This window comes from Rhodococcus sp. 05-2256-B1, assembly GCF_002258465.1.
Lineage (GTDB): Bacteria > Actinomycetota > Actinomycetes > Mycobacteriales > Mycobacteriaceae > Rhodococcoides > Rhodococcoides fascians.
Genome location: NZ_NOZA01000030.1, coordinates 340,412 through 455,754, shown reverse-complemented (window position 1 = coordinate 455,754; position 115,343 = coordinate 340,412). Strand labels below are relative to the sequence as shown.

Sequence of the window (115,343 nt, the reverse complement as noted above, 5' to 3'; positions counted from 1 at the left end):
AGCGCCACACGCTGTTCCGCCGAACGACCGTGCAGGCCGAACGCCTCACGCTCGCCGCGCACGAGCTGCAGCTGCTTGTCGGGCGTGACGCGCCCCAGTGCACTCTGCCGTCCGGCAAGCAGTCGAACGCCGGTGTGACACGGCAAGTCTCGGGCCTCGACGAGATCGATGACACCGTCGTTGAACAGGGTGTCCACGGCATCGGAGGGCACCTCGAGCTCCGTCATACCGGTCCATCCGGACGGCACGACGTCGTGAGCGTGGTACTCGTCGGCGGGAAGCCCGACAGCACCGGCCTTGACGCGCAGCGGGATATCCTTGCTGACCAGCACCACATCTTTGCCCTCGGCCGCCAGATTCAGGGCGCAGGCGAGGATTCGAGAATCGTTGGAGTCGGTACGGAATCCGACGGGAAGCACCGACGGATCGGTGTGATTGAGCTCGACTTGCATTGTGCCGCCGGACGTTCCGATGGGGACCGGCTGATCGAGTCGGCCGAATTCTACGCGAAGGTCGTCGAGCATGCGCAAGGATTCCCGCGCGAACCATCCCAGTTCGTGATGGTGGCGTTTGCCCTCCAACTCGCTGATCACGATCAACGGAAGTACCACATTGTGCTCGGCGAACCGGATGACTGCCCACGGATCCGACAGCAGGACCGAGGTGTCGAGCACGAATGTCCGAAGAGGGGCGGAAACGGAGCGTGAAGTGGTCACGTGGGGCTCCTACGTTTGCGCGGCACCGCGCAAACTCTGTCGCTCGGCCGGTCGGGTCCGATGTGTCAGGTGACACGAGGACCGGGTACCGGCCCTCTCGCGCTCACTAGCTCAGTCACGTATCAGAACCTCCCGCACAGGCAGCTTCCCCGCTGCCTGTTACTGCCGACGGTACCGCCGAAACTACTTGGGGGCGCGCTGGAAGTCTGGCGTGTCGGTGAACAACGCGTTACGGCCGATTCGCCCCAGGTCGGCGGGACGTTCGGTGCCGAGACCGCCCTCCCCCGTCGGATCAATGTGGCTTTGTTGCACTCAGATCGACTGATAGCCACATTGATCCGACCGGGGACCAGCGTGAATGAACCACTGCAGACGTCTGAACGCTGCAATGGTCCATTGACGCGACCGGGGTGGGCAGGAAAGCCAGGGTCAGCCCAGCAATCCCCAGTCTTCGAGGCCCTCGTACAACGGCTTGCTCTGTGCCAGTTTCACGACGCGTTCTTTCAGGGCGTCGGTGGCCTGCCCGGTGGCCAGGGCGGTTGCGATGATGTCGGCGACCTCGGTGAACTCGGCTTCGCCGAATCCGCGGGTGGCGAGTGCCCCGGTGCCGATGCGCAGGCCGGAGGTGACCATGGGCGGGCGTGGGTCGAAGGGCACGGCGTTGCGGTTCACGGTGATGCCGACCTCGTGCAGGAGGTCTTCTGCCTGCTGGCCGTCGAGCTCGGAGTTGCGGAGGTCGACGAGGACGAGGTGCACGTCGGTACCGCCGGTGAGGACGGAGACGCCCTTGTCGGCGACGTCGGCACCGGTGAGCCGCTCGGCGAGCAGCGACGCGCCGAGGAGGGTGCGTTCCTGACGTTCCTTGAACTCGGGCGTCGCAGCGATCTTGAAGGCGACGGCCTTCGCGGCGATGGCGTGCATCAGCGGCCCGCCCTGCTGGCCGGGGAACACGGCGGAGTTGAGCTTCTTGGCCCATTCCTTCTTGGCGAGGATGATGCCGGAGCGCGGTCCGCCGAGGGTCTTGTGCACGGTCGAGGACACGACGTCTGCGTAGGGCACGGGTGAGGGGTGTACGCCTGCGGCGACGAGTCCGGCGAAGTGTGCCATGTCGACCCAGAGCAGTGCGCCCACTTCGTCGGCGATGGAGCGGAACGCAGCGAAGTCCTGGTGGCGCGGGTAGGCCGACCAGCCGGCGATCAGCACCTGGGGCTTGGCGGCGATGGCCTGCTTGCGCACCTCGTCCATGTCGATCCGGTGATCTTCTTTCGACACCCCGTAGGACTCGACCTCGTAGAGCTTGCCCGAGAAGTTGAGCTTCATGCCGTGGGTGAGGTGGCCGCCGTGGGCCAGGTCGAGGCCCATGATCTTGTCGCCCGGGTTGATCAGTGCCATCAGTACCGCGGCGTTGGCCTGCGCACCGGCGTGCGGCTGCACGTTGGCGAACTCGGCACCGAAGAGTTCCTTGGCGCGATTGCGGGCGAGGTCCTCGACGATGTCGACGTGCTCGCAGCCGCCGTAGTAGCGGCGTCCGGGGTATCCCTCGGCGTACTTGTTGGTCAGGACGCTGCCCTGGGCCTGCAGAACCGCGCGGGGCACGAAGTTCTCCGAGGCGATCATCTCGAGGGTGTCGCGCTGACGTCCCAGTTCACCTGCCATCGCCGCGGCGACCTCGGGATCGAGCTCGGCCAGTGACAGGTTGTTGACGTCAGTCATAACAGGAGTCTCCAAGGGACAGCAGAGTAAGGGGGCATCAATAAACAACGGACCTGGGCCAGTTTACGAGACGCGTACTGCGCCCGGTGTCAGTGGCTCGTCGAGCAGTCTGCCGAACAGCTGTGCCCGCTCACTGGCGGTCTCACCCTGGTCCAACCAGCCGGCGAGAAGCTTGTAGCCCTCGACGTAGGTGCTGATGTACGCCCGCCACAGCGGCGAGGACAGAAAGCGCAGACTGTGCCGTGCGCGCTGCGGCGAGGCAAGTGACCATCGCTCCAGGTAGGCGGCCACATCGTCCTCGCTCTTGTGCTGATCGTGCAGCAACAGCGCGGCGTCCTGGCGAACTCCCAGCAGTTGGCTCGACGCCGCCGAGAGTCGCTCGGCCTTGTCGCCGTCGAATCGCAGTCCGAGGTCGGCGTAGATTTCCTGCGCCCACGCGCCCCAGCCTTCGCCGACGATCGCCCCGAGAGCGTGGTCGGCGAGCCCCTCGGCCATCAGGCACTGCGGAGTGTTGACCACGAACAACGTCTGCTCGAGTTGTCCTGCACCGACGAGCCCCGTCTCCTTGCGGCAGTGCTCGGTGTGGTGGCCGGGGTAGGACTCGTGCGCGATCAGGTGGGGCAGGTTGGCCATCTGCTGTTCGATGTCGGAGTTGATCGCGACGGTGGACTGGAAGTTGCCGAGGTAGTAGTTGAAGCCGGACCACGGCTTGTCGCCGACTACCTCGTACGTCACCTTCTCGTTCTCGGGCAACGAGTATTCGGCGCGGACGCGGTCGCGCAATGCGGACGAGAACGCCTCGACGCAGTCCTGCAGTCGATCCGCTGGAATGACGTCGGCGCGGCGGTGGGCGATCAACCGTTCGCTCAGCGAGCCGGGTCCGGGGAGCACCTCGTCCATCTTGCGATGCGCCTGCAGGTACTGGTCCTGATCCCCCGGTGCGATTCGAACGTCGAAGTAGGCGTGGACCTCGTCGACGAAGCCGATGTTCTCGCCTGCGAACTTGCGCGCGGAGCATTCCAACGCCCGCAGGTGGACGTCGAGAAACGTCCGGCGTTCCGCTGTCAGTTCGACGTGGTCGAGCTCGGCGCGCAGTGTCTGCGCTCGACGGACGAGCTCACGCGGCTCCGGCGCCGGGGCGTTCTCGGTGATTCGACGCAGTTCGGGATCACCGGTGTACGCGTCGACGAAACCGTCTTCGAGTCGGTCGAAACTCAGGCCCAGCAACAGGTATTCGCGAACCAGGGAAGCAGCATCCATATCCGAACCCTAGTACGGCGAACGACCCCGCCCGTGCGCGGTGGACAGGCACCGAGCACAATCTGGAACCATGCGACTCGCGCCCGACAGGAGCACCGCCGAATCCTCAGCAGCTCCGATGCTCAGGTGGCGTGCGTGAGCGAGTCCAGTCCGTACGTCGAGTTCGACCGTGTGCAGTGGCGCACGCTGCGTCAATCCACACCGCTGGTACTCACCGAGGAAGAACTGGTCGGCCTGCGCGGTCTCGGTGAGCAGATCGATCTGGACGAGGTGGCCGAGGTCTATCTGCCGCTGGCCCGGCTGATTCATCTCCAGGTGGCCGCGCGCCAGCGGTTGTTCGCGGCAACGGCCACGTTCCTCGGTGAGAAACATCCCGATCGACAGGTTCCGTTCGTCATCGGCGTAGCGGGCAGCGTCGCGGTCGGTAAATCCACCACTGCCCGTGTGCTGCAAGCACTCCTGGCCCGGTGGGATCACCATCCCCGCGTGGACCTCGTCACCACGGACGGTTTCCTGTATCCGACGGCCGAGCTCATGCGCCGAGGGATCCTGCACCGCAAGGGCTTTCCCGAAAGTTACGACCGACGCAAGCTGCTCAGGTTCGTCACCGAGGTCAAGTCCGGAACCGAAGAGGTGGGCGCGCCGGTCTATTCGCACGTGTCGTACGACATCGTCAAAGGCCAGTACCACATGGTTCGCCAGCCCGACATCCTGATCGTGGAGGGGCTCAACGTACTCCAGACCGGACCTCGGCTGATGGTCTCGGATCTGTTCGACTTCTCGATCTACGTCGACGCTCGGATCGAGGACATCGAGAGCTGGTACGTCAAACGATTCCTGGCGCTACGCAAGACCTCGTTCACCGACCCGTCCTCGCATTTCCATCACTATGCAGGACTGTCCGACGATCACGCGCAGATCGCGGCCGAGGATCTCTGGCATTCGATCAACCTGCCGAACCTGGTGGAGAACATTCTTCCGACTCGTCCGCGAGCAACGATGGTGCTACGCAAGGACAACGACCATGCGATCAACCGGCTGCGCCTGCGAAAGTTGTAGGTCCAGGTCGTGAGTGGAAGTTCGTAGCAGGCTACGAAGTACCGTGCACGTCAGATACCGAACCGGCGGTGCCGTGCGGCGAAGTCGCGGAGTGCGCGCAAGAAGTCGACGCGGCGAAATTCCGGCCAATAGGCCTCGGTGAACCAGATCTCCGAATATGCGCTCTGCCACAGTAGGAAACCGGACAGGCGTTGCTCTCCCGAGGTGCGGATGACGAGATCCGGATCGGGCTGCCCCGAGGTGTACAGGTGACTGTCGATACCGTCGACGTTGATCGAGGCCACCAACTCGTCCCCGGTGATGCCCTCGGCGATCTTCTCGGTGACCAGCGACTGCACAGCGTCGGCGATTTCCTGACGACCGCCGTATCCGACGGCGACGTTGACGTGCGTTCCGGTTCGGCCCTCGGTGCGCGCAGCCGCCTCCTTGAGCCGGCGTGAGGTCGAAGCAGGCAGCAGATCGAGAGTGCCGACGAGTTTGACACCCCAGTTCATCTCGGGTCCGCAGATCTCCTCGACGACGTCGGTGATGATGTCGAGCAGCGAATCGAGTTCGTCGGCATCCCGTCGGAGGTTCTCGGTCGAGAGCAGATAGATGGTGGCCATCTCGATTCCGGCAGCGTCGCACCAGCCGAGCATCTCGGCGATCTTGAGCGCCCCCATTCGGTGGCCGTGCGCGACGTCGGTGAACCCGTTCTCCCGTGCCCACCGCCGGTTGCCGTCACACATCACCGCGACGTGCCGCGGGTGCTGCACACCCTCGAGCTGACTCAACAAACGCCGCTCGTACACGTTGTAGAGAACGCCGCGCACCTTCTGCGGAATGATCACCACTACTTCGTCACCGCTGCTCTCATCACCACGGAGGATCACCTTACGCCGACGTCTTCGAGCGGGCGGCCGGTACAGTAGCGTCCGAACCTACGGTTGCGTAGGTTCACTACGGCGGAACGGGAGGTCATCTTTCATGACGATGTTTGGACTGGACGAGATACCCGTCAAACCACGCATGCGTGGCTGGATTCACCTGTACGCCTTCGGCGTCGCGGTGGTGTGCGCGATCACCCTCGTCACCATGGCGTTCAGCCTGGTGTCGGTCAGCGCAGGCATCGCGACGGGTATCTATTCGATCACCGTGTGCGGGGTGTTCGGCGTCAGCGCCATCTATCACCGCGTGCACTGGAAGACCACCGCGTCGCAGATCTGGATGAAACGCGCCGACCACTCCATGATCTTCCTGTTCATCGCCGGTAGCTACACCCCGTTCGCCGTACTGGGTCTGCCGGCCGCGACGGGACGAACCCTGTTGATCGTCGTCTGGATCGGAGCGATCTGCGGGGTGGCTCTGAAGATGCTGTGGCCCACCGCTCCCCGCTGGGTCGGGGTACCGCTGTATCTCGTGCTCGGCTGGGCGATCGTGCCGGTCGCTCCCACCCTGATCGAGCACGTCGGCTTCGCACCGTTCGTGTTGCTCTTGGTGGGCGGCATCTTCTACAGCGTCGGGGCGATCCTCTACGCCACCAAGTGGCCGAATCCGTGGCCCACGACATTCGGCCATCACGAATTCTTCCACGCGGCAACGGTGTTGGCAGCAATTTGCCACCTCGTGGCAGTGTGGCTCGTCCTGTTCTGACGACGCGTCGGACCGCTCGGAACACCGCGTCGGCGACGTCACTTCCGCAGGGCGGCCGCCAGATCCTCGACCGACGTCACAGGCCGGTCGCAGACGAATCCGCGACACACGTACGCCGTTTCCTGCCCGTCGACGGGCGGTCGGCCCGTCAGCAGCGCAGACGAGTCTGCGGAGCCTCCGACCACCACGGAACCTCCTGGCGCCAGCGACCGCGCGGCGGCGAGCAACTCACCGCCCGGTGCGAGCGATACGGCGATCTGAATGGGGCCGCGCACTGCTGCCTCGGCCACGGCCAGCCAGTGACCACCCGACCTCGGGGCGCGTTCGAGGATGGCCGCCGCTCGTGCGAGCGAGGCAGCGGCCAGTTCGGCGTACCGTGCGGACGATTCGTGATCGACGAGGGCGGCCGCGGTGAGCAGCGCCTCGGCCATCGTCGACGCTCCCGACGGAGTCGCACCGTCGATCGGATCCCGCGGCCGGGTTACCAGGGTCTCGGCATCGTCGGCCGTGTCGAACCAGCTGCCGGCGTCGTCGGGATCGGCGAAGTGCTCGATCGCAGCGTCGAGGATCGTCGTCATCCGCCGGGTCCAGACCGCGTCGCCGGTGGCCTGGAACAGCGTGGCCGCGGCCACGGCGAGGCAGGCGTAGTCCTCGAGCACTCCGGTGGCCTCACCCACTGCGCTACCGAGGGACGCCCGCCGGACACGTCCCGATTCGACGTGAGTGGCGAACAGTTGCTCGCCGCATTCGACGGCGGCGTCGACCCAGGTCGGTTCGCTCGCGCCGGTTCCGGCCTCGGCCAACGCGGTGATGGCCAGTGCGTTCCACGCGGTGACCACCTTGTCGTCTCGACCGGGTTGCGGCCGCGACGCTCGAGCCGCCGACAACGCGTTCCGGATGCGGGCGAACCGGTCGTAGTCCTCGGGCTCGGCGGGTAGTTGCAGCACCGACATACCGGCCTCGAACGTGCCGGCGGAATTCACCGCGAACAGACCCGCAGCCCATACACCGTCCTCGAAACCGAGGGTGTCGACCAGCTGCTCGGGGGTCCACACGTAGGTCAGACCCTCGACTCCTTCGGTGTCGGCATCGAGCGCCGACGCGAAACAGCCGTTGGCCGTGCGCAATTCACCGAGCATGAATCGTGCGGTATCCGACGCCACCCGACGCACCAGCGGATCATCGTCGACCCGGGCGGCGTGCGCGTAGAACCGCAGCAGCAGCGCATTGTCGTAGAGCATCTTCTCGAAGTGCGGAACGATCCATTCGGCGTCGACCGAATACCGTGCGAAGCCGCCGGCGAGTTGGTCGTACATGCCTCCACGCGCCATTGCCGACGCGGTACGTCGAACGACGTCGAGAACCTCACCGTTGCCGGTGCGCTCGTAGTGCCGGAGCAGACCCTCGAGCAGTGCACCCGGTGGAAACTTCGGTGCCCGGCCGAAGCCGCCGTAGGTGGTGTCCTCGTCGGCGCAGACCGCCGCGACGGACGCGGCCAGAAAATCGGCGTCCAGCGATCGTCCGCCGGCCGGAATTCCGGAGCTCTGTTTGCGCAGTTCGGTGACGATGGCCGCGGACGCGTCGAACACCTCCTGTCGCCGGGTGGACCAGGTATCGGCGATTGCGGTCAGTAATTGTTCGAAGGAAGGCATCCCCTGGCGCGGGGCCGGTGGGTAGTACGTCCCGCAGTAGAAAGGTTCGGTCTCGGGTGTGAGGAAACAGGTCATCGGCCAACCGCCCTGACCGGTCATCGCGACAGTGGCGTTCATGTACACCGCATCGAGGTCGGGGCGTTCTTCCCGATCGACCTTGATGCACACGAAGTGCTCGTTCATCAGGGCCGCGGTGGCCTCGTCCTCGAACGATTCGTGTGCCATCACATGACACCAGTGGCACGCCGAGTACCCGATGGACAACAGGATCGGGACGTCGCGATCACGCGCGGACTGCAGTGCCTGCGGTCCCCACTGCTGCCAGTGGACCGGATTGTCGGCGTGCTGACGCAGATACGGACTGGTCGACTCGCCCAGCGTGTTCGCGTCGAGCATCAGGGTTCGTCGGGAACAGCGGGTTTCGGACGGCTGGTGTCCGGTTGTGGGCTCGGCGTGATGCCCCCACGATCGGTGCCCTCGTCGAGCGCCTGATCCAGCGTGGGATCTTCTTTCTCGAACGTCGCGGGCAGACGCTTGATCTTCTTGTTCATGGACCAGATCAGCAGCGCCGTTCCGACCAGCAACGCCACGAGGATCACCAGACCGATCGGCGACGACTTGCCGAACTCGGGCCCCGTGGGCTGCTGGGCGAGGATCGACACGATCATTGTTCGGTCTCTTCTATTCCCGCGAACAGGTCGGTCTCGGGCAGTGACGTGGTCACGCGGGTGCGGGCGAGCTCGAACTCCTCGGTGGGCCACAACTTGCGTTGGACGTCCACCGGCACCGCGAAGAACGCTCCGTTGGGATCGATCTGCGTCGCATGGGCTCGCAGTGCGTCGTCGCGCTGCTCGAACCAGTTGCCCACGTCGACCTGCGTGGTGATGCGCTCCATGATCTCGTCGCGCTGACCGTCCCACCGCTTCAGCCAGTCGACGAACGGGCTCTCCTCGCCGCGATCGATGAACCAGTCATGGAAGAGCTGCATGCGCTTACGCAGGAAACCGTGCGAGTAGTAGAGCTTGAGCGGAGTCCACGGCTCACCCGCATCGGGGAAACGCTCGGGATCGCCCGCGGCCTCCCACGCGGCCATCGAGACCTCGTGGCAGCGGATGTGATCGGGATGCGGATAGCCACCGCGTTCGTCGTAGGTGGTGATGACGTGGGGCTTGAAGTCTCGAACCACCTTCACCAACGCCTCGGTGGACACCTCCAAAGGCACCAGCGCGAAGCAGCCCTCGGGCAGCGGCGGCAGCGGATCGCCCTCGGGGAGTCCCGAGTCCTCGAATCCGAGCCACGTCTGCTGTACCCCGAGGATGCGCGCGGCCTCGGCCATCTCCTCGCGTCGAACCTCCCTGATCCGTTGGTGGACGCCCGGAATGTCCATCGCCGGATTGAGGATGTCCCCTCGCTCGCCGCCGGTGAGCGTGACGACCAGAACGTCGTGCCCTTCGGCCGCATAGCGGGCCGTGGTCGCAGCACCTTTGCTGGACTCGTCGTCGGGATGGGCATGCACTGCCATGAGCCGCAGTCCGGACACGTTCTTCCTCACCTCGGATTCGCCTTGTTCTTGCCTGCCCTATAGTTCCACCTGACGCCGACATGCCCCCAGCGGCACCCCCGATTTCACTCCGAGAGCTGACATGACCAACGCACTTCCCGCAGGTAGATACCCGTCGGGTTCCGGTCCGAGCGGCATTCGGCGAGCTCCGAAACGTGCGACGAAGATCGCACTGGTGGCACTGGTCCTGCTGGTCGGGCTCGGCGTGGCCTACTACGCGTACACGAAATTCTCGGTCAAGCCCGTCGAAGGCAGCCAGCTTTCGTTCGACATCGTCGACGAGAGCACGATGTCGATCCGATTCAGCGTCACCCGAGAGAACCCGGAGCAGCCGGCGGTGTGCATCGTCCGCGCTCGTTCTCGCGACGGTTCCGAGACGGGACGGCGCGAGGTGTACATCCCACCGGAGTCCTCCTCGACCACGGTGGAGCTCACCACCGACGTGACGACGTCCTCCCCACCCGCCGTCGGAGACGTGTACGGCTGCAGCCTCGATGTTCCCGAGTATTTACGAGCCCGATAGGCGAAGAGCCTGTTCGTGGTAAGCTCGGGTCGTACACGGCTGCCGCACAGGTGCCGTGTATTGCTGCATTGCGGGCAGGGTTACCTGCGTCAACGATGTCGACGGCTCCAGGATGCGGGCCGACCAAGGGGATCCATCCATTGGAGTCCCCTCTTCGTTGCGTGCCCTACCGCCTAGAAACCGGAATCGAACTCGAGATTCCGACTACGAGGGAGTGATCGAGATGACCGAGACCCAGGTGACCTGGCTTACCCAGGAATCACACGACAGGCTCAAGAGCGAACTCGACCAGCTCATTTCCAATCGCCCCGTCATCGCCGCCGAGATCAACGAGCGTCGCGAAGAGGGCGATCTGAAGGAGAACGGCGGCTACCACGCTGCGCGCGAGGAGCAGGGCCAGCAGGAAGCACGCATTCGTCAGCTGCAGGAACTGCTCAACAACGCGAAGGTCGGCGAGGCGCCCACCCAGTCGGGCGTGGCTCTGCCCGGATCCGTCGTCAAGGTCTACTACGACGGCGACGAGTCCGACACCGAGACCTTCCTGATCGCCACCCGCGAAGAGGGTGCCCGCGACAGCAAGCTCGAGGTGTACTCCCCCGCGTCCCCGCTGGGTGGATCGCTCATCGACGCGAAGGTCGGCGACACCCGCGAGTACACCCTGCCCAACGGCAAGACCATGAAGGTCACGCTGGTCAGCGCAGAGCCGTACCACACCTGATTCGAGTCTTTTCTCGAACAACACCCCCGGTCGCTCAGCGGCCGGGGGTGTTGTCGTTTCGGACGATCTCAGGCAGTCATCGTCTTCTGGTACTTGCGGACCGACAGCGGCACGAACACCACGAGCATCACCACGACCCAGATCAACGTGTACAGGACCGGGTTCTGCAGCGGCCACACCTCGGGCGGTGGGGCCATCGGATTGGTGTTGCCGAACTGCTCACGCACGGCCAGGGTCACCGACGAGATGGGGTTCCATTCCGCGATGGTCTTGAGCACGCTCGGGAAGTTGTCGATCGGCACGAAGGTGTTCGCGATGAACGTGAGCGGGAAGATCACGATGAACGACGCGTTGTTGAAGATCTCCGGGGAGCGCACGATCAGTCCCACCAGAGCCATCACCCACGAAATCGAGTACGCGAACAACAGCAACAGCACGTAACCGAGCAGAGCGTCGAAGAACGACGACGTGATGCGCCAGCCCACGATAAGTCCGGTGATGGACATGATCGTGATGGTGACGACGTTGTTGCCGACGTCGGCGGCCGTCCGCCCGATGACGACGGCAGATCGCGCCATCGGCAGCGACCGGAAGCGGTCCATGACGCCCTTCTGCAGATCCTCGGCCAGTGAGGATCCGGTGATGGACGCACCGAAGATCATCGTCTGAACGAAGATGCCGCCCATCAGGAAGCTCTTGTAGTCGATACCGGGTACGTCGATGGCACTGCCGAAGACATAGGCGAACAACAGCACGAACATGATCGGTGACAGCGTTGCGAAGAACAGCAGATCGGGAACTCGCTTGAGCTTGATCAGGTTTCGCTTGGTGATGATCGCCGAATCCAGGAGAACGTTGCTCATTTCTCTTCCTCCGCAGCCTCGGGCTCGCCGGTGGTCTGACCGGTCAGAGACAGGAACACATCGTCGAGGTTCGGCCGTCGCAGACCGACGTCGACCACCCCGATCCCTGCAGCTTCCAGACGGCTCAACGCCGTGGACAGATCCTTCGATCCACCGTTGACCGGCATGACGATCCGTCCCACCTGTTCGTCCAGGGTGGGCGGCTCGACGCCGATCGGGGTCAGGATCTCCTTGGCGCGATCGGCCTGAGATCGGTCCGTGAGTACGAATTCGATTCGCTCGCCGCCCGTTTGGGCCTTCAGCTCGTCGGCGGTGCCGCGCGCGATGATCTTGCCCTTGTTGAGCACGATGATCGAATCGGCGAGCCGGTCCGCCTCCTCGAGGTACTGCGTCGTCAACAGGATCGTCGTTCCGTCACGGACGAGATCTGCGATGAACTCCCACATCGTGATTCGGCTGCGTGGGTCGAGACCGGTGGTGGGTTCGTCGAGGAACACCACCCGTGGCCTGCCGATCAGACTGGCCGCGATGTCGAGTCGGCGACGCATACCTCCGGAGTACTGCTTGGCGGTACGGTCGCGTGCATACTCGAGGTCGAATCTGCTCAGCAGCTCGTCGGCGCGTTTCCTCGCTTCGGCCTTGCGCAGCCCGAACAGTCTGCCGACCATCTCCAGATTTTCGTACCCGGTCAGATACTCGTCCACAGCCGCGAACTGGCCCGTCAGGCCGATCGTCCCCCGAACCTCGTTGGCTTGCTTCGCCACATCGAGCCCGAACACCCGCGCCGAACCGGACGTTGCCTGCAGCAGAGTGGCCAGGATCCGCACCGCCGTCGTCTTGCCCGCACCGTTGGGGCCGAGCACACCGAGCACCGTGCCCTCGGGCACCGTGAAATCGATCCCGTCGAGCGCGACGTTCTTCCCGTACCGAAGTACCAGGTTCTCTACTTCTATAGCGTTCGCCATGGCCCTCTCCCCGTTTCTTCCACTGTCGGTATAAGGACTTCCGAACGCGTAGAGATTAACCGGTTTTGATGGGACCGGGCGTCCACAGGCCGGAACGCTGGATCTCGGTGGCTGTGATCTTCGCCGGCTCAGCCGATCGGTCGTACGGTGTGTACTGCTCGATCGATCCCCAGTCGCGATCCCAGTCCCCGTCCAGGTACGACGGGATGGTGCGGGCCGAGGCAACGACATCAATCCATCCGAGCGGGCCGCCGCCGAAATGGTCCTGCCATGCGTTGGTGATGACGGCACCGCTGCGGTCCGGCAACACCCGGTACTGCGGAACTTCGGCAACCCCGAGTCGGTGATCGAACGGATGCTGACACGGAAAGTTGAAGCCCACCTCCCAGTCCAACAGCACCGGATTCTCGCGCCCGACCACCTCGTTCAACGTCTGGGTACGCGGCACCCGCGGCGGGGTGACCGCGAGCCACTGGTCCGGGTCGCGGTCGGTGTCACTCAATACCAAACGAATCATGTTGCTGCCGGCGGGAATCAGGTCCATCGGCACCCGCAGGTTGCGCCACGACGGCGTCGGGCCGATGTCGATGGGCGTCACCCGCCCCTGCGCCCGGCCGTCCACTCCGTACTCGAGTTCGAGGTTCTGGCCGTAGGTGACGATGCCGTCGGAGTTCACCGAGCGGATGCGTCCGGCCGCGGCAATGGAGACGAGCTGACCGGGATCGGCGGGCAGCGCGTACCAGCCGGTGGTCAGGGTGGCGGGAGTGTCCGATCCGAACGATCCCAGTACCGGCACGGTTGCAGGGTCGAGGCCGTACGGCAGTGCACTGCCCCCGGTTCCGGCTCCGGTTGTCGACGTCGGCTGTTGCTGATCCTCGGTGTCGACGGTGTTCGAGGTGCCCGACGCCGAGGATTCCTTGTCTGCGGTGAGGTCCCGCGCAACCCCGTCCGGGGTGAAACCGTCGTTCTCGGCCCCGAGAGCAGCGAAGGCGTCGCCGCTGACCGGTTGCAGCACATCGGGATTGGGGTTCGTCTCGAGCAGCACGTCGTTCGCAAGTCCACACGTGTTGCCGGCCAGCGCCGACAGGTTCGATTTCGCGACCGAGTACGACGGCCACTGAGCCACCGCGCCCTTGGCCATCGATGCCACGGCCAGCAGCACCATCAGACCTGCGGCCACGGCGATCGGCGGCACCGACCACCATCGCGCCATCGGCTTGTCGGCGCGGACGTACGGCGCACGCAGATGGAACCACACGGCGGCGAGCAACAGCAGTACCGTCAGGCCGAGGAACATCGTCGAGATGCCGAGGCCGGCCACGAGAATCGGCTTGTCCCAGAACGGAACTCCCCACGCCGAGACGTACCAGTAGCCGTTGGTTCCGGTGAAGGCGACCGCCGTCAGGAACGACACGGCCGCTGCGAACAGCAACCGGTTGCGCCGCGAACGGAGCACCGCTGCGCCGGTTGCCACGGCCGCGAGCACCGCAACCGAGGCCGCGAGCCCGGCGAACACACCGAAGTGATGCGTCCATTTGGTGGGGGTGATCATCATCAACGCCATGGCCCCGACGGTGATGCCCACGATGCGTCGAGCGGGTCCGGTGGCGGTGCCGGGAATCTTGCCGCCCTTACGCAGCATCGCGATCACCACCGCGATCAGCGAGACGACCATGACGAACACCCCGAAGCGGCGCGCCAGCGAGCCGTCGATGTCCATGTTCATCAGCCACTGGTAGCGCAGGTACTCCTCGAACCATGCCTGGCTCGGCCCGGCCGCAGTGTGCACCCGCTGCATCTCGAGCATCCCGGCCACGGTCTGATTCCCGAACGCGAAGACGAGTACCACCGTGCCCGACGCGACCAGCGGGGCGAGCAGTGTTGCCGCGCCGAGTGTAGTGCTGCCGAACTCGCGAGCGCGGGCGACGACGATCTGAATCACCGGCCGGGCACCGGCAATCAGTGGCGCGAAACAGATGAAGCCCGACGGTGCGCACGTGACCGTCAACGCAGCGATCAGAATCGCCGCTGCCGCAGGCAGCAGTCGCCGTGTCGCGATGGACCGCTCCACCGAACACCACGTCAGCAACACGCCCAGAGCAACGAACGGCTCCGGGCGCAGACCGTTGTTGTACGGCAACCAGAACGCCAGCATTACCAGCCCGCCGGTCCACAGCGCAGTTTTCGACGCGCGGGCAGCGGCACCGAACCGCGGGATCACCTCACGACTGAGGACGAGCCAGACGACGACGCCGCAGATCAACGTCGGGATCCGCATCCACACACTGGCCGTCGACACGTGCGAGAGGAGGGTGAACATGTCGTACAACGGTGTGCCGAACGGTGTTTCGGGCACCCCGAAGTAACGGAAGTAGTTGGCCATGTACCCGGCGTGATCGGCCGTGCGTGCCATGCCCAGTTGATAGCCGTCGTCGGAGGTGTTCGCGCCGATGACGTGCCACACCAGCAGCGTCCCGATCACCACCGCGTCGGCCGGCCCGAAGCTCCACCAGCGACGCGGCAGGAACCGGCGGGCGCGGCGGCCATCGGACAGGTCGAGGCGGTGCAGGGCCACCAGCGAGATTCCTGTGGCGAGCACTCCGACGATCATCGCGAACCACTTGAGCGCACTCGGCGTGGACGAGAACCTACTGTCCAGCTCGGCCTGCAGCTGCAGACCGGGAACGTTGCCCTGCAGATCGCTGAACACTCCGACCAGCTGGGGCCGCACGTCGCCCTCGCGGGAGACGGTGTCGTCGCCGGTCAGTCCGACCGTTGTCGCGGTGCCGTTCGAGGTGATCGTCAGCGAGCAGTCGCCCGCAGTCGATGGGCTCAGTTCCGAGACCGGCTTCTCGAGCAGGACCGAATCGCGCAGCGTCACTTTCAGTTGCGACGTCTCGCCGCCGGTCACCTCGGCGACGAGACCGTAGCGATAGGCGTCGGGCGATCCCTTGGGCGAGGTGGACAGCAACAGGCCGCCGTCGGAGAGATCAGCCGCGGCTGCACAGGGAACGGTCGCGTCGACGCTGATCGGGGTGTAGCCGACGAGCGGAGCCTCGACATTGCCGACGGTGTCGCTCTGAGGCCAGGTCAACGACGACTGTTGTTGTTCGATCGGCAACAGCGGTATCGAGATCGTCAGCAGGATTCCCACCAGTGCGGAAACGATCGCGACGAGCCGTGCCATGCAAACTTCTCCCACCGATGTCCTGGTCCAGGTCGCTGATCAAGGTACCAGTGCGACCTGTGTGAACCCGGCCGTCAGTTCTCGACCTGCACCGCATATCCCGCTGCGCCCAGGGCGTCGAGAACCGTGCCGCGGTGATCGGGTCCGCGTGTCTCGACGGTCAACATGACGTCGACTTCCTCGAGACCCAGACGTCCCCCGGTGCGGGAATGCACGACGTCGACGACACTCGCACCGGCGTCGCGCACGACGCCCAGGACGCCGGTGAGTCCGCCGGGCTTGTCCGAAATCGTCACCCGCACCGCCAGATAACGTCCACCGGCCCGAAGCCCGTGGGTGATGACATGAGTGAGCAGCAGCGGATCGATGTTTCCGCCCGACAGCACCGCGCACACCGACCCCGTCAGCCCCAATTCCTCGGCCGAGTGCGTCATCAGTGCTGCCACCGCAGCGGCACCGGCCGGTTCGACGATGAGCTTCGCTCGCTCGATGCACAGCACCAAGGCGCGGGACAGCGCGTCCTCACTGACGGTGACGACGTCGTCGACCCAGCCCTGCACATGATCGAACGGCACCGACCCGGGGAGACCGACAGCGATGCCGTCGGCCATCGTCGACATCGACGTCAGCGCGATCGGGTGGCCCGCCTTCAACGACGCCGGCCACGCGGCCGCGCCCTCGGCCTGCACGCCTATAACCCTGACGTCCGGTTTCGTCAGCTTCACCGCTGCGGCGACCCCCGCCAACAGTCCCCCGCCGCCGGTGGGGATCACGATGGTGCCGACGTCCGGCATCTGCTGCAGCAGTTCGGTTCCGAGCGTCGCCTGCCCGGCCACGATATCGAGATGGTCGAACGGGTGGATGAGCGTGGCACCGGTACGGTCGGCGAACTCCCGTGCCGACGTCAGAGCCTCGTCGACGGTATTGCCCACCAGATGAACCGTCGCGCCGTACGCCTTGGTGGCGACGAGTTTGGGCAGCGACACTCCGACCGGCATGAACACCGTCGAGGTGATCCCCACCTGCGACGCGGCCCACGCGACACCTTGAGCGTGGTTGCCTGCGCTGGCCGCCACCACGCCTCGGGCGCGCTGGTCGGCGTCGAGCCTGGCGATCCGGTTGTACGCCCCGCGCGGCTTGAACGATCCGGTGCGCTGCAGGTTCTCGCATTTGAGGCGCACCTCGTGACCGGTCAGGTCGGACAGAATCCGTGACGCGACCACCGGCGTCCGGCGCATGACCGGCCCCAGCAACGCCTCGGCCGAGGCAATATCCGACGTGGTCACCCGAACGATTTCCGACACAACCGCAGTATGCCAGGAAGAATTGCGCCGCCGATCCGGCCGAGGTGCACCGCGTCACTACAGTTGTGGAGTGCAACACCACAGTGCCCACGACGAGTCGCGCGGAAGTCTGGAGATCAAACACCGTGCGCTGTCGAGAACGGCCATCGCGGCGGCATCGAAGGACCCTCGGGTCACCCGCACCACCGGCGGCATGTCGCGCTTGACCGGCCGCGAACTTCCCCGAGCCGATGTCACCCTCGGAGAGGACACCGTCTCGGTCAACCTCTACATCGGAGTGCGCTGGCCCTCGCAGATCACCGACGTGACCGAGTCGGTTCACCGCTCCGTCGAGGCCGCACTGGCGACGATGACCGGCGTGCACGTGCATCGGGTGAACGTGCTGGTGTCGGATACCGCGCTGGACCGTTCGGCGCGCGGTTCTGCTGATGATGTTGCTGCTGCGGTGGTTTCACCTCGACCACCCACGGCCGGTCCCGCGGCGATGCCGGTGGCGCTGGTGTTCGGGTTCGCCCTCCTCGCCGTGGCGTTCGTGGCCGGTCGCGAATTCTTCATCGCTCAGGGACACCTGGACGGCAGTCCATGGATCGCCGATGCCGTGCACTGGGTTTCGCAACTGCACTGGCAGGGGTGGATGATCGCGCCCGCCATCGGATCGCTAGTCGTCGGTGCACTCTTCGTCTTCGCGGGCGTCAAACCGCGGACGAGAACTCATTCGGGATTGGGCGGCCCGACACCTACCGTCTGGGCCACGCCGACCGACATCGCTCGATTGTGCAGTGCTGCAGCGCAGTCCACCCGCGGAGTCGTGGACGCGCATACCGTCGTCACACGCAGGAAGATCGAGGTCCGGGTGGAGCGAGATCGAGCTGTTTCTCCGGACAGTGCCGACGCTGCCGTGCGCGCTGCCCTCGGTCCGTTACTGTCCGTCGCCGCGGGTGGGCGGCGTCTGACGGTGCAGCACTCGGTGTCGCAACCGACACGGGTGTCGTAGTGAAAACCTTTGTCGCCGGAGTGGATCGACTCGTTGCCGTGATCGCGGGAGCCACTCTCCTCGCCGGTGGAGGCTTCGCACTTGCGTGGCACTACGACGTTCCGTGGGCACGGGAGACGCTCTCTCGCTTCGAGCGTGCTCGTATTGCCGAACTGCCGCAGCAGGGTTGGTGGGTCCCGACTCTGGCAATCGTCGTCGCGGTGGCCGTCGTCGCGGCGCTGGTGTTGTTGATCGGCAACTTCTCACCACGCACGACCGGAACGGCGGGCGTCATCGAGAAGCCACACTTCTCGGCGCATGTGGACCTGAGTGCGATCGCGTCGGGCGTGGCCGCGGAGTTGGCGCAGTTCCCTGGTGCCAGACGGGCCAGGGGAACTGCCATCGACGACCGAGGTATGCCCACCATCACCGTATCGGTTTATGCTGCAGCCGATTTCGACGTTGTCGGCTTCACCGCCGAAGCCGAGTCCCGCGCCGCGTTCGTGGCACGGTCTCTGGGCGGTGCAGATGTGGCGACACGCGTCCAACTGCACATCGACAAACGGACCTGACGTCACGTTACGGTGGATCCATGACGGCATCGACGCGTAGCAGATTCGAGCGATGGTCCGGCGGAATGCCCCTCTCTGTCCCGGTGGCATTCGGAGCAGTACTGGTGATTGCCGCGTTCGCCTCGAAACTCGGTGACAGTTCCCTCTACTTCTACGTCCCTCTGGTGTTCGCGACGACCGGGACGATGATCTGGCTCAACGCCCGTCGCACCCCCGATAGAACCGGCCTGCTCCACGCCGCTGTCGGATCAGCATTGCTGATCGGATGCGGCATCGTCGTCGCGGTCTGCGGACTTGCCGGAGGCGTGATGCTGGACTCGACCACCTTCTGGGCATCGATAGCGGTGACCGCGGCAATTGCCGCACCCATCGGTGCCGGAATCACTCCGTTTTCGTCGCCGCGGGCCTGAGTGCGGCTTCGCCGCAGTGGTGTGGATATGTGCCCCAGATGGCGCATATCCACACCACTGCCGCAGGCACCTACAGGCGCGGGTCCACCGGCTCCGATTCCAGTGCCAGTACCGCGAACACGGCCTGGTGGATGGAAAAGAGCGGCTCACCGCGAATCGATCTGTCCAGTGCCTCCATTCCCAACGCGTATTCGCGCAGAGCCATCGACTGCTTGTGTCCCACGTTTCGGTTACGCAGTGCAGTGAGTCGATTCGGGTCGGTGTAATCCGCACCGTAGATCAGTCGCAGGTACTCCCGGCCCCGAACCTTCATGCCGGGCTGCATCTTTCCGCGCGGCATGTTGGCCGCCGGTTTGACGACCATGCCCTCACCGCCCTGTGCCGTCAGCTCCTCCCACCATCTCTCCCCTGCCGCAACCGAATCCGACGATGACAGATCGACCTCGATTCGACGCGTCGTCGTGAACAGCTTCGGCGCAATGGCCACCAGTCGATCGGCCAGTGCAAGGTGCCATTCGTGCGGGCGGTCCGCATACGTGCCGGCGCCGGAGGCCAACAGCTGGAACGGGGCGAGGCTGACGCCTGCCAGTCCATCCGTCGGCCAGCTGTACCGCCGATACGCAGCAGTGAACTCGGCGAGGTTGCGCTGCCGACTCACGTTCCGTTCCTGCAGTTCGGACACGGCCAGGCCGCGCGAGGCCGCCCGAGCGAGCACGGACTCCTCGGCCTCGAGATTCGCCCGGGACACGGCAGCAGGCACCGCATACTCGGACTTGATCAGGCCCTCCGCCTTGGCAGACCAGGGCATCAGTTCGCAGTCGAGAACCAGCCAGTGCGAGGACAATTCGTCCCACACGCCGGCCCCCTCCAGAGCGTTGGCCACCCCAGCGATCAGCACCCCGGTCACGGTCTCGTCGAACACCGGCCGACCGGTCCGCGTGTACGCGGTGCCGAGGACCCCGTCGGGAGCGTCGAACTTCGCCCGAGCGGTGTCAGCATCGCGGCACACCACGACGACCACCCGCGAGCCCATGTGCTTCTCCTCGCAGATCACCGTCGACGCACCGAGCGCCCGATACGCGTCGAATGCCTCCGTCGGGTACTCGAGATAGCCCTCTCGTTCCGAGGTACGACTCGGTGCCACGGTCGGCGGAAGGTAGTGCAGCCACTGCGGAGCCAAGGCGAACCGGCTCATCACTTCCAATGCGCCCGCGGCATTCTCCGGACGAATCGACACACGCCCACGCAGCGCAGTCTCCACTCCGGTCGGTCCGATGACGTCCGACAGATCCAGCGAGGACGACTCCCGAACGAACCCACCCAGCGGCCGGGTCGGCTCGTACCAGACCTGCTCCGCCGGCACCGAGACGACCTCCCGCTCCGGATACCGCAGCGCCGTCAACTTGCCGCCGAAAACACACCCCGTGTCCAGACACGCAGTGTTGTTCTCCCACTGCACCTCCGGCACCGGCGTGTGCCCGTACAGCACAGTCGCCGACCCGCGATAGTCCTGAGCCCAGGGATACCGCACCGGCAACCCGAATTCGTCGGTCTCGCCGGTGGTGTCGCCGTACAGGGCAAAGCTACGTACTCGGCCCGACGCCCGGTTGTGGTACTTCTCGATCAACCCCGCGTGCGCAACGACGAGTTTTCCGCCGTCGAGCACCAGGTGTGCGACGAGGCCATCACAGAATTCGAGCACGTCGCGGCGGAACTCCTCGGTCTCGCCGTCGAGCTGCTCGAGTGTCTCGGCCAAACCGTGTGAGGCAGTGACCTTCCGACCGCGCAGCGCCTTGACGAGCTTGTTCTCGTGATTGCCCGGAACTGCCAGTGCTGCGCCGTTTGCCACCATCCCCATCACGAGCCGCAGCACGCCGACCGAATCCGGCCCACGGTCGACGTAGTCTCCGACGAACACCGCACTTCGACCCTCCGGCGGCGTTGCACCGACTGCCTTACCGTCTGCGTCGCGCTTGAGCGTGTAGCCCAAAGTCGTGAGCAGGCTTTCGAGCTCGGACAGACATCCGTGAATGTCGCCGATCACATCGAACGGCCCGGAAAGCTCCCGTCGGTCGCTCCGCAGCGGGGTACGAACGAACGTCGCCGACGCCACCGCGTCGACGCCGTCGAGGACATGGACCGAGCGAAAGCCTTCTTTGGGCAGCCCTCGCATCGAGCGCTGCAACTGGGACTGCTGGCGGCGCAGCACGTCTCGGCCGAACGTCCTGTCGCTGCGGTCCGCGTTGCGCTGTGCGCAGACCGGTTCCGGCACGTCGAGCACCACGGCAACCGGCAGGACATCGTGCTCACGAGCCAAGGCGATCAGGGCCTTGCGAGCCGCCGGTTGCACGTTGGTGGCGTCGACGACGGTGAGCAGACCGGCCCGCAGCCTGGTTGCGACGAGAAATTCCAGGAGCGCGAACGCGTCCTTCGTGGCGCTCTGCAGGTTGGGGTCGTTGCTGACCATCCCTCGACAGGCATCACTCGACACGGTTTCGTACGGGCCGAACCGGTCTGCAGCGAAGGAGGACTTCCCCGATCCACTGATGCCGACGAGGACGACGAGGGACAGGTCCGGAATCTCGTAGGTACTCACTGGGACTGCTCCTCTCTGGTGAATAACGCGATCTGGGTAGGGCTGCCGAGCACGTCGTCGACGGGTCCGATGCGGTCGAAGCGAACCGTGTAGGCGTGTGCGTCCGCCACCGACGTCGCCCACTGCTCGAATTGGGCACGGGTGAACTCGAATCGGTGATCGACGTGCCGAAAGGCCCCGGCGTCGAGGCCCGGGTACAGCACGTTGTATTCCGAGTTGGGCGTGGTGACGAGCACCGTCCTCGGACCGGCCTCCCGAAAGACCGAGCGCACCAACGCCGGAAGGCGTTCGAGGTCGATGTGCTCGATGACCTCCATGAGCACCATCGCGTCGAATCCCTGCAACCGCACGTCGCGATAGGTCGCCGACGACTGGACCAGTTCGATGCGTCCACGCTGCCGATCCGACATCTCGTCGAGCCGGAGCCTGCGCTGCGCCTTCGCCAGCGCACGATCACTCACGTCGGCACCGAGTATCCGCTCGATTGTGTTGTGCGCAAGCAACTCACGCAACAGGCGACCCTCGCCGCACCCCATGTCGACGACCGACTTCACACCGGCATCACCGAGTGCGGCCAGTACCGCATGTAGTCGCTGCTCGGCCAACGTCGGATCCCGTGGGCTGACAACCTCTTCCGGCGCATCGGGGACCAGACGATCGAGTGCGGACTCGACGAGCTCACGCCGGTGCGCAAGATATCGGGAGGCGATCAACGACGACTCCGGATGCTCGCCGAGCCAATCCCCCGCTGCCCGAACGAGTTTGTCCGCCTCGTCCTCACCGACCCAATAGTGCTTGGTGTCGTCGAGCACTGGCAGCAGTACGTACAGGTGCCGCAGCGCAGCCGACAGAGGAAAGGTGCCGGTGAGTACCAGATCCACGTATTCGGAGTCGCCCCAGTTCGGCTGCGTCGAATCCAGTGGGATCGGGGTGGCCTCGACATTCCATCCGAGGGGTCCGAACAGCCGAGGCGCAAGATCTGGCGAACCGCGCGACGGCGCGGCCGGCATCGTGACGCTCAGATCGATTGCCGCAGAGACCAATTCGGGTCTTGTGGTACAGACGCCTGCCAGCGTCTGCTTGAACAGCCGCGACAGCGCTACCGCCAATGCGGAGGCGGCGTCGGCATCGGCGAGAACGGCGACGGTGGTGCACTCAGCCGAGACCTCGGGATACAGCACCGTGGTGGCACCCATCGGCAGGTTCCAGCTCTGCACGCGATCGGGGTGCTTGTGCAACAAATACCCGATATCGGAGGCGTCCGGGAAATCGGTTGTGGCATTTGCAGTCACGGTCAGTAGCACCGCAGCGACGTTACGGGACAGCCGCGTCCGATGCGTCCCATTTTTCGGTCGTGTACTCCCCTCTACCCGCCGGATCAATGCGACTTTGTTGCAGTCTGAGCGACTGAAACCCACATTGATCCCAACGGGAGGGCCGTCCAACGGGAGGGCCACACAAGGGAGGCCGCACATTGAGGAGGTCGCGTGCACACGCAAAAGCGGCACCCACCAGAAGGTGGGTGCCGCTGTCGTAGAGCTGGGTGAAGCTAGATCACTTGATGATCTTCGTGACGCGACCGGCTCCGACGGTACGACCGCCCTCACGGATTGCGAAACGCAGGCCGACGTCCATGGCGACCGGCTGGATCAGCGTGACGGACATCTCGGTGTTGTCACCGGGCATGACCATCTCGGTGCCCTCGGGGAGGGTCACAACGCCCGTAACGTCCGTGGTACGGAAGTAGAACTGCGGGCGGTAGTTGTTGAAGAACGGCGTGTGGCGGCCGCCCTCGTCCTTCGAGAGGATGTAGGCGTTGCCCTCGAACTCCGTGTGGGGAGTCGTGGTGCCGGGCTTGATGATGACCTGTCCACGCTCGACGTCTTCGCGCTTGATGCCACGAACGAGGAGGCCGACGTTGTCGCCTGCCTGGCCCGAGTCGAGCAGCTTGCGGAACATTTCGATGCCGGTGACGGTGGTCTTGGTCGAGCCGGGGCGGATGCCGACGATCTCGACCTCTTCGTTGACGTTGACCGAGCCGCGCTCGATACGTCCGGTGACCACGGTGCCACGACCGGTGATGGTGAAGACGTCCTCGACGGGCATGAGGAACGGCTTGTCGGTCTCACGGACGGGGTCCGGAACCGAGTCGTCGACGGCCTGCATGAGCTCCAGAACCGACTCGCCCCACTTCTCGTCACCCTCGAGTGCCTTGAGTGCGGAGACCTTGATGACCGGTGCGTCCTCGTCGAACTCCTGCGAAGCGAGGAGCTCGCGGACCTCCATCTCGACGAGCTCGATGATCTCGTCGTCGTCGACCATGTCGGCCTTGTTCAGTGCGACCAGGATGTACGGCACGCCGACCTGGCGGGCCAGGAGCACGTGCTCGCGGGTCTGCGGCATCGGGCCATCGGTAGCTGCCACGACCAGGATTGCGCCGTCCATCTGTGCCGCGCCGGTGATCATGTTCTTGATGTAGTCGGCGTGACCCGGTGCATCGACGTGCGCGTAGTGGCGCTTGTCGGTCTGGTACTCGACGTGGGAGATGTTGATCGTGATACCACGAGCCTTCTCCTCCGGAGCCTTGTCGATCTGATCGAAAGCCGAGGCCTCGTTCAGGTCCGGGAACTTGTCGTGCAGAACCTTGGTGATTGCAGCCGTCAGCGTCGTCTTACCGTGGTCAACGTGACCGATGGTGCCGATGTTGACGTGCGGCTTCGTCCGATCGAACTTCGCCTTCGCCACTGTGTGTCCTCCTGGACTGATCTGTGCGCGCCCCTGCGGGGCAAGCACGCGTATGTGTTGTTACTTATTACAGGTCGAGCGTGGTCCAGCAAACGAAGAGAATTACTCTCCGTTGACCTTCGCGATGATTTCCTTCGCTACGTTCGCGGGAACTTCTGCGTACGAATCGAAGACCATGGAGTAGTTAGCGCGGCCCTGCGTCTTCGACCGAAGGTCTCCGATGTAGCCGAACATCTCCGACAGCGGAACCAGTGCCTTGACGATACGGGCACCGCTGCGTTCCTCCATGGCCTGGATCTGACCACGGCGGGAGTTCAGGTCGCCGATGACCTCACCCATGTAATCCTCGGGCGTGATGACCTCGACGGCCATGACGGGTTCGAGGATGACGGGGCTGGCCTTGCGGGCGGCTTCCTTGAACGCTTGTGAGCCGGCGACCTTGAAGGCCATTTCCGACGAGTCGACGTCGTGGTACGCACCGTCGAGCAGTGTGACCTTGACGTTGACCAGGGGGTATCCGGCGAGAACACCGTACTGCATGGCGTCCTGTGCACCGGCGTCGACCGAGGGGATGTACTCCCTGGGCACACGACCACCGCTGACCTTGTTCTCGAACTCGTACGTCGCGCCGTCTTCGCCCTCGAAAGGCTCGAGCTTGATGATGACCTTCGCGAACTGGCCGGAGCCACCGGTCTGCTTCTTGTGCGTGTAGTCGTGCTTCTCGACCGTCTTGCGGATGGTCTCGCGGTACGCAACCTGCGGCTTGCCGACGTTGGCCTCGACCTTGAACTCGCGACGCATACGGTCGACGAGGATGTCGAGGTGGAGCTCGCCCATGCCGCCGATGACGGTCTGGCCGGTGTCCTCGTCCAGCTTCACCGAGAACGTGGGGTCCTCTTCGGCGAGCTTCTGGATGGCTGTTCCCAGCTTCTCCTGGTCGGACTTGGTCTTGGGCTCGATCGAGACCTGGATGACCGGGTCCGGGAAGCTCATGGACTCGAGGATGATCTGGTTCTGCGGATCGCAGAGCGTGTCACCCGTCGTGGTGTCCTTGAGGCCGATGACGGCGTAGATGTGACCGGCAGACGCGGTCGCGATCGCGTTCTCCTTGTTGGAGTGCATCTGGAACAGCTTGCCCAGACGCTCCTTCTTGCCCTTGGTCGAGTTGATGACCTGAGCGCCGGAGTCGACCTTGCCCGAGTACACCCGGACGTAGGTCAGCTTGCCGAAGAAGGGGTGCGTCGCGATCTTGAACGCGAGAGCCGCGAACGGCTCGTCTGCGGACGGCTTGCGAGTGATCTCCTTCTCCTCGTCGCCGACGGCGTGTCCGATGGTCTCGGCAACGTCGAGGGGAGACGGGAGGTAGTCGATGACCGCGTCGAGCATGGGCTGAACGCCCTTGTTCTTGAACGCGGATCCACACAGGATCGGGTACAGCTCGCTGTTGACCGTCATCTTGCGGATGGCGCCCTTGATCTCGTCGATCGTGAGCTCTTCGCCGCCGAAGTGCTTCTCCAGAAGCGCTTCGTCGGACTCGGCCACGGTCTCGAGCAGCTGCGTGCGGTACTCGTCTGCGCGCTCCTTGAGGTTTTCCGGGATCTCCTGGATCTCGTACTTCTCGCCGAGCTTGGTCTCGCCACTCCACACGAGAGCCTTCATCTGCACGAGGTCGATGACGCCCTCGAACTCGTTCTCTGCACCGATGGGCAGCTGGATGACCAGCGGCTTGGCACCGAGACGATCGATGATGGTCTGCACGGTGTAGTAGAAGTCCGCGCCGAGCTTGTCCATTTTGTTGACGAAGCAGATACGCGGCACGTCGTACTTGTCGGCCTGACGCCACACCTGCTCGGACTGCGGCTCGACACCTTCTTTGCCGTCGAACACTGCGACAGCGCCGTCGAGGACGCGGAGCGAACGCTCCACCTCGACGGTGAAGTCGACGTGACCGGGGGTGTCGATGATGTTGATCTGGTTGTCGTTCCAGAAGCACGTCGTGGCAGCAGAGGTGATCGTGATGCCACGCTCCTGCTCCTGCTCCATCCAGTCCATGGTGGCTGCGCCATCGTGAACTTCACCGATCTTGTAGGAGATACCGGTGTAGAAGAGGATGCGTTCGGTAGTGGTGGTCTTGCCGGCATCGATGTGGGCCATGATGCCGATGTTGCGGACCTTGTTGAGGTCGGTCAGCACGTCCTGTGCCACGAGTTAACCCGCCTTGGTGTTGGAAGAGGTATTGCCTGAGCTGATCAACGCTCCGGCGGTATCGGATAGTTCCGAATACCGCCCGAGCGAGGAGATCACCAGCGGTAGTGGGCGAACGCCTTGTTGGCTTCGGCCATCTTGTGAGTGTCTTCGCGGCGCTTCACAGCGGCACCGAGGCCGTTGCTGGCGTCGAGCAACTCGTTCGCCAGACGCTCGACCATGGTCTTCTCACGACGAGCGCGCGAGAACGTGACCAGCCAGCGCAGTGCCAGCGTGGTGGAGCGGCCGGGACGAACCTCGACGGGCACCTGGTAGGTGGCACCGCCGACGCGTCGGCTGCGAACCTCGAGGGCCGGCTTGACGTTGTCGAGTGCACGCTTGAGCGTGACGACGGGGTCGGTGCCGGTCTTCTCGCGAGCCTGCTCGAGCGCCTGGTAGACGATGCGCTCTGCGGTCGACTTCTTGCCGTCGAGAAGGATCTTGTTGACGAGCTGCGTGACCAACGGCGATCCGTAGACCGGGTCGTTGATCAGCGGCCGCTTGGGTGCTGGGCCCTTGCGTGGCATATCAGCTCTTCTCCTTCTTGGCTCCGTAGCGGCTGCGAGCCTGCTTGCGGTTCTTGACACCCTGGGTGTCGAGCGAGCCGCGGATGATCTTGTAACGCACACCCGGGAGGTCCTTCACACGACCGCCGCGAACGAGCACCATCGAGTGCTCCTGCAGGTTGTGGCCCTCACCGGGGATGTACGCGGTGACCTCTACCGAGGTGGTCAGGCGAACGCGCGCGACCTTACGGAGAGCGGAGTTCGGCTTCTTGGGGGTGGTGGTGTACACGCGAGTGCACACACCACGGCGCTGGGGACTGCCCTTGAGGGCAGCGGTCTTCAGTTTCGCGACCTTGTCGGTGCGACCCTTACGGACCAGCTGGTTGATCGTTGGCATAAACCGGCTTTCTTCGTGTCGATAAACAGGGATCTAGCAGTTGGAGCAAGAGAACACTGCTCCTCACCCATGACGTCTCCGCGGGTCTCTTGCACCCCGCGGTCGGGTGTGTCGCATACCCCCACACGTCCAGCCGGTTGCGCGCTCTCGAGACGAACGTGCGCACGGCTGTACCTCGCATAGGCACACAAACGGTCCGGCCAGGCCGGACACGACCCATAACGATACCCGGCGGCGCGGCCTCGGGTCAAAACACCCTTCGCTCTGATACGCAACCTATCTGCTCAGGTTGAGTGTGAGGTCTGCCAGCTTCGCTGCGGCCTGGCAGGGATCGGGGTGTGCGACGCCCGGACGGTACTGCACCCACCACCCGAAGATGCCCGCCTGGTCCGCTCCGGCCGACACTCCGCACGAGTCCGGGTCGTTCGGGCGTTGAGCTTGTATTGCCTTGCGACCCTGGACTGTTGTGTCGCTGACGGTGTACGTCATCTTCTCGTCGGCCGCCCGCTCGGCGGCCAGGGTGCCGGACTCGAACCAGTTGAACGTCACCTTCACGATGCCCGCGGAACCGATCAGATCCCATCGGCAGATCGCTCCGAAGAAGCCGCGAGCGATCTCGTCGGCTCCGGTGGCATCGGCGATCTGGTCGTCGGAGACGGCATCGCACTCGGTCAACAACTTGGTGAATTCTTGGTTGCCCGATCCGGCGAAGCTCGCCGGCCGCGGCGTGCCCTCGACCGACTGAGAGCAACCGGCTGCGAGCAGCAGGGTCGCTGCGGCGGCGAAAACCCGTCTCGAAGTACTTGCTCGAGATTTCATTGCTTACGCTCCACGGTCAGCTTCGCCAGTTCGTTCCCGACGTCGCACGGCGGGCGCGCCGGAATCTGCTCGGAGTAGGTGACCGACCAATGGAAGAAGTCGTCGCCGAATTGCACACCGATCTCGCACAACGGGCCCTGCTCGGCTTCGAATCCGGGGTTGCCGTCGACGGCGATGTCCTTGGCCGGACGGCCGATCAGTTCGGAACCGGCGCGTTCGCGGCCGATCGGACTGCCGCGATACCAGGAGAAGCTGACACTCGGTCCGCTGATGGCCACGGTTTCCCACTGGCAGCCGACGGAGTTGCGGGTGACTTGGGCAAACGGTCCGGCACCGAACGCGGCCTGCACCTCGGCGTCGCTGATCGATCCGCATTCGCCGAAGAACGGGCCGGGCTCGTACGCGGCCTTGCTCGTCGACGGCTCGGGCGCGGTGTCGGCGGCGTCGGTATCCGAGCCACCGCAACCTGCGATCAGTGCGGCGACCGCGGTGATCACCAGTGTCACTCGCTTCATGCCGTCCTTCGCGTGCTGGTCCGATGCTGCAGTTCGCGTCGCACCGAACCTACCAACCGAACAGGGCAGCGGTCATGTGCCGTGCACAGCGCGTCCTTGGACGTACACACCCACGATGGCCGGCTCTCGCATGGCCATCAGCAGGGCGAACAGGGTCTGGTCGCGGGCCAGCTCGGGGTCCTCGGCCCGCACGCCGTGGTCGACGGCTGCGGCCAGCTGCGGCCACGCGTCGGGATCGACGACGACGAAGTCCGCCTCTTTCCCCACGTCGAAGTTGCCGATGCGCTCCTCCATGTCGAGAGCACGTGCCCCGGCGAGCGTTCCGGTGAACAACAGTTCGGCCGGATGCAACGACAGGCCTGCGTCTCCCGGTTCGGAGATGTGCACCTTGAACGCGTCGGCGAGTACCTGCGGCAGTAGCCACTCGTCACCGCCACCGAAATCGGACCCGATGGCGATGGTGACCCCGGCGGCGACGGTTCTCTTCCACGGCATCGTGCCCGAGCCCAGGAACTGCTGCGAGGTGGGACAGTGCGCGATGGACGTACCCGTCTCGGCCAACCTCGTCAGTTCCGCGTCCTCGCAGTGCACCGCGTGCGCAAGGATCGACCGTCGACCGAGCAGGCTCTTGCCACCTACCTGCGAGCCCGGCAGGAACTTGCCGTCGTAGGTGTCCAGGTAACTCTCGACCTGGTACGCACCCTTCGTGGCGTCGATCTCGCCGGTGCCCGGTCGGTTGTTCTCGTTGAGGTGCGTGTGGAAGTAGACGCCTCTGCCGCGTACGGAGTCGTAGAGCTCGCCGAGGTTCCTCAGCGTGTCCGTCGTTACCGACAGTGAAAAACGCGTTACGACGGCGACGTGCAGCATCGCCGTGTCGACGTCGCCGGTATCGGCGGCGTGCCACTTCTCTATCTCCTCGGACACCAGGCGGATCGCCTCGTCCTCACTTGTGATCAGTGCGTGCGCCGACGCGGGGCCGGTGGTCTGGATCCCGCGGCCACTGACGATGCGCAGTCCGTGCTCGAGCGTCTCGGAGAACAAAGAATCCTGTGCGTGCGGGAATGCCGACCCGAACACCATGGCCTGCGTCGTCCCGGCGCGAATGCGTGCTGCGCAGAAGTCGCGCGCAGCGGCCGCCGCGAACTCCGGATCGGCGAAGCGCGACTCGGACGGAAAGATGCACGTGTTCAGCCATTCGAGCAACTGCCCGCCGCCGTAGGAATCGCCGGCATAGGTCTGTGGGAAGTGGATGTGCGTGTCGACGAATCCAGGCAGTAGGAAGCCGGGCCGATGATCGAACACATCCGAATGGGCGTAGTGCGTTGGTAGAGAATCGAACTCGCCGCAGTACTCGATCCTGCCGTCACCGCCGACCACGAGGGCACCGTCGGGAATGGACACCAACGCGGTTGCGGCCTCGAGCACCGTGGGCGAGCCCGCGATGTGAAAGATATGGCCACGGTGGACGCGTGCGGAATCGGAAGTCACGAGCCGACTCAAGCACAGGTCGATCGGAACTGCAGATCGTGCGCGTCTAGTGCGCTACCGCTCCTACGGCGGACAGCCGCGCGTTCAGCGAGGCATCGAGCACATCGGCCCAGGCTCGCACGATTTCGACGCGGCGACGCGCGTCGTCGGTCAGGACGTCCGCGAGACCGAGCCCACGCGCCAGGTCGAGCGTCGCCTGGACCAGACGGTGGGTGACGGGATCGTTGTCGTCGACTCCGAGGTTCTCGACGGCCATCGTGTGTGCTCGACGACCGAATCGCTCTTCGAGTGGGACGATCCGATCACGCAGTTCCGGATCGGCCGACGCCGCCGTCCAGACCTGCAGCGCCGCTTTGAACATCGGACCCGTGTAGTACTCGACGAGCCTCTCCACCACCAGTTTCGTTCGGCCGGGTCCGGGCGGAATCTCCTGTGCCTCGCGGCGAGCATGGTCCATCCGAGTGTCGAACATGTACTCGAGTGCCCCGGTGATGAGGTCCTCACGCGTCGGGAAATGGTGTTGGGTGGCACCGCGAGAGACGCCGGCGCGCTCGGCGACGACCCCGACCGTCGTTGCGCTCCAGCCCTGCTCGGCGAGCGAGTCGATCGTCGCCTCGAGCAGTCGCTGACGCGTCACCCTGCTGCGATCCTGCTTGGGTTCGCGCGCCATCACCATCTCCCTGCTCCTTCTCGACCTACTTTTCGGCAGCCCCGGACGGCGGCCTCTTCTCCAGAAAGGACATCATCCCCTCTCGGGCTTCCTCCGATGCAAACAACCTGGCCGATTGCTCGGCGACGGCCGTTCCGCGCTCGTCGATCTCGCGTCGGATCGCGGCGGTGGTGAGCTGTTTGGACTCGGCCAAGCCCTGCGGCGAGCACTTCCTGAACATGATCATGTAGTCGGCCACCGCGGCCGCGGGAACGGCGTCGGCCACGGTGACCAGACCGATCTCCTGGGCCGTGGCACCGTCGAATGTTTCCCCGGTGAGGAAGTATCGACTCGCCGCCCGGGAGGTCAATCGCGGCAGCACGGCGACGGAGATGACCGACGCCGCCAGTCCGAGGCGAACCTCGGTCAGCGCGAACGAGCTTTCCGGTCCGGCAATGGCGACGTCGCACGCCGCCACGAGCCCCATCCCGCCTGCCCGCACATGACCATCGATCTGTACGACGACGGGTTTCGGGGTGTCGATGATCAGCCGCATCAGATCCAGCATCTGCCGAGTCCGGAGCTCCGGCGACGCCCCGGCTTCCCGGAGATCTGCACCGGCGCAGAACGTCGTACCGGTGTGACCGAGCACGATCGTTCTGATGTCGTCGTCGTGCGCCGCAGCGATGAGGCCCGCTGTCAGCTCCTCGACCAACACCGACGACAGCGCGTTTCGGTTCTGCGGCGAATCCAACGTCAAATACGCTGTGTCCTTGCCCGACTCGACGAGAACGGCCATCAGTAGCTTCTCGGCAGGCCGAGCGAGTGCTGGCTCACGAAGTTCAGGATCATCTCCCGGCTCACCGGAGCAACGCGGGCGATACGGGCGGCTCCGAGCATCGCAGCCAATCCGTATTCACTGCTCAACCCGGCACCACCGTGGGTTTGGATCGCCTGATCGAGTGCCTTGATACTGGCCTCGGCAGCAGCGTATTTCGCCATGTTCGCGGCCTCGGCGGCACCGAAATCGTCGCCGGAGTCGTAGAGCACCGCGGCCTTCTGCATCATCAATTTCGCCAACTCCAGCTCGATCTTGCACTGCGCCAACGGGTGCGCCAAGCCCTGGTGAGCGCCGATCGGCGTCTTCCAGACCGTCCGCTCGTTGGCGTATTTGACCGCCGCGTCCAGAGCGTATCGACCCATACCGACAGCCATCGCAGCACCGAGAATGCGCTCGGGGTTCAGTCCGGCGAACAACTGCATCAGGGCAGCGTCGGCCTCACCGACGAGTGCCTCGGCAGGCAACCGGACGTCGTCGAGGAACAGCACGAACTGATGATCGGGCTCGACGATGTCCATCTCCATCTGCGTCTTCTGCAGTCCCGGAGCGTCGGTGGGCACGATGAACAGCGCCGGCTTGAGCTTGCCGGTCTTGGAATCCTCGGTGCGCGCCACGATCAACACGGCGTCGGCCTGATCCACGCCCGAGATATAGATCTTGTTGCCCTTCAAGATCCATTCGTCACCGTCGCGACGCGCCGTGGTGGTGATCTGGTGCGAGTTGGATCCGGCGTCGGGCTCGGTGATGCCGAACACCATGATCTTGGAACCGTCGGCAAGGGCGGTGAGCCACTCCTGCTTCTGGTCTGCCGTGCCGTACTTGCCGATGATGGTGCCGCAGATGGCCGGGCTGACGACGACGAGCAGTAGACCGGCACCGTGCGCAGCCAACTCCTCCTGTACGAGCGCGAGTTCGTAGATGCCTGCGCCGCCGCCGCCGTATTCCTCGGGCAGATTGACCCCGAGGAAGCCGAGCTTGCCCGCCTCGTTCCACAGTTCGGTCAGTGGCTCACCTTTGCGCGCCTTGGGCAGCACGTAGTCGATGTAGTTGTAGCGCTTGCCCAGTGACGAGACTGCGTTGCGCAGACCCTTCTGCTCTTCGGTTTCGATGAAACTCATGCTTGCTCCACTCCCTGCTCGGTGACTACTGGCGTGTCGGTGACTACTGCCAAGACCTGTCCTACCTCGACTTGCTGACCCTGCTGCACGTTCAGTTCGGTGAGCACACCATCGGCGGGTGCAGTCACGGTGTGCTCCATCTTCATCGCCTCCAGCCACAGAATGGGCTGGCCTGCGGTGACGGTATCGCCCTGCGCAGCAGCAATTCTGATGACGCTGCCCGGCATCGGCGCGAGCAGTGATCCGGCCGCCACCTCGTCGGTGGGGTCGGTGAACCTCGGTGCCCGAGCCAATCGGACGGGGCCCAGAGAAGAATCCACGAACACGTCGGACCCGTAGGTGCTCACTGCGAAGATACGACGAATACCGTTGTCGTCCAACGTCACCGAGGTCGGTGTGTGCTCCACCAGTTCGACACCCTCCACCGAGGAGGCGAGTCCGCTGCGTCCGATCGAGTATTCGACGGTGATGTCGTTGTACGTCTTGCGCTGCGGTTGCGACCGGAGATTGCGCCAGCCGCCGGGTAGACCCCGGTTCACCCGAGCTCGCGAGACGTTGCTCGCTGCGTCGGCCAGGGCAGCCGCGAGCGCCGACAGTTCCTCGGCCCGGCCGTGCGCGATCGGCTGAGCCAGGACATCGAGGCCGTGCGTGTCGAAGAAGGCTGTATCGGTGTCGCCCGCCAGGAACGCCGGATGGCGCAGAATGTTGACCAGCAGATCGCGATTGGTCTTCAGGCCGTGAATGGTGGCGTTCTGCAGTGCTTTCGCCAACAGAGTCGCCGCTCGGTCCCGTGTCGGGGCGAAGGAGATCACCTTGGCGAGCATGGGGTCGTACTGCGTTCCCACCACGCTGCCCGTCTCGACGCCGGAATCGACTCTGATGTATCCAGCTTTGTCCGACACCTCGAACTGCGCACCGGAGATATCGAATCGGTGCACGGCACCGCTCTGCGGCTGCCAGTCCTGAGCCGGATCCTCGGCGTACAGCCGAACCTCGATCGAGTGTCCCCGAGTCGTGGGCTGTTCGGCCGGTAGCCGCTCCCCCGCCGCAACCTGGATCTGCAGCGCAACGAGATCGAGACCCGTCGTGCATTCGGTGACCGGATGCTCCACCTGCAAGCGGGTGTTCATCTCGAGGAAGAAGAAGTTTCCCTTTTCGTCGGCGAGGAATTCGACGGTGCCTGCGCCCTCGTAGCCGATGGCCTCGGATGCCAGTGTGGCTGCCTCGAACAGCTTCTCGCGCATGCCGTCGATGCGTTCGACGAGCGGCGACGGAGCTTCCTCGACGACCTTCTGGTGCCTGCGTTGGATCGAGCATTCACGCTCGCCCACCGTCCACACCGTGCCGAATCGATCGGCCATGACCTGAACTTCGATGTGCCGCCCGGTTTCGATGTACCGCTCGATGAACACCGTTCCATCGCCGAAGGCCGACAGGGCTTCTCGTCCGGCTGCCTCGAGCTCCGACTGCAGTGCATCGAGACTGCGGACGATACGCATCCCCCGACCGCCGCCGCCCGCGGACGCCTTGATCAGTACTGGCAGCTCGTTCTCGGTGACCGACTCGGGATCGAGTCGAGTCAACACCGGCACTCCAGCGTCGGCCATCATCTTCTTGGACTCGACCTTCGAGCCCATCGATTCGATGGCCTTGACGGGCGGTCCGATCCAGGTCAACCCGGCGTCGAGTACCTGCCGGGCGAATTCGGCGTTCTCGGAGAGGAATCCGTATCCCGGATGCACCGCGTCGGCTCCGGCCTGCACCGCGGCGGCGATGATCAATTCTCCGCGCAGGTAGGTCTCGGACGGGCTCTGCCCAGGCAGGCGCACAGCGGAGTCCGCCTCACGCACATGGGGAGATGCCGCGTCGGCGTCGGAGAAGACCGCGACGGTATCGATGCCCTCCGCGCGGCAGGTGGTGAAGACGCGTCGGGCGATTTCGCCGCGATTGGCCACGAGGACTTTGTTCAGCATGCGGGCATCACATCCGGAAGACACCGAAGTTCGCGGTGCCTTCGATCGGGGCAGAGGCGATGGCCGACAGGCACATTCCCACTACCGTGCGGGTGTCACAGGGATCGATGACGCCGTCGTCGTAGAGGCGTCCGGACAGGAACATCGGCAACGATTCGGCTTCGATCTGATTCTCGATCATCGCGCGCAGTCCGGCATCGGCCTCCGCGTCGAACGCTTGACCGCGAGCTTCTGCGGCGGCGCGTCCGACGATGGAGATGACGCCGGCCAGCTGTGCGCCACCCATGACGGCGGATTTGCTGGACGGCCAGGCGAAGAGGAAGCGAGGATCGAAAGCACGGCCGCACATGCCGTAATGGCCGGCTCCGTAGGACGCCCCGAGCAGGATCGAGATGTGCGGCACCTTCGAATTGGAGACGGCGTTGATCATCATCGATCCGTGCTTGATCATGCCGCCTTCCTCGTACTCCTTGCCGACCATGTAGCCGGTGGTGTTGTGCAGGAACAACAGTGGCGTGTTCGACCGGTTGGCGAGCTGGATGAACTGCGTCGCCTTCTGTGATTCCTCGCTGAACAGCACGCCGCGTGCGTTGGCGAGGATGCCGATCGGGTAGCCGTGCAGCTCTGCCCAACCGGTGACGAGCGAGCCGCCGTACATGGGCTTGAACTCGTCGAAGTCGGAACCGTCGACGATGCGGGCGATGACCTCACGGGGATCGAACGGGATCTTCAGGTCGGTGGGGACGATGCCGAGCAGATCCTCGGGATCGGCGAGTGGCTCGATGACCTCGGTGCGTGGCTCGGGCCCCTTCTTCTTCCAGTTCAACCGGGAGACGATGCTGCGTCCGATGCGGATGGCGTCCTGCTCGTCGACGGCGAAGTAGTCTGCGAGACCGGACTTCCGGGCGTGCATCTCGGCTCCCCCGAGTGACTCGTCGTCCGAATCCTCACCGGTGGCCATCTTCACCAGGGGCGGCCCGGCCAGGAACACCTTGGATCGTTCCTTGATCATGACGACGTGATCGGACATGCCGGGAACGTAGGCACCGCCCGCAGTCGAATTACCGAACACCAGGGCGATGGTCGGAATGCCGGCCGCCGAGAGCTGCGTCAGATCGCGGAACATGCGTCCGCCGGGGATGAACACCTCTTTCTGCGTGGGCAGGTCGGCACCGCCCGACTCGACGAGAGAGATCACCGGCAGTCGGTTTTGGGTGGCGATGTCGTTGCCGCGGAACCCCTTCTTCAGGGTCCACGGGTTGCTGGATCCGCCGCGGACCGTGGGATCGTTGGCCACGATGAGACATTCGACCCCGCACACGACACCGATACCCATGACGGTGCTGGCACCGACGGGAAAGTCGCTGCCCCACGCCGCAAGTGGGCACAGTTCGAGAAACGCGGAATCCTCGTCGATCAACAATTCGATGCGCTCACGGGCGAGCAGCTTGCCACGCTTCTTGTGGCGATCGACGTACTTCTGACCGCCACCGAGCAGCGCCTTGTCGTGTTCGGCGTCGATCTCGGCCAGTTTGGTGTGCATGGCCTCGGTGGCACCGGTGTACTGCTCCGATGCGGTGTCGAGAGTGGACTTCAGCACGCTCATGCCTGATACCCCAATCGTTTTGCGGCAAGGCCGGTGAGAATTTCGGTGGTTCCGCCGCCGATACCGAGGATGCGCATGTCGCGGTATTGCCGTTCGACCTCGCTCTCGCGCATGTACCCGAGTCCGCCGAAGAGTTGGACGGCTTGATTGGCCACCCACTCCCCGGACTCGACGGCCGTGTTCTTGGCGAAGCAGACCTCGGCGATGAAGTCACCGTCCTCCTGCATGGACCGCTCGACGAGGGAGCGGGTGTACACGCGAGCGATGTCGATCTTGCGCGCCATCTCGGTGACGGTGTTCTGTACGGATTGCCGTGCGATGAGCGGCTTTCCGAAGGTCTCGCGATCACGGACCCACTGCAGCGTCAGATCGAGGCACCGCTGCGCGCTGGCGTAGGCCTGAGCGGCGAGAGCGATACGCTCGGTGAGAAATGCCTGTGCGATCTGGACGAAGCCACTGTTCTCGGCACCGACCAGGTTGGCCACCGGAACCCGGGCGTCGACGAAGGAGAGTTCGGCGGTATCGGAGGCGCGCCACCCCATCTTGTCGAGCTTGCTGGTGACCTCGAAGCCCGGTGTGCCCCTTTCGACGACGAGGAGCGACACTCCGGCTGCCCCCTCGCCTCCCGTCCGGACTGCGGTGACGACGAAGTCCGCACGGCACCCCGAGGTGATGTAGGTCTTCGACCCGTTGACGACGTAATGGTCTCCGTCTCTGACCGCCTTGGTCCGCAGATGACCCACGTCGGAGCCGCCGCCCGGCTCGGTGATCGCGAGCGAGCCGATCTTCTCCCCCGCCAGCGTCGGCCGCACCCACTTGTCGATCTGCTCAGGATCTCTCGAGGCAACCAAGTGCGGCAACGCAATTCCACAGGTGAACAGAGAAGCGAACAGTCCGCCCGACGCGCCGGCCTGGTGCATCTCCTCGCAGATCAGCACCGCGTCCGCAAGATCACCGCCGTCGCCGCCGACGTCCTCGGGAAACCCTGCGCCGAGCAAACCGAGAGCGGCCGCTTTCTTGTGCAGCTCGCGCGGGATCTCACCCTCGGTCTCCCACCGATTCATGTGCGGCGCAATATCCTGCTCGACGAAACTGCGAACGGTCTTGCGCAGCTGCTGACGCTCCGGCGTCGTCCAGATGCTCATACGAGTGCTCCCTTGTAAGCGAGTGTTTCGGGGATGTCGATGTGCCGCGACCGCAGCCACTCACCGAGCCCCTTGGCCTGTGGATCGAATCTGGCCTGCGATGCAACGCCCTGGCCGAGAATGCCGTCGATGACGAAGTTCACCGCCCGCAGGTTGGGAAGTACATGCCGAGTGACAGTGAGTTTTTCGGCCTCGGGCAACATCTTCTTCAGGGTCTCGACCGTCAATGCGTGCACCAGCCAGGCGAATTCGTCATCGGTGCGCACCCAGACCCCGACGTTGGCGCTCCCACCTTTGTCGCCGCTGCGGGCGGCGGCGATGGTGCCGAGTGGTAGTCGGATGGTGTCCTCCGCGGCTCGCGGTGCCGGCAGTTGCGGTTCGACCAACGATTCCAGGACTCGCGTCTGCGCCGAGGGTGCGATGCTGCGTTCGGTGCCGTCGGCCAGGTGGGCCGCATGCGGTACGTCGTGTGCGTCGACGAAACCTGCGGTGAACACCCCGTACGGTGCTCCGTTTCCGGGCGGTGCGGTGACCGAGAAGCCCGGGTAGCTGGCGAGCGCGAGTTCGACCGCCACAGCCGAGAACTGGCGTCCCACCGCGTCAGGGTTACTGTCGCGGGCGACGCAGCGCAGCAACGCGCTTGCGGTTTCCTCGGTCTCGGCGTCGGGCTTGTCGGTACGCACCAGAGTCCAGTCCAACTCGGTCGGTCGGGCGGGCAACCACGACTCGAACTGCCGTTGCGCCAGTTCGGCTTTGGCCTCGATGTCCAGGCCGGTCAACACCATCGTGAATTCGTTGCGGAAGCCGCCGAGTGCGTTGAGCGAGACCTTGTAGGTGGGCGGCGGCGCTTCTCCGGCGACCCCGCTGATCGATACTCGGTTGCTGGACTCCTGCGCCAGGACCGCCGTGTCGATGCGCGCGGTGACGTCGGGGTTCGCGTATCGGCCCCCGGTGATCTCGTACAGCAGTTGCGCGGTGACGGTACCGACGCTGACGGCACCGCCGGTGCCCTCGTGCTTGGTGATGACGGAGGATCCGTCGGCTTCGATCTCGGCGATCGGGAACCCGGGACGGGACATGTCGGCGATCTCGGTGAAGAACGAGTAGTTGCCGCCGGTCGCTTGAGTACCGCACTCGATGACGTGGCCCGCGATGACTGCGCCGGCCAGTGCGTCGTAATCGGTTGTCGACCAGCCGAAGTGAGCGGCGGCGGGGCCGACGATGACACTGGCGTCGGTGACGCGACCGGTCACGACGACGTCGGCACCGGAGTTCAGGCATTCCACGATTCCCCACGCACCGAGGTAGGCGTTTGCCGTCAGCGGGCTGCCGAGGCCGAGTTCGCCTGCCCTGCCGAGGAGGTCGTCGCCGTCCACGTAGCCGATCTTCGCGCCGGAATCCAGCTTTTCCAACGCCTCGACCAGTCCACGCGGATTCAGTCCGCCGGCATTGGCGACGATCTTCACGCCCTTGTCGAGTGCCAGTCCGAGACAGTCCTCGGCCTGCCGCAGAAAGGTTTTGGCGTAGCCACGGGTCGCGTCCTTCATTCGGTCGCGTCCGAGGATGAGCATGGTCAGCTCGGCGAGGTAGTCACCGGTGAGGTAATCGAGGTCTCCTCCTTCGAGCATCTCCCGCATCGCGGACAGTCGATCTCCGTAGAAACCGGAGCAGTTGCCTATACGTACGGTCATGCTTTCTCGCGTCCTGCCTTGTCTCGTCCCTGTCCGGGAGGGCCTGCGAAGGCTTGGGCGATGGTGAGCCAGTGTGCGGCATCGGCCCCGTCGGCTCGAACGTCCAGATCGTCGCGGTGTGCGCGCTGAGTGACGAGAAGGCAGAAATCGAGTGCAGATCCGGTGACACGCTGTTCTGCGTCGTCGGGACCCCACGTCCACACTTCGCCCGAGGGTGCGGTGAGCTCGATTCCGAACGGTTCCGCCGGCGGAGTCTGCTCGTTGACGGCGTACGCGAAATCCCGTGTCCGCACGCCGATGTGTGCGACTCCGCGGATTCGGTCGGTCGGCACGCGGGTGACGCCCAGCGCGTCGGCGACGTCCTGTCCGTGGGCCCACGTCTCCATGAGACGGGCGGTGGCCATGGACGCGGCACTCATGGGCGGCCCGAACCACTGGATCTTGACGCCCGACGGGACCTGCTTCAGCGCGTCCGTCATGGCGTGGCGGCGGGTTCGCCAGGCGCTCAACAGTTCCGGGTTGCTCGCTTCCTCCTCGGCGGCGTCGTCGACGAACCCGGTGGGGTTCTCCCAGGCCTTTTTCAGCGTGCGGGCGAACTCCTCCTCGGCCGCGGCATCACCGGACGCTGCGGATGTGGTTCGCTCCGCGACGTGATCCGTCCACGACAGGTGCGCGATCTGATGTGCAATCGTCCAGCCCGCCGCCGGAGTAGGTGCCGCCCAGCGTTCGGGTGCCAGCTCGGCCACCAGCGCGTCGAGGTCGTCACCCTCGGCACGGAGATCGCCGACGAGTGAGTCGAGGTCTGCCATGGGACCAGCTTCACAAAGGCACGAGAAAAAAGCAAGCACGCTTGCTTGTTAATTTGTAACCTTACGTTCGCTTGCCGTCTCTACGGTCGAAAACGTGAAAACGTCGAGACTTGTGGCCGTCGCCGTTACCCTCGCCGTCATGGGTGCCGGATGCTCCGCCACGGACCCGTCTGCTGCAGACCCGACCCCCGACGAACCGTCGAGCATCCGGGTGGCGACGTTCAACGCCAGTCTCAATCGGTCCGCGGCCGGACAGTTGGTCACCGACCTGAGCGCGGAGAACGCCCAGGCTCGCGCAGTGGCCGACGTGATCTCCGCGAACTCTCCGGATGTGTTGCTGGTCAACGAGTTCGACTATTCGGGGTCCGATGGCCCGACCCTCTTCAACGAGAACTACCTCGACGGGCAGTACCCGTTCTTCTTCACTGCTCCGGTGAACACCGGCGTCGACTCGGGACTCGACCTGGACGGGGACGGCGCACTCGGTGGCCCCGGTGACGCCTGGGGATTCGGACAGTTTCCCGGCCAGTACGGCATGGTGGTGTACTCGAAGTTCCCGATCGACACCGGTTCGGTACGCACGTTCCAGAACTTTCTGTGGAAGGACATGCCGGACTCGCTGTTACCGCGCGACTATTACGGAGAGAACGCGGACGCGCTTCGACTGTCCAGCAAGTCTCATTGGGACGTGCCCGTCGACGTGAACGGGAAGACGCTGCACGTGTTGGCCTCGCATCCCACTCCCCCGTCCTTCGACGGACCCGAGGACCGTAACGGTAAGCGCAATCACGACGAGATCCGGTTGAGCGCCGATTACATTTCCGGTGCCGACTATCTCTACGACGACAACGGCGTGCGAGGCGGACTCGACGAGGGAGCGTCGTTCGTGATGATGGGCGACCAGAACAGCGATCCGGTCGACGGCGACTCCGTGGCCGGTGCCATCGCACAGGTTCTGGATCTTCCGCGGGTTCGAGATCCGGCACCCACGTCCGATGGACATGGAACGGACACAGCTGATTTCGCTGATCCGACGCCGGGTGACCTGCGCGTGGACTACGTACTACCCTCGGACGATCTGACCGTGCGCGACTCGCAGGTGTATTGGCCCGATCAGGCCGAGCACCCGTCGGACCACAGACTGGTGTGGGTAGACCTCGAAATATGATGCGTGAGTGACCGATCTGCCGATTGTCGAGTTCGCCTACCCGGGCCCACTACGGGACACGCTGGTTGCGGCCGTGCTGTCCGGAGCGAAGACCAGCACGGCAAGCCTGTTGGCTCAGTACACCGACGAGGAGCTGCCGAGGGTCGGTGAACGCGGTGCGGTGGTGAATTCGACGGGTGCCGTGGTCGGGGTCATCGAGACCACGGCCGTCGATGTCGTTGCGCTGAGCGATGTTCCGCTGCAGCATGCGCTCGACGAGGGTGAGGGTTACACCGATGTGGCGCAGTGGCGTGCCGGCCACGAACGATTCTGGCAGTCCGTCGAAGTCCGCGAGGAGCTGGGCAATCCGAATTTCACGGTGAACGACGACACTCAGGTGGTGCTGGAGCGATTCGAGCTGGCATGAAGGTCTGCCTGTGCCGCTATCACCACAGCCTGAAGACCGCGGGCCTGTGGACTCCGGTCATGCTTGCTGATGGCGTCGAATTCTGGGTCTCCAATGCCGGCACCACTGCCGTCACCGTGCCTGCAACTACGCAGCTCGCAAATCACGGGCACCTTCCGACCGTCTACCGCAGACCCCAAGGCGCGGAACGGCATGCAGATTTATCGACCTCGAACTCGAGCAGCCGGGCTCGAAAAGTAGAGGTCAGACCCGATCCGCGTAGACGACGATGTTGTCCTCGTAACTCGCGACATCCGAATCGAATTGGCCACCGCATGTGATCAGACGCAACCCTGGGTGGTCGAGATCGCCGTACACCTTCTGGGTGGGGAAAGCATCCTTCGGATATTGCTCCACAGCGCTGACGACGAACCGGACCGTACTTCCATCCTCTGCAGTGACGGACACATCGTCTCCCTGCTCCAGTTCGCCGAGTCGGTAGAAGACACCCGGGCTACCGGCCCAATCCACGTGGCCGGCAACGATCGACGGTCCCAGCTGACCCGGGATCGGCGATCCGGTGTACCAGCCTGCGGGAAAACCGCCCGGCGGGACCTCCATTGCTCCATCGGGATTCAACCCGAGGTCCATCACATCGGAATCGACACCGATCGCGTCGATCTCGATACGTTCGGGCGGAGATGCGACACCATCGGCCGAACCACCGCTCTGGGCAGGGACCGAATTGGGTTGAGCAACAACGTCAGCCGATGTCGCCGCTGACGTTCGAGTCGGAGCGGGTTCATCGACGGGTGTCGCACACCCCGACACGAGGGCCACCACCATCAGGCAGGCTGCTGCCGCAGCCCGCACTGCAACCCGGCGACGGGTCACAGTGCGGGAAACTTCTGCAGCAGTATCGATCTCAGTGTTCACGTGTTGCTCAGCGTCGACGACGGCTGAGCGCCAAGGCGGAGACCCCGCCTGCAGCGAGTACCAACAGCACAGCCCACATCGACGTCATCGACGCCGCGGTCGGCCGCACGCTGGTGCTGCCATCGCCCGTTTCGACTCCACCGTTGGGAATCTGGGTGATCTGGCCACCGGGGTTGTATGTACCCGGCTGATCAGGGCCGCCCGGCTGATCCGGAGTGCGCGGCTGATCCGGAGTGCGCGGCTGATCCGGAGTGCGCGGCTGATCCGGAGTGCGCGGCTGGTCCGGGGTGTTGGGCTGGTCCGGAGTCCGAGGCTGGTCCGGGGTGTTCGGCTGATCGGGAGTGCGCGGCTGGTCCGGAGTGTTCGGCTGATCCGGCGTGTTCGGGTTGTCCGGCACGTTCGGGATACCCGGAATCGGCGGAAGCGTGATGCCGGGGATCGGCGGCAGACCCGGGATCGGGGGTACTTCGATGACGATCGGCGGCGTTCCGCCACCATCACCCGGCGTACCGCCGCCGCCACCCGGGGCGGTCGTCGTTGTCGTAGGTGCCGGTGTCGTTGTCGTGGGTGCCGGCGGTGTGGTGGTCGTGACCGGAGGCGTCGTGGTCGTGACCGGCGGCGTCGTCGTCACCGGAGGTTCGGTGATCCCACACTCCGCATTGCTGATTGTGTTCGAGTCGAGGGTGACTGCGCCGGTCAGAGCCAAGAGCCGTCCCCGCACATCGGCATCCGTCGTCGCGGTGATCGACGCCTGCGCCATGACCGTGCCGACGAAATCGGTGCCGGTGCCGAGAGTGGCCGAGCTTCCCACCTGCCAGAACACGTTGCACGGGCTGGCCCCGTTGATCAGCGAGACACTGCTGTTCGACCCCGTGATGAGAGTGGATCCAGCTTGGAAGATGAAGACCGCAGCGGAATTGCCTTGCGCATCGAGCGTCAGAGGCAGAGATCCGGTCAGTCCGAGTGTGTCGCCCTTGTACAAACCGGCGTACCGAGTGGTGCCGCCCAGCTCGACCGGGACCAGTTCAGGACCCGACCTGTTGGCAGCGTCGGTATATGCAACCTGCAGAGCAGCTTTCGCATTCAGTGCTCGTTCGTTCTTGTCATCTATGACGCCGTTGGTCACTTGGCCCTGCAGCAGTCCGCTGACGCTCGAAGGGTTCCCGTCACCTGGGCTCACACCCACGGAGCCGTTGATCACAGATCCACCCGCGTCGGTCACGGTGGAGCCGGCAAGAATTGCGTACGGATCTGCGGCACCGAGACCGACGGTGGGGACGGCGACAGCAGGTGATTGAGCGTCGGCCGAAGAGGCGTTGACCAGCATGAGTGCGCTGGTGGCCAGTGCGACGGTACCGACGAGGGGAATCAACGCCGAGCCCTTGCGTCGGGATCTGGACTGCGCAGGACGATGTTGCGGAGAGTACATGGTGTGTACCGATCTGTTCGAGGGGATGCGTGCGAGGCTTGTTGCCGCACAACGCTTTAGGGATATCGATTCCCCCGACGAGATTCGATGATGTCTGCAGAAGTACCACGACGATCGACGATGGTCACTGGAACGATCCAGGGGCGCCGAGGTCTCGCGGTATCCGTACTTCGATGGCGTCGCCGGCTGGCTGTTCAACTGCGCGACATGAGTAGAGGGGGCGGAGGCTCGTGGCCCACTCCGCAACAGCGAGTTTCCCCGTATCTCTACGGTGTAGGCCTACAGCACACCATGTGTAGGGTCGAGGGTCAAGCGAATGACGTTGGTGAACAATAAAATTGTTTGTCGACCGAAAGCCGTCGGCTTACCGCTTGTCTGAATAACCGAAGATGGTGGAGCAATGTGATGACCCCCTCGGATCGCAGCAGCCACAACTCTCGGGACAGAATCGACCACGAATTCGTCGTGTCGGCCGCCCTTGGCATCATCGACGACACCGGACTCGACAGCCTGACCATCCGCAGCCTGGCCGTCTCGATCGATCGCGACCCCATGACCGTGTATCGTTACGTCGCCACCAAGGAAGCGCTACTCGACGCCGTTGCCGATTCGATTCTCGGCGACCTCGTGTCGGTGGACGGATCGGACACCGACTGGCGACGTCAGCTGACGATCTTCGGTCGGCACTATCGCGAACTCGCCTTGGCACATCCGCGCGCGGCCGTTTTGCTGGCGACTCGGCCGCGAGAAACTCCGCTGGGCCTGGGCACCACCAGGTCCCTGATGTCACTCGAAGGCATATTGGGCCTGTTTGCCACCGCGGGATTCACTGTCCCCGAGTCACTCTCGGCCTACCGATTGCTGATGTCGTTGCTCCGCGGTCACGTGCTCAGTGAAACGCAGGAGACGACGGACAACCCGGACGAGACAGTCGACAGACTCAGCCTCGCGTTACGCAGACTCCCTATCGAGGACTTCCCGATCATGTCCGTCCTGCCGCCCCTCATCACCACATACGACGGTGCCCACGAACTCGATCGCGGATTGGACGCACTGTTCGACGGCCTGCGTCACAACCCGTGACCACAGATCAGGCTCGGCGAATGGGCGCGAACGTCTGCACTGCATCCCGGGTGAAGAAGTCCAGCAATATTGCATTGCACAACGCGGGCTTCTCGACCAACACGCCATGCGAGGTACCCGGGACTATTGCCAGCTCGGCGACCGGCACACTGCGGTAGAACTCGGCAGCATGCTCGATGCTCACCTCGTCGTCGTCACCGATCATCACCAGAGTGCGCACCGACAACGCGGCGAGATCGCTAGCAGTCAGTGCGGGATCTGCACTGTGCATATCGTCGAGTCGCCGTACGAAATCGCTGCGGTCGGCATCGGCGAGACCGGACAACCCGCCGCCCCAACCGTCGCGATGAAAGACGCTCGCGACGCAGGCGAGACGATCCACCAGATCCGGGCGTTGCAGCGCCACCAGTAGCGCTACGACACCGCCGTCGCTGCACCCGGCCAACCGCGTCCGTCGCCCGACGACCTGCTCGATGAACGCAATGGTGTCGTCGACCATGTCCGAGAACGTCAACTCGGAGGAGAGACCAGGCCCGGAAACATCAGGGGTGCGGCCATGCCCTCGACGTTCGGGGGTGAACACCCGAAACGCCGAGGACAACCCGGCAACAGTGACATCCAGTGCTCGCGCATCAGCGCCCCCAGGATGGAGAAGGACCAGCGGTTCCCCGTCGCCCACCTCGGCGTACCAGGTGTCCACCGAGCCGAGCCGAACCCAGTTCTCCGAATTCACGCCATCAATGTAGACCCGTGCCCACGTCGTTCGCTCGCTCTTCGTCGCGCTCCTGCTGAGCTGCCGCCAGACCCGACATCGTGCGCAACGGCACCTCCTTGAGGAAGAGCACCAGGACGAATCCGAGGAGCATCAGGATCGACACGGCCAGGAACACGTAGTCCATCGCGTCGGAGAAGCCGATGCGGAACGGCTCGGCGAGCGCGGGATCGAGCTTCTGGATGAACGAACTGTCCTGCAAGGCACTACCGGCAACGGATGCATCACCCGAGGCGATGGCCTTCGCGAACCCGGACTCCAACGGATCGGCACTGGTGGCCGCGCTCTGCACGGCCTGCTGGAACGCGGGCGTCGAACCGGCGGCGACCAACGCATCGCCGGTCTTGGGCGTCAGCTGCGTGAACAACATCGAGAGGAACACCGCCACGCCGACCGTCGCACCGATCTGACGGAAGAACGTTGCCGCCGAGGTGGAGACGCCCATGTCCTTGGGCGGCATCGCATTCTGGATGGCCAACGTGAGCGGCTGCATCATCGAACCGAGACCGAGACCGAACACACCCATCACGACCATCGTCTGCCACAACGGAGTGTCGGCGTGCACGTAGTGGAACGTGAACATGGCGATCGCCATCAGCGCAGTGCCGACGATCGGAAAGATCTTGTACCGCCCCGTCTTCGAGATGATCGAACCCGACACGATGGACGCGATCATCAAAGCGCCGACGAGCGGCAAGGTCTGATAACCGGCGAGAGTCGGCGAGGAACCCTTGACCACCTGCAGGTACTGCGGCAGCAACGAGATGCCGCCGAACATGGCTGCGCCTGCAATGACACTGACGGCAATACACAACGAGAACAACGGGTTTCGGAAGAACCGCATGGGGATCAAGGCGTCGTCGCCCATCTTGGTCTCGGCGAGAACGAACGCGATGACGCCCACGATGCCGATCCCGAAGCACAGCAGTGCCCGCGGCGAACTCCATCCCCAGACGCGGCCCTGCTCGGCGATGATCAGCAGCGGCACGAGCCCGACGCTGAGAAGCACTGCGCCCCACCAGTCGACGCGGGCCTCGCGGCGGTAGACCGGCAGGTTCAGCACCCGCCAGACGACGACGAGCGCGATGATGCCGAGCGGAACGTTGATGTAGAAGACCCAGCGCCAGCCGGTGATGCCGAGAATGGACGACTGCCCGGCCAGCAGACCGCCGATGACCGGCCCGAGCACACTGGACGTACCGAACACCGCCAGGAAGTAACCCTGATACTTGGCCCTCTCCCGCGGGGGCACGATGTCGCCGATGATCGCCAACGCCATCGACATCAGGCCACCTGCACCCAAACCCTGCACGGCCCGGAAAGCTGCGAGCTCGTACATCGATGTCGCGATGCCGCACAGCATGGACCCGACGACGAAGATCGAGATGGCCGTCATGAAGAACGGCTTGCGCCCGTAGAGATCGGAGAGCTTGCCGTACAGCGGGGTCGAGACAGTGGACGTGATCAGATATGCCGTTGTCACCCAGGCGAGAACGGAGAACCCGTTCAGGTCGTCGGCGATAGTACGTACCGACGTGGACACGATGGTCTGATCGAGAGCCGCCAGGAACATACCCATCATCAGGCCCGACAGAATGGTCATGATCTCGCGGTGCGAGTACTCGCCACTCACCGCACTCGCTTCACGCTCGGCGGTCGCTTCAGGCTCGCTTACCATCTCTTTGTTTCACCTTTACGTAACGTTTGCTTGTGTCCTACAACGATATTCGGACCACCAGCATGCTCGTAGAAAGCCGACTAAGCAAAGGTTTATTTGCGGCGCATCCGGTCTCGGACCTCGCGCATCGTGTGCGGGTGGATGCCGTCGGCCGCGAGTACCTTGCGCGTCTTGCGCCGTGTCGCCAGCACCCCGATGATCGCGATGATCCACACGGGAAACTGCACCAGCATCGCGACCCGGAAACTGTCGAAGTCGTAACCGCCCATGGCGTCGAGAATCCACCCGATCGCCGCGATGACCAACAGCGATGCCAGGAAGCCGCCGATGTTGACCATCCCCTGAGCCGTCCCCAGATTGGCACTCGGATTGAACGTGCGGGCGAGGTCGAATCCGATCACCGACCCGGGCCCACCCACGGAAATCACCACGACGAGAAGAACGAGCAGCCACAGCGGCGCAGGTCCGGGCAGCGACAGCACGATGGCCCACATCGTGGCGTTGCTGACCATGATCGCCAGCACCAGCCAGGACCGACGCATCGGGTAGCGCCCGGTGAGCAAACCGAGCACGATGCCCGACGCCACCGCGGACAGCACCGACAACGTCAGCAGCGCTCCGGCCGTCGACGCCGACAATCCCTGAGCGGTGGTCATGTACGGCACACCCCACAACAAGGCGAACGTGGTGATCGAGAACTGGGTCCCCATGTGCGAGAAGAATCCGAGCCGGGTTCCCGGTCGTCGCCACACCTCGCCGATGGAGTCCAGCGTCTGTCGCAACGACGTCGGCTCCGGTTCCGGAGCAGTGCTGTCGTCGGGACGATCTCGAATCAGAGCGAGCGAGAGGACGAGTGCGAGCAAACCCAGTGCCGCCGCGCTACCGAAAGCGAAAGTCCACCCCGGCCCGTTCAACAGAATCAGAAACGGCACGGCCGAGAGCACCTGCCCGAGCTGACCCAGCAGCCCGGTCAACTGGGACACGATCGGCACCCGCCGCGGCGAGAACCAACGCGGCACCAGACGCAGGACCGAGATGAACGTCAGCGCGTCGCCGATGCCCACGAATGCACGTGCCGCCACCGCGACCGGCAGCGATTCGGTGAGCGCCAACGTTATCTGCGCCGACGCCATGATCAGCGCACCGGCAGCGATCATCTTGCGCGAACCGATCCGATCCAGCAGCACTCCGGCCGGAATCTGCATCGCCGCGTACACGACCACCTGCAGCACCACGAACGAGGACAACAGAGACGGGGAGATCGAGAACCGGTCCGCAGCGCTCAGCCCTGCGACCCCGAAGGCCGTCCGATGCAGCACCCCGATGACATACGCGAAGACACCGACGCCCCACACCACCCATACGGTTCTCCCCGTACTCACCGTCTTCCCAATGCTCACGGGGCAATTGTGTCAACCACGCTGTGGAATGATCGGACCCGGTAGTTCGTAGAGCAGGAAAGCGAGTGACGTCATGGCCAAGCAAGTGCTGGTGCTCAACGGTCCGAACCTGAACATGCTCGGCACCCGTCAGCCCGAGGTGTACGGCCGTGCCACCCTCGCCGACGTCGTCGCCCTGTGCGAGAAGACCGCCGCCACACACGGACTCGACGTGAAAGCAGAGCAGTCCAACCACGAGGGACAGTTGATCGACTGGATCCACGAGGCACGCGGGGTGGCGTCGGGCATCGTCATCAACCCCGGCGGACTGACCCACACGTCGGTGGCACTGCGTGACGCACTCGTCATCCCCGAGGTCCCGATCATCGAGGTGCACATCTCCAACGTGCACGCCCGCGAGGAGTTCCGGCACCACTCCTACGTCTCTCCGATCGCCAGCGGAGTCATCGCCGGACTCGGCATCGATGGATACCGATTCGCAATCGAAAGACTCGCTGCTCTTATTTAGTACTGCTCTTATCTGATACTGCACTTGTTCGACACTGCTCTCATCTGACACTCAGGTTGTCCTGCATAAACTGGTCGCCGTGAACACCAGCAACAAGGCATCGAGAGACGGCAGAGCGTCCAAGGACATCCGGGCAATGCAGAACGGCGACAAGAATCGTCGAACGCTGATCCAGATCGTCGTCGCGGTAGTTCTCATCGCACTCGTTGCAGCCATTGCTCTGTTCATCGTCAACAAGGATTCGACGTCGGGTGAGGCATCTCCCGACGCCAGTTCCACATCGGGCCCGCAGCTGACGCCCACGTCGCTCACCGCGAACGGTGCCATACGTTTCGGCAACCCCGATGCCACCACTGTCGTCAGCGTCGTCGAGGACTTCCAGTGCCCGGCCTGCAAGGCATTCGAGTCGGTCAGCGGATCGACTCTGCAGCAGCTGGCCGACGCAGGCAACGTCGCCGTCGATTACCGTCCCATCTCCATTCTCGATCGCTTCTCGAACGGCACGATGTACTCCACCCGTGCTGCGAGTGCGTCGATCTGCGTCGCCGAGAACGATCGGGACAGTTGGATGAACTGGCACAACTCGATGTTCGCCGAGCAGCCCGCCGAGAACGGCAACGGTCTGCCCGACGACAAGCTCGTCGAGATCGCCGCCGCAGCCGGTGCCGACTCCCCCACCACCGCGTCGTGCATCACCGACGGCAGTTACACGGACTGGGTCACCACCCAGACTCAGACCGTCATCGGCGAGGGCATCAACGGAACGCCGAGCGTCCGCGTCAACGGCACCGACGTCGCCACCCCGACACCCGAGAACATCCTCGCTGCCGCCGCGGCAGCCGGAAACTGAGCAGCAACCGGTAACCGACCATGAGAACTCGCGCCGGCGCTGCAGTCTTCACACTCTTCAGCGCACTGGGGCTCCTCGCCGCACTGACCCTGACGATCGAACGATTCAAGCTCCTCGAAGACGCGTCCTATGTTCCGTCGTGCAGCCTGAATCCGGTCCTCTCGTGCGGGTCGGTGATGGTCACGAAGCAAGCCGCGCTGTTCGGATTCCCCAATCCGATCCTCGGAATCGTGGCGTTCTCCGTCGCCCTCGTCGCCGGTGTGCTGTGGCTCGGCCGCGTCGAACTCCCGCACGGGTTCTGGCTCGGACTCAGTGCCGGTCTGCTGCTCGGCGAGGTATTCGTGCACTGGCTGATCTTCGAGAGTCTCTACGAGATCGGTGCCCTGTGCCCGTACTGCATGGTGGTGTGGGCGGTGACGATGCCACTGTTCGTACTGGCGCTGAGCCGGCTGATCAGTACCGGCTCCAGTAATCCGGACGAACGCCCGGGCACAGTCGGCCGTCTTTTCCTCGAATGGCGGTGGACGCTGCTCGCCGTGTGGTACGCAATCGTCGTCGCGCTCATCGGAATCCGGTTCTCGGACTACTGGGGCTCGTTGCTCTGACAGTTTCGCAGCTCTGAGTTTCGTTGCTCTGACAGTTTCGCAAAACTCATGAGTCGATCGGCTGCACCGTGCATGATGGTTGCAGCACCCGGGTGAGTCTGATCACAGCTCCTGGCTCGGGGAAGAACGATCGAGTAACAGGAGTCGAAGCATGGCAGGCGATCCCTTCGCAGTCATCGTTGCCGTCATCGTGTCTGCCGCAGGCGCAGTCGCCGGAACGGACGCCCCAGCTCCACTGCAGAATCAGGCGGTGAAGGATCAGGCAGCCGCGGTCGCTGCCGCTGCCGAGGACCAGGGCAAAACGATGTCCGACCAATGGGCAGACCTGATGGGCACCATGCCCGAACCCGCCGCCGACGTCGCAGACCGGACCCTGAACGACGCCGCCGAGGGACTGCACACCGCCGTCGAACCGATGCTGCCGGACCTGCCCGCGGTTGCCGAGATCGAGACGCCGGAAGCGCCCACAGCAGTGACGCCCACAGCAGCCTCGCCCGCAGTGGGAATGGCTGCGGGTCTCACACCGGCGGCGATCACGCCGAGCGCCCCGCTACCCTTCAGTGTTTTTTCGTCGAATGCGGCATCCAGCGCCGTCGCCGGGCTCGCCACCGGCGCCCTGCAGTTCGCCGGCCGGACGTACACCGCCGCCGACATCGCGACCCAGACGGCGTTCATGGCGTCGGCCGAAGCCATTCGGCGAGCACTCTTTCCCGGTCTACCCATCACGTTCACCGGCATCAATGTCGGTCCGATCGGTTTGGGTGCAGTGGGAGCGATCACCGCGTTCGTTCCGTGGTTGCAGAAGGCGGGCAACATCTGCGGCGGCGTCAAGGCCACAACGATTGCCGCGCTCTATGCCGCAGAGAACGGATTTCGATACGGTCCGACAGCTCCGGTATCGAGCACCGGCGCACAGGGACCCGGCCAGTTCATGCCGGGAACCTGGGCAACCTACGGCAAGGACTACGACGGCAACGGCGTGGTCGACGTCAACAGCATCGGTGACTCGGTCATGGCGTCGGGAACGATGCTGTGCGACATCTACGGACAGGTCGACGGCTGGAAGCGCGACGGCAAGGTCTCGGGCGACACGACGGACCTGACCCTCGCCGGATACAACGCCGGAGCGGGTGCAGTGTTGCGCTCGGGCGGAATGCCTTCGGGGTCAGTCGATTACGAGACTCAGACCAAGCCCTACGTAGCGCGCATCCGGGCCACCGAGGCCCAGTTCGCGGCCATCCTCACTCCGTTCGCCGGGCTCGATCTCACCGGAATGGGCGGGCGGGCAGTGCAATTGGCGATGGATTACCTGGGCCTGCCGTACGTGTGGGGCGGCGGAAACATCAACGGACCGTCCGGCGGCGGATTCGACTGCTCGGGCCTGACGTCCTACGCACTGTTCAAGGCCTCGGGCGGAAAGGTCACCCTGCCGCGTACGTCGGAGACGCAGTGGAACGTGGGCACCGAGGTGCCGATGGCCCTCGCCCAGCCGGGCGATCTACTGTTCGGCAACTGGGGCGCGGCGGGCCCGGGACATGTGGCGATCTACATGGGCAACGGGCAGATGGTGCATGCGCCCACCACCGGTGACGTGGTGCGGGTGGCACCGGTGTTCGACGGGATGCGAGCTCGCCACATCCTCTGACGGGTATCACGTGGGTCCACCCGCGTACAGTGCGGACGTGACCAATGCACGCGTGGAACCGGCCGGCTTCGACGACGAACTGGCACCCGAGCCGCCGCCCGGTGAAGGCTTCGAGACGAGCTGGCCAGTACGTACCGGCGACATCGACCCCAACAACCGACTGCGGTTCGACGGTGTCGCGCGCTACCTCCAGGACATCGGCACCGACAATCTCGACGCCACCCCTCTGGGTAAGACCGACCCGATGTGGATCGTGCGACGCACCGTCATCGACGTGTTCGAGCCCATCCACTTTCCCGACCGCGTGCACCTGCGGCGCTGGTGTTCCTCGATGTCGACGCGGTGGTCCAACATGCGGGTGGCGGTGACGACCCCCAAGGGTGGTCGCATCGAAACCGAGGGCTTCTGGATCAACATCAGCAAGGACACCGGCATGCCGACGCGCATCAGCGACGGGGCACTGGAGATGCTGGCCAAGACCACCGATCAGCACCGCTTGCGCTGGAAGGCGTGGCTGACCGAACCGGTACCGTCGCAGTCCCAGAGCGACATCGAATTCCCTTTGCGCGCAACCGATATCGATCCTTTCAACCACCTCAACAACGCGGCGTACTGGCACGCGGTCGAAGAACTCCTGGTGGACTTGCCGCACCTGGCCGCAGCGCCCCACCGCGCCGTCATCGAATACCTCACGCCGGTGCTGGCGAACGAACGCGTGACGCTACGTCACCGCTACGAGGGCGGAGCGCTGACCGTCTGGTTCGTCGTCACCGGAGCCTCGGGCGAACCCACGGTCCGCACCGTCGCCAAGGTTGCACCCAAGGCCTGACGATCGAGCTTGCCGCGCGGGGTACGCGGCAAACCGTCGACGATCGCGATGACGACGGGCAGACTCGGGTCGGGGAGCAACGAACGCAGGTGCCGCCGTATCTGCGCCACCGTCGGTGAATCATTCTGTGCTACAACCACTCCGGCGACCGGTATCTCTCCTGCTCGGTCATCGGGCAGGGCCAGAACTCCGGCATCGAGAACACCGGGGACCGACAACAGCGCCGCCTCGATCGGGGGCAACTCGACCGTGAGGCCGGCACGAACGATCGTCTCGCTGCCGCGGCCGAGCAAGGTCAGCCGGCCCTGGTCGACGCTGCCGCGATCACCGACCGTCATCCACCCGTCGATCGGTCCGTCCGTCAGGGTGGTGTGCTCACCCACCCGACTCAGATAGCCGTCGAACAGCATGTCGCTGCGCACGTGCAGCAGTTCTCCCCTGGTCTCCACCTCGACGCCGTCGAACAGCGCCCCCTCGATCTCCGCCCCCTCGGACGTTCGACGGTCGTAGGAGACGAAGCTCAGTTCCGACGCGCCGTAGAAGTGCGTCATGGTCGCGTTCGGTAGCACCGTGGCAAGTGCCGCCCGACCCGACTGCGGCCATCTCGCCGCAGACGACAGCACCTCGCGGACGCTGGGGTACTGCACGTTCGACCGCGCGATGTCCCAGGCGATCGTCGGTACCGAATACAGGTGTGTCGGAGCATCTTCGAGAGCGGCCGCCGCCGTGCGCAGGTCCACCGTCGCGCCGCGTGTAAGCCCGTGCAACGCACCGTAGAGAAAGTGCGTGTGATCGAGAGTTCCCGATGCAGACACTCTGTCGCCCGGACCGAGATCGAACAGAGAATCGGAACGGTCGAGCGTGGCCGCCCAGGACGCCTGATCACGAACGAACAATTTCGGTGGGCCGGTGGTTCCGGAGGTGATGCCCACGAGCAGTTCGGCGCTGCGTGCCGGCGGATCGACGCGCGCAACACGGTCGCCGGCGAGCTGCTCGGGTGCCAGCACCGCGTCGGCACCCCACCTGTGCAATCGTGCGTGCTGACGCGGATGGGCCACGATGAGCGACGGTGCAGCGACCGACATCGCGTCGACGAATTCGCCGGGTAGCAGATGCCGATGCAGCAGAACGACACTCACGCCGGCATGCATCGCGGCCGCGACGACGATCAGCGACTCGATGTCCGACGTCGGCAAGACCGCGATTCGATGCATCCCGGCGATCGAAGCGGCCGCACGTTCCACCCGACGCCACATATCCCGGTACGTGATCCGACCGGTCGCGTCGACGATCGCGATGTCTGCCCGATCGCAGTGCTGCGCTATCCGCGCGGTGAGAAGATCACTCGTCATCTGCACCGTCGTCATCCACACCGTCGTCGTCCACACCGTCGTCGTCCACACCGCGCGCCACCAGAGCGTCGCCCATCGCATCGGCAGTACGGAGCGCGCGCACCAACACCGGTGTGGCCAGGGCCGTCATCGACCACTGCAGGCCGCGGGCCTTTCGGGCCTGCGACACTTCCTGCACGATCGACGCCAACAACGGTATGCAGCGAATGGCAAGGGCCAGAAGCAAACCGATTCGATCCGGGTCGACGCCGAAGCGGCGGACGGGACCGAGGGCTCGGGTGACGGTATCGAGCATGTCGGTGACCCGGGTGGTCAGCGTGACCAACGCGGCCAACGCGACGGAGACGATCAGCACTCCGCAGACCACCACTGCGCGTTGCCAGGTGGTGATGATCACCTGGAACACGCCAATGATCAGCAGCATCCACAGCACCGGACGTAGTTGCGCCAGAGCTACTTTCGCAGGGATGCGGGCGACCGCGAACAGTACTGCGACCATCGCGGCAACCACGCCGACCTCGAGCGGTGTGCGTGCGAAAATCACCGTCGCCAAAATGGCAACGATCAGCGCCAGCAGTTTCGATCCCGGACTCATCCGATGCAGCAACGAACCACCGGGGCGGTAGAGACCGATCATCCGATCAACTCGCGGTAGGCCGGTACTGCGGCAGCCGGGGTGCCGTCGAACGCGATGCGGCCGTCGTCGATGACGATGACGCGCTCGAAGCCGTCCAGCAACGCCAGCTGATGAGTCACGACGATGACCTGCTGGTCCATCGAATTCAAGGCGTCTGCGACGACGCGGCCGTTACGCAGATCGAGCAACGTCGTCGGCTCGTCCGCGACGATCACCTCCGGCCGCCGGATGAGGACGGCCCCGATGGCCAGCAACTGCTTCTGTCCACCGGACAGCAGGTGAGCAGGGTGGTCGCGGTGCCGATCGAGTCGAAACCGGACGAGCATCTCGTCGACACGCTCGGCCACCTCGGTCTTGCTGAGCCCGGACCTCCGTAGCGAGAACGCGAGATCCTCAGCGACGGTGGGCATGACGATCTGAGAGTCGGGATCGGTGAAGACGAAGCCGACCTTCTTGCGGACCTGCGCGCCCTTCTTGGCCGCGTCGATTCCGTCGACCGTGACCCGGCCGGTATCGGGCTTGATCAACCCGTTGATCATGCGGGCCAGCGTGGATTTTCCCGATCCATTGGACCCGATGATGCCGATACGGCGTTCGTCGAATTCGAGATCGATGCCGCGCAACACCTGCCGCTCGCCGAAGGCGTGAGAGATGTTCTCGAAGGCGACCGTACTCATGACACTCTCTCCACCAGCATTGCTATTCCCTGCCCGCCGCCGATAGCGCAGGCCGCCAGCCCCAGCGCAGGGCCTCCGGGCTGCAGCATACGAGAGAGCAACCGCACCAACAATATTGCGCCCGACGCTCCCCACGGATGCCCCATTGCGATGGCACCACCGTCCGGGCAGATGCGGTCCTCGTCGATGCCGAGCTCGTCCGCGACGGCAAGCACGACCGACGCGAAGGCCTCGGTGATCTCGACTGTTTCGATGTCGCTCAGCGCCACCCCGGTGCGGGCCAGCAGCTTGTCGATCGCAGGTACCGGTCCGAGCCCGGGAAGGGCAGGATCGGACCCGGCAACAGCGCTGCCGAGAATGCGCAGCGCCGGCATGCCCGCGGCGCGGTCGAGGGTGGTCATTGCCAACACGGCTGCGCCGTCGGAGATTCCACACGAGTTGCCGGCGGTCACGGTCCCATCCGTGCTGAACGTGGGGCGCAGCCTGCTCAGTCGCTGCGCCGTCATGTTGGGCCGAATGCGCTCGTCGGTAGCCATGTTGTTCACAGCCACGATTTCCGCGGAGAAGTCGTACGCTGCCGCTCGGGCGAAAGACCGTGCGGCATAAGCGTCTTGGCGTTCGCGGCCGATCCCACGACGCCGTGCGAGGTGATCCGCCGCAACCCCCATGTCCGGGTCGTCGAACCCGTCGGGCGCGAACGGCGCTCGGGTGAAGCGGACCGGCTCCGCGTCGCCGACGGGCGGCCAGAACCGCCACGGGCTGGTACTCGCAGATTCGACTCCCCCGGCCAGAATCATTGTCTCCTCGCCGCTCCGGATGCGCGACGCGGCCTGGGCCAACGCGTCCAACCCGGATCCACACTGCCGATCGACGGTGACCCCGGGGACGGCGAACCCGAGCCCGGCACCCAACGCCGCCACTCGGGCGACGTCACCGCCCGGGCCGAGGCAGTTGCCGAGAATCACGTCGTCGATCGGAACACCGAGCGGATCGATCTCTGCAGCAACAGCTTTCAGAACCGCTACGGCCAAGTTAGGTGCCGTGACATCGGCGAACCCGTGCCCTGCAATGCCGATCGCGGTCCGTTTACCCGCGACAACAACGGGTGTGGGCGTCATGCCAGTGCCCCTCTAGCTAGCAGTGCCCCGCGTGCGATTTTTCCGCTGGCGGTGCGGGGCAACTGCTGTACCACCGTCCACCGCCTCGGTAGTGCCTCTTTGGTCATGATCGCTCGGGCATCGGCGCGCACCACGTCCAGATCGCGTGAACCGTCGAGTTCGATGACGGCAGAGACTGTTTCGCCTAGAACGGAGTGCGGAGTGCCGATCGCCGCGGCGGCGAGGACGCCGTCGATCGAGACCAGAATTCGCTCGACGTCCTCGGCGATCACGGTGGTGCCGCCGACGTTGATCGCCGCATCTCCGCGCCCGTGGACGACGAGTTCCCGGCCACGCACGTCGGCCAGGTCGCCGACGGCGAACCAATCACGTGCACTCGAGGCGGCGTAGGGGGACCGCACGAACAGGTAACCGTCGTCGGTGCGCACCTCGACGTCGCGAAGCAGCGCCAATGACGGCTGCTCACCCACCACCCTCGCTGCGATCAAGGACAACTCGGCGGCCCCATAATATTCGACCAGTCTCACGCTGTCCGGAACAGACTGAGCTGCAACGGAGTCCAGCATCGTTCCAGCAACGACCGCGATCCGAAGGTGCGGCATCCGCGGAGCGACGTCCCGCAACACCGCAGGGACCGCATGTACCACCGTGGCCTGCGCACGGTCGTCGGTGACACAGGCACCGAGCCACAGCGCATGCAGTGCCGCGAACAGATGCATCGTGGCGTGCAGGGGTCCGGTGATCGCTACCGAATCGGTGGGATGAATGCCGGTGATGGCGGTGAACTCGGCGAAGCTGTCGACCCACGACGCCGCGGTCCGCGCGAGCGGCTTGGGTCTGCCGGTGGAACCGGAGGTCGCAACCAGCAGGAAGGCGTCGGGATCGGGGTCGCCGCTGCGTTCGGGCCTGGCGGCCGGGTCCTCGACTCGCACCGCGCACCCCTGCCGAGCCGCCGCGACAACACAGACCAACGCGTCCGGCAGATCCAGTGCTGATGCGTCGTGTGATTGGGCGTCGTGTGATTGGGCGTGTGCCGGGAGGTGAGGCCACTGCTCGACGGCGGCGTCGAGTTCGGCGTAAGAGAGACTGCGACCGCGCCAGACGATGGCGGTGTCCTGGCCTCGACCTCCCAGCGTAAAAGTCACCTCTTGATCAGTCCCGGGTAAGCGCGGTGCACGCTCTTGGCGACGACCGTGGCGACGACGACCTTGGCAATGTCGCCGGGCAGGAACGGTCCGTTGGTGGTGATCGCGGCCCAGAGCCCGACGTCGGTGCGGAGCAGCAATCCGATGGTGCCGAAGATATAGATGACGAGGATTCCGCCGACGGCGTTGATCAGCAGTCCGAGCACGATCGAGTATTTCGGCAGGATGCGGGCGGTGAGCCAGCCGATGATCAGCGCTGCCGGAATCCAGCCGATCAGGTATCCGACGGTGGGGCCGGCCATCGCCGCGAGGCCGGTGCGTCCGCCCGCCAGCAGCGGCAGGCCGATCATTGTCAGGGCGAGGAACACCAGTACTGCGGCCGTGCCCTTGCGTGGTCCCAGAACTGCGCCGGCCAGGATGATGCCGAGTGTCTGCAGGGTGATCGGGACTCCGGAGAAGCCCACCGTGATCGATCCCGGTAGTCCGAGCGCGGCGATGAGCGCCGCGAACACCGCGATCTGCGCCATGTCGCGGGCGGAGACGTTCATTCGACCGACCTTACGGCTCGGCGGGCGAGTACTGCTGTCGATTCCTGACACGGTGGCTCCTCGAGGAAGGGGCGATCACCTGCCCCAGATACTTGAACGGCGTTCAAGGTAGCAGGTGCGTGGCCCTGACCACCTATCGGGCACCGCCAGTCCCGGCGTCAGAAGGGCGCGGGATCGTATCGACTCCAGTCCTGTCGTATGCGTGCGTGTACAACGCGGCAATGCTCGAGATAGGCCCGCCTCTTCTCTGCGAGCCTCTTCCTTGCCGAGTCCGTCGAGGCAGCACGGAAGTCCGCGAGCGTCGGGGGTGCAGACCCGCTGTAGTCGAGTTCCCATCGGGTGGGTTCGGACAGGGACGTCACCTTCCCTGAAGACCGCTTCCGACGTCGGCTGCGACCCGCGTGCGATCCGATCGAAAAGTCCGGCAACGTGATCGAGCGCAGCCCGAGCGAGTTCGACCACAGAATTACCCCTCGGGCCACCATCGCCGCCGACCACGTTTTCGAGGTCTTCGCCTGATGATGGAACACGCACACCGGTTGAAGATTGGTCACGATGGTCCAACCTCCCCGCCGCGGATCGTCCTGATCGAACGGCACCAGATGATCGATCTGGCACCGCGCCGACGGCACGTCGCAACGGGGGAACGTGCACGTGCGATACGCCGCCCGAACGACAGCAGCGACGCGGGCACTGGGTCGATAGGTCACCGCAGCCTGAGACGGACTGCGCTCCCCGCCGTGGCCGTCGGGAAAAATGCCCCGAGCACGCTCGGGCTTCTCGGCAATCCATGCGAGCCACCGCGCGACCAGCCCATCGCGGACAGACTCCTCCCCCAGCACAGGGGCTGCGGGTGAATTCGCGCAGTCACCTGCCCCGCGTGTCGACGGAAGCTCGCCGGCAGCGCGCACGCGCCCGATGCCCACCACTCGACGTAGCAACGAACCGGTCGACAACCGCACGCCTGGGTCCTGACCGCTGCCCGGGTCTCGACCGCTGTACTTACCGCGGTGCCAGTATCCACCGCTGTCCGGTTCTTCTCTGCGACGGTCGTCCTGGTCGCAGTCCACCTGGGGGTCGACACTGTCGTCGAGACCGCCGCCGTCAGGACCCGCATCGTCGTAGGGACTGGAATCGTCGTCGGGACCCCCATCGTCGTCGAGACCGCCGCCGTCAGGACCCGCATCGTCGTCGGGACCGGAATCGTCGGCGGTGCCCCCATCGTTCGGGTCACCGCCCTCGTCGCCCTCGTCGCCCTCGTCGGGTTTGAGCATGTCGACCAACTCGGTCAGCATGGCCTGCCATTTCGCGTCGGTGGCGACGATGCGCGTCACCTCCGGATCGATGGGCGTCCCGTCCGCCAAGGACGCGGGATCCGAGGACAGTCCCAGCAAGGTTTCCACCGCCACCACGATCTGAAGGAGATGCCCGCGCCGAGGAGGGAGATCATCGGTGCCACCCGCAACCGGGCAGTCGTCGCCCAGATCGCACTGACAGGCCAGCGAATGTTCGCCGTGTAGCAACGCCATCAGTCCCGCCGCCCGCAGCATCCCCGTCGACCGCGGATCGTCCTTGCAGACAGTCCCCACAATCTCGACGATGAGCGCATCTGCTTCGGCCGCCTCGAGATGCGTGATTTTTGCGATGAGCGACGAAATACCGCCGGGACCGGTGCGGTCGATCCGCACTCCGACTTCCTCCGACTTCGCGGTCTCGCGAGCCTGCGCAGCGCCGTCCGGATCGGCCCTCATCCACAACCGCCAGATTCGGTTCCGCAAGGCCTGCGGACGCATTCGGCCCCCTGCGGCGCAGACCTCGTATTCGATTGTCGAGATGGTCTCGTCACTGGCGCGATGCAACACCGAGGTGATGGTGACCACCGTCGACCAGTCGAAGCTGCCGGTCACGAAACGCAAGGCCGTCAACGGCATTCGATGTAAACGCTCCGCAACGTCGTGCATCACCCCCGCATCACGACGCGTACCGGTCATCGTCACGGCCAAGTCGCACAACGCGCCGCGGACGGTCTCGCCGGGATCTCCGTCAGCGGCTTCGGCGGCCTCGAGACGCATCTCGAGTACGTCGCAGTATGCGAGCAAAGTCGCTGCCCGAGCGAGGTTTTCCTGAACACGGCTGAGCGCGATGACATCGAGAAACCCCGCAATACAGTCATCGACCGACGGCGCTTCCACCGCTCCCCACCCCCCGGTATCGAACATGTATTCGATACTACGGAAGGGGTCCGACAGGAAAATTCGATTCGGTCACCGAGTTCGGGCCGGTATAACGGCACCATGCGCAGCTACTCGATTCGTGACGTCCTGCCCGGTGACGAGCATCAGATCGGTACAGCACACGTTGCGATCTGGAAGTCAACGTATGCGGGAATGATGAACGGTGCGAAGTTGGATGCGATGAGGCCCGCACACCGCATCGAACGGTGGGAGCAGATCATCGCCCATCGCGACGAGTCGTCGGCGGGCGGAGTTCGCACCCGATGTGCAGTCGACGTCGCCGACTCACGCATTGTCGGCTTCGCGACCGGAGGACCCCCGCGCGACGAAAATCCGCCTGCACACAGGGAATTGTGGTCGTTGAACGTTCTTCCCGAACACCACGGCACCGGCATTGCACTGGCGTGAACGACGCACTAGGTGAGGACACTCCCGCTGCGTATCTGTGGGTGGCCGCGGCCAACGAGCGCGCGATTGCCTTCTATCGCAAGAACGGGTTCGAGCTGGACGGCGAACCCCGCTTCGACCCGACGTGGGAATGCCACGAGGCGCGCATGGTCAGGGTTTGACGGGTGGTTCGTTTCTGGATCGGTCGGGGTTCACGTTCTCGGGATTCAGCACGACGTCGGTCACCACAGGCGCCGTCTCGACAGGCCGATCGTTGGAACGGACAGCCACCGTGTTCGGCAGAAACGCATCGAGGGCGCGGGGCGTGATCCACCACAGCAGGGCCGCGAACAGGATCAAAATGTTGATCCACTGCAGCACCGTCGCGGAATTGTCGGACGGAATCACCCGGTCGAAGACCTGGATGTTCATCACGAATCCATGAATGAGGATCAGCACCCACAATCGCCGATATCGGTAATACACCCACACCGCCGCCGCGCCCCATATGGCTGCCCACAGGAATCCGCCGCCGCCGAAATACAGGTACAGGAAGCCCCGCAACGTTGCCGACAACCCCATGATCGCCCAGATCGGCATCCTGCCCACCAACAGCAGAACCGGCAGAGCCACCAGAATCGGCTCCTCCCGCAGACCGACAGCGAGCGCGGAAACGACTGCAAGCCAATCCGATTCGACAGAGGCAGGGATAGAGAACCCGAACCGAACGATATTCAGTCGCGACAATACGAGCACTATCGCCGACGCCGCGCCGATCGCAGCACACCAAGTCAACGCAGCCTCGCGCGCGGAGCCATGCCGCAGAGGCATCACCGCCGGCAAAGTCCGTCGCCGCGCGAGATGCACCGCGCCGATCGCGATCGCCCCCACAACGACCTGCAGTGCGCCGACCGCGAGATCGGTCCACTGATCGTGCATCGTGAGGATCGGTGCCGGCGCATGCGGCTCACGAAAACGCCACAGCGCACCCACCAAGCCTATGAAATACACGACGACCCACCCGACCACCAGAGCCGCAACCATCACGGCGGTACCGGCAGCGGTCAGACCACGCCGAGGCGAGCGAGCACGAAGACCCGCGTCGACACCGGTCGTCACCAGACCACCACCATTCCGCTCGATACAGATCGCCGAACAGCTTGTTTATCACGCCTCGGCCGAGAAATCAGTATGGTCCCGGCGATACGAACCGGCGGTGCCACTCACGGCCGAGTGTCACGGTCGGACTCATCGCTCGAATCTTTCGTGCCGACGATGTCGTCTCGCAGTTCCGCGAGCAGCCCCTTCCTCGGGGTGCCGCGACGCGATTCCCATACGTCGACCATCGCGAGCACCACCAGAACACAGCCGATCGGGCCGCCCTGGAACCAGGAGAACTGCAGGTCCCAGAAGAACAGCGCCAGCACAGCTCCGACGACGATCACGACGATGCTGCCCGCCTCTCGTACCTTCATCGCTTCCCTTTCATCGATTCGGACCACAACCAGGTCAGACCAGATTCAGTTCGATCGCCGCATTCGCGGCCAGTAGCGCGCCCACCACGATCGACACCGTTGCCGCTACGTCGCCGGTCCAACGGTCCACGCGCCGCACCAGCGGTCGCGTGACCGACGAAATACGCTCCTGCGCAACCACTCCGACAGCCAGCAGGACGAGGGCAGGCGACAGCATCACAAGCACGTAGGCCGCCAGAATCGACACCGAGGACAACCGCCCCAGGTCCGCATCTCCCACGATGGCAACTGCCGAAAAGTAGGGCAGCATCGTCGCCACCTCCACCGCGCCCACAGCGACCGCGAGCAGAACAACCCCGCGAACACTTCCCGGGGGCCGCGTCCACCACGCACTGCTGGGGACTCGACGCCGACGGTCGCAGACCACCCCCACGAGCAGGACTACAACACCCACCGCCAACCGAATCCACGCGTCACCAGGAATCGCCACCCTCAGGCCGTCGGAGGCCGCCCAGACGGCGATACCGACCCCGAGGTACAGCAGCCCCAATACACACAGATGGAGCAGAACGACACCTGCCCGAAACGACGGCCGCAGCATCATCCACAACGGAACTGCAAGTGTCCCGACTCCGATGCTGTCCACCAGCGCAAGCCCGGCAAGCTTAATTAACACAGCTGTACCATAACATGGTTTCAGCACAGTCGTGTCGAAAAAACGCCCTCGTGCTAGAACAGACCGATGCCGAAGATCGTCGACCACGACGCACGCCGAGCGGAGATCGTCGCCGCCGTGTGGCGTGTCATCGAACGAGCAGGAATGAACGGGGCGACGGTACGCAGTGTCGCTGCCGAAGCCGGCGTCTCCCCTGGATCACTGCGGTACTACTTCTCCGATCAAGGAGAACTTGTCCTCTTCGCGGCCGAGGCCATGACGCAACGCGTCGTACATCGGTTGGAGGCGCATCCGGCCGGCGGTGACGGCCTGGTTCGCGCGATCCGAGTCCTCGAGGAACTACTGCCACTCGACGAGGACCGCCGTGCCGAGGCATCGGTGTGGCTGGAAGCGCTCGTGCGTGCCAGATTCGACGAGCGACTCGCCGCCCTCAAAACGGCCGGGTGGTTCGGAAGCCGGTACCTGTGCCGGCTCGCGTGGGCGCACCTGCACGATCTCGATCGACCGGAATCCCCCGCATTCACATTCGACAGCACCGTCGACGAATATGCCGCGGCCGAACTGCATACCTATATCGACGGACTGACACTGCAGGCGGTGACGTATCCCGAGCAACTCACGGCCGACGAGGTACGTCGGTTGTTGCGCACTTATCTGGAGCCGCAGTCCTGAGCCGAGTCCACGGGAAATTTGCGGCCGTAGAGCCACCCGATCACCGCGACGACGGTGCCCGCGGCAGCGATCGCGGCCAATACCGACCCGAAGCCCGATGCCTCGACGACCCGCCCGACCACCAACGGTGCCAGCAGAAATCCGGCACGCGAGATAAGCGACACGGTCGAGATCGCCGCGGCCGACGAGACGCCGGGAAGCCGTCCGGCCAGGCTGAACACGATGGGAAACAGCGGACTCGAACCCAGGCCGGCGACCGCGAATGCAGCGATGACCAGTACAGGCACGTCGACTGCGAGCACCGACAGCCCCGCGATGCCCGCAAATGCGACCGCAACCAACGCTGCGCCACCCGTCAGTACCGACGACGGTCCGAACCGATCGACGATCCGGTCACCCACCAGGCGTCCCACCAACATGGCCACCGAGAACGCGACGAACGCCAGACCGGCAGCGCCAGGACCGGCTCCCTGCTCGGCCGTCATGTACACCGCGCTCCAGGACTGCGGAAAATCCTCCATCAGGCCGGCCAGCAGAACCACCGCGCCGAGCAGGGCGAGCGCCGCAATCGGACGGCCGACGGCCGGCTGAGGAGTTGGGCCGTCGGCGGACTCGTCCAGCCGTGTGTCCGGACCCAACAGACCCCGGCCGACCGCCGCGAGCGCAAGAACCAGCACCACGGCGACGCAGGTGAAGTGCACTGCGACCGGAAGGCGAGCACCCGCGGCCGCAGAACCCGTCACTCCGCCCACCACCGCCCCGACGCTCCACGCGGCATGAAAGCCACTGAGCAGAGACCGACCGGCGCGCTCCTCGACGAGAACTCCCTGGGCGTTCATGGAAATGTCCATCACCGCGTCGGCCCCGCCGAGCAGGACCAGAGCTGCCAGCAGCGTCCACCACGACACCGCCACAGCGGGGAGCACGAACGCCCCGCACAACAAGAGTCCCGACGCGAGAACAGCCCACCGACTGCCGAACCGGTGTACCAGCACGGCGGCAACGGGTGCTGCGGCAAGCCCGCCGACACCGACCCCGGCGAGAGCGAGACCCAGCGTGGCTACATCGATGGACAACGAGTTCTGGATCTCGGGAATGCGGGGTGCCCAGTTGGCGAACACCGCGCCGTTGACGAAGAAGACGATCAGAACGGACAAGCGAGCACTGGTTTTCGGGCGGCCCATAGTGCCGCGAGCCTATCGTTGATGGGACTACCCAACCCGTTACTCGAGGTAACGTCGATGGGATGCATGTGTCCGACCGCCTCACCGACCACGTTCCCGAGCGTTGGCTCGCGCCCCTCGTCAAGCACGCCGAGGCTCTGAAGTTCCTCATCGTCGGAGCAATCACCTTCGTCGTCACCGTCGTGCTGTTCTTCGGCTTGAAGTGGACGATCCTGCAGGACAAGCCGGTGACAGCCAATGTTCTGGCTGTGCTGATAGCGACGATCGTCTCGTACGTTCTCAACCGGGAATGGTCGTTCACTGCCCGCGGCGGACGACGTCGCCATCACGAAGCAGCGCTGTTCTTCGCCGTCGCCGGGACCGGTCTGGCAATCAACCAATTGCCGCTCTGGGTGTCGAGTTACGTGCTGGATCTGCGCGCTCCCAACGTGTCTTTCATCACCGAGAACATCGCGGACTTCGTCAGCGGATCCATCGTCGGCACCCTGCTCGCCACCGCCTTCCGGTGGTGGGCAATGCGGAAGTTCGTTTTCCCCGAGCCGGTGAACGTCGTTCCCGACGAGGTTGCCCTGACCGTTTACGGTGGACGGCATGGCGACCACTAGGACCCTCGTGCTGATGCGGCACGGAAAATCCGGCTACCCCGACGGCGTGCCCGACCACGAGCGGCCACTGGCTCCACGCGGCCAACGGGAAGCAGGACTGGCGGGAGCCTGGATCACCGAGCACGTCGGCTCCGTCGACGCCGTGTTGTGCTCGACGGCTCTGCGGACTCGCGAGACCCTGGCCGCCACCGGCCTCGGCGATGCACCCACCCGCTTCGAGCGAGACATCTACGGTGGTTCGGCCGACGAAATCATCGACGAAATCAAACTGGCGGACACCTACTTCGACGACGTGACCGTCTCGACACTGTTGGTCGTCGGGCACGAGCCCGGAATCCCGTGGACGGCACTCGAACTGGCCGTCGACGACGACACCGACGTGGCCCGCGACGTGCGACACCGCTTCCCCACCTCGGCGATCGCTGTGCTGACCACCGAATGCAGCTGGGCCGAGCTGGCAGCAAGTACCGCCACGATCACCGAATTCTGCATCCCCCGCGCCGAATCCGACGGCGCGTAGACCCGACTAACGGTTCCGGAGATACAGGTAGCCGGCACCGCCTGCGGCGATCAGCAGAATCAGCGCGGCAGGAAATCCGAGAAGCCACCACACCACCGCGAGCACCACCAATGCAGGTGCGGCGGCAATCAATGCAATACCGGGATTCTCGCGAACCGTTTCCAGCGCGGACTGTGCATGGACTCTGTCGATCTTCTTGCCTGCCATCGTCGACTCCCTTTTCGTGTCCCGTATGCGTAATTTCCACAGTAGCGCGGCCTACTACGACTTTCGGTGGACCGCCGCGTCGTACGTCGGTAGGAATCACCAGCTACGACGCCTCGGCGGGATACCGCATCAGAGTCGACTCGCGTGAGATCGGCCCATGGACAATCCAATTCTGCTCACCATCGCCGTCTGCGAAGTCGGTTTCTGGGTACTGGTCCTCGGCGGCCTGTGCTTGCGCTACCTGGCTAGGATGCGGCGAGCCAGCACCGTCGTGCTGGCTCTGCTTCCGGTCCTCGACCTCGTCCTCGTCGCTGCCGTCGCCGTCGACTTGCATCGCGGTGGGGAGGTCGAGTTCGCTCACCGTCTCGCCGGTATCTACCTCGGTTGGACCCTCGTGTTCGCACACTCCACTGTGGCCTGGCTGGACGTGCGCTTCGCCCACAGGTTTGCGGGAGGACCGGCACCGTCCACGCCACCCAAGACCGGACCGCAGGCCTACCGCAACGAGATCCGAGGATTCGCGAAATGGCTGTGCGCTGCCGCGATAGCACTGGCTATCACCTACGTGCTGGCAGCCACCGTGGCAGACTCGGAGCAGGCAGCAGCGTTGAAAACAGTGGTGCAACCGCTCGGCGTCATCACGTTCTTCTGGTTCGTCACCGGACCGCTGTGGGTGGTGGGAACCAAGAGCCATGGGCGCTCGAAAGATACTGCAGGAGAACGGAGTCGACGCTGATGATGGGCAGGTCCCGGATACCGAACACGTTCCGCCCTTCCTGGCGGCCCCGTCATCCGGTGGTCCTGCCCGTCGAGATGCTGCTGGCCACCGTCGTCTACGCCGCATTCCAACTCTCGACGGGCATGGTCGGCGACACCAGAGACGAACTCGTCGAGAGCCCGGCCCTGATCACGGTAAGTGTCGTCGCAGTACTGGCGATGACGGCGGCGACCTGCGTCCGCCGGACCTACCCTGTCTTCTCGTACTCGGCTGTGGTCGCGATCAGCGTCGCACTCATCCTCGTATTACCCGAGCGCACCTTGGGTTTCACTCCCCTGTACTGGTTCGCCATCGCCGCGTTGGCAATTCGCGTGAGCGGCCCGCGACTCTTCGTTCCCCTCGGCGCAGGATTGATACTGGAGATCCTGGTCAGCGTCGATACACGCCTGTCCTTTCCCGACGCCGCAGCCGGACCTGGCGGCAGCGTCGGAGTGGTGGCCGAACAGATCGCCAACCTGGCCATCAACTACACGGTGCTCATCGCGCTGGGTAAATACATCGCACGTGGCCGGGCCCAGGAACTGGAGAGCGAGGCGGCACTGGGGCGGGCCGAATCGGCGCACCGGGAACGCCTGGAGACAGCTCTGGACAACGAGCGGCGCACCATGGCGCGCGAATTGCACGACGTCGCAGCCCATCACCTCACCGGCATGCTCATCCAGGCCAAGGCTTCGAGGACTCTCATCACGAGCGACCCCGAGCAGGCACGCGAACTACTCACCGGCGCAATCGGACACGGTCAACGCACCCTCGACAGTCTCCGCCAAATTGTCGGCATCCTGCGCCCGACCGACAATGACGGCGGCGCACCACAGCCCATGATCTCCGATATCACCGACCTCGTCGAACAGTCTCGAATGTCGTTCGCCTCCATCGACTTCGAGGTCACCGGCGACGCAGCCCGGATGGACAGCGCGGTGCAGTTGACGTGCTTTCGCATCGTGCAGGAGTCACTGTCCAATGCTCGACGCCACGCGCCCGGTTGCACCGCGCGGGTCCAGGTCAGCACTGGAGCCTCGAATGTCGAGGTGACCGTTTCCAACACGATTGCCTCCCCCACCTCCGGTCATGACGATTCCTCGGGTCAGGGATTCGGCATTCCCGGGATGCGAGAGCGAACAGCCCTGTTCGGCGGGACGCTGGAGGCCGGGCCGAACGAGCTCGCCGACGGCAGAGGCTGGGTGGTGCGCGCGCAACTACCGGTCGACGGCAAGATCTCGCGTCCCGACGGGGTACCGGCATGATCAGAGTACTGATCGTCGATGATCAACCCGTGGTTCGGCAGGGATTCGAGCTGTTCCTGGCCGGCAACTCCACCATCGAGGTCGTCGGACACGCCTCGTCGGGACGACATGCCGTTCAACAGGTCTCGGCGCTGCGGCCCGACGTCGTACTGATGGACATTCGGATGCCGAACGGCGACGGACTCACCGCGACACGGGAAATCCTGGCGCGATTCGACGATGTTCGCGTCATCGTCGTCACCACCTTCGATCTCGACGAGTACGTGTTCGCCGCACTCGACAGCGGTGCATCCGGATTTCTGCTCAAAGACGCAGATCCGGACGAGCTCATCGACGCCGTGACGACCGTCGCCGCCGGCGGAGCGGCCCTGTCGCCGCGCGTCACCCCGCGGTTGATGGCGGAGTTCGCGCGACGCGGGGCACCACAGCGATCGGCGAGAAGCACTGCCCCACAACACGACCTGAGTCTCCGGGAGATGGAGGTGGTGCAATTGCTCGCGACAGGGCTGGGCAACAGCGAGATCGCCCGATCACTGCGACTCGAGCAGAGTACGGTCAAGACCCACATCGGGAACATCTGCCGCAAGCTCGAGGTCAGCACCCGAGTGCACGTGGTGATCTGGGCATACCGCAACGGTCTGGTGAGCAGCTAGCGCTATCCGAATCCTAGGCCGCCGAACGTTCCTCGTCGTCCGATGTCTCGTCGGCAAGTTCGAGCATCGACCCGGATTTGTCGGTGTACTGGAAGTGCGGTCGCTTGTCGCCGATGTACGACGTCATCCACGACACCACTGCAACGTAGCGGTTGCGGAAGCCCACCAGGTACATCAGGTGCACCGCGAGCCACATCAACCAAGCGATCGGTCCGGACATGTCGACCTTGCCGAACAACCGAGCCACCGCACTGAATCGGCCCACGATCGACATGCTGCCCTTGTCGACATACTTGAACGGCGTTCCTGCGTCGACCTTTCCGATGATCGTCTTGGCTACGTGGCGGCCCTGCTGCATCGCGACCGGCGACTGTCCCGGCAGCTTGTGCAGCGAGGTCACGTCGCCGATCGCGTAGATGTCCTTCGCGGTACCGACGGTGAGGTCGTCGTGCACGAGCAACCGACCGGCCCGATCGGTCTCGCACCCGGTGCGCTCGGCGATCGTCGCCGCCAGCTCACTGGCCTGAACGCCGGCCGACCAGATCACGGTCTTGGCCGGGTAGGTGCGCGAGGTCTTCGAGTCGACGTCCTGCACAGTCACGACGTCGTCGGCGATATCGGTGACCATGGCTCCGGTGACGACGTCGACGCCCGACTTCTCCAGCTTGGTGCGGGCATAGGCACTGAGCTTGCCGCCGAAAGCGGGGAGCACCTCTTTCACACCGTCGACGAGGGTGACCGTGACGTCGTCGGGTCCGATGTCGGGGAACGAACCGGCGAAGTAGCGGTGCGCGAGATCCCTGATCTGGCCGGCCAGTTCGACGCCGGTCGCGCCTGCACCGACGACCACGAAGCTCAGCAGCTCCTTGCGTACGTCGAGATCGGAGGTCTGGTGCGCCTTTTCGTAGCAGCTCAGAATCTGCTCACGCAGGGCGATCGCGTCGTCGACGGTCTTGAGCGCGAAGGTACGGTCCTTGAACTCGTCTCGGCCGAAGTACGCCTGAGTGGCTCCGGTGGCGACGATCAGGCGACCGAAACCGATGGTGTGGCGTTCGCCGCCACCGACGTAGGTGACCTGATGGCTCTCGGGATCGACGTCGACCACTTGGCCCAGACGCACATCGGCTGAGTCGTACTGCGCGAGAATGCGCCGGATCGGCGGGGCGATCTCGCCTGTCGAGATCATCCCGGTTGCGGCTTGGTAGAGCAGCGGCTGGAACAGGTGCTCGGTGGTGCTGGAGATCAGAGAGAACGTCACACCGGCCTTGCCCAGAGCCTTGGCCGCGGCCAACGCTCCGAATCCCGAACCCACGATGACGACGTCGTACGTTTTCACAGCACTTCCCTTTCCGAGCACACATTTCTTGTAGATCGAAGAACTACCTCCATGAAACTCCGCCGTTCCTGCGCTATCAACGCGAAAGTTGAAATAGCATCCATGAGCAGAACTCATGAATGGAGGTCGCCGTGGAGCTGCGGCAACTGAAGTACTTCCTCGCGGTCGGGGAAGAACTCAACTTCTCCCGTGCCGCCGAGCGGTGCTACGTCTCGCAGTCGGCGATCAGTCTGCAGATCTCCAAGCTCGAACGCGAGATCGGTGAGCCGCTGTTCGAGCGCACCTCACGCACAGTCCGATTGACAGTCGTCGGAGCACAATTGGTGTCCATCGCCCGCCACATGGTGGAGCTCGAACAGGCAGCGTTGGCGCTGACGACCAGGCGTCGAAACCAACTCCGCCTCACCGGAAACATGACGTTCGCCGCGAACGCCATCTCGGCAATCGTCGCGGTACGCGAACGCCATCCCGACGCCGAGATCGACTTCGTTCTCAAACGATTCGCAGAACAGATCGAAGCGGTGACGTCGGGTGACTGCCAGGTGGCACTGATCCGCGGCAGCGTCGAACGCTCCGGTCTGCACGTCACCGAACTGTGGACCGAGGACCTCGTCGTCGTCCTCGCAGAGGGCCATCCCCTGGCCGGGGAACCCAACCCGAGCCTGAGCCAGCTCGCCGAATACCCACTGCTGCTACCCAAACGAAGCGAGCAGATCCTGTTGCACCGCGTCATCGAACGCGAGATGAAACGCAGTGGGCTTCCACTGACCTTCGGTCCGCCGGTGGCGTCCGATCACACCGCGAGCGCCGAACTGCTCAACCACCCGCAATGTTGGTCGATCCTCTACGCCAGCACGGCCGAGAGCACACCCAAAACCGGCCTCGTCTTTCGCACCGAGGCCGACCGTCGGCTGCGACTACCCGTCTCGGCAGTGGTCGACGCGGCCGTGCCGGCCACCGACATTCAACGCGATCTGGTTGCCGCGCTGGCCGATACGGCACCGGCCCAGCCGACAGCTCCGGTTCAAGAAACAGCGCCGGAGAGCTGAGCGAAAGCAGCGTCCGCGGCGAACAGTTCGGCCCGGTCGAACGTCGACGTGGAGGCCATGATCTCGTCCGCTCCGGTGCGCTCGATCAGCTCGTCGAGCCGGGGCCGGACCTGCTCGGCCGTGCCGAGGATGGTTGCGTCCAACGAGGATTCGATCCGATCCCGGGTGCGCGGCGTCCACCGCGTTTCGTCGATCGACGAGGCGGGTTCGAGCGCCGGAAATTCGCCCTCGCGCCGCGATCGCGCCATCGCCCATGCCTCCGGGAGTGCGAGACGGCGCGCGTCTGCCGCGTCCGCGGCGATCGTCACATCGAGCGAGACGGTCACGTACGGCTCCGACAGTTGCGAACTCGGCCGAAAGTGCTTGCGATACAGCCCCAATGGGTCGTCCCCGCGCAGTACCGGGCCACCGACGACCACCGGCAGCCCGGCGCGGGCGGCGACCTCGAGACCGGCACCGGTCGCGAGCACGAACATCGGCGGCGGCGCGGTTGCCGGCCGCGCGGTCACAGGACCGGACCCGTCGAGATACGACCGCAGTTCGGCGACGTCGGCCTCGAACGTATCCGGGGCGTCACGGTCTCGACGCAGGGCAGCGCGCACCGGCTCGGTGAACCCGAGCGACCGCCCGACGCCCAGGTCTACCCGACCCGGAAACAGCGACTCCAGCATCAGAAACTGCTCGGCCACGATCAGCGGTTGATGGTTCGGCAGCATCACCCCGCCGGATCCGACGCGAATGCGCGAGGTCTGCGACGCCACCGCCGCTGCGAGAACTGCAGGCGCGCCCGAAGCGATGCCGGGTACCGCATGATGCTCGGCCACCCAGAACCGGTGCAGCCCGAGCTTTTCGGCGTGCACGCCGCGTTCGACGGTGTGACGGAGCGCTGCGGCGTCGTCGACGCCTGCCCTCGTGCGGGATCGGTCGAGCAGTGAGAAGAACACATCAGCTGCAACCGGCGATGCGTCGGGCATATTTCTCGGAACGACCTGCTCATCGCGGACCGAATATGTCCGCAATGGGGCTCATCATTGCTTCATGACTCTCACCATGAAGATCGAACTCATCACCGTCCCTGTCACCGACGTCGACCGCGCCAAGGAGTTCTACACCTCGATCGGGTTCAATGCCGACCACGACGCACGCCCGTGGGAAGGCATTCGGTACGTCCAACTCACCCCTCCGGGATCGGCGTGCTCCATCGCCATCGGCGAGGGCATCACAGACGCCGAACCCGGTGCCGGCGCAGGCATTCTGATGGTTGTCGACAGTGCCCAGGAGGCTTACGACCACCTCACCGCGGTGGGCCTGACCGTCGAGCAGCCGAAGGACGAGGGCTGGGGAACATTCGTGTACTTCGCGGACCCCGACGGCAACAAGTGGTCGCTGCAGCAGTTGCCGGCCCAGCCCTAGTTCGGAAAGCCCTAGTTCGGAAAGCCCTGGTTCGGTAAGAAAGCCAATCGCGCCAGGATGCCGCGGTGGTCGGAGCCGGGGACGGTCACGGCCTCGACCGAACGAACTCCCATGTCTGCCACCAGAACATGGTCGATGGCAATGACCGGCGGGTGCCAGGTGTGCGCCGGATACGTCCTGAGCATGCCTGCTCCCGTGGCCACCGCGGCGTCGACGAATCGGCCGTCCTGCAGGTCGCGGTAGCGCCGGTGGTCCTGCGTGGCGTTGAAGTCCCCGGCCACCACGACGGGTCCGTCGTCGGCGGGGATCTTGGCCAGCAGCTGCCGAAGCAGCCCGAGCTCACGGACCCATTCGGACGGCTCCCGCGGCCACGGCGGAACAGGATGCACCGCGAACACCAGCGGCCGACCCGGCATCTGTACCCGAGCCGACAGCAGTTCCGTCACGAAGCCGTCGTGCCGCTGCTCGTCGGCGAGTGGGAATCGGCTGTAGATGCCGGTTCCGTTCCCTCCGGGTCCAGCGCTGACGTGGGCGTGCGGTAACAGCTCGGACAGCCTGGGTCGAAGACTCGCATCTGCCTCGGGCGTCAGCTCGACGAGAGTGAGCACGTCCGGCCGATGGTGTTCGACGAGCGCGATCAACGCATCCGGATCAGCCTGGCCCAGCCAGATGTTGGCGTGCAACACCGTCAGGTCCGACTCGCTCGGCCTCCGGGCGACGCGGCGGTAGCGGAGCCGGAACTGGGTCGCGACCGCCGCGGCAGAGACCGCCGATCCTGCCGCCAGCCCCCACCCACCGAAGGCCACACCTGCCAACACAGTTCCGGGCACAGCCGCGAGCATGAGGACATGTGCCAAAGCCGCAGCGACCGCCATCGGCTGCCTACGTCCGTCGAACAGGTGCGCGACGACCCCCGTGACCGCTACGACGAGCAGTAATACAGCCACCGATGCCGACACCATGAGCGGAGTCTGGCAGGCAAACCTGAGGCCGAGCTGGGAGCCGTCCCGAAATACGACCGGACCGTTGGCTTTCTTGTCGCAAACACGACAGAATCGGGAGCGCTGTCCGCGAGGTGTCCGAGGGGGAAGTACTGCCGTGAATAGAAGGCAACTGTTGCGGTTGGCCGCTACCGGAATGCTCGGCGCCGCTGCAGCCCCGGTCCTGAGTTCGACCGGACTGCCCGGATCCCCCGTCGCCGGCGCTCTGCCGATCGGAGCAGACCGCATCCGGTCGCTGGTACCCGAACTGTTCGCCGACCCTCCCCGGCCACCGGACCACTCGCCCGTCATCGTCATCGGTTCCGGCTTCGGAGCCAGCGCCGCCGCCCTACGCATGGCCCAGGCCGGCACCGCGGTGACCGTTCTCGAGCGCGGACTGCGCTGGCCGCGCGACCCCTGGCGCGAAATCTTCACGGCGGACATGACGGCCGACGGCCGCGGACTGTGGCAGCAGACCTCGTTCACCAACATCACCGGTCTCCCTGTCGGACCGGTCGACCTCTTCGGCGGCGTCCTCGACACCACCCGCTACGAGAACCTCTCGGTCTGGCGCGGCGCAGCCGTCGGCGGCGGCTCCGTGGTCTACACCGGCGTCACCATCGCACCGAACAAGAAATTCTTCGACCTCTCGTTCGGCGGACGCCTGAACTACGACGAGATGGCAGCCACCTGGTATCCCAAGGCCCGTTCCATGCTCCGGCCGTCGGCGATGCCCGAGGACGTCTACAACAGCCCCAACTTCGCTCACTCACGAACCTGGGACGATCACGCCCGCCGCGCAGGCTTTCGCCCCGAAGCAGTCGACGGCAACTGGAACTGGAACGTCGTGCGCGACGAGATCGCCGGCCGCTCCCGGCCGTCCGCGACCGTCGGGGAAAGCACTTTCGGTAACTCCAACGGTGCCAAGCACGACCTGACCCAGAACTACATCCCCCAAGCCGAAGCCACCGGTAACGCAACGGTGTGCCACAGCCACCGCGTCGCAGCGATCGGCAGCGAATCCGGCGGCCGCTACCGCGTCGACATCGAACGGCTCGACCCGTTCGGCAACATCGTCGAGACCCGGACACTCACGTGCGACACCCTCGTCCTCGGGGCCGGATCCATCGGTACCACCGAACTGTTGATGCGCGCACGCACCACCGGCGCATTGTCGAACCTCAACGAATTCGTCGGCACCGGCTGGGGCACCAACGGCGACGCCTCGATGACGAGATCCCTCGGACCGATGTCTGCCGGCCCTCAGGCTGCACCCTGCGCATCCCGCATCGTCGACGACTCCGGACTGCCCCTGACCGTCGAGAACTGGTACACCCCAGGCGTTCCCGTGAACATGGGCTTCCTCGGCTCACTCGGTATGACCATCGACCCGTTGCGCGGAAACTTCGGATTCGATTCCGCCGCAAATCGATTGACCCTCAACTGGCCCAAGGGTGGCAGCCGAGACACCGTCGAAGCCCTACGCGCTGTGCAGAATCGCATGGCGCAGGCCGGCGGCACCGTGGTCGCCGCCGAACCGTTCACCCGCGATGTCGACGACACCTTCACCGCGCACCCCCTGGGCGGCGCAGTACTCGGCGACGCCACCGACGATTACGGTCGCGTCAAGGGCCACCCCGGGCTCTACGTCGTCGACGGTGCCCTGATCCCGGGCAGCACCGGTGCCGCCAACCCGTCACTGACCATCACCGCACTCGCCGAACGCAACGTCGCACAGATCATCGCCGACGGGCGCTGAGCCGTCTTTCCAGAGGTTTACCCATGCACCATCCCGCCACCCGACTCGCCGAAAACCACGATCTGCTGCCTGCGGCCGACACACTGCGCGACGCATTTGCCGACTACCCATGGACGCGATGGGTGATCCCGGCCGAGGACTACCTGGCCACGCTGCAGGAACTCCAGCAGCTGTACCTACAACATGCGCATCGACACGGAATCGTATTGCTCACCGCCGACTACGCCGGGGTCGCTGCACTACTGCCCGCAGATGCCCCTCCACCCGGTGACGAATCCATCGCGCGGATCATCGAGCTACACGGAGATCGGATCGACCGACTGTCCTCCAGCGACGCAGCACCGGGGTCATGGACACTGGAAACGCTCGGCGTGCAACCGCATCGGCAAGGGCACGGGATCGGCGGACTACTGCTCGCGAAGGCCGTCGAGGAAGCTCAGCAACGTGGTGCCTCCGGGTTGGCCTTGGACACATCGGATCTGCGCAACGTGCGCCTGTACGAGCGGGCCGGGTTCCGTGTTTCGAGCCACGCCACACCGAGTGAGGGGCCCGAGGTGTGGTCCATGATCCGAACATTCGGCACGGGATGAGCCTGCGGCACCAGGCGCTACCCCAGCTGAATCTCCGGCCGCCCCTCGGGAACGGTGACCGTCATGGCCGTGCGAACCGGCTTACCCGGCGTCGACACGGCATCGAGAACCCTTACCTCCGAACGCCATTCGGTGGGTGTCAGGGTGCTGCGCAGGTAGCCCCGACGGGCATTTCCGTACTTGACGTGGGGTGAACCGTCGGCGATCGCAGCACCGGTCTTGTCGATGTCGGCACCGTCCTTGCCCGACGCGATGGACGTGGTGGCGATCTCGACTCCCTGCAACGGCGAGACCTGATCCTGGTAGTCGCGTCGCAACTCCGAGACGATCGTCCGGTGGATGTCGCCGACGATCGACGCCACGTTCTTCGTGCCACGATCCCTGGCTCCGTCGAGAATTCGATGCCGGGACGCTTCGTAGCCGCTCCACGGATCCATGCCGACCTTGCGGTCGTTGCCCTGCCCCTGCGCGAGATCGGACATGACGGTCTGGTGCGCCAGGAAGTTCCACCTCGACGGCGACGCGAATCCGTCGAGGATCCATTGTTCCTGTGCCGCACCGGTAATGGTGCGCGCCGGATCCGCCGTCTCGGCGTCCTGCGCGTGCTCACCGTCTCCATGAGCCTGATCGCTGCGGTACTGCCGGGTGTCGAGCACCGAGAAATCCACCAGATCACCGAACGAGAACCGGCGATAGACCTTCATGTCCGGGCCGACGGGCTTCAGGTTCGCGCGCACCGGAGTGTTCTCCCACCACGCCTTGAACGCATCGGCCCTGCGTAGCAGGAACTCTCGTGGATCGTCGTTGTCCTGGCTGATCTGCGAGGCCCAGTTGTTGTCCACCTCGTGGTCGTCGAACGTCGAGACGAACGGTGCCGACGCATGTGCCGCAGCCAGATTCTCGTCTGCCTTGTACAGGGCGTACCTATCGCGATAATCGGCCAGCACCATGGTTTCTCGGGCCGCCGACTCGGTGCGCGGCTCGCCCGCCCGCGCACCCTCGTTCTTGATCGCGTACTCGTAGATGTAGTCGCCCAGAAAGAACACCACATCGAGATTCGAGGCCGCCAGGTCCTGGTACGCACCGAAGTAGCCGTCCTCCCATTTCTGGCACGAAGCCCAGGCGAAATCGAGGGTGCTCAGCGGCTGCCCAAGTGCGGGTGCAGTTTTGGTGCGACCGACGGGACTCGCATGTGGGCCGACCAGGAAACGGTAGAAGTATTCGCGCGCCGGCTCGAGCCCGCGCACATCGACGTGAACGGACCAACCGTCGAATTCGGTTGCCAGCTCGATACCCTGCGCTGCGATACGACCGAACTTTTCATCGGCAGCGATCTGCCACTGGACCGGCACCACGCCGGGCGTCATGCCGCCCAGCGGGGCGAACGGATCGGTGGCGAGTCTGGTCCACAGCACCACCGAATCGGGCAACGGATCGCCGGAGGCAACACCGAGACGGAAGGGATAGTCGGGGGTGATCACCGACTGCGCACCTGCAGTCGCGGATGTCCCCGCGAGCTCGGGCGTGAAGGCCAGCGCCCCCACCAACGCACTCCACGTCAGAAACTGTCGACGTGTGGCCCCGGCCCGCAGAGAAATGTCGCGACCGATCCTGACGTCGTTACCTCGGTTCACCATTGTCCGAGACTCTCGTGCGACCGACAACTGCATTCGTCATCGATCCGACGGGCAGGTGAACTTCGTGTGTCGCCTCCGTCACTGCGGCCGCGGCAGTGTCCCGTTGGCTCGCAAGTGGTCTCGCAGACGAGTGAGAAGCGGTTCGAGAGTGGCGATGCCCTCGGGTGCGAGCCCGTCGAAGAACAATCGCCGAACCACGTCGACGTGCCCCGCCGCCGATGCGTTCAGAGCAGCCCTCCCTGCATCGGTGAGCACTGCATCCGTGGCCCGTCCGTCGGTAGTCGAGACAGCGCGATCGGTGAGCCCTCGCGTGGACATCCGCGCGAGGTGATGGGAGGCCCTGCTGCGCTCCCAGCCGATCTCGGCGGCCAGTTCGGTCACCCGGCGACGACCGTCGGGACTGTCCGCCAGTGCGACCAGCACCGAATAGTCGGCCAGGGACAGACCGTGCTCCTCGGTCAGCTGCCGGTTCATCTCGAACGTCATCTGCAGCGACAAACCCATGTAGGCGCGCCACGCCGATTCCTCGATGGGCGTCAACCACGGAGTGCTTTCGGGGTTACTGGGTGACATGTCACGTACTTTCTGCGATGCTGGGTCCGGGGCACCGGCGCACCGAACCCCGACCACCAACCCTAGGGGCACACCATGGATCGCAGCACTCCCGCAGAGCTGGCACGCCGCAACGTCGTCGAAGTATTCAACACGAACGACGACGCGAAACGACGCGAACTCATCGAGTCCATGTATCACCCGGACGCGGTGTTCTACGACGCCGAGAACACCGCCACCGGGAGAGAGCCGGTCATCGAGGCTGTTCGAGCGCTGGTCGGGCCCTCCGAGGGTCTGACATTCGCCGTCACTGCCGAGCCCACCGCCCTGGGTGACGTCGCCCGAATCTCCTGGGCACTGTTGCCTCCCGACGCCCCCGCCGTAGTCTCGGGCCAGGACTTCGTCGTCGTGAAGGACAACCTGATCACCGAGCTGTACACGTTCATCGACCAGCCATAGCCGGCCACCCACAAGACTCGACACCGCCGACGTACGCGTCAGATGAGCCGCGCCCCGGGGCCCGCCTTGCCCAGCTCGTCGCCTGGATTGAGCAGACTGCATTTGTTGAGGGAGAGACATCCGCAGCCGATGCAGCCGGTGAGTTGCTCCTGCATCCGCGCAATCGACTGTTTCCGATCCTCCAACCGCTGGTTCCATGCAACCGAAATCTTGGCCCAGTCGCGCTTGTTCGGGGTGCGCCCCGACGGTAGGGACGCAAAGACCTCGGCCACCTCGGCAAGCGGTATTCCGAACCGTACCGCCACCTGAATCAGCGAGATCCGCCGAATGGCATGACGGGGGAACTTTCGGACGTTGCCCGCCGTCCGCTCGGCGGGAACGAGCCCGAGAGTCTCGTAATACCGGACCGCGGACACTGCGGCGCCGGTTCTGGCCGCGACCTCCCCGATGGACAACAGTTCGTCACTGATACGGATCATGCTGCCTCCCAGCCGACACGACGAGTTGATCTCAAGTGCACTCGAGATCGTAGCCTTCCACACCATGCACTCCCCCACCGAATCCACGACCGGAACCTGGCGACAGCTGCTCGGCGCTCGCTACCTCGGCACCGCTACCGTTCTCGCCGGCGGCGTCGCGCTGTACGCCACGAACGTCTACCTGACGACCAGCCTGCTCCCCACGGCCATCGACGAGATCGGCGGCCAGCGCTACTACGCCTGGACTGCAACGGTTTTCCTCGTTGCGTCCGTCATCTCCTCGATGCTGGTCAGCAAAGTTCTGGCCGCCCGCGGACCTCGCGGTGCCTACCTGATCGGCCTGACGGTCTTCGCTCTCGGCACCGTCGTGTGTGCCGTCAGCCCCACGATGGAACTCTTACTGGTGGGCCGCACAATTCAGGGCGCAGGAGGTGGCCTACTGGCCGGACTCGGCTACGCCGTCATCAATGCCGCACTGCCGCAACATCTCTGGACGCGAGGTGCGGCTCTGGTCTCGGCCATGTGGGGTGTGGGAACGTTCGCCGGACCGGCCGTCGGCGGCATCTTCGCCCAATTCGGAGCCTGGCGAATGGCATTCGGCGTGCTCGTTCTCGCAGCTCTGGCCATGGCTGCCCTCGTCCCGCGAGCACTGCCCGCCCACACCGCTGAGGCCACCGAACCCAGCCCGGTACCGACACTGTCGCTGACCCTGCTCACCACAGCTGCCCTGCTGGTGAGTATCGCCGGCGTGGTCTCCAACCTCGCGATCACCGCGGCAATGGTCCTGGGAGGAGTACTCCTGCTGATCGCCTTCGTGGCCGCCGACCGTCGCGCAGCGCACGGCGTACTCCCCCCGTCGACCTTCGGCGCGTCCGCGCTGAAATGGATATACCTGACCATCGTCGTCCTCGCCGTCGCGTCCACGGTGGAGACCTTCATCCCACTGTTCGGCCAACGTCTCGCCGGATTGGCACCGCTGGCCGCCGGATTCCTCGGAGCCGCACTGGCGCTCGGGTGGACCCTCGGCGAGATACCGAGCGCATCGGCCACCGCTCCACGCGTCGTGCGACGCATCGTCATCGCAGGCCCGATCCTCGTCGCCGCCGGATTGTGCATCGTGGCAACGTGTCTCGCCGACCAAGCAGGTCCCGGTTCCATCACCACGTGGGTAGTGGGTCTGCTCGTCGCGGGCGTCGGAATCGGAATCGCGTGGCCACACTTGGCCGTCGGTGCCATGACCTCCGTTGCCGAACCCGGCGAAGGCGCACGAGCCTCAGCCGCCATCAACACTGTTCAGCTGATCGCCAACGCCTTCGGAGCAGCTCTGGCGGGTGTCCTGGTGAACCTCGGGGAACCGTCGACGCTGCGATCGGCGCAGTTGCTGCTGTTCACCTTTGCGGCGCTGGCATTCGTCAGTGTTGCAGCGGCGGCGCGATCGCAGCGCGCGTAGGTCGTCGGCTGCCCGGATCAGGTCTGGACGACCCAGATCGAATTGCCGTCGGGATCTCGCAAGGCGAACATCGGCGGCACGCCGTCCACCTCTTCCATGAAGTCGTCGAGATCGACGCCGCCGAGAGCGCTGAGCCGCTTGTGCTCGGCCGCGACGTCAGCTGTCTCGACACCGATGGACCCGCCACCGGGCGTACCTCCCATCGGCGGGTTGAGGGCGAGCCGCGCCGTCGAACCCGGCGGGGCCACTTCCAACCACCGGTATTCACTCTCGGGACCGAAGCGCAGATCACCGCGAATCTCGAACCCGAGAACGCGGGAGTAGAAATCGAGGGCTGCGTCCTGATCGGCGACGGTGAACATGGCCACGCCGATGTTCACGATGGTGCTGGGTGTTTGCTCGGTCATACCGGTACCGACCCGAGTGCCGCGGGAAACTCACCGCGCCCCCTCCACATAGAACAAAGCCCCGCACCGACCGAAGTCGATGCGGGGCTTTGTTGGTCACGCCCTGTCGTCGTGAGTGGAAACTCGTAGTGGGCTACGAGGCAGGAGTGGAGCCTGCGGAACGACCCAAAACTCAGCCAGTCACATGCGACGGAGTCGCTCTAGCGGTATTCGTTGGAGAAACCGTAGTCGTCGAGCGGCACTGCAGCACCGGTTCCCTGGCCGAAGCCGTCCGGGCTGTAGTACTGATCGTCGTACGACGGCACCGCGTATGCCGCGGCACGCGCCTCTTCGGTCGGCTGCACCGTGATGTTCCGGTACCGGTTGATGCCGGTACCAGCCGGGATGAGCTTACCGATGATGACGTTCTCCTTGAGACCTATGAGCTTGTCCGAACGGCAGTTGATAGCCGCATCGGTGAGCACACGAGTGGTCTCCTGGAAGGACGCGGCCGAGAGCCACGAGTCGGTGGCCAGCGACGCCTTGGTGATACCCATCAGGACCGGACGTCCGGCTGCGGGCTCGCCACCCTCGGAGACGACGCGACGGTTGCTCGACTCGAATTCGCTGCGCTCGGTGAGTGAACCGGGCAGGAATTCGGTGGAGCCGCTGTCGATGATCGTCACGCGACGGAGCATCTGGCGCACGATCGTCTCGATGTGCTTGTCGTGAATCGACACACCCTGCGACCGGTACACCTCCTGGACCTCGTTGACGAGGTGGATCTGCACCTGACGGGGACCCATCACGCGCAGGACCTCGTGCGGATCGGCAGCACCTTCCATGAGCTGCTGGCCGACCTCGACGTGGTCACCGTCCGCCAGAAGGCGCTCGGTGCCGTCGTCGTGCTTGAAGACGCGCAGACGCTGACGCTTGGAGAGCTTGTCGTAGACAACCTCTTCGCCGCCGTCGTCCGGGACGATGGTGATCTTGTAGAAACGATCGCCGTCCTCGAGCTGGATGCGTCCCGACACGTCCGCGATCGGAGCCTTGCCCTTCGGCACACGTGCCTCGAACAGCTCCTGCACGCGAGGCAGACCACCGGTGATGTCATCTCCGGCGACACCACCCTGGTGGAAGGTACGCATGGTCAGCTGGGTTCCGGGCTCACCGATGGACTGTGCGGCAACGATACCGACGGCCTCACCGATGTCGACCAGCTTGCCGGTGGCCATCGAACGGCCGTAGCAGGTGGCGCAGACGCCGGTTCCGGTGGTGCAGGTCAGCACCGAGCGAACCTTGACCGACGTGATGCCCGCAGCGAGCAGCGCGTCGATGGCCGGGTCACCGAGATCGTGTCCACGCGCGACGATGACCGTGCCGTTCTCGTCGACAGCGTCGTTCGCCAAGGTGCGGGCGTACGTGCTGGTCTCGACGTGAGCGTCGCGGATCATCTTGCCGTCGGCGGTCTTCTCGGCGATCGTCGTGACGATGCCGCGCTCGGTGCCACAGTCGGTTTCCCGAACGATGACATCCTGCGAGACGTCGACCAGACGACGCGTCAGGTAGCCCGAGTCGGCGGTACGAAGCGCCGTATCGGCCAGACCCTTACGAGCACCGTGCGTGTTGATGAAGTACTCGAGGACCGTCAGGCCTTCCTTGAAGGAAGACTTGATCGGACGCGGGATGAACTCACCCTTCGGGTTCGTCACCAAGCCCTTCATGCCGGCGAGCGAGCGAACCTGAGTCATGTTTCCGGCTGCGCCGGACTTCACGATCATCGGGATCGGGTTGTCGTCGGGGAAGTGGGCCTCCATGGCCTTACCGACCTGCTCGGTCGCGTCCTGCCAGATCTTGACCAGTGCGGAGTTGCGCTCGACCTTGTCGAGTGCGCCACGCTGGTACTTCTTCTCGATCTGATCGGCCTGAGCCTCGAAGGTCTCCATGATCTGCGGCTTCTCCGGCGGCACGAGGACGTCGGAGATCGAGATGGTGACACCCGAACGCGTGGCCCAGTAGAAGCCTGCGTCCTTGAGCTTGTCGACGGTCTGCGCGACGACGATCATGGGGTAACGCTCGGCGAGATCGTTGATGATGGTCGACTGACGCTTCTTCGGCATCTGCTCGTTGACGAACGGGTAGTCCGCCGGAAGCAGCTCGTTGAAGAGCACGCGTCCCAAGGTGGTCTCCGCGGTCCATGCATCCCCGCGGTTCCAGCCCTCGGGGAACAGCTCGTTCTCGATGTCACGCGGCGGGCGCTGCGTGGTGAGACGAACCCGAATCTGCGACTGCACGGTCAGCGATCCACGATCGACGGCCATCTGAGCCTCGGCCGGGGAGGAGTACGCCCCGAACTCGGCCTGATCGGTCGATGCGTCGACGCGCTCGCCGACAGCACCGGCATCGAGACGTGTCAGGTGGTACAGACCCGTCACCATGTCCAGACGCGGCATGGCGAGCGGACGGCCCGATGCCGGCGAGAGGATGTTGTTCGACGACAGCATCAGCACGCGTGCCTCGGCCTGAGCCTCGGCGGACAGCGGGAGGTGGACAGCCATCTGGTCACCGTCGAAGTCGGCGTTGAACGCCTCACACACGAGCGGGTGCAGCTGGATGGCCTTGCCCTCGACGAGCTGCGGCTCGAACGCCTGGATGCCCAACCGGTGCAGGGTGGGTGCACGGTTCAGCAGCACGGGGTGCTCGGCGATGACCTCTTCGAGAACGTCCCACACCTGCGGACGCTGACGCTCGACCATGCGCTTGGCCGACTTGATGTTCTGCGCGTGGTTCAGATCCACCAGACGCTTCATCACGAACGGCTTGAACAGCTCGAGTGCCATCAGCTTCGGCAGACCACACTGGTGCAGCTTGAGCTGCGGGCCGACGACGATGACCGAACGGCCCGAGTAGTCGACGCGCTTGCCGAGGAGGTTCTGACGGAATCGTCCCTGCTTGCCCTTGAGCAAGTCGGACAGCGACTTCAGCGGGCGGTTACCCGGTCCGGTGACCGGACGTCCACGACGGCCGTTGTCGAACAGGGCGTCGACCGACTCCTGCAGCATCCGCTTCTCGTTGTTGACGATGATCTCGGGAGCACCGAGATCGATCAGACGCTTGAGGCGGTTGTTGCGGTTGATGACGCGGCGGTACAGGTCGTTGAGGTCGGACGTCGCGAAACGGCCACCGTCGAGCTGCACCATCGGACGAAGCTCCGGCGGGATGACCGGGACAGCGTCGAGAACCATGCCCATCGGCGAGTTACGGCCGGCCTGGAACGCAGCGACGACCTTCAGACGCTTGAGCGCGCGCAGCTTCTTCTGACCCTTGCCACTGCGGATGGTCTCGCGAAGAGATTCCGCCTCGGCATCGATGTCGAAGGTCTGCATGAGCTTCTGGATGGACTCGGCACCCATGGCACCGGTGAAGTACTCGCCGTACCGGTCGATGAGCTCGCGGTAGATGAGCTCGTCGACGATGAGCTGCTTGGGAGCAAGCTTGGTGAACGTGGTCCAGATCTCTTCAAGACGATCGAGCTCACGCTGCGCGCGGTCACGGAGCTGACGCATCTCGCGCTCGCCGCCGTCCTTGACCTTGCGGCGCACGTCGGACTTGGCACCCTCGGCTTCGAGCTCGGCGATGTCGGCTTCGAGCTTCTGCGCACGAGCCTCGAGATCGGCGTCGCGCTGATCTGCGACGGCCTTCTTCTCGACCTCCATCTCGGCCTCGAGCGTCGAGAGCTCGTTGTGACGGAGCTCGTCGTCGACCGTGGTGATGACGTATGCAGCGAAGTAGATGATCTTCTCGAGATCCTTCGGAGCCAGGTCGAGCAGGTAGCCCAGACGCGACGGCACACCCTTGAAGTACCAGATGTGCGTGACCGGAGCGGCCAGTTCGATGTGGCCCATGCGCTCACGACGAACCTTGGCGCGAGTGACCTCGACGCCACAGCGCTCACAGATGATGCCCTTGAAGCGGACGCGCTTGTACTTGCCGCAGTAGCACTCCCAGTCCCGAGTGGGGCCGAAGATCTTCTCGCAGAAGAGGCCGTCCTTCTCGGGCTTGAGCGTGCGGTAGTTGATGGTCTCCGGCTTCTTGACCTCGCCGTAGGACCACTGACGGATGTCGTCCGCAGTGGCAAGGCCAATGCGAAGTTCATCGAAGAAGTTGACGTCGAGCACGTAACTTCCTTTCCCCGTTATGGGTGTTGTGCTGGAAGAGCAAATGAGAAGAACGCCTCCGGGCCTGCAGTGACGCAGGCCCGGAGACCACTGAACTACTGCGCTAGGTCGTCGACCGTGGCAGCTTCGTTGCGGGAGAGGTTGATTCCCAGGTTGGCTGCGGCACGCTCGAGGTCTTCGTCGTCACCGTCGGCCATCGTGATGGCAGCGCCGTCCGAGGACAGCACCTCCACGTTGAGGCACAGCGACTGGAGCTCTTTGAGGAGCACCTTGAAGGACTCGGGGATACCGGGCTCCGGGATGTTCTCGCCCTTGACGATCGCCTCGTACACCTTCACGCGGCCGACAACGTCGTCCGACTTGATGGTGAGAAGCTCCTGCAGCGTGTACGCGGCACCGTAGGCCTGCATGGCCCAGCACTCCATCTCACCGAAGCGCTGTCCACCGAACTGGGCCTTACCACCGAGGGGCTGCTGCGTGATCATCGAGTACGGCCCGGTCGAACGAGCGTGGATCTTGTCGTCGACCAAGTGGTGCAGCTTGATGATGTACATGTAGCCCACCGACACCGGGTACGGGAACGGCTCGCCGGAGCGGCCGTCGAACAACGTGGCCTTTCCGTCGGATCCGACCATCTGCTCGCCGTCGCGGTTGGGGATCGTGCTCTCCAGCAGGCCGGCGAGCTGATTCTCCTTGGCACCGTCGAACACCGGGGTGGCGATGTTGCTGTCGGCCGGAGCCGCCAGCATCTCCTCGGGCAGGCGTTCGGCCCAATCGGGCTTGCTGCCGTCCGCGGCGATCTGCACGTTCCAACCGGTCTTGCCGATCCAACCCAGGTGGGTTTCGAGGACCTGACCGATGTTCATACGACGCGGAACACCGTGGGTGTTGAGGATGATGTCGATCGGGGTGCCGTCGGGCAGGAACGGCATGTCCTCCTGCGGGAGGATCTTGCCGATGACGCCCTTGTTGCCGTGACGGCCGGCGAGCTTGTCGCCGTCCTGGATCTTGCGCTTCTGAGCCACGTAGACGCGGACCAGCTCGTTGACGCCGGGAGGCAGATCGTCGTCGTCGTCGCGCGAGAAGACGCGGATGCCGATGACCTTTCCGTTCTCGCCGTGCGGAACCTTGAGCGAGGTGTCGCGAACTTCGCGAGCCTTTTCACCGAAGATGGCGCGCAGCAGGCGCTCTTCGGGGGTCAGCTCGGTCTCGCCCTTCGGCGTGACCTTTCCGACCAGCACGTCGCCGTCACGAACCTCGGCACCGATCCGGATGATGCCGCGCTCGTCGAGGTCTGCGAGGACCTCGTCGGAGACGTTCGGGATGTCGCGAGTGATCTCTTCGGCACCGAGCTTGGTGTCGCGAGCATCGATCTCGTGCTCCTCGATGTGGATCGAGGTGAGAACGTCCTCTTCCACGAGGCGCTGCGACAGGATGATCGCGTCCTCGTAGTTGTGGCCCTCCCACGGCATGATCGCCAGCAGCAGGTTCTTGCCGAGAGCCATCTCACCGTTCTCGGTGCAGGGGCCGTCGGCGAGGACCTGGCCGGACTCGACGCGCTGTCCCTCGTCCACGATCGGACGCTGGTTGGCGCAGGTGCCCTGGTTGGAACGCGCGAACTTGCGCATCCGGTAGGTCTTACGCGATCCGTCGTCGGCCATGACCGTGACGTAATCGGCGGAGACCTCTTCGACGACACCGGTCTTCTCGGTGATGACGACGTCACCGGCGTCGACGGCGGCACGCAGCTCCATGCCGGTACCGACGATCGGAGCCTCGCTGCGGACCAGCGGGACAGCCTGACGCTGCATGTTCGCGCCCATCAGGGCACGGTTGGCATCGTCGTGCTCGAGGAACGGAATCATCGCGGTTGCGACGGACACCATCTGACGAGGCGAGACGTCCATGTAATCGATGTCGTCGGACGAGACGAACTCGACCTCTCCACCCTTACGACGAACGAGAATCTTGTCCTCGATGAAGTGACCCGAATCGTCGACCGGGGAGTTCGCCTGCGCGAGCGTGTGGCGATCCTCCTCGTCGGCGGTCAGGTAATCGACCTCGTCGGTGACCTTGCCGTCGACGACCTTGCGGTACGGGGTCTCGATGAAGCCGAACGGGTTGACGCGTGCGTACACCGAGAGCGAACCGATCAGGCCGATGTTCGGGCCTTCCGGGGTCTCGATGGGGCACATGCGGCCGTAGTGCGAGGGGTGCACGTCGCGGACCTCGAGGCCGGCGCGCTCACGAGAGAGACCGCCGGGTCCCAGTGCCGACAGGCGACGCTTGTGCGTCAGACCCGACAGCGGGTTGTTCTGGTCCATGAACTGCGAGAGCTGGGAGGTTCCGAAGAACTCCTTGATCGCAGCGACGACGGGACGGATGTTGATCAGGGTCTGCGGCGTGATCGCCTCGACGTCCTGAGTCGTCATACGTTCGCGCACGACGCGCTCCATGCGGGACAGGCCCACGCGGATCTGGTTCTGGATGAGCTCGCCCACGGTGCGCAGACGACGGTTGCCGAAGTGGTCGATGTCGTCGACCTCGACCGGAACCTCGACGCCGTCGGGTGCGGTCATCGCGGTCTCACCTGCGTGCAGACGCACGAGGTACTCGATGGTCGCGACGATGTCTTCCTCGGTGAGGGTCGACGCCACGATGGGCTGACCCGAGTTGAGGCCGAGCTTCTTGTTGATCTTGTAGCGACCCACGCGAGCAAGGTCGTAGCGCTTGTCCTTGAAGAACAGGTTCTCCAGCAGGGTCTGCGCCGACTCCTTGGTCGGCGGCTCGCCCGGACGCAGCTTGCGGTAGATGTCGAGGAGAGCCTCGTCGGTACCGGCGGTGTTGTCCTTCTCCAGCGTGGCCATGAGGATCTCGGAGAAGCCGAAGCGCTCCGTGATCTGCTCGGTGGACCAGCCGAGAGCCTTCAGCAGCACCGTGACGGGCTGACGACGCTTGCGGTCGATGCGGACACCGACGGTGTCGCGCTTGTCGACGTCGAACTCGAGCCAAGCACCGCGGCCGGGGATGACCTTGACGCTGTGCAGGTCCTTCTCGGTGGTCTTGTCGATCGAGTGATCGAAGTAGACGCCCGGAGAACGCACCAGCTGCGAGACGACGACGCGCTCGGTGCCGTTGATGATGAAGGTGCCCTTGTCGGTCATCATCGGGAAATCACCCATGAAGACCGTCTGGCTCTTGATCTCGCCGGTGTTGTTGTTGATGAACTCGGCGGTGACGAACAGCGGAGCCGCGTACGTCATGTCCTTGTCCTTGCACTCATCGGTCGAGGCCTTGACCTCGTCGAATCGTGGGTCGGAGAAGGAGAGCGACATCGAGCCCGAGAAGTCCTCGATCGGAGAGAGCTCGGTCAGGATGTCCTCGAGTCCGCCGGAGACACCACTGTCTCCACGGGCGGCGGCACGGTCGCGCCAACTCTGCGCACCTACCAGCCACTCGAACGAGTCCGTCTGTACATCGAGGAGACCGGGTACCTCCAACGGCTCGCGAATGTTCGCGAACGAAACCCTCCTCGGGGCTCCCGGTGTTCCGACAACTGCCTTGGTCTGGCTAGAGACTGCCAAGATGCGTCCTTCCAGCACCTCACGCGGGTCGCGCCGTTCTGTCAACCGAAACGACATGGCGACCGCCGCTGTATCTGTTTGCTATATGTGGGGCGAATTTCGGCTGGTCGCAACCAGACCGAATCCCCATCACAGCGGCCCGAAAACGTGCTTTCGGGTAACAGCGATCGAGAGGTGGACAGGAGGCAGCCAGCGCAACGTCCAAAGGTACCCCAAATGTGCGCGCAGCGCAACGGGGGCATCAAAAGTAACACCCGAGGTCCGTTCTCGCACCGAGTCGAGGAAAGCGTGTCGCCACGCCGTCTCGAACAGGTGTGCGCCCGATACCGCAAGGGGGTGCTCCTGACGACAAGAGTGAACCTTGCGCCTCCCTTCGTCAAGAGGTCCGCGGAAAGCCGATGCATCGACCCGGCCCGAGGCGACCGATGTGACGACTGGCACAGACGCGATTCTGCCGGCCCTCCCAGACCGACACGGAAGCTGATCAGCCCTGCCGTTCACTCCAGCCGTTCGCTTCAGCCGTTCATCCCGCCGATCGCGGCGACCCGGACGAATCGCTACCGAGGGATCTGCTGATCGACATTCGGTGGATCGGGACTCTGGCGACTGCGACCCGAGCCGAGTTGCGGACCGCGATTCCGCGATTCCGCGTGAGCTTCCAGATCTTTCGCGGCAATCACGAAAGATATTGGTGGAACACGCATTTCATTTGCAATGACAACGGTCGAGCCGTGATCGACCATGCAGACCGACCCGATCGACGCAACCCCTCGGTTGCTATGGAAATCCGGCCCGCGGTCTGATTGTATTCACTTTGTCGCAACGGGGGTCGTCGACGAGGGGGTTCGATTCGTCGACGCGCGTCTTTTCTTTTGCGCAACAAACGCATTCGCACAACACAACTCTTTGTCTCTCGGGGGGACAGCATGGTCGCGGTGGCAGTGGTCGGAATCGGATGCAGATTCCCAGGCGGGGTACACGATGGCCCCAGCTTCTGGAAGTTCATGCTCGACAAGGGCGACGGCATCGTCGACATACCCGCGGATCGGTGGAACGCCGATCGCTTCTACGACCCGAATCCCGACGCGCCGGGACGCGCCTACACCCGACGCGGCGGATTCCTGACCCAGTCGCTGTGGGACTTCGACCCCGAATTCTTCGGAATGTCGCCTCGCGAGGCCTCGGTGACCGACCCTCAGCAACGTCTCCTACTCGAAGTCGCCTGGGAAGCGCTCGACGACGCCGGGCACGCAGGCCGGGTCAGCGGGCAACCGATCGGAGTGTTCGTCGGCGGATTCACCAACGACTCGGCCGGGCTGCGCGCATCCAGTTCCGCACGCGCCCAGATCAATTCGCACAGCGCCACCAGTTCCTCGCATACGTTGCTCTCCAACCGCATCTCGTTCGCGCTCGATCTCGTCGGACCGTCCATGACGATCGACACCGCATGCTCGTCGTCCCTCGTCGCCGTCCACCAGGCCGTCCGCGCACTCGAGCGCGGCGAATGCACCATGGCCCTGGTCGGCGGAGCCAATGCGATGTTCCGCCCCGAGACGTTCGTCTCGATGTGCAAGGGCAGGTTTCTCTCGTTCGACGGCCGATCGAAGTCCTTCGACGCCGCCGCCGACGGATACGGCCGCGGCGAAGGCGCGGGCATGGTGCTGCTTCGCCCCCTGGCGGATGCGATCGCGGACGGGGACCGGATCTATTCGGTGATTCGAGGTTCCGGCGTGAACCAGGACGGGCGCACCATCGCCATTCCCGTCCCCAATCCCGTCTCGCAACACGCACTCGCGACCCGAGTGTGCGCGGAAGCAGGTATCGAACCAGGAAGGGTCGGTTACGTCGAAGCGCACGGCACGGGAACCGCGGTGGGAGACCCGCTCGAACTCGAGGCGCTCGGCGGAGCCTACGGCGTGGTCGACGGACGCGAAAGCCCGCTGGTGGTCGGGTCCATCAAAGCCGCGATCGGGCATACCGAAGCGGCCGCGGGCATCGCCGGCCTCATCAAATCGGCGCTGACGCTGCACCACCGGACCATCGTGCCGCAGGCGTGGCTGCACACGCTCAATCCGGCAATCCCGTTCGACGAGCTGAACATTCGCATTCCGGTGACCGCGGAACCCTTCGCCGATGCAGACCCGTACGTGGCCATCAACGGCTTCGGATACGGCGGTACGAACGCACACGTCGTGATGTCTGCGGCACCGGCCCAGCCCGACGCGCCGGCCACCGGACCTGCGAACGACACCGTCGAACTTCGGCTGTTCCCCGTCTCCGGACGGACCGACACGGCCGCACGTGCGTCCGCCGCGGCATTCGGAACCACGGTGCAGGATCTGATCGATTCCGGCCGCGCGGACGAACTACCTGCGCTCACCTCGGCCGCGTGGTCGCGTCGAGCCCACCACCCTGTCCGGGCCGCACTCCCCTACACCGATGCAGACGACTTGCTCGGCACCCTGGTCTCGTTCGCGGGCGGCAGTGGGTCGACCGCCCACACCGTCGTCGGCCACAGCGCGGCGCCGGTGTTCGTCTTCAGCGGCATGGGCCCGCAGTGGTGGGCCATGGGCCGCGAACTGCTGCTCGCGGACGGCGAATTCGCCCGTGTCGCACGGCTCGTCGATGCTGCGTTCGTCGACATCGCCGGTTGGTCGATCATCGAGGAATTGACCCGGGACGAAGACGCATCCCGGGTCACAGATACCTCGATCGCGCAACCGGCGAACTTCCTCGTCCAGGTCGCTCTCGTCGCCGAGCTCGGTTCCCTCGGTATAGCACCGACCACGGTCGTCGGACACAGCGTCGGCGAGGTCAGCGCCGCCTATGTCAGCGGAGCACTGAGCCTCCACGACGCCCTGCTCGTCAGCTACCACCGCGCCCGATTGCAGGCCACCACCGCAGGCTCCGGCGGCATGCTGGCCGTCGGGTTGTCCGAGAACGATGCCATGGCCCGGATCCAGGAGCACGGCGTGTCCGCGGAGATCTCGGTGGCCGCGATCAACAGCCCGACCGCGGTCACGTTGGCAGGCGACACGGCAGCCTTGGCAGCGTTCGCCGAGACACTCACCGGCAGCGGAGTTTTTGCCAAGATGCTGCACGTCGAGGTGCCGTACCACAGCCACCTCATGGATCCCATTCTTGCGCAGATCGATTCGGCCCTGCGCACCATCGATGCACAGGTCCCTGGCCTCGCGCTGTACTCGGCGGTCACGGCAGAACGCGTCACCGGCGCAGAGTGGAACTCGAGCTACTGGTGCGACAACGTTCGACGCCCGGTGCGTTTCGCCGACACGATGGCCGCTCTCGTCGCCGACGGCCACCGCGTCTTCCTCGAAGTCGGCCCCCATCCGGTGCTCTCGGGCAACATCAGGGAAATCCTGATCCGAGCCGGCGAGACCGGAACGTCGATCGGAACGTTGGTCCGTGGGGCGGACGACCGATCGAGCCTGACGGCCGCAATCCAGGGTCTGTACGCGAGCGGTTGCTTCGACGGCTCTGCAGTCGTATCGCCACACAGGGAGCTGCCCGCGTACCCGTGGCAACGCACACGCTGCTGGTCCGAGCCCGAATCCTCGATTCTCGACAGGTTCGGTGCCCCCGACACCTACCCCCTGCTCGGCGAACGTTCCGACGCGGCCGGTTCCCACTGGAGCGTCGAACTGGCCGTTGCCCAACTTCCGTGGTTGCGCGATCACGTCGTCGACGGTCTCGTGCTGCTACCCGGTACCGCATACCTCGACGCCGCACTGAGCGCCGCGGCCGCGCGGACCGGACATCCCGAGGCCGCAGCCGAGAACGTGGAATTCGTCGCCCCGCTGGTGATCGACGCCGACGACGTTCCCGTTCTGCAGATCTCGGTGGAGGACTCGACGAGAAGATTCGTGCTGCGCTCGCGGTCGGCGGCCGACACCCAGTGGACCGTCAACGCCACGGGCCGCCTCGTGGAGGGGCGATTCGACGCCCCGTTCGTCGCCGCTGAGATCTCCGACGCCGCCGTCGAGATCACCGGAGACGCGCTGTATCCGCTGCTCGCCGCGGCCGGGTTGCACTACGGACCGGCCTTCCAGGGCATCGTCACCGCCCGAATCGACACCGACACGGTCGTCGCCGTCATCGACGCCGGCCGTCACTCCGGCTCCCGTCACCTGGTGCATCCCGCGGTACTGGACACCGCGCTGCAATGCGTCGCTGCGCTGGCCGGAACTGCTGCACTGGCTGGAACTGCTGCGCTGCCCGGAACAGCGCTGGGTTCGTCGGCTGCCGCCGGGGACCGCAGCGGCGCAGTGGTTCCGGCCACCATCGCGTCCGTCCGCAGGTACGGACCGATTACCGACCATGCCGTCGTCGTGGTGCGGCGGACGGGATCCGACCCGATGCGAGCCGACATCACGGTGACCGACGACGAGGGCCGGGCCGCGGTCGCGTTGGGCGGCGTCGAGTTCAAACCGATTGCGCCGCCGCAGTCGCTGCACACCGAACTGGACCGGTTGTTCTACGAACCGGTGTGGGAATTGCGGGACAACCGCGATGCTCCGATGCCCGCAGCCGAGACAGATCGCGACTTCGCTCTGGTCGTCGTGCTGGGCGACGCCGCAGCCGACAGCCGAGCACACACGCGCGCCGAGGCCATCGCCCGCGCCCGCCGAACATCGGTGGTGTTGGCGCAGAACACCTTCGACGCCACCGACCTGACCAGAATCCTGCGTACCGGCCTCGAGGCCGACGGTGTCGACCGCGCCACCGTCGTCGCCGTCGCCGGCGAGTTCGCAGACCCGGCGTCGGCCGTGCATGCCCTGACCACCATCGCACGAACCGTGCAGAACGCGCTGTACGGCGACTCGAACGGGCCGGCCTCCGAGCCGGGGTCCGTCACCGCGGTGATCGTGACCGAGAAGGCCTTCTGCATGCCGGGCGATCCCGCCGGCGCGCACCTGACCCACTCCGGCCTCGTCGGTGCCCGACGGTCACTGCGCAACGAACAATCCCCTGCCGCGTGGCGTCTGGTGGACACCGAAGCCGACACCGACGTCGAGCAGGTGGTGACCGAGACGATCGCGTTCGGGCCCTACGCAGGCGACGATGCCGACGAGGTGGCTCTGCGCCAGGGTTCTCGATGGGCGGTGAGGCTGCGCAGCAATTTGCGTGACCACCTGGCGCTACGCGATACACCCGCCCCGCTACTGGACCGGGAGGCGTCCTTCGCGATCGAGGCTCCGGCATCGAAGATGTTGTCCGATATCGCCTTTCGCGCGACAGCGCGCATGGAGCCCGGCCCCGGCCAGATCGAGGTTCAGGTCCGCGCAATCGACATCAACTACAAGGATCCGCTCAAGGTCATGGGAGTGCTGACCGAGCGCGAACTCGCGGGTACCTACTTCGGCACGACACTCGGGCTCGGCGGACTCGGTGTCGTGACGCGCGTCGGACCGGATGTGGACGGCATCGCACCGGGCGATCACATCGGTCTGTGCTCACGAAACATCATGGCGCGCTTCGTCACCCTGGACGCCGACGAAGGGGGCTCGGCGAAGGTACCGTCCGACTGGGAGTTCGGGTGGTGCTCGTCGATCCTGCCGCTGATGTGCGCGCGATTCGGCCTACTCGATCTCGCCCGAGTTCGACCCGGCGAGACCGTCCTGATCCACGGTGCCGCGGGCGGATTGGGATTGGCCGCAATCCAGGTCGCCCGCGGACTCGGAGCAATGGTGATCGCGACCGCAGGAACCGAGGAGCGGCGGGCAGTCGCAACCGAGGCCGGTGCTCACCACGTGCTCGCGTCCAGATCACTGAACTTCGCCGACGACATTCGTGTGCTGACCGACGGACGAGGCGTCGACGTCGTCTACAACTCCTCGCCGGGTGAGATCATGGCCCAGAACCTGCATGTGGCAGCAGAATTCGGCCGCATCGTCGAGCTGGGGAAAGCCGACATCTACTTCGGCGGCGTGCTGGACCTCGCCCCGTTCGATCGCAATCTCACCTTCTTCGCCGTCGACATGGACCGAATGTTCGAGTTCAAGCCGGCTCTGGCGCGGCAGGTCACCGAGGCCGTCATCGCGGGGTTGGTGGACCGCACGTACACACCACTGCCGTACACGACGTACCCGCTCGCTCGCGTCGCCGACGCGTTCGACGCTGTCGTGCGCTCCACTCACACCGGCCGCGTCGTACTGTCCTTCGACGACGACATGCCCTCGGTCCGGCCCGAGGTCCCGACCGTACGCATCGATCCCACGGCCGCATACATCGTCACCGGTGGATTCGGCGCGTTCGGAATGGCGATCGCGCGCTGGCTCGTCGCAGAGGGCGCACGACACCTCGTACTCGTCGGGCGCAGCGGAGCAACCACCGAGACCGCCATCGCGGGATTCGCCGCGTTCGAGGCAGCCGGAGTACGAGTGGTCGCCGAACGCGTGGACATCTCGCACTACGACGCAGTGGCCGAACTGATCGGACGCACCGTCGCCGACGCCCCGCTCGGCGGGGTGTTCCACACCGCCGGGGTGGTGGACAACCTGCCGGTCGCGAACATCACCGAACAGTCCATTCGAGAAGTGTTCGCGCCCAAAGTAACCGGCGCACTGAATCTCGATCGCGCACTCGACGTCGCCGGTATCGATCCTGCGATCTTCGTCCTGTTCTCCTCGATGAGCAGCCTCAGCGGTGGCACCCCGCAGGTGTCCTATTCCGCCGCCAACTCCGTGCTCGATGCACTCGCCTGGTCCCGGCGTGCCCGCGGTAAGTCGGCATTGACGGTCAGTTGGGGCGCGATGAGCGGAGGGGGCATGGCGGAAACTGCGGAGGAGGTGGTGCGATACCTCGACATGCTCGGCTTCCGCAATGTCGACATGGACGCAGCGGCCCGCTATCTGGGCGAATGCCTGACGCTGGACCTTCCGCACGTGGCCGTCGTCGGAATCGACTGGGAACAATGGGGTATCGCCAACCCCGCGTCCGCGCACATTCCACGCTTCGCAGCGCACATCGCCGCAGCGAGTACCGGCGGGTCGGGCGTCACCGCACTGCACGCCGAAATACTCGCGCTGCCCGAGGACCAACGCGCGGACGTGCTGACGTTCGTTCTGGCCGAACAGCTCGCAGCCGTCATGGGCATCGATCCGGATGCAGTCGACACCTCGACACCGTTACCGGAACTGGGCCTCGACTCACTGATGGCAGTCGAATTCGCCGCTCGGGTCGGCAAATCCGTGGGTCTCGAAATGTCGGTGCTGGAGTTCGGGCGTGGTCAAGGCCTTGCCGCGATCGGAGCGAAACTCGCCGCGAGCATCACCAGGAATGCCGCCGCGGCTAACGCCGCATCTACCGTGCCCCCGTCCGCACCTCTGGAAGCGGTCGCACCATGAGCGTCGATTCACGCGAGATCGCTCGCAGGCTGCTCGCCCGCGGCGGGTACTCCACGGTGAACGTGGACACCGGCCCCGAGTCGATCGGTCGTGGACCCACCGCCGCCGAACCTGCCGCCGCCGGGCACGGTAAGGGGCAGCGAAGCGGGTCTCTGGCCGATCATCCCGACGTCGCGGCGACCACCGCGCAATTCGACGGAGTCGACCGGATGTTCGCGGAACTCGGTGTGCCCAACCCGCTGTACCTGCCGCACGACGGCACGGCCGGAGCAACCATCCGACAGCTCGACCGCGACATGATCAATTTCGGCAGCTTCAACTACCTGGGCCTGAGCTCGGACCGGCGCGTGATGGACGCAGCCAAGGACGCGATCGATCGTTACGGAACCTCGGTGTCCGGCAGCCGCATCGTGAGCGGTCAGATTCCGCTCTACGAGGAGTTCGAGTCGGCGCTCGCCCGCACCTACGACGTCGCCGACACGGTGATCACCGCAAGCGGGTACCTCACCAACGCCGCCGCGGTCGGCTATCTGCTGGGCAAAGGTGACCTGGCAGTGTGCGACACCCTGGTCCACAGCAGCATCGTCTCGGGAACCGAATGGGCAGGGTGTCGACGAGTGTTGTTCCGTCACAACGACCCCGATGCGCTCGAGGCGATACTGAAGATGTCGCGCGGCAGTTTCGCACGCGCAATGGTGATTCTCGAAAGCCACTACAGCATGGACGGCGACGTCGCCCTACTCCCCGAGTTGATCGCCGTGGCCCGGCGTTACGACTGCGCCGTGATGGTCGACGAAGCACACGCGTTCGGCGTACTGGGTCAGCGCGGCCTCGGCATCCGCGAACTCTACGACCTGCCCGGCGACGCCGTCGACGTGTGGATGGGAACCATGTCCAAGGCCCTCGGCAGCGTCGGCGGGTTCCTGGCCGGCTCCCGCGAGCTGATCCGTGGATTCAAGTACTCCGCACCGGGATTGAGCATGTTCACCGCCGGACCCGCGCCGTCCGCAGTGGCAGCGGCGAACACGGCGCTGAACGTGCTCACCGCCGAACCGGACCGTGTCGAACGCCTGCGCGAGAACGGCCGCTATGCGTTCACCCGCGCACGCTCTCACGGGTTCGACACCGGGACCGCCGAGGGCACGTCCATTCTGCCGATCGTCATCGGCGACACCCAACGAACCGTACTGGCCTGCGTCGCACTGTTGCACCAGGGCATCAACGTCAACGCCATCACCTATCCCTCGGTACCGGTGGGCCAGGAACGGCTTCGGTTCTTCCTCTCGAGCGAACACACGCACGCACAGATCGACGCCGCGTTGACCGCACTGGCGTCCTTCGTCGACGGCGTCGGCGCCCCGGGTGCGTCGTGACCACCGGCACCGGCCCGGTCGACTTCGTCGTCGAACGTGCGCGGTGGGTACTGGTCACCGTGGTCGCGCTCGTGCTGGCCGCGGGTGTGTGGGGCATCGGTGTCGTCGACGAACTGAGCCTGGGCGGGTACACCGACCCGGCCAGTGAATCGGCCGAAGTGGACGCGTTGGTCGAATCGCGTTTCGGCCGAAAGGTTCCCGACGTCGCGGTGGTCTACACCCCGACGGACGGACGCTCCATCGACGACATCGGCGACACCGTTCTCGGTCGCCTCGACGGCATCGACGACGGACTGCTCGCCCGCGCTCCCATCACCTACTGGACCGTGCCCGACGCGTTCGCGTCGGGTCTGCGATCGTTCGACGGCCGGTCCGCACTCGCGGTCCTGACGCTGACCGGCGACGAGGACCGACGCGTCAAGACCTACCGGGACCTGCGCGCGGAGTTGACGATCGACGGCGCGACCGTGCAGTTCGGCGGCTTCTCGGCCATCGCCGACGCCTACAACGAGCAGGCGCGAGCGGATCTGGTGCGGGCCGAGACCATCACGTTCCCGATTCTGCTCGTCCTGTTGCTGCTGATCTTCGGCGGACTCGTCGCTGCCGCAACGCCGTTGGTCATCGGCGGCATGAGCGTCGTGGCATCGCTCGCCGTACTGCGAGCACTGAACGAGGTCACCGAAGTATCGGTGTTCGCCACCAATATCGCCTCGCTCGTCGGACTCGGGATGGCCGTCGACTACAGCCTGTTCGTCATCACGCGTTTCCGCGAGGAACTACGTGACGGCCGAGACCCGGCAGATGCGGTGCGCCGCACGATGTTCACCGCAGGCCGAACCGTGGCATTCTCGGCCCTGTTGCTCGTGTGTGGATTCGTGGGCATGCTGATCTTCCCGCAGTCGATGATTCGATCTCTCGGCTTCGGCGGCATGGCCGCGGTGGCCGTTGCTGCCGTCATCTCACTGACCGCACTGCCCGCAGCGCTCGCGATCCTCGGACACCGTATCGACTCGTGGAGTTGGCGCAGGGGCGCGATCGACCGAGGCGACGCCCGCGGCCAGCGGTTCTGGGGCACGGTCGCAGACCGTGTCATGCGCAGACCGGTGCTCGTCGTCGTAGCCATTGTCGCGATACTTGCACTGCTCAGTGCGCCGATTCTCGGTGCCCGGTTGGGCGATCTCGACCACACGGGCCTCCCCTCCGACGCGTCCGCAAAAATCGCCACCGAGAAGCTGTTCACCGAATTCCCGCTCGCGAACACCGGTGTCACCGTCCTCGTCGAATCCGACACCGACTCCCCACCGAGTCCCGCAGCGGTCGCCGAAGTCACCAGAGCGATCGACGCGTCACTCGGTGTCGTTGCAGCAGTCCCCGGCGGAACCGTGGACAATCTGACCGTCGTCGACGCCATCATGAGCTCACCCGATCGCACGGCAGGTGCCCTGGAGACACTGGACTCCATCCGGTCGATCCCGGCCCCGACCGGGACGACACTGCGCGTGGGCGGCGGCACCGCGCAGAGCCAGGACGGCATGGACGCCATCTACGCGACGCTTCCGTGGATGCTGACCATCATGGTTCTCGCCACGTTCGTGATGACGACGGTGGCGTTCCGCTCGATCGTACTCAGCGTCAAGGCAATTGCGATGGCATCGATCAGCCTCGGTGCCACCTTCGGAGTGCTCACCTGGATCTTCGTCGACGGCCACGGTGCCGAGTGGATCGGCGTCACCCCGGGCCCGTTGCAGTCGACGATGAGCATCCTCATCATGGCCGTGGTGTTCGGCCTGTCCACCGACTACGAGATCTTCCTGCTCTCCCGAATCGTCGAAGCACACGATTCAGGAGCCACCACCCGGGACGCCGTCCGCATCGGTGCCGCCCACACCGGACGCGTCGTCACGGCCGCCGCGCTACTGCTCATCACCGTCACCGCATTCTTCTCGCTGTCCGAACTCGCCATGATGCGGCTCGTGGGTATCGGCATCATCGTCGGTCTCGTCATCGACGCCACCATCGTGCGCATGATGCTGGTGCCCGCGCTCGTCGCGTCGATGGGCAACGCCAACTGGTGGCTGCGCCCCACCCCAAAGCGACCGCAGGCCACACCACGTCCGCACTCGCCCGCAGAGGAGACCAGCCGTGCCCATTGAGATCCGAACGGCCACCACAGCAGACATCGCCGAGATGTCCGCGATGATGGCGCGCGCCTTCCAGGACGACGACCCGGTCAGTGAATACTTCTTCCCGGACGCGTCCAGCCGCCCGAGCAAACAGCGGCGCATGATGGCCGCACTGATCCGCCACCGCTACATTCCCGCAGGTGGGGCCGACCTCGCCGTCGAGAACGGCCGCATCGTCGGAGTGTCACTGTGGCATCCACACGACGCCCCCGCGACACCGCGGTGGCGGCAGCTGGTGTCCGGTCTACATCTGTTGTGGGCCATGGGTTCCGGCACCCGGGCCGGCATCGAGATGGATCGGCTCCTGACCGAGAACTCCCCCGCCCCCGACGCTGTGCTGTGGGTCTACCTCGGCGTCGAACCGTCCACACACCGATCCGGTGTCGGTGCTGCGCTGTCGGCCCACGTGCAGGCGCGCACCGATCGCGAGGGCCGACCTCTGTACGGAATCTGCAAGGAGGGCAACCTCGGATTCTGGACGGCGATGGGCTTTGTGCCATGGGGAACCGCCCGCATCGGCGCGGCGGGACCGGAGGTCCACCTGCTCTCACGACCTCCGGCCCCGGTCACCTAGTGAGCGTCCTGACGCCACCGGGTGGCCTCGGCGAGCGTGAAGCCGTGAACGTCGGCCAGCGCACCCAACCGTTCGACATTCTCACCGTCCAGAGTGGTCCCGATGCTGCGGAGCGCGAATTCGCCCGACAATGCGATCAGCATCGTCTCGGCCATGCACGCGTACGTCAGCCCCGGAGCCAACCCGTACGTCAAACCGAAGTCCGAGCCCGACGGCACCCGCACGATTCCGCCGTCGAACACCGTCACGTCCGGCCGTTCACCGCGGACGTCCCGGCCGATGTTCGGCGGCTGCGCCACGTCGCAGACGATGGCCCCCTGCATCAGGTCCGTCGGATCGATCAACGACTGCGGAGCCGACGTCGCCGCGATGACGATCAACGAATCCCGCACAGCAGCAACAGGATCGGTGAAGAATTCGATGTGCCGCGAACGGATCAGATCGTCGAGGTCGCCGTCGACCTCGGCGGCAGCCACCGCCAGGTCACCCGAACCCGAACCGGCACTCGCCACCATCTCCTGCGCCGCAGCCCACAACTTCGGCGCGATCACCGAGTTCTCGCCGCGCCTGCCCACCAACGCGATACTGCCGACCTCACCCGCCAATTGCTTGCCGATGGTCCGTCCGATCGCCCCACCCGCACCGAGAATCGTCACCCGCGCGCGAGCGACATCGATACCCCGTTCCTGGCATACACGTCGGACGGCCCGCAGACTCGCGGCCGCGGTGAAGGTGTTGCCCGTCGTGATCGGCCGAGATGTCGCACCGAGACCCAGCCCGTTTCCGGTGATCACCGACGAGTACCCGCCGAGTCCGACCACGGTTGCCCCGCGCGAGATCGCGAGTTCGACGGCTCCGCCCACCACTGCCAGCGCACGCTCGGTCGGCAGCTGCAGCAACTGCTGGGAGGTGTACGGCAGCCCGATCAGGTCGCCGTGCGCAGTTGCGTCTCCGAATCCGGACACCCGCCCGCTGCCGATGACGAACGAGGCCGGATCGAGCTCGGACGTCGACGCAGCGAATCGCTCCAACAAGTCCTGTCTCTCGGCATTGTCGAACACCTCGAGCGCAGGATCGAACGCAGCGAAGAAGCCGAGATCGAGAGGATGGGCGATGAAGGCGAAGCGTCGATTGCCCGGCCGTACCGCGATGTCGGGAGTACGGCCCGGACGCAATGCCGTGAGCGCCGCGGGAGTGGCGACAGTCGGACGCCCGAGCAGATGCCCGAACAATCCGTCCATGTCCCCTTCGGCCGCGTAGCCGAGCGCGCGATCGAGGGCCGCGACCAGACGCGAGCATGCCGACGAGGAAACCGTCAACGGTGGTTCGATACGAATCACCCTGTTGCCGAACAGAGTCGGAGCCACGCGAATGCCCTCGACGTTGAGCAGATACGAGCAGATCACCGCGGACAGGTTGTGCTGATCCGCGATCGAACCGAGCAGAGACTGCCGTCCGACGAAGTTCACATCCGCGGTGAGTTCGATTCCCAGCAGTAATCCGCGACCACGTACCTCGGTGACCACCGAGGGATACTTCTCGGCCAGGCCGGCCAGATCGTTCTTCAACTGTCGTCCGAGCGCGGCAGCTCCGGTGACCACCGCGCAGTCGTCTCGGGTCAACTCCTCGAGGACGGCCAGACCGACCCGTGCGGCCAAGGCGTTGCCCGCGAACGTCGACGTGTGGCGAAGAGCGAAACTCTCCCCCACCAACTCCGGGCGGCACAGCACCGCGCCCACCGGCACGATCCCGCCGCCGAGCGCCTTCGCGAGAGTCAGAATGTCGGGAATCACGCCCTCGTGCTCCGCCGCGAACATCCGGCCGGTCCGGCCCAGTCCCGTCTGCACCTCGTCGAGCGCGAGCAACACACCGTGGCGGTTGCAGATCTCCTGGACCTGCCGCAAGTAGCCGTCGGGCGGGCACACCACGCCGCCCTCACCCTGAATCGGCTCGACGAGGAACACCGCATAGTGATCCGGCGCAGCCGCCAGAGCTGCCTCGAGTGCCTCTGCATCGCCGAAAGCGATGTGGTCGAATCCCGATACCGGGGCCCCGAATCCACTCTGGTACTTGATATTTCCCGTCGCCGACAGCGCCCCCAACGTCTTGCCGTGAAAACTGTTCCCGGTCGTCAGCACCCCGAGGCGGCCGGTATGGGCCCGCGCGATCTTCAGCGCCACCTCGGTCGCTTCGGTGCCACTGTTGACGAACGTCGTACGCGTCAATCCCTCGGGTGCGATTCTCCCCAGACGATCGGCCAGTTCACCTGCGGCGGTGAGCACCGAGGGCTGCACGAAGATGGGCTCGCCGCTGCACCGAACATCGTTGATCGCCTGCCAGATCGGCGTCGGCCCGTGCCCGAACGGCAGCGCCCCGTAGGCACCCGCGAAGTCCAGATACCGACGGCCCGCAGAATCGAACAGCACGGTGCCGTCGCCGCGGACGTACTCGCGATCGAGATTCAGTGCAGTCAGCAGTCGGTACAACTCGGGATTGACGCTGCCCGCAAATCCCGAGCGACCCGACCGCTCGGGTACTACAGATACATCGATTGTCGTGTCAGTCATGACCAGCATGCTCCGTTTTCATCGGATCCATCCCTGGCCGTCGAGCATCGAATGGTTGTCCCGAACAACCAGGGCTCGCCCCAAGCCAGGACGCAAACGCGATGGTAGACCTGGCCAGGGACACCGACGGTGACCGTGAAAACAACGAAAAGCCCCGTCCGAGCAGCGCTGACGCTGCATCGGACGGGGCCGAAGTATCGACCAGCCGGGGTCTACTGGTCGTCGATCGCCGACAACTTCCAGGTGCCGTCGATCTTCTCCATGTTGACCGTCAGAGGGCCTTCCGCACTGCCGGAGGCAACGCCGTTCTGAGTAGCGCTGATGTTGACGTTCGCGATCAGTTCGGCCTTGTCGTCCTCGAGTCGCGAGACGCCGATATCGGTGACCATTGCCTCGGTGCCGGTATCGGTTTGCACCACAGCAGATTTGGTGGTGTCGGCGGTGGAGTTGAACTCGTCGAGCATCGACTGATTGAGCACCGCCCGCGCCGCATCGAAATCTGCATCGATGGTCTCGGCCTTGTACGTGTACAGGGTCTGCAGAGCGTCGGTAGCTGCCGACGTCACCTCTTGCGTCGCCGAAGAATCCACCCACGCCTTGTTGTCGATCGTCGCGAACGGCTTGAATGCAGCGACGGCTGCGAAAGCACCGAGAACCACGGCGATGACCGCGACCACGATCACGTGCTTGAACCCGATACCCGACGCCGACTTCGGCGATTCGGTCGTCTCGGTCGTCTCGGTCGAGGTCGAGGTGGGCGCGACCGGTTTCTTCAGCCCGGCCCTGGACGGGCGCGACTTGTCCTGCTGCGTGTCGACGGGCTGCGTCTCGGCCGGTTGTGTCGTGACCGTATCCGTCTCGACCGGATCTGTCTTGTCCAGTCTGGGCTTCTCCGACGCGGGTGTGGTGCCGACGGCTGTCTCGGCAGCCGTGGTGTCGGGTGCCGCTGTCTCGGGTGCCGTTGTGTCGGGTGCCGTGGTCTCGGGTGCCGGTCCGTCGGTCTCGGCCGACGTCGGCTTGGCGGTGCCGGCTACCTTTCGACGTACCTTGCTGGTGGTCGTGGGGGGAACGATCTTGCGACGCTGGGGAGGCACTGCAGAACTCCTTCGAGGCTTACTTCTGTACAGATGGACGACGGCGCTGCCGGCAAACTCAGTTGCCGCCGGTGTTCGGCTGGGGGGCCGGCGTCGCTTCCGTACTGGGGTCGACCGCGTTGGGGTCGGTGGGACCACCCGGTTCCGTCGGAATGACGGGATTGGTGTTCGGGTTGTCGAGAGAGATCCGCGAACCGATGGGATCGACCTTGTTGGTCTTCCACACCCCGTCTACGTCTTCCATGGCCATCCGCATGGTCAGCTTGCTGCGCTCCACCCGGTCGGGCCAGGTGGTGGTCGTGGCGATGACGACGAGCGCCGTTGCGGTGTTCTCGTCGGTGCTCAGCTCGGTGAGGGTGCCGTGCAGCACCTCGGCCTCGCTCTTGGCACCGGACTGACGAACCTGATCGGTGATTCCCGAACGGGTCTGCTCCAGATCGTTGAGCATCAGATCACCGGTGATCGACGACTTCATGTTGTCGAACGACTGGTCGATGTTGGCTGCATCCACAGTGTTCAGGTTGACCGCAGCCTGCTGAGCGCCGGTGAGCGCCGCATCGCGGGTGTCGGCGGTGGGCTTCTCACTCAACAGCGCCGTGCCCCAGCCGTATCCGAAGAACACGGCCGCTGCGAGCGCCGCCACGGCAATCACCGTGACGACGGCCAACAGAATCTTTGCTGTTTTGCTTGACCCTGGAGTCGCGGGCGACTCCAGGGTTTCGGTGCTCGAGTTCACACTGTCACCCTACTACTCGGTAATATCCGGCCGAACCGCTCTCGGCCCGATAGTAGTGCTGAGCAGCAGTTCCTTCGGTCCCGCTACTTCGGCGTGACGCCGAGGAGCGGTGCCAACTGGGTGGCGATGGGGTTGAGGTTGAGCTTCTCGGGATCGACCTTGGGCTTGAGGTCCCACGGCTGCGGCACGTCCGGATCGGCGAACACAATTCGGTTCGCGCTACGGACACCGGTGACGCTGCCCTGCGGCGTCGCGCAGTTCGCATCGAGGTTCAGCGGGTAGTTCTCCCGGGTCTCGTCGAAGTTCGGATTCTTCCGCTTCTCCTCGTCCAAGATGGCCTGGCTGCCCTCGTAGCCGACGGTGCACGGCGGCGGGTTGTTGGTTTCGAGCAACAGACCCTGATGGATAGTGCCGTCGTTCGGCACGATGGTCGAGATACCGGCACCGAGCGCAGGCAGGAATGTCAGGAACGGACGGAGCGCGACCGTCCGCGGCTCGGCCTGAGCCGCGACCAGGGCCAGATTGTTGATATCGGTCGTCAACGCCGGGCCTGCGTCGGTGATGAGACCACCGACCTGGTCTCCGGCAGCGGTTCCGGTATCGATGAGACGACGGATATCGGGATCGCTCGACTTCAGCTGAGCCGTCACCTGATCCAGGCTCGTGCTGAATTCGCGGATGAGATCCGACTGCTCGGACTGTGTGTCGAGCACCGGCACCGCGTCACGAACCAGCGACAGAGTCTGCGGTAGAGCCTCGTTGGCCGACTCGGAGATGTTCCCGAGCGAATCGACCAGAGACTGCAGGTCGTTGCCCTTGCCGTCGAACGCTACACCGAGCTCGTTGACCACATTGGTCAACGTGTCCAGCGGCACCGACCTGACCAACGTGTTCGTGTTCGCGAGCACGTCCTCCACCGGAACCGGCGTAGCGGTGTCGGCCTGTGCGATTTCCGAACCGTCCACCAGGAACGGACCCTGATCGGACTGCGGCTGCAGGTCGACGAACTGCTCGCCGATCGCGGAACGGTTCGCGACGACGGCCTTGGTGTCGGCCGGGATGTCGGGTCCACCGTTGTCGAGTTTGAGTGCCACCCGGACACCGTCCGACGTCAACTGCAGATCGCCGACGGTTCCGACCGGCACACCGCGGTACGTCACCTCGGCATTGGAGAAGATGCCGCCGGAGTCGGCCAGGTTGAGTGCGACCTCGTACTGCCCGAACCCGAGCATGTTGTCCAGGCGGACGTACTTGCCACCGACGTAGATCAGCCCGAGCAGGGCGACCACGACGAACGCGACCAACTGAAAGCGAACGAGCTTCGATCTCACTGTCCAACTCCGAATCGTTCGAGCAGATCGGTCACGGGAGCCAACGGGTCGAACGGTGCAGGCTCGGCAGCACCGGCGGCCTCACCCGCAGGCGCACCCGGTCCGGGAACCGGCGACGGAATGATGGGCGGCAACGGCAGCAGCGAGATCGTCGGCCAGCCCGGACGCGGGCCGTTTCCGTTGTAGTACGGATTCGACGGATCCACGACCGGCAGCGTGTTGCCGTACTTCGGCTGGATGTAGACCGGATCGCCCTCTCCCACACCGAAGTTCCGCAGCGCCGTACCGATCGAGAGATCCAGCGAGAGGAACAGGTTGGCCGAGTTGCCCTCGATTATCTTCTCGGTGCCGTCCGCGAACGGCAGTGTCGGGATCACCGCGAGCGAGGTGACGACGTCGTCCGCGGAATCGGCCAGGGCCTGCAGCGTCGGACGCAGTGCACGCAGATCTGCGATCAGGTCGTCCTTGGAGCGATCGATGACATCGGTGCCGACGGCCCCGAGTCGATCGAGTGCCCCGAGCATCTCGGTGAGCTGCGGGCGCTGCTTCTCGAGAACTTCCGTCGCGATCGGCAGGTCTTTGAGAACTGCGTCGATCTTGTCGGTCTGCGAGTTGACGCGACCACTGAGAGTGTCGAGACCGTCGATGGCGCGGGTGATGTCGTCGCGCTGCTGATTGAGACCGTCGATCAACGTATTGGCCTGCTGCAGAAGCTCTTTGGTCTTGCCTTCGCGACCGTCGAACGCCGTGCTCAGCTCTTTGACGATCGGCGAGAGCTGCCCGACGCCGCCGCCGTTGAGCAGCAGCGACAGGGCACCGAGTACCTGCTCGATGTCGGTTGCGTGGCGGGTGCGATCGAGCGGGATCGTGGCACCGTCCTGCAGACGTGCAGCCTCTTCGTCACCGGGAGGTGCGGAGAGCTGCACGAACTTCTCACCGAGCAGGTTGGTCTGCTGCACCGACGCGATCGCGTTGGCCGGCAGATCCACGTCGGAGTTCAGGATGACGTTGACATCGGCGGTCCACCCGTCGTTCGGCACCGAGATGGAGTCGACGCGACCGACGGGGACACCGTCGACCTTGACGGTCGACTGCGGCACCAGGTCCAGCACATCGTCGAACTGCACCGTCAGATTGAACGGGTTGTCGCCGACGTCGGCACCACCGGGCAGCGGGATGGCATAGATGCCGGCCGACGAGCACGCGCCGGCAGACAGCGCCACCACGCACAACCCGGCTCCGAGGGTCAACGAACGTTTCACGCGAGCTCGATTCCGATTCACAGAGGTCATCACTGTCCTCCCCCGATGAGCGACCTGTCGAGACCTGGCATGGTGGTGGACCCCAGTCTCGGCGAGACGTTGCCCGGCACGGTGCCCGGCACGGACACGTTCTGCTCGATGTCGTTGGTGAGAACCCCGAACGGCAACACAAGCCGATTCTGGTCGGCAAGAGGAGCCTGGATCATGGTGGTGATGTTGGCGCACTGATCGATGATCGGCTGAATCTGCGCACCGAGCGCCTCGAAACGCGGGTCACCGGGCACCAGCTTGCCGAGGTCGAGCAATCGGCAGACGGTTCCGAGCGGATCCTGGGTCTCGTTCTGCAGATTGGCACGCGAGGCCAGCGTGCCGGATTCTGCGTCGTAGGCGTTGACCAGGTTGCTGATGGCCAACGGCAGCAGCGTCAGAGTTTGCACGAGCTGCTCACGGTTGTCGGCAAGGGTCTGAGTGGGGACCACCAGACCGTTCGCTGCGGTGGTCAGCTCGGTCCGGTTGTCGGCCACGAACGTCGCCACGTCACCGAGGGACACCGAGAGCTGCTGCAGGGCGGCTCCCAGGTCCTCGCGCTGGCCCGACAGGAAGCCCGTCAGATCGGCGAGCTGACTGTTGAAGTTACGAACCTGCTGATCGTTGACGGCCAGCGCACTGACGAAGGTCTGCAGATTCTTGATCGTGTCGAAGACATCGGAGCGCGAGTCGCTCAACGTACGGCCGGCAGCCGAGAGCTGAGTGATGCTGTTGCCCAACGCTTCCCCGTTGCCGTCGAGGTTCGCCGCACCGGTGTTCACGAGGTCGGTGAGAGCGCCGTCCTTGTTCGCGCCGTCCGGACCGAGAGCAGTGGACAGATCGTTGATCGACTTGTACAGCTCGTCGACCTCGACGGGAGTGGCAGTGCGATCACGGCCGATCGTGGTGCCGCTGGCCATGATGTCGCCGCCGGTGTAGACGGGCGAGAGCTGGACGTAACGGTCGGCGACGAGCGACGGGGTGACCTGGACGGCCTTCGCGTCGGCCGGAATGTCGATGCCGCGATCGACTCGCATGACGACCTCGACGTCTTCACCCAACGGCGTGACCGATTCGACGGTACCCACCTTGACGCCGAGAACTCTGACCTCGGATCCAGAGTAGATGCCGATCGACTTGTCGAAGTAGGCGGTGATCTTGGTCGAACCGGCCCTGGTGAACAGCCACCAGCCGGCGACGGCAAGAACCAGCGCCACGATCACGACGACCGCGATCAGTGCGAGCTTGTTCTTGTTCCTCGGTGCTGCCTGAGTCTCTGTCATCAGTTCCCCGCCAACGTATCGAGCGCGGGCTGGCGGTAACCAGGTATCAACGGAACTCCGGGTGGGGTGAGGTTGGCCAGAACGATGTCGAGCCATCGGCCGTTACCGGTCACGTTGGTGTAGAGCCGGATGAACGGCTCGTACAGCTTCAGCGCCCGGTCGAGATTGTCGTTGTTGCGTTGCAGGATGTCGATGACGCCGTTGAGCTGTTGCAACATCGGGTTGATGGTTGCCTCGTTGTCACGGACCAGACCGGTCAACTCCTGCGACACACGTTGTGTGCCGGTGAGCAGCTGGGAGATGGCCTGCTGCCGATTGTTGAGCTCCTCGAGCAGTGGACCCGCATCGGTGATCAGTTTGTTGAACTGCTCGTTGCGGTCGGCCAGCACCTTGGAGGTTTCGCCGGTGGCTGCGAACAACTTCTTGAGTTCCTCGTCGCGGCTGGCCACCGTCTGCGACAACCGAGTCACGCCGTCGAGCGAGGCTCTGATGTTGGCCGGGGTCTCGGAGAACGCGTCGGACAACGTCCGCATGCTGGTGGCGAGCTGATCCGTGTCGATGTCGTTGATCGTCGACGCCGCCGCCGAGAACGCGTCGATGACGTCGTACGGAGAGGTGGTGCGCGCCAACGGAATCGGATCTTTCGGGCTCAGGGTGTCCGAGCCACTCGGATCCAGTGCCAGGTACTTCTGCCCCAGCAGAGTCTTGATGGCGATGGCCGCTCGCGACTCGTTGCCGACCCAGGCGTCCTGCACCGTGAAGTCCACGAGCACCCGGTCGCCGTCGAGCCGCACGTCGGTGACCTTGCCGACCTTGACCCCCGCGATACGGACTTCGTTGGACGGCTTCAGACCTGCGGCTTCACTGAACTCCGCGGTGTACACCGAACCTGCACCGATGATCGGGAGACGGTCGAGGAAGAAGACCGACATCGTGGCGAGCAGGATGATCGCGATTCCCAGTGCCCCGATGGTGGCCGGACTACGTCGAGATGTCATTGCTTGATCCCCCCAGCTTTGCAGCGCTCTGCCGAGTTCGTGTACAGGGGCTGATTGACGGTCGGAAGCCCGGTCGGCAAATTCAGGTTCGGCGAATACCCCGGTCCGGCGACGATGTCGATACCGCAGAGGTAGAACGTGAACCAGGATCCCTGCTGAGCCGTACGAATCAGCTTGTCGAGCTTGACCGGCAGATTTCCGAGGACCGCGTCCACGTCGGCGCTGCGTCGATTGATGGTCTCCGACAACGTGTTCAGCGCTGTGACCGAACCCTGGATCGACGGCCGTGTCGGCTCGAGCAGGTCCGCGGTGGCGTTGGTCAGTCCGGCCAGCGAGGTCACGGCCGAGCCGACGACGTCGCGGTCGGCCGACAGGCCCGACACGAGCTGCTGCGTGTTGACGATGAGGCTGTCGAGTTGCCCGTCGTTCTGGTTGACCGTGGCGAGCACGTTGTTGAGGTTGGTGATGACCTGACCGATGACCTGATCCTTGTCGGCCACGGTGTTGGTCAGACTCGCAGTGTTCTTGACCAGTTCGTTGATGGTGCCCGATTCCCCCTGGAACACCTGGATGATCTGGTACGAGAGCTTGTTGACGTCATCTGCGCTGAGCGTGGTGAACAGCGGGCGGAATCCGTCGAACAGAGTCGTCAGGTTCACCGCGGGCTTGGTGCGCTCGAGCGGAATGGTCGCTCCCCCGGTGATCTTCTGGCCCTGATCGCCCGAACCCTGCTCGATGGCGATGTAGCGCTGACCGACCAGGTTGCGGAAGCGAATGGTGGCAGTCGAACTCGCCGGCAGCCAGTCGCGACTGCTCAGCGTGAAGTCGACCTTCGCCTCTCGTTCGTTGGCGATCTCGATCTTGTCGACCTGCCCGACGCGAACGCCGGCAATTCGGATCTCGTCACCCTCGTTGAGCGAGGTGACATCGGTGAACATGGCCGAGAACTTGGTACCACCACCACCGCTCGAGTTCGCGATGGTGAAGGCCAGGGTGGCCGTGGCGATGATCGTGATCACGGCGAACACGACCAACTTGATGATCGGCGCGAGAAGGCCTCTCATGGCACGGTCACCTCCACTCCTCTCAATGCCGGTGCGCCGAGTGCGGCGGCCCACGACGGAACAGTCTCTGGTGCAACACCACTCGCTTGTCCGTAGATGACGGCAAGGGTGTCACGCTCGAAGTCCGAGCCCTCGTAGCTCGCGGGCTGTGCAGACGCGGAGACAGCGGGAACGATGGAACTCTGAGCCGACTTCGGTGGGCCCTGCCCGGGGATCTCCTGCGGGCCGGGATTACGGGTCGGTACCTGGTAGGACCCGTCGTTGACCGAACCTCCCGGGTACTGCGGGAAGAACTCTCCCGGTGCCGCCGGCTCGAAGCAGGTGGCTCCGCGGTCGTCGAACAGCCGTGGCTCGTCCTGGTTCGGCAAGTAACGGCCCTTCGGGTTGACGAACGATGCGGACACGTTGATTCCGGGGTACTCGTCGCCCTCACCGAGGACGATCTTGCCGCGCCTGGCACCTTCGGCGAACTGACTGAAGGTGCAGCCGAACGTCGGCGAGAACTCGGCCAGCAAATCGAGAGCCTCTCGCGAGTTCGAGGCGAGACCGATCAGATTCTCGGAGTTGACCTGCAAGAAATCGGCGGTCGTGTTCGATGCCGACGTCAGCGAGCCGTAGAGCGTCTCGAGGCTGGACTGCCGCTCGACGACCGTATTACCCGTCGTACGCAGGTTGTCCAGCGCCGAGATCAGCTCCGGTGCCGCGTCTGCGTAGGTCTGGGAGAAGTCGGCGAGACCCACCAGCGTCTGCTGGATGTTCGGCAGTTCGGTGTTGAGACCGGAAACGACATCGGTGAGGTCGTCGATGGTCTGTCCGAGCTGCTCGCCGCGTCCGCTCAGGCCTTGTGCCAGCGACCCGAGGGTATTGGCGAGGTCCTGCGGCGGGATGGCTTGCAGCAACGGCAGCAACCCGTCGAGCAGCTGCCCGACCTCGATCGCGTTGCCGCTGGTGTCCTGTCGAAGAACGGTGCCGTCGGAGATCGGCGACGCCGAATCGTTCTCGGGCACGATCAGCGAGACGTAGCGCTCGCCGAACAGGGTCTTCGGCAGCAGCCGCGCAGTGGCATTCGACGGGATCAGCGGAGCCTTGTCCGGATCGATGGCGAGCTGCGAGGTGACGACGCCGTCGACGGTCGACGCCGAGCGCACCTCGCCGACGATCATGCCGCGCACCTTCACATCTGCGTTCATCGGCAGAGCGTTGCCGACCGAGTCGGTTTCGAGGCTGACGTTGACGACCGATTTGAACGTCTTGTTGTAGGAGGTGATGCTCCATCCGAGAAACAGGATGAGTACCAAGAAGAACGCAAGTCCGAGCAGTACTCGCTTCAGTCGCGACGGCGAGTCGATCATCCGGCAACCCTCACTGTGGTGGTCGTGCCCCAGATCGCGAGGCTCAGGAAGAAGTCCAGTACCGCGATCGTGACGATCGCCGTACGTACTGCGCGACCCACCGCGACGCCGACGCCTGCCGGTCCGCCGGAGGCGTGGTAGCCGTAGTAGCAGTGGATCATGATCAGCACGAACGCGAAGATGAGCACCTTGAGGAAGGAATACAGCACATCTTCTGGAGGTAGGAACAAGTTGAAGTAGTGGTCGTACGAGCCGGACGACTGCCCGTTGAAGATCGTGCTGATTCCGCGGGAAGCGACGTACGAGGCAAGCAGACCGACGATGTAGAGCGGGATCACCGCGACGAATCCGGCGATCATGCGGGTGGTGACGAGGAACGGCACGCTGGGCACTGCCATGACTTCGAGTGCGTCGATCTCCTCCGAGATACGCATCGCGCCGAGCTGGGCGGTGAAACCACAACCGACGGTGGCGGACAGTGCAAGCCCGGCCACGATCGGTGCAATTTCACGGGTATTGACGTAGGCCGACAGAAAGCCGGTCAAGACCGAGCTGCCGAGCTGTTCCAGGGCGGCGTAACCCTGCAGACCGACGACGATGCCGGTGAAGCCGGACATCATCACGATGACACCGATGGTGCCGCCGATGACGGCGAGCGCGCCGCTGCCGAAGGTGACCTCCGCCAGCAGGCGAAGAACTTCCTTCTTGTAATGGACTGCGGTCTTGGGTATCCACCCGATGGCCCGCAGGTAGAACGACATCTGCTCGCCTGCGCGATCGAGCACGTTGAGCGGGGCATTGCCGACGCGCTTGACGCGCATCAGCGTGCGGTCACCGCGACCTCTGGCGATCGTCATCGCGGTTACGCTCCCTTCGCTGGTACGACCTGGAGGTAGACCAGGGTGAGAATGAGGTTGGCGAAGAACAGCAACAGGAACGTGATGACAACCGTCTGGTTCACAGCTTCACCGACACCCTTGGGGCCGGGGTTGGGATTCAGGCCCTTGTACGACGCGATGATGCCGGCGATGAGACCGAAGATCGCCGCTTTCGCTTCTGCGACATACAGATCGGGTAGCTGAGCCAACGCGGAGAACGACGCCAGGTAGGCACCGGGGGTACCACCCTGCAGGATCACGTTGAAGAAGTAGCCACCGACGATGCCGACGACCGAGACGAGTCCGTTGAGCAGCAGCGCCACGAGGATCATGGCCAGCACTCGCGGAACGACGAGGCGGTGAACCGGATCGATTCCCAGTACCCGCATCGCGTCGATCTCCTCGCGAATGGTGCGAGAACCGAGGTCGGCGGTGACGGCAGAACCGGCCGCACCGGCCACCAGGAGGGCGGTCACGATCGGACTGCCCTGCTGGATGACGGCGAGCACGCTGGCTGCACCGGTGAACGATTCGGCACCGAGCTGCTTGATCAGCGAACCGGTCTGCAGCGATACGACCGCGCCGAACGGAATGGCGACCAGTGCCGTCGGCAGAATCGTCACGCTGGCGATGAACCAGGCCTGCTCGATGAACTCGCGGAACTGGAACGGCCTACGAAAGGTGTTTCGGACCACCTCGACGAACAGTTCGACGATATTGCCCGCTTGTGTCAGAGCGGCGTTCGCGGGCGCGAACGCGGACTTCTTCGATCCCCCCATGTCTGCTATTGACCCCGACCTTGTGTTGGAGCTTGGTAGCCCTGCTGATCATGTCCTTGGTCGTAGCCTTGTTGGCTGTACCCCTGTTGGTCGTAGCCCTGCTGGCCGTACCCCTGTTGGTCGTAGCCCTGCTGGTCGTAGCCCTGCTGGTCGTAGCCCTGCTGGTCATAACCCTGCTGGTCTGCGTACGCCGGGTAACGCTGCCCCGAGTCGGTGCTGTCGAGGCTCTCCTGGATCGCGACCTGAGCGCTGTGCGGCAGGGTGTGCATGATCTGGCGCACCCGCTCCTGCCTGCGTCCGACGGCCTGGCGCACCGGCGTACCCGGGGTGGCCTTCATCTGCGGCACGATGCCTTCGACGTCGTCGACGCCACCGGCGTGGTGACCGGCGTCGACCATGGCCTGCTCCTGCGCCATCTGCGCCTCGTCCTTCTCTTCCGACATTCCGATCGGCCCGATCATCGTGCCGTTCAGGAATTGCTTGACCACCGGCTCGTCACTGGTGAGCAGCACCTCACGGGGGCCGAACATGACCAGCTGACGACGGAACAGCATGCCGATGTTGTCGGGGACCGTTCGAGCCAGATTGATGTTGTGCGAGACGATGAGGATCGTGGCATCGATGTTGGCGTTGATGTCGATCAGTGTCTGCGAAATGTACGTCGTACGAACAGGATCGAGGCCGGAGTCCGGCTCGTCGACGAGAATGATCTCCGGGTCCAGCACCAGCGCGCGGGCGAGGCCGGCACGCTTGCGCATACCACCGGAGATCTCACCGGGCAGCTTGTCCTCGGCACCGAGCAGACCCGTCAGTTCGAGCTTCTCCATGACGATCTTGCGAATGTCGGACTCGGACTTCTTGGTGTGCTCGCGAAGCGGGAAGGCGACGTTGTCGTAGAGGTTCATCGAGCCGAACAGGGCACCGTCCTGAAAGAGCACTCCGAACAGCTTGCGGATCTCGTAGAGCTCACGCG

99 protein-coding genes (2 of these 99 running past the window's edge) are annotated in these 115,343 nt (G+C 64.8%); 33 read left to right on the top strand and 66 right to left on the bottom strand.

The annotated features are described in order from the left end of the window. The 3 genes from CH285_RS19325 to CH285_RS19315 all read right to left on the bottom strand — a co-directional run. On the bottom strand, window positions 1-716 hold the 5' portion of the coding sequence (locus CH285_RS19325) for a PhoH family protein (RefSeq protein WP_176458510.1). The gene continues 610 nt to the left of window position 1, outside the view; only the first 716 of its 1,326 coding nucleotides appear in the window; its start codon is at window positions 714-716; its stop codon lies beyond the left edge, outside the window. A 429-nt stretch (window positions 717-1,145) separates the two neighbouring features. After that, window positions 1,146-2,429, bottom strand: a complete 1,284-nt coding sequence (glyA, locus tag CH285_RS19320) for a serine hydroxymethyltransferase (RefSeq protein ID WP_027498141.1) — start codon at window positions 2,427-2,429, stop codon at window positions 1,146-1,148. Between the two features lie 63 nt (window positions 2,430-2,492). Beyond that, the gene (locus tag CH285_RS19315; RefSeq protein WP_094643992.1) at window positions 2,493-3,689 is read right to left on the bottom strand and encodes a DUF885 domain-containing protein; all 1,197 of its coding nucleotides are present in this window, start codon (window positions 3,687-3,689) and stop codon (window positions 2,493-2,495) included. Window positions 3,690-3,815: 126 nt separating this feature from the next. Here CH285_RS19315 and coaA point away from each other — a divergent pair, with 126 nt between their 5' ends. Next, complete coding sequence (gene coaA, locus CH285_RS19310; protein WP_027498143.1) at window positions 3,816-4,748, top strand: type I pantothenate kinase; 933 nt, start codon at window positions 3,816-3,818, stop codon at window positions 4,746-4,748. Between the two features lie 50 nt (window positions 4,749-4,798). On the opposite strand, the gene CH285_RS19305 is transcribed toward coaA, so the two are convergent. Beyond that, complete coding sequence (locus CH285_RS19305) at window positions 4,799-5,581, bottom strand: isoprenyl transferase (protein WP_027498144.1); 783 nt, start codon at window positions 5,579-5,581, stop codon at window positions 4,799-4,801. A gap of 133 nt (window positions 5,582-5,714) precedes the next feature. Here CH285_RS19305 and trhA point away from each other — a divergent pair, with 133 nt between their 5' ends. Beyond that, window positions 5,715-6,380, top strand: a complete 666-nt coding sequence (gene trhA, locus CH285_RS19300) for a PAQR family membrane homeostasis protein TrhA (RefSeq protein ID WP_094643991.1) — start codon at window positions 5,715-5,717, stop codon at window positions 6,378-6,380. Window positions 6,381-6,418: 38 nt separating this feature from the next. Here trhA and CH285_RS19295 read toward each other — a convergent pair whose 3' ends face one another. Genes CH285_RS19295 through mca form a run of 3 tightly spaced genes read right to left on the bottom strand, consistent with a single transcriptional unit; the run spans window position 6,419 to window position 9,572 of the window. Beyond that, the gene (locus CH285_RS19295; RefSeq protein WP_094643990.1) at window positions 6,419-8,428 is read right to left on the bottom strand and encodes a thioredoxin domain-containing protein; all 2,010 of its coding nucleotides are present in this window, start codon (window positions 8,426-8,428) and stop codon (window positions 6,419-6,421) included. Next, window positions 8,428-8,700, bottom strand: a complete 273-nt coding sequence (locus tag CH285_RS19290) for a hypothetical protein (protein WP_032381331.1) — start codon at window positions 8,698-8,700, stop codon at window positions 8,428-8,430. Before CH285_RS19290 ends, CH285_RS19295 begins: the two co-directional genes overlap by 1 nt. Continuing rightward, complete coding sequence (gene mca / locus CH285_RS19285; protein WP_176458524.1) at window positions 8,697-9,572, bottom strand: mycothiol conjugate amidase Mca; 876 nt, start codon at window positions 9,570-9,572, stop codon at window positions 8,697-8,699. Before mca ends, CH285_RS19290 begins: the two co-directional genes overlap by 4 nt. A gap of 103 nt (window positions 9,573-9,675) precedes the next feature. On the opposite strand from mca, the gene CH285_RS19280 reads away from it, so the two are divergent. Continuing rightward, entirely contained in the window at window positions 9,676-10,116 is a 441-nt protein-coding gene (locus tag CH285_RS19280; protein ID WP_027498149.1) for a DUF4307 domain-containing protein, read from the top strand. Window positions 10,117-10,339: 223 nt separating this feature from the next. After that, entirely contained in the window at window positions 10,340-10,834 is a 495-nt protein-coding gene (gene greA, locus CH285_RS19275) for a transcription elongation factor GreA (RefSeq protein ID WP_027498150.1), read from the top strand. Window positions 10,835-10,902: 68 nt separating this feature from the next. Here the strand turns inward: greA and CH285_RS19270 are convergent, their stop codons facing one another. The 4 genes from CH285_RS19270 to ilvA all read right to left on the bottom strand — a co-directional run bounded on the left by CH285_RS19270 (window position 10,903) and on the right by ilvA (window position 17,087). After that, window positions 10,903-11,697, bottom strand: a complete 795-nt coding sequence (locus CH285_RS19270) for an ABC transporter permease (RefSeq protein ID WP_027498151.1) — start codon at window positions 11,695-11,697, stop codon at window positions 10,903-10,905. After that, window positions 11,694-12,662, bottom strand: coding sequence for a daunorubicin resistance protein DrrA family ABC transporter ATP-binding protein (locus tag CH285_RS19265; RefSeq protein ID WP_027498152.1), 969 nt, complete (start codon window positions 12,660-12,662; stop codon window positions 11,694-11,696). The genes CH285_RS19270 and CH285_RS19265 overlap by 4 nt, the downstream gene beginning before the upstream one ends. Window positions 12,663-12,717: 55 nt before the next feature. Further along, window positions 12,718-15,849 (bottom strand): arabinosyltransferase domain-containing protein, encoded by a 3,132-nt coding sequence (locus CH285_RS19260; protein WP_094643989.1) that lies wholly within the window; start codon window positions 15,847-15,849, stop codon window positions 12,718-12,720. 74 nt (window positions 15,850-15,923) lie between these two features. After that, window positions 15,924-17,087 (bottom strand): threonine ammonia-lyase, encoded by a 1,164-nt coding sequence (ilvA, locus tag CH285_RS19255; protein ID WP_217900701.1) that lies wholly within the window; start codon window positions 17,085-17,087, stop codon window positions 15,924-15,926. A gap of 136 nt (window positions 17,088-17,223) precedes the next feature. Between ilvA and CH285_RS19250 the strand changes: the two genes are divergently transcribed. Genes CH285_RS19250 through CH285_RS19240 form a run of 3 tightly spaced genes read left to right on the top strand, consistent with a single transcriptional unit; the run spans window position 17,224 to window position 19,108 of the window. Beyond that, window positions 17,224-18,147: a DUF6286 domain-containing Asp23/Gls24 family envelope stress response protein gene (locus CH285_RS19250; RefSeq protein WP_176458511.1), complete on the top strand. Its 924-nt coding sequence runs from the start codon at window positions 17,224-17,226 to the stop codon at window positions 18,145-18,147. Next, entirely contained in the window at window positions 18,147-18,698 is a 552-nt protein-coding gene (locus CH285_RS19245) for a hypothetical protein (protein WP_094643986.1), read from the top strand. Before CH285_RS19250 ends, CH285_RS19245 begins: the two co-directional genes overlap by 1 nt. Before the next feature lie 20 nt (window positions 18,699-18,718). Then, window positions 18,719-19,108, top strand: coding sequence for a hypothetical protein (locus CH285_RS19240; RefSeq protein ID WP_032390551.1), 390 nt, complete (start codon window positions 18,719-18,721; stop codon window positions 19,106-19,108). 70 nt (window positions 19,109-19,178) lie between these two features. Here CH285_RS19240 and CH285_RS19235 read toward each other — a convergent pair whose 3' ends face one another. The 17 genes from CH285_RS19235 to CH285_RS19155 all read right to left on the bottom strand — a co-directional run bounded on the left by CH285_RS19235 (window position 19,179) and on the right by CH285_RS19155 (window position 40,250). Next, window positions 19,179-21,704 carry a polynucleotide kinase-phosphatase gene (locus CH285_RS19235; protein WP_094643985.1) on the bottom strand — a complete coding sequence of 842 codons (2,526 nt, stop codon included), beginning with the start codon at window positions 21,702-21,704 and terminating at the stop codon, window positions 19,179-19,181. After that, entirely contained in the window at window positions 21,701-22,996 is a 1,296-nt protein-coding gene (locus tag CH285_RS19230) for a 3' terminal RNA ribose 2'-O-methyltransferase Hen1 (RefSeq protein WP_255032484.1), read from the bottom strand. Before CH285_RS19230 ends, CH285_RS19235 begins: the two co-directional genes overlap by 4 nt. A 262-nt stretch (window positions 22,997-23,258) precedes the next feature. Beyond that, on the bottom strand, window positions 23,259-24,449 hold the full coding sequence (gene tuf, locus CH285_RS19225) for an elongation factor Tu (protein WP_032365471.1): 1,191 nt from the start codon (window positions 24,447-24,449) through the stop codon (window positions 23,259-23,261). A 102-nt stretch (window positions 24,450-24,551) separates the two neighbouring features. Further along, window positions 24,552-26,654, bottom strand: a complete 2,103-nt coding sequence (gene fusA / locus CH285_RS19220) for an elongation factor G (protein ID WP_027498159.1) — start codon at window positions 26,652-26,654, stop codon at window positions 24,552-24,554. A gap of 95 nt (window positions 26,655-26,749) precedes the next feature. Beyond that, entirely contained in the window at window positions 26,750-27,220 is a 471-nt protein-coding gene (gene rpsG / locus CH285_RS19215; protein ID WP_003941856.1) for a 30S ribosomal protein S7, read from the bottom strand. 1 nt (window position 27,221) lies between these two features. Further along, the gene (rpsL, locus tag CH285_RS19210; protein WP_027498160.1) at window positions 27,222-27,596 is read right to left on the bottom strand and encodes a 30S ribosomal protein S12; all 375 of its coding nucleotides are present in this window, start codon (window positions 27,594-27,596) and stop codon (window positions 27,222-27,224) included. Between the two features lie 276 nt (window positions 27,597-27,872). Then, window positions 27,873-28,415, bottom strand: coding sequence for a DUF3558 domain-containing protein (locus CH285_RS19205; RefSeq protein ID WP_027498161.1), 543 nt, complete (start codon window positions 28,413-28,415; stop codon window positions 27,873-27,875). Then, window positions 28,412-28,930: a DUF3558 domain-containing protein gene (locus tag CH285_RS19200; RefSeq protein WP_045840705.1), complete on the bottom strand. Its 519-nt coding sequence runs from the start codon at window positions 28,928-28,930 to the stop codon at window positions 28,412-28,414. The genes CH285_RS19205 and CH285_RS19200 overlap by 4 nt, the downstream gene beginning before the upstream one ends. Window positions 28,931-29,002: 72 nt before the next feature. Continuing rightward, on the bottom strand, window positions 29,003-30,418 hold the full coding sequence (locus tag CH285_RS19195; protein WP_094643983.1) for an amidohydrolase family protein: 1,416 nt from the start codon (window positions 30,416-30,418) through the stop codon (window positions 29,003-29,005). A gap of 46 nt (window positions 30,419-30,464) precedes the next feature. Beyond that, window positions 30,465-31,088, bottom strand: a complete 624-nt coding sequence (locus CH285_RS19190) for a TetR/AcrR family transcriptional regulator (protein WP_027498164.1) — start codon at window positions 31,086-31,088, stop codon at window positions 30,465-30,467. Between the two features lie 25 nt (window positions 31,089-31,113). Further along, window positions 31,114-31,866, bottom strand: a complete 753-nt coding sequence (locus tag CH285_RS19185; RefSeq protein ID WP_094643982.1) for an enoyl-CoA hydratase family protein — start codon at window positions 31,864-31,866, stop codon at window positions 31,114-31,116. Beyond that, window positions 31,866-33,026: an acyl-CoA dehydrogenase family protein gene (locus CH285_RS19180; RefSeq protein WP_032386263.1), complete on the bottom strand. Its 1,161-nt coding sequence runs from the start codon at window positions 33,024-33,026 to the stop codon at window positions 31,866-31,868. Before CH285_RS19180 ends, CH285_RS19185 begins: the two co-directional genes overlap by 1 nt. Next, complete coding sequence (locus CH285_RS19175) at window positions 33,023-34,999, bottom strand: acetyl/propionyl/methylcrotonyl-CoA carboxylase subunit alpha (RefSeq protein ID WP_057472796.1); 1,977 nt, start codon at window positions 34,997-34,999, stop codon at window positions 33,023-33,025. Before CH285_RS19175 ends, CH285_RS19180 begins: the two co-directional genes overlap by 4 nt. A 7-nt stretch (window positions 35,000-35,006) precedes the next feature. Then, a complete protein-coding gene (locus CH285_RS19170) occupies window positions 35,007-36,605 on the bottom strand; it encodes an acyl-CoA carboxylase subunit beta (protein ID WP_094643981.1) in 1,599 nt (532 codons plus the stop codon). Then, window positions 36,602-37,750 (bottom strand): acyl-CoA dehydrogenase family protein, encoded by a 1,149-nt coding sequence (locus CH285_RS19165; RefSeq protein ID WP_094643980.1) that lies wholly within the window; start codon window positions 37,748-37,750, stop codon window positions 36,602-36,604. The genes CH285_RS19170 and CH285_RS19165 overlap by 4 nt, the downstream gene beginning before the upstream one ends. Then, window positions 37,747-39,441, bottom strand: coding sequence for an acyclic terpene utilization AtuA family protein (locus tag CH285_RS19160; RefSeq protein ID WP_094643979.1), 1,695 nt, complete (start codon window positions 39,439-39,441; stop codon window positions 37,747-37,749). The genes CH285_RS19165 and CH285_RS19160 overlap by 4 nt, the downstream gene beginning before the upstream one ends. Continuing rightward, window positions 39,438-40,250 (bottom strand): TIGR03084 family metal-binding protein, encoded by an 813-nt coding sequence (locus CH285_RS19155; protein ID WP_027498171.1) that lies wholly within the window; start codon window positions 40,248-40,250, stop codon window positions 39,438-39,440. The genes CH285_RS19160 and CH285_RS19155 overlap by 4 nt, the downstream gene beginning before the upstream one ends. A gap of 94 nt (window positions 40,251-40,344) precedes the next feature. Between CH285_RS19155 and CH285_RS19150 the strand changes: the two genes are divergently transcribed. Continuing rightward, window positions 40,345-41,418, top strand: a complete 1,074-nt coding sequence (locus tag CH285_RS19150; protein ID WP_032407322.1) for an endonuclease/exonuclease/phosphatase family protein — start codon at window positions 40,345-40,347, stop codon at window positions 41,416-41,418. A gap of 7 nt (window positions 41,419-41,425) precedes the next feature. Continuing rightward, a complete protein-coding gene (locus CH285_RS19145; protein WP_032386257.1) occupies window positions 41,426-41,824 on the top strand; it encodes an ASCH domain-containing protein in 399 nt (132 codons plus the stop codon). A gap of 243 nt (window positions 41,825-42,067) precedes the next feature. On the opposite strand, the gene CH285_RS19140 is transcribed toward CH285_RS19145, so the two are convergent. Then, window positions 42,068-42,739, bottom strand: a complete 672-nt coding sequence (locus tag CH285_RS19140; protein WP_202902208.1) for a class F sortase — start codon at window positions 42,737-42,739, stop codon at window positions 42,068-42,070. Between the two features lie 7 nt (window positions 42,740-42,746). Further along, window positions 42,747-44,168, bottom strand: coding sequence for an ice-binding family protein (locus tag CH285_RS28580; RefSeq protein ID WP_094643978.1), 1,422 nt, complete (start codon window positions 44,166-44,168; stop codon window positions 42,747-42,749). Between the two features lie 405 nt (window positions 44,169-44,573). Between CH285_RS28580 and CH285_RS19130 the strand changes: the two genes are divergently transcribed. Next, window positions 44,574-45,251 carry a TetR/AcrR family transcriptional regulator C-terminal domain-containing protein gene (locus CH285_RS19130; RefSeq protein WP_032407324.1) on the top strand — a complete coding sequence of 226 codons (678 nt, stop codon included), beginning with the start codon at window positions 44,574-44,576 and terminating at the stop codon, window positions 45,249-45,251. 7 nt (window positions 45,252-45,258) lie between these two features. Here the strand turns inward: CH285_RS19130 and CH285_RS19125 are convergent, their stop codons facing one another. From CH285_RS19125 to CH285_RS19115, 3 genes are all read right to left on the bottom strand, one after another. After that, on the bottom strand, window positions 45,259-45,984 hold the full coding sequence (locus CH285_RS19125) for an alpha/beta fold hydrolase (protein WP_032407325.1): 726 nt from the start codon (window positions 45,982-45,984) through the stop codon (window positions 45,259-45,261). Between the two features lie 4 nt (window positions 45,985-45,988). Continuing rightward, on the bottom strand, window positions 45,989-47,701 hold the full coding sequence (locus tag CH285_RS19120) for an MDR family MFS transporter (protein WP_052060710.1): 1,713 nt from the start codon (window positions 47,699-47,701) through the stop codon (window positions 45,989-45,991). A 92-nt stretch (window positions 47,702-47,793) separates the two neighbouring features. Then, window positions 47,794-49,095, bottom strand: a complete 1,302-nt coding sequence (locus CH285_RS19115; protein ID WP_371829109.1) for an MFS transporter — start codon at window positions 49,093-49,095, stop codon at window positions 47,794-47,796. Between the two features lie 79 nt (window positions 49,096-49,174). Between CH285_RS19115 and aroQ the strand changes: the two genes are divergently transcribed. The 5 genes from aroQ to CH285_RS19090 all read left to right on the top strand — a co-directional run bounded on the left by aroQ (window position 49,175) and on the right by CH285_RS19090 (window position 53,538). Continuing rightward, complete coding sequence (gene aroQ, locus CH285_RS19110) at window positions 49,175-49,609, top strand: type II 3-dehydroquinate dehydratase (RefSeq protein WP_032365301.1); 435 nt, start codon at window positions 49,175-49,177, stop codon at window positions 49,607-49,609. 79 nt (window positions 49,610-49,688) lie between these two features. After that, entirely contained in the window at window positions 49,689-50,459 is a 771-nt protein-coding gene (locus CH285_RS19105) for a DsbA family protein (protein WP_032390677.1), read from the top strand. Between the two features lie 20 nt (window positions 50,460-50,479). Beyond that, entirely contained in the window at window positions 50,480-51,064 is a 585-nt protein-coding gene (locus tag CH285_RS19100) for a vitamin K epoxide reductase family protein (protein WP_094643977.1), read from the top strand. 151 nt (window positions 51,065-51,215) lie between these two features. Then, the gene (locus CH285_RS19095) at window positions 51,216-52,709 is read left to right on the top strand and encodes a C40 family peptidase (protein WP_094643976.1); all 1,494 of its coding nucleotides are present in this window, start codon (window positions 51,216-51,218) and stop codon (window positions 52,707-52,709) included. Between the two features lie 37 nt (window positions 52,710-52,746). Beyond that, window positions 52,747-53,538 (top strand): acyl-[acyl-carrier-protein] thioesterase, encoded by a 792-nt coding sequence (locus CH285_RS19090; RefSeq protein ID WP_081701724.1) that lies wholly within the window; start codon window positions 52,747-52,749, stop codon window positions 53,536-53,538. Here CH285_RS19090 and CH285_RS19085 read toward each other — a convergent pair. The 7 genes from CH285_RS19085 to CH285_RS19055 all read right to left on the bottom strand — a co-directional run bounded on the left by CH285_RS19085 (window position 53,442) and on the right by CH285_RS19055 (window position 61,234). Further along, window positions 53,442-54,971: an AMP-binding protein gene (locus tag CH285_RS19085; RefSeq protein WP_255164781.1), complete on the bottom strand. Its 1,530-nt coding sequence runs from the start codon at window positions 54,969-54,971 to the stop codon at window positions 53,442-53,444. The genes CH285_RS19090 and CH285_RS19085 overlap by 97 nt on opposite strands. Further along, on the bottom strand, window positions 54,880-55,527 hold the full coding sequence (locus CH285_RS19080; RefSeq protein WP_094643975.1) for an energy-coupling factor transporter transmembrane component T family protein: 648 nt from the start codon (window positions 55,525-55,527) through the stop codon (window positions 54,880-54,882). Before CH285_RS19080 ends, CH285_RS19085 begins: the two co-directional genes overlap by 92 nt. Beyond that, window positions 55,524-56,204, bottom strand: coding sequence for an energy-coupling factor ABC transporter ATP-binding protein (locus CH285_RS19075; RefSeq protein ID WP_027498187.1), 681 nt, complete (start codon window positions 56,202-56,204; stop codon window positions 55,524-55,526). Before CH285_RS19075 ends, CH285_RS19080 begins: the two co-directional genes overlap by 4 nt. Then, entirely contained in the window at window positions 56,201-57,322 is a 1,122-nt protein-coding gene (locus tag CH285_RS19070; protein ID WP_094643974.1) for a thiolase family protein, read from the bottom strand. Before CH285_RS19070 ends, CH285_RS19075 begins: the two co-directional genes overlap by 4 nt. After that, the gene (locus tag CH285_RS19065) at window positions 57,319-58,467 is read right to left on the bottom strand and encodes an AMP-binding protein (RefSeq protein WP_094643973.1); all 1,149 of its coding nucleotides are present in this window, start codon (window positions 58,465-58,467) and stop codon (window positions 57,319-57,321) included. The genes CH285_RS19070 and CH285_RS19065 overlap by 4 nt, the downstream gene beginning before the upstream one ends. Beyond that, window positions 58,464-59,015, bottom strand: coding sequence for a biotin transporter BioY (locus CH285_RS19060; protein WP_239535631.1), 552 nt, complete (start codon window positions 59,013-59,015; stop codon window positions 58,464-58,466). The genes CH285_RS19065 and CH285_RS19060 overlap by 4 nt, the downstream gene beginning before the upstream one ends. A gap of 158 nt (window positions 59,016-59,173) precedes the next feature. Then, window positions 59,174-61,234: an HNH endonuclease signature motif containing protein gene (locus tag CH285_RS19055; RefSeq protein ID WP_094643972.1), complete on the bottom strand. Its 2,061-nt coding sequence runs from the start codon at window positions 61,232-61,234 to the stop codon at window positions 59,174-59,176. A 75-nt stretch (window positions 61,235-61,309) separates the two neighbouring features. Here CH285_RS19055 and CH285_RS19050 point away from each other — a divergent pair, with 75 nt between their 5' ends. Continuing rightward, window positions 61,310-61,657: a GNAT family N-acetyltransferase gene (locus CH285_RS19050; protein ID WP_255032482.1), complete on the top strand. Its 348-nt coding sequence runs from the start codon at window positions 61,310-61,312 to the stop codon at window positions 61,655-61,657. Then, window positions 61,654-61,818 (top strand): hypothetical protein, encoded by a 165-nt coding sequence (locus CH285_RS28460; RefSeq protein WP_255032481.1) that lies wholly within the window; start codon window positions 61,654-61,656, stop codon window positions 61,816-61,818. Before CH285_RS19050 ends, CH285_RS28460 begins: the two co-directional genes overlap by 4 nt. Here CH285_RS28460 and CH285_RS19045 read toward each other — a convergent pair. The 3 genes from CH285_RS19045 to CH285_RS19035 form a co-directional block, all read right to left on the bottom strand. Then, window positions 61,808-62,755 carry a CPBP family intramembrane glutamic endopeptidase gene (locus CH285_RS19045; RefSeq protein WP_094643971.1) on the bottom strand — a complete coding sequence of 316 codons (948 nt, stop codon included), beginning with the start codon at window positions 62,753-62,755 and terminating at the stop codon, window positions 61,808-61,810. The two genes, CH285_RS28460 and CH285_RS19045, sit on opposite strands and share 11 nt — an antisense overlap. Before the next feature lie 104 nt (window positions 62,756-62,859). Continuing rightward, the gene (locus tag CH285_RS19040; RefSeq protein ID WP_027498194.1) at window positions 62,860-63,111 is read right to left on the bottom strand and encodes a hypothetical protein; all 252 of its coding nucleotides are present in this window, start codon (window positions 63,109-63,111) and stop codon (window positions 62,860-62,862) included. A 34-nt stretch (window positions 63,112-63,145) separates the two neighbouring features. Next, window positions 63,146-63,787 carry a GAP family protein gene (locus CH285_RS19035; RefSeq protein WP_176458512.1) on the bottom strand — a complete coding sequence of 214 codons (642 nt, stop codon included), beginning with the start codon at window positions 63,785-63,787 and terminating at the stop codon, window positions 63,146-63,148. 66 nt (window positions 63,788-63,853) lie between these two features. Between CH285_RS19035 and CH285_RS19030 the strand changes: the two genes are divergently transcribed. Next, window positions 63,854-64,459 (top strand): TetR/AcrR family transcriptional regulator, encoded by a 606-nt coding sequence (locus CH285_RS19030; protein ID WP_094660299.1) that lies wholly within the window; start codon window positions 63,854-63,856, stop codon window positions 64,457-64,459. Here CH285_RS19030 and CH285_RS19025 read toward each other — a convergent pair. After that, a complete protein-coding gene (locus CH285_RS19025; RefSeq protein ID WP_176458513.1) occupies window positions 64,438-65,616 on the bottom strand; it encodes an MFS transporter in 1,179 nt (392 codons plus the stop codon). The genes CH285_RS19030 and CH285_RS19025 overlap by 22 nt on opposite strands. A gap of 89 nt (window positions 65,617-65,705) precedes the next feature. On the opposite strand from CH285_RS19025, the gene CH285_RS19020 reads away from it, so the two are divergent. After that, window positions 65,706-66,248 carry a GtrA family protein gene (locus CH285_RS19020; protein ID WP_027498197.1) on the top strand — a complete coding sequence of 181 codons (543 nt, stop codon included), beginning with the start codon at window positions 65,706-65,708 and terminating at the stop codon, window positions 66,246-66,248. Further along, window positions 66,235-66,768, top strand: a complete 534-nt coding sequence (locus CH285_RS19015; RefSeq protein WP_094644065.1) for a SixA phosphatase family protein — start codon at window positions 66,235-66,237, stop codon at window positions 66,766-66,768. Before CH285_RS19020 ends, CH285_RS19015 begins: the two co-directional genes overlap by 14 nt. Before the next feature lie 6 nt (window positions 66,769-66,774). Here the strand turns inward: CH285_RS19015 and CH285_RS19010 are convergent, their stop codons facing one another. Continuing rightward, entirely contained in the window at window positions 66,775-66,975 is a 201-nt protein-coding gene (locus CH285_RS19010) for a membrane protein (protein ID WP_027498199.1), read from the bottom strand. Between the two features lie 157 nt (window positions 66,976-67,132). Here CH285_RS19010 and CH285_RS19005 point away from each other — a divergent pair, with 157 nt between their 5' ends. The 3 genes from CH285_RS19005 to CH285_RS18995 are packed head-to-tail and all read left to right on the top strand — an operon-like array spanning window position 67,133 to window position 69,650. Continuing rightward, window positions 67,133-67,711, top strand: coding sequence for a hypothetical protein (locus tag CH285_RS19005; protein ID WP_094643967.1), 579 nt, complete (start codon window positions 67,133-67,135; stop codon window positions 67,709-67,711). Continuing rightward, window positions 67,711-68,997, top strand: coding sequence for a sensor histidine kinase (locus tag CH285_RS19000; RefSeq protein ID WP_094643966.1), 1,287 nt, complete (start codon window positions 67,711-67,713; stop codon window positions 68,995-68,997). Before CH285_RS19005 ends, CH285_RS19000 begins: the two co-directional genes overlap by 1 nt. After that, the gene (locus tag CH285_RS18995) at window positions 68,994-69,650 is read left to right on the top strand and encodes a response regulator transcription factor (protein ID WP_094643965.1); all 657 of its coding nucleotides are present in this window, start codon (window positions 68,994-68,996) and stop codon (window positions 69,648-69,650) included. The genes CH285_RS19000 and CH285_RS18995 overlap by 4 nt, the downstream gene beginning before the upstream one ends. 13 nt (window positions 69,651-69,663) lie before the next feature. Here the strand turns inward: CH285_RS18995 and CH285_RS18990 are convergent, their stop codons facing one another. After that, window positions 69,664-70,986: an NAD(P)/FAD-dependent oxidoreductase gene (locus CH285_RS18990; protein ID WP_094644064.1), complete on the bottom strand. Its 1,323-nt coding sequence runs from the start codon at window positions 70,984-70,986 to the stop codon at window positions 69,664-69,666. Between the two features lie 131 nt (window positions 70,987-71,117). On the opposite strand from CH285_RS18990, the gene CH285_RS18985 reads away from it, so the two are divergent. Beyond that, window positions 71,118-72,035, top strand: a complete 918-nt coding sequence (locus CH285_RS18985) for a LysR substrate-binding domain-containing protein (protein WP_094644063.1) — start codon at window positions 71,118-71,120, stop codon at window positions 72,033-72,035. Here CH285_RS18985 and CH285_RS18980 read toward each other — a convergent pair. Then, window positions 72,011-73,009, bottom strand: coding sequence for an MsnO8 family LLM class oxidoreductase (locus CH285_RS18980; protein ID WP_094643964.1), 999 nt, complete (start codon window positions 73,007-73,009; stop codon window positions 72,011-72,013). The genes CH285_RS18985 and CH285_RS18980 overlap by 25 nt on opposite strands. A 64-nt stretch (window positions 73,010-73,073) precedes the next feature. Between CH285_RS18980 and CH285_RS18975 the strand changes: the two genes are divergently transcribed. Continuing rightward, window positions 73,074-73,448 (top strand): VOC family protein, encoded by a 375-nt coding sequence (locus CH285_RS18975; protein WP_048316139.1) that lies wholly within the window; start codon window positions 73,074-73,076, stop codon window positions 73,446-73,448. A gap of 11 nt (window positions 73,449-73,459) precedes the next feature. On the opposite strand, the gene CH285_RS18970 is transcribed toward CH285_RS18975, so the two are convergent. Beyond that, window positions 73,460-74,410 carry an endonuclease/exonuclease/phosphatase family protein gene (locus CH285_RS18970; protein WP_048316140.1) on the bottom strand — a complete coding sequence of 317 codons (951 nt, stop codon included), beginning with the start codon at window positions 74,408-74,410 and terminating at the stop codon, window positions 73,460-73,462. Between the two features lie 175 nt (window positions 74,411-74,585). On the opposite strand from CH285_RS18970, the gene CH285_RS18965 reads away from it, so the two are divergent. Beyond that, window positions 74,586-76,187, top strand: coding sequence for a GMC oxidoreductase (locus tag CH285_RS18965; RefSeq protein ID WP_230591161.1), 1,602 nt, complete (start codon window positions 74,586-74,588; stop codon window positions 76,185-76,187). Window positions 76,188-76,210: 23 nt separating this feature from the next. After that, on the top strand, window positions 76,211-76,777 hold the full coding sequence (locus tag CH285_RS18960) for a GNAT family N-acetyltransferase (RefSeq protein WP_094643962.1): 567 nt from the start codon (window positions 76,211-76,213) through the stop codon (window positions 76,775-76,777). 17 nt (window positions 76,778-76,794) lie between these two features. On the opposite strand, the gene CH285_RS18955 is transcribed toward CH285_RS18960, so the two are convergent. Beyond that, on the bottom strand, window positions 76,795-78,414 hold the full coding sequence (locus CH285_RS18955) for an alkaline phosphatase D family protein (RefSeq protein WP_094644062.1): 1,620 nt from the start codon (window positions 78,412-78,414) through the stop codon (window positions 76,795-76,797). A 78-nt stretch (window positions 78,415-78,492) separates the two neighbouring features. Then, the gene (locus CH285_RS18950; RefSeq protein WP_094643961.1) at window positions 78,493-78,987 is read right to left on the bottom strand and encodes a MarR family winged helix-turn-helix transcriptional regulator; all 495 of its coding nucleotides are present in this window, start codon (window positions 78,985-78,987) and stop codon (window positions 78,493-78,495) included. 75 nt (window positions 78,988-79,062) lie between these two features. On the opposite strand from CH285_RS18950, the gene CH285_RS18945 reads away from it, so the two are divergent. Beyond that, window positions 79,063-79,425 (top strand): nuclear transport factor 2 family protein, encoded by a 363-nt coding sequence (locus tag CH285_RS18945; protein WP_094643960.1) that lies wholly within the window; start codon window positions 79,063-79,065, stop codon window positions 79,423-79,425. Window positions 79,426-79,463: 38 nt separating this feature from the next. Here the strand turns inward: CH285_RS18945 and soxR are convergent, their stop codons facing one another. Further along, a complete protein-coding gene (gene soxR / locus CH285_RS18940) occupies window positions 79,464-79,901 on the bottom strand; it encodes a redox-sensitive transcriptional activator SoxR (RefSeq protein ID WP_174557295.1) in 438 nt (145 codons plus the stop codon). A 67-nt stretch (window positions 79,902-79,968) separates the two neighbouring features. Between soxR and CH285_RS18935 the strand changes: the two genes are divergently transcribed. Beyond that, a complete protein-coding gene (locus CH285_RS18935) occupies window positions 79,969-81,354 on the top strand; it encodes an MFS transporter (protein WP_094644061.1) in 1,386 nt (461 codons plus the stop codon). A gap of 17 nt (window positions 81,355-81,371) precedes the next feature. Here CH285_RS18935 and CH285_RS18930 read toward each other — a convergent pair whose 3' ends face one another. The 3 genes from CH285_RS18930 to rpoB form a co-directional block, all read right to left on the bottom strand. Next, window positions 81,372-81,761, bottom strand: coding sequence for a VOC family protein (locus CH285_RS18930; RefSeq protein ID WP_045840689.1), 390 nt, complete (start codon window positions 81,759-81,761; stop codon window positions 81,372-81,374). Window positions 81,762-81,961: 200 nt separating this feature from the next. Further along, on the bottom strand, window positions 81,962-85,918 hold the full coding sequence (locus tag CH285_RS18925; RefSeq protein ID WP_027498213.1) for a DNA-directed RNA polymerase subunit beta': 3,957 nt from the start codon (window positions 85,916-85,918) through the stop codon (window positions 81,962-81,964). A gap of 95 nt (window positions 85,919-86,013) precedes the next feature. Next, the gene (gene rpoB / locus CH285_RS18920; RefSeq protein WP_094643959.1) at window positions 86,014-89,520 is read right to left on the bottom strand and encodes a DNA-directed RNA polymerase subunit beta; all 3,507 of its coding nucleotides are present in this window, start codon (window positions 89,518-89,520) and stop codon (window positions 86,014-86,016) included. A gap of 908 nt (window positions 89,521-90,428) precedes the next feature. On the opposite strand from rpoB, the gene CH285_RS18915 reads away from it, so the two are divergent. From CH285_RS18915 to CH285_RS18900, 4 genes are read left to right on the top strand one after another with little or no spacing between them, the layout of a single operon-like run. Further along, window positions 90,429-96,869, top strand: a complete 6,441-nt coding sequence (locus CH285_RS18915; protein WP_094643958.1) for a type I polyketide synthase — start codon at window positions 90,429-90,431, stop codon at window positions 96,867-96,869. Further along, entirely contained in the window at window positions 96,866-98,242 is a 1,377-nt protein-coding gene (locus CH285_RS18910) for an aminotransferase class I/II-fold pyridoxal phosphate-dependent enzyme (RefSeq protein ID WP_094643957.1), read from the top strand. Before CH285_RS18915 ends, CH285_RS18910 begins: the two co-directional genes overlap by 4 nt. Continuing rightward, window positions 98,239-100,395 carry an MMPL family transporter gene (locus CH285_RS18905; protein WP_094643956.1) on the top strand — a complete coding sequence of 719 codons (2,157 nt, stop codon included), beginning with the start codon at window positions 98,239-98,241 and terminating at the stop codon, window positions 100,393-100,395. The genes CH285_RS18910 and CH285_RS18905 overlap by 4 nt, the downstream gene beginning before the upstream one ends. After that, on the top strand, window positions 100,385-100,999 hold the full coding sequence (locus tag CH285_RS18900; RefSeq protein WP_230073278.1) for a GNAT family N-acetyltransferase: 615 nt from the start codon (window positions 100,385-100,387) through the stop codon (window positions 100,997-100,999). Before CH285_RS18905 ends, CH285_RS18900 begins: the two co-directional genes overlap by 11 nt. Here CH285_RS18900 and CH285_RS18895 read toward each other — a convergent pair. The 12 genes from CH285_RS18895 to CH285_RS18840 form a co-directional block, all read right to left on the bottom strand. Further along, window positions 100,996-103,566: an aminotransferase class III-fold pyridoxal phosphate-dependent enzyme gene (locus CH285_RS18895; protein WP_094644059.1), complete on the bottom strand. Its 2,571-nt coding sequence runs from the start codon at window positions 103,564-103,566 to the stop codon at window positions 100,996-100,998. The two genes, CH285_RS18900 and CH285_RS18895, sit on opposite strands and share 4 nt — an antisense overlap. A 212-nt stretch (window positions 103,567-103,778) precedes the next feature. Then, entirely contained in the window at window positions 103,779-104,660 is an 882-nt protein-coding gene (locus tag CH285_RS28010; protein ID WP_094643955.1) for a hypothetical protein, read from the bottom strand. A 58-nt stretch (window positions 104,661-104,718) separates the two neighbouring features. Continuing rightward, on the bottom strand, window positions 104,719-105,396 hold the full coding sequence (locus CH285_RS18885; RefSeq protein ID WP_032365277.1) for a hypothetical protein: 678 nt from the start codon (window positions 105,394-105,396) through the stop codon (window positions 104,719-104,721). Between the two features lie 83 nt (window positions 105,397-105,479). After that, window positions 105,480-106,727 (bottom strand): MCE family protein, encoded by a 1,248-nt coding sequence (locus CH285_RS18880; protein ID WP_032365276.1) that lies wholly within the window; start codon window positions 106,725-106,727, stop codon window positions 105,480-105,482. Further along, the gene (locus CH285_RS18875) at window positions 106,724-107,989 is read right to left on the bottom strand and encodes an MCE family protein (protein WP_094622919.1); all 1,266 of its coding nucleotides are present in this window, start codon (window positions 107,987-107,989) and stop codon (window positions 106,724-106,726) included. The genes CH285_RS18880 and CH285_RS18875 overlap by 4 nt, the downstream gene beginning before the upstream one ends. Before the next feature lie 29 nt (window positions 107,990-108,018). Further along, entirely contained in the window at window positions 108,019-109,299 is a 1,281-nt protein-coding gene (locus tag CH285_RS18870) for an MCE family protein (RefSeq protein WP_094643954.1), read from the bottom strand. Next, complete coding sequence (locus CH285_RS18865; RefSeq protein ID WP_032365273.1) at window positions 109,299-110,297, bottom strand: MCE family protein; 999 nt, start codon at window positions 110,295-110,297, stop codon at window positions 109,299-109,301. The genes CH285_RS18870 and CH285_RS18865 overlap by 1 nt, the downstream gene beginning before the upstream one ends. Continuing rightward, a complete protein-coding gene (locus tag CH285_RS18860) occupies window positions 110,294-111,361 on the bottom strand; it encodes an MCE family protein (RefSeq protein WP_094643953.1) in 1,068 nt (355 codons plus the stop codon). The genes CH285_RS18865 and CH285_RS18860 overlap by 4 nt, the downstream gene beginning before the upstream one ends. Then, window positions 111,358-112,713 carry an MCE family protein gene (locus CH285_RS18855; RefSeq protein WP_032369724.1) on the bottom strand — a complete coding sequence of 452 codons (1,356 nt, stop codon included), beginning with the start codon at window positions 112,711-112,713 and terminating at the stop codon, window positions 111,358-111,360. Before CH285_RS18855 ends, CH285_RS18860 begins: the two co-directional genes overlap by 4 nt. Beyond that, window positions 112,710-113,570 carry an MlaE family ABC transporter permease gene (locus CH285_RS18850; RefSeq protein ID WP_032365270.1) on the bottom strand — a complete coding sequence of 287 codons (861 nt, stop codon included), beginning with the start codon at window positions 113,568-113,570 and terminating at the stop codon, window positions 112,710-112,712. Before CH285_RS18850 ends, CH285_RS18855 begins: the two co-directional genes overlap by 4 nt. 5 nt (window positions 113,571-113,575) lie before the next feature. Then, window positions 113,576-114,370 (bottom strand): MlaE family ABC transporter permease, encoded by a 795-nt coding sequence (locus CH285_RS18845; RefSeq protein ID WP_032365269.1) that lies wholly within the window; start codon window positions 114,368-114,370, stop codon window positions 113,576-113,578. A gap of 5 nt (window positions 114,371-114,375) precedes the next feature. Beyond that, on the bottom strand, window positions 114,376-115,343 hold the 3' portion of the coding sequence (locus tag CH285_RS18840; RefSeq protein ID WP_176458515.1) for an ATP-binding cassette domain-containing protein. 217 nt of this gene lie beyond the right edge of the window; 968 of the gene's 1,185 nt are visible here — the last part of the coding sequence; its start codon lies beyond the right edge, outside the window — the gene reads right to left on this strand; it ends in the stop codon at window positions 114,376-114,378.

What these genes read in the sequence shown, in the direction of transcription:
- CH285_RS18970 (WP_048316140.1), bottom strand. Translation starts at nt 74,410, where the DNA reads ATGGTGTCGGCATCGGTGGCTGTATTACTGCTCGTCGTAGCGGTCACG.
- CH285_RS19240 (WP_032390551.1), top strand. Translation starts at nt 18,719, where the DNA reads ATGACGGCATCGACGCGTAGCAGATTCGAGCGATGGTCCGGCGGAATG.
- CH285_RS19175 (WP_057472796.1), bottom strand. Translation starts at nt 34,999, where the DNA reads ATGCTGAACAAAGTCCTCGTGGCCAATCGCGGCGAAATCGCCCGACGC.
- CH285_RS19190 (WP_027498164.1), bottom strand. Translation starts at nt 31,088, where the DNA reads ATGGCGCGCGAACCCAAGCAGGATCGCAGCAGGGTGACGCGTCAGCGA.
- CH285_RS19030 (WP_094660299.1), top strand. Translation starts at nt 63,854, where the DNA reads ATGCCGAAGATCGTCGACCACGACGCACGCCGAGCGGAGATCGTCGCC.
- trhA (WP_094643991.1), top strand. Translation starts at nt 5,715, where the DNA reads ATGACGATGTTTGGACTGGACGAGATACCCGTCAAACCACGCATGCGT.
- CH285_RS19280 (WP_027498149.1), top strand. Translation starts at nt 9,676, where the DNA reads ATGACCAACGCACTTCCCGCAGGTAGATACCCGTCGGGTTCCGGTCCG.
- CH285_RS19160 (WP_094643979.1), bottom strand. Translation starts at nt 39,441, where the DNA reads ATGACCGTACGTATAGGCAACTGCTCCGGTTTCTACGGAGATCGACTG.
- CH285_RS19000 (WP_094643966.1), top strand. Translation starts at nt 67,711, where the DNA reads ATGATGGGCAGGTCCCGGATACCGAACACGTTCCGCCCTTCCTGGCGG.
- CH285_RS19050 (WP_255032482.1), top strand. Translation starts at nt 61,310, where the DNA reads ATGCGCAGCTACTCGATTCGTGACGTCCTGCCCGGTGACGAGCATCAG.
- CH285_RS18860 (WP_094643953.1), bottom strand. Translation starts at nt 111,361, where the DNA reads ATGAGAGGCCTTCTCGCGCCGATCATCAAGTTGGTCGTGTTCGCCGTG.
- CH285_RS19270 (WP_027498151.1), bottom strand. Translation starts at nt 11,697, where the DNA reads ATGAGCAACGTTCTCCTGGATTCGGCGATCATCACCAAGCGAAACCTG.
- CH285_RS18850 (WP_032365270.1), bottom strand. Translation starts at nt 113,570, where the DNA reads ATGACGATCGCCAGAGGTCGCGGTGACCGCACGCTGATGCGCGTCAAG.
- CH285_RS19015 (WP_094644065.1), top strand. Translation starts at nt 66,235, where the DNA reads ATGGCGACCACTAGGACCCTCGTGCTGATGCGGCACGGAAAATCCGGC.
- CH285_RS18855 (WP_032369724.1), bottom strand. Translation starts at nt 112,713, where the DNA reads ATGATCGACTCGCCGTCGCGACTGAAGCGAGTACTGCTCGGACTTGCG.
- aroQ (WP_032365301.1), top strand. Translation starts at nt 49,175, where the DNA reads ATGGCCAAGCAAGTGCTGGTGCTCAACGGTCCGAACCTGAACATGCTC.
- CH285_RS19315 (WP_094643992.1), bottom strand. Translation starts at nt 3,689, where the DNA reads ATGGATGCTGCTTCCCTGGTTCGCGAATACCTGTTGCTGGGCCTGAGT.
- CH285_RS19010 (WP_027498199.1), bottom strand. Translation starts at nt 66,975, where the DNA reads ATGGCAGGCAAGAAGATCGACAGAGTCCATGCACAGTCCGCGCTGGAA.
- CH285_RS19020 (WP_027498197.1), top strand. Translation starts at nt 65,706, where the DNA reads ATGCATGTGTCCGACCGCCTCACCGACCACGTTCCCGAGCGTTGGCTC.
- CH285_RS18980 (WP_094643964.1), bottom strand. Translation starts at nt 73,009, where the DNA reads ATGCCCGACGCATCGCCGGTTGCAGCTGATGTGTTCTTCTCACTGCTC.
- ilvA (WP_217900701.1), bottom strand. Translation starts at nt 17,087, where the DNA reads ATGCGCCGGACGCCGGTGGTCGCGTCACGGATTCTGTCCGACCTGACC.
- CH285_RS18955 (WP_094644062.1), bottom strand. Translation starts at nt 78,414, where the DNA reads ATGGTGAACCGAGGTAACGACGTCAGGATCGGTCGCGACATTTCTCTG.
- rpsG (WP_003941856.1), bottom strand. Translation starts at nt 27,220, where the DNA reads ATGCCACGCAAGGGCCCAGCACCCAAGCGGCCGCTGATCAACGACCCG.
- CH285_RS18930 (WP_045840689.1), bottom strand. Translation starts at nt 81,761, where the DNA reads ATGACCGAGCAAACACCCAGCACCATCGTGAACATCGGCGTGGCCATG.
- CH285_RS19085 (WP_255164781.1), bottom strand. Translation starts at nt 54,971, where the DNA reads ATGCGATGGGCGACGCTCTGGTGGCGCGCGGTGTGGACGACGACGGTG.
- CH285_RS19080 (WP_094643975.1), bottom strand. Translation starts at nt 55,527, where the DNA reads ATGATCGGTCTCTACCGCCCCGGTGGTTCGTTGCTGCATCGGATGAGT.
- CH285_RS19170 (WP_094643981.1), bottom strand. Translation starts at nt 36,605, where the DNA reads ATGAGCGTGCTGAAGTCCACTCTCGACACCGCATCGGAGCAGTACACC.
- CH285_RS18895 (WP_094644059.1), bottom strand. Translation starts at nt 103,566, where the DNA reads ATGACTGACACGACAATCGATGTATCTGTAGTACCCGAGCGGTCGGGT.
- CH285_RS19095 (WP_094643976.1), top strand. Translation starts at nt 51,216, where the DNA reads ATGGCAGGCGATCCCTTCGCAGTCATCGTTGCCGTCATCGTGTCTGCC.
- CH285_RS19165 (WP_094643980.1), bottom strand. Translation starts at nt 37,750, where the DNA reads ATGAGCATCTGGACGACGCCGGAGCGTCAGCAGCTGCGCAAGACCGTT.
- CH285_RS19070 (WP_094643974.1), bottom strand. Translation starts at nt 57,322, where the DNA reads ATGACGCCCACACCCGTTGTTGTCGCGGGTAAACGGACCGCGATCGGC.
- glyA (WP_027498141.1), bottom strand. Translation starts at nt 2,429, where the DNA reads ATGACTGACGTCAACAACCTGTCACTGGCCGAGCTCGATCCCGAGGTC.
- CH285_RS19120 (WP_052060710.1), bottom strand. Translation starts at nt 47,701, where the DNA reads ATGGTAAGCGAGCCTGAAGCGACCGCCGAGCGTGAAGCGAGTGCGGTG.
- CH285_RS18935 (WP_094644061.1), top strand. Translation starts at nt 79,969, where the DNA reads ATGCACTCCCCCACCGAATCCACGACCGGAACCTGGCGACAGCTGCTC.
- CH285_RS18975 (WP_048316139.1), top strand. Translation starts at nt 73,074, where the DNA reads ATGACTCTCACCATGAAGATCGAACTCATCACCGTCCCTGTCACCGAC.
- CH285_RS19180 (WP_032386263.1), bottom strand. Translation starts at nt 33,026, where the DNA reads ATGAGTTTCATCGAAACCGAAGAGCAGAAGGGTCTGCGCAACGCAGTC.
- CH285_RS18945 (WP_094643960.1), top strand. Translation starts at nt 79,063, where the DNA reads ATGGATCGCAGCACTCCCGCAGAGCTGGCACGCCGCAACGTCGTCGAA.
- CH285_RS18950 (WP_094643961.1), bottom strand. Translation starts at nt 78,987, where the DNA reads ATGTCACCCAGTAACCCCGAAAGCACTCCGTGGTTGACGCCCATCGAG.
- rpsL (WP_027498160.1), bottom strand. Translation starts at nt 27,596, where the DNA reads ATGCCAACGATCAACCAGCTGGTCCGTAAGGGTCGCACCGACAAGGTC.
- CH285_RS19130 (WP_032407324.1), top strand. Translation starts at nt 44,574, where the DNA reads ATGACCCCCTCGGATCGCAGCAGCCACAACTCTCGGGACAGAATCGAC.
- CH285_RS19265 (WP_027498152.1), bottom strand. Translation starts at nt 12,662, where the DNA reads ATGGCGAACGCTATAGAAGTAGAGAACCTGGTACTTCGGTACGGGAAG.
- CH285_RS19200 (WP_045840705.1), bottom strand. Translation starts at nt 28,930, where the DNA reads ATGAAGCGAGTGACACTGGTGATCACCGCGGTCGCCGCACTGATCGCA.
- CH285_RS18870 (WP_094643954.1), bottom strand. Translation starts at nt 109,299, where the DNA reads ATGACAGAGACTCAGGCAGCACCGAGGAACAAGAACAAGCTCGCACTG.
- CH285_RS19005 (WP_094643967.1), top strand. Translation starts at nt 67,133, where the DNA reads ATGGACAATCCAATTCTGCTCACCATCGCCGTCTGCGAAGTCGGTTTC.
- CH285_RS18995 (WP_094643965.1), top strand. Translation starts at nt 68,994, where the DNA reads ATGATCAGAGTACTGATCGTCGATGATCAACCCGTGGTTCGGCAGGGA.
- CH285_RS19290 (WP_032381331.1), bottom strand. Translation starts at nt 8,700, where the DNA reads ATGATCGTGTCGATCCTCGCCCAGCAGCCCACGGGGCCCGAGTTCGGC.
- CH285_RS19040 (WP_027498194.1), bottom strand. Translation starts at nt 63,111, where the DNA reads ATGAAGGTACGAGAGGCGGGCAGCATCGTCGTGATCGTCGTCGGAGCT.
- CH285_RS19260 (WP_094643989.1), bottom strand. Translation starts at nt 15,849, where the DNA reads ATGGCACGGCTCGTCGCGATCGTTTCCGCACTGGTGGGAATCCTGCTG.
- CH285_RS19205 (WP_027498161.1), bottom strand. Translation starts at nt 28,415, where the DNA reads ATGAAATCTCGAGCAAGTACTTCGAGACGGGTTTTCGCCGCCGCAGCG.
- CH285_RS18910 (WP_094643957.1), top strand. Translation starts at nt 96,866, where the DNA reads ATGAGCGTCGATTCACGCGAGATCGCTCGCAGGCTGCTCGCCCGCGGC.
- CH285_RS19100 (WP_094643977.1), top strand. Translation starts at nt 50,480, where the DNA reads ATGAGAACTCGCGCCGGCGCTGCAGTCTTCACACTCTTCAGCGCACTG.
- CH285_RS19155 (WP_027498171.1), bottom strand. Translation starts at nt 40,250, where the DNA reads ATGGCAGACCTCGACTCACTCGTCGGCGATCTCCGTGCCGAGGGTGAC.
- CH285_RS18915 (WP_094643958.1), top strand. Translation starts at nt 90,429, where the DNA reads ATGGTCGCGGTGGCAGTGGTCGGAATCGGATGCAGATTCCCAGGCGGG.
- CH285_RS18845 (WP_032365269.1), bottom strand. Translation starts at nt 114,370, where the DNA reads ATGGGGGGATCGAAGAAGTCCGCGTTCGCGCCCGCGAACGCCGCTCTG.
- CH285_RS19185 (WP_094643982.1), bottom strand. Translation starts at nt 31,866, where the DNA reads ATGGCCGTTCTCGTCGAGTCGGGCAAGGACACAGCGTATTTGACGTTG.
- CH285_RS28580 (WP_094643978.1), bottom strand. Translation starts at nt 44,168, where the DNA reads ATGTACTCTCCGCAACATCGTCCTGCGCAGTCCAGATCCCGACGCAAG.
- CH285_RS18965 (WP_230591161.1), top strand. Translation starts at nt 74,586, where the DNA reads ATGCTCGGCGCCGCTGCAGCCCCGGTCCTGAGTTCGACCGGACTGCCC.
- CH285_RS19055 (WP_094643972.1), bottom strand. Translation starts at nt 61,234, where the DNA reads ATGTTCGATACCGGGGGGTGGGGAGCGGTGGAAGCGCCGTCGGTCGAT.
- CH285_RS19295 (WP_094643990.1), bottom strand. Translation starts at nt 8,428, where the DNA reads ATGCTCGACGCGAACACGCTGGGCGAGTCGACCAGTCCGTATCTGCGT.
- CH285_RS18865 (WP_032365273.1), bottom strand. Translation starts at nt 110,297, where the DNA reads ATGACATCTCGACGTAGTCCGGCCACCATCGGGGCACTGGGAATCGCG.
- CH285_RS18960 (WP_094643962.1), top strand. Translation starts at nt 76,211, where the DNA reads ATGCACCATCCCGCCACCCGACTCGCCGAAAACCACGATCTGCTGCCT.
- CH285_RS19060 (WP_239535631.1), bottom strand. Translation starts at nt 59,015, where the DNA reads ATGAACGTCTCCGCCCGCGACATGGCGCAGATCGCGGTGTTCGCGGCG.
- greA (WP_027498150.1), top strand. Translation starts at nt 10,340, where the DNA reads ATGACCGAGACCCAGGTGACCTGGCTTACCCAGGAATCACACGACAGG.
- CH285_RS19075 (WP_027498187.1), bottom strand. Translation starts at nt 56,204, where the DNA reads ATGAGTACGGTCGCCTTCGAGAACATCTCTCACGCCTTCGGCGAGCGG.